This is a genomic window from Mycolicibacterium confluentis (assembly GCF_010729895.1).
In the GTDB taxonomy this organism is placed as follows: Bacteria; Actinomycetota; Actinomycetes; order Mycobacteriales; family Mycobacteriaceae; genus Mycobacterium; species Mycobacterium confluentis.
On the sequence record NZ_AP022612.1, the window covers coordinates 1,083,382 to 1,195,889 of the forward strand.

Consider the following 112,508-nt stretch of genomic DNA (forward strand, 5'->3'; position numbering starts at 1 on the left):
TCTCCATGTCGCCGCGAGAGCGGAGACAGAGAAGCTTGACTCGCCGGATGAGATAGTTTAAGCTGGCAGGGTTGCCCTGAAACGGGCAAAATCAAGACGATCTGGTCTGTTGTTTGAGAACTCAATAGTGTGTTTGGTGGTTTTTGTTTGTTGTTTTTTGCCACATCTTGCACTCCCCGTGTGTGGGGTGTGGTGTTGTTTTTTTGATGCCAGTTTTTGGTGTCTTTTTGTTAGGTCAGATTTTCTCTGATTGTGAATTCACCTGTCTTTGGATGGGTTGTTTTTGTTTGGAGAGTTTGATCCTGGCTCAGGACGAACGCTGGCGGCGTGCTTAACACATGCAAGTCGAACGGAAAGGCCCCTTCGGGGGTACTCGAGTGGCGAACGGGTGAGTAACACGTGGGTGATCTGCCCTGCACTTTGGGATAAGCCTGGGAAACTGGGTCTAATACCGAATACACCCTTCTGATCGCATGGTCTGGGAGGGGAAAGCTTTTGCGGTGTGGGATGGGCCCGCGGCCTATCAGCTTGTTGGTGGGGTGATGGCCTACCAAGGCGACGACGGGTAGCCGGCCTGAGAGGGTGTCCGGCCACACTGGGACTGAGATACGGCCCAGACTCCTACGGGAGGCAGCAGTGGGGAATATTGCACAATGGGCGCAAGCCTGATGCAGCGACGCCGCGTGGGGGATGACGGCCTTCGGGTTGTAAACCTCTTTCAGCATCGACGAAGCGCAAGTGACGGTAGATGCAGAAGAAGCACCGGCCAACTACGTGCCAGCAGCCGCGGTAATACGTAGGGTGCGAGCGTTGTCCGGAATTACTGGGCGTAAAGAGCTCGTAGGTGGTTTGTCACGTTGTTCGTGAAAACTCACAGCTTAACTGTGGGCGTGCGGGCGATACGGGCAGACTAGAGTACTGCAGGGAGACTGGAATTCCTGGTGTAGCGGTGGAATGCGCAGATATCAGGAGGAACACCGGTGGCGAAGGCGGGTCTCTGGGCAGTAACTGACGCTGAGGAGCGAAAGCGTGGGGAGCGAACAGGATTAGATACCCTGGTAGTCCACGCCGTAAACGGTGGGTACTAGGTGTGGGTTTCCTTCCTTGGGATCCGTGCCGTAGCTAACGCATTAAGTACCCCGCCTGGGGAGTACGGCCGCAAGGCTAAAACTCAAAGGAATTGACGGGGGCCCGCACAAGCGGCGGAGCATGTGGATTAATTCGATGCAACGCGAAGAACCTTACCTGGGTTTGACATGCACAGGACGCTGGTAGAGATATCAGTTCCCTTGTGGCCTGTGTGCAGGTGGTGCATGGCTGTCGTCAGCTCGTGTCGTGAGATGTTGGGTTAAGTCCCGCAACGAGCGCAACCCTTGTCTCATGTTGCCAGCACGTAATGGTGGGGACTCGTGAGAGACTGCCGGGGTCAACTCGGAGGAAGGTGGGGATGACGTCAAGTCATCATGCCCCTTATGTCCAGGGCTTCACACATGCTACAATGGCCGGTACAAAGGGCTGCGATGCCGTGAGGTGGAGCGAATCCTTTCAAAGCCGGTCTCAGTTCGGATCGGGTCTGCAACTCGACCCCGTGAAGTCGGAGTCGCTAGTAATCGCAGATCAGCAACGCTGCGGTGAATACGTTCCCGGCCTTGTACACACCGCCCGTCACGTCATGAAAGTCGGTAACACCCGAAGCCAGTGGCCTAACCCCTTGTGGGAGGGAGCTGTCGAAGGTGGGATCGGCGATTGGGACGAAGTCGTAACAAGGTAGCCGTACCGGAAGGTGCGGCTGGATCACCTCCTTTCTAAGGAGCACCGATACCGAAATGGTTTCCCCCACCCCCACACCTGTGGGCTTGAGTGTGGTTGGGATATTTCAGCCGGGGGTCTGTAGTGGACGCTCGGTGGGTGCACGACAAACAGACTTGTCCAGTTCGGCGGGGAGCCGGCTGGTGCCACCAGACACACTGTTGGGTCCTGAGGCAACAGGCCCAGGGTCTGCCCGGAGCGCTCGTTGGAGTGCGATGGGGGATCGCCATCGACTTTGGTTGGTGGTTGCGTGTTGTCGCTCCATCTTGGTGGTGGAGTGTGGTGTTTGACTTGTGGATAGTGGTTGCGAGCATCAAGCCGCATGGATTTCTCGGTTCTCTTCGGAGCGCCGGGTGATCAGCCGCGGGTGAGCTGTTTGGTTCATCGTCGGTGTGTGGTTTGTTGTGGTGTAATTTTTTTCTGTATCTGGTTTTTTGTGTTGTAAGTGTTTAAGAGCGCATGGTGGATGCCTTGGCACTGGGAGCCGATGAAGGACGTTGGAGGCTGCGATAAGCCTCGGGGAGCTGTCAACCGAGCTTTGATCCGAGGATGTCCGAATGGGGAAACCCAGCACGAGTGATGTCGTGTTACCCGTCACTGAATACATAGGTGGCGGGGGGGAACGCGGGGAAGTGAAACATCTCAGTACCCGTAGGAAGAGAAAACAAAAGTGATTCCGTGAGTAGTGGCGAGCGAAAGCGGAGGATGGCTAAACCGCGTGCATGTGATACCCGGCGGGGGTTGTGTGTGCGGTGTTGTGGGGCGTTTCTTCTCAGGTCCGCCGACCTGGGCAGGAGTGAGAAACCGTTGTGTTAGTCGAAGTGGTCTGGGATGGCCTGTCGTAGAGGGTGAGAGCCCCGTAGACGAAAACTCAACGGCTCCTGTGGAATGTTCCCCGAGTAGCAGCGGGCCCGTGGAATCTGCTGTGAATCTGCCGGGACCACCCGGTAAGCCTGAATACTTCCCAGTGACCGATAGCGGACAGTACCGTGAGGGAATGGTGAAAAGTACCCCGGGAGGGGAGTGAAATAGTACCTGAAACCGTGCGCTTACAATCCGTCAGAGCCTTCGACTTGTTCGTGGGGTGATGGCGTGCCTTTTGAAGAATGAGCCTGCGAGTCAGGGACATGTCGCGAGGTTAACCCGTGAGGGGTAGCCGCAGCGAAAGCGAGTCTGAATAGGGCGTATCCCCGTGAGGGGTGTAGTGGCGTGTTCTGGACCCGAAGCGGAGTGATCTACCCATGGCCAGGGTGAAGCAGCAGTAAGATGTTGTGGAGGCCCGAACCCACTTAGGTTGAAGACTGAGGGATGAGTTGTGGGTAGGGGTGAAAGGCCAATCAAACTCCGTGATAGCTGGTTCTCCCCGAAATGCATTTAGGTGCAGCGTTGCGTGTTTCACACCGGAGGTAGAGCTACTGGATGGCCGATGGGCCCCACAGGGTTACTGACGTCAGCCAAACCCGAATGCCGGTGTGGCAGAGCGTGGCAGTGAGACGGCGGGGGATAAGCTCCGTGCGTCGAGAGGGAAACAGCCCAGATCGCCGGCTAAGGCCCCTAAGCGTGTGCTAAGTGGAAAAGGATGTGCAGTCGCAGAGACAACCAGGAGGTTGGCTTAGAAGCAGCCACCCTTGAAAGAGTGCGTAATAGCTCACTGGTCAAGTGATTGTGCGCCGATAATGTAGCGGGGCTCAAGCACACCGCCGAAGCCGCGGCAATCAGCGTTAGCTGGTTGGGTAGGGGAGCGTCCTGCATCCGGTGAAGCAGCCTAGTGATGGAGCTGTGGAGGGTGTGGGAGTGAGAATGCAGGCATGAGTAGCGATTAGGCAAGTGAGAACCTTGCCCGCCGAAAGACCAAGGGTTCCTGGGCCAGGCCAGTCCTCCCAGGGTGAGTCGGGACCTAAGGCGAGGCCGACAGGCGTAGTCGATGGACAACGGGTTGATATTCCCGTACCCGTGTATGAGCGCCCATGATGAATCATCGGTACTAACCACCCAAATGGTGGTCCACCAATCCCTTCGGGGTGCGGGGATCGCCGGCTGCGTGGGACCTTCGGTGGTAGTAGTCAAGCGATGGGGTGACGCAGGAAGGTAGCCGTACCAGTCAGTGGTAATACTGGGGTAAACCTGTAGGGAGAAACCTAGGCAAATCCGGGTTTCACATATCCTGAGAGGTGATGCATAGCCGTTGAGGCGAATTCGGTGATCCTATGCTGTCGAGAAAAACCTCTAGCGAGCACATTCACGGCCCGTACCCCAAACCAACACAGGTGGTCAGGTAGAGAATACTAAGGCGTACGAGTGAACTATGGTTAAGGAACTCGGCAAAATACCCCCGTAACTTCGGGAGAAGGGGGACCCACATGGCGTGACGGATCTTCGCGGTCCTGAGCGTGAGTGGGTGGCACAAACCAGTGAGAAGCGACTGTTTACTAAAAACACAGGTCCGTGCGAAGTCGCAAGACGATGTATACGGACTGACGCCTGCCCGGTGCTGGAAGGTTAAGAGGACCGGTTAACCCTTCGGGGTGAAGCTGAGAATTTAAGCCCCAGTAAACGGCGGTGGTAACTATAACCATCCTAAGGTAGCGAAATTCCTTGTCGGGTAAGTTCCGACCTGCACGAATGGCGTAACGACTTCTCAACTGTCTCAACCATAGACTCGGCGAAATTGCACTACGAGTAAAGATGCTCGTTACGCGCGGCAGGACGAAAAGACCCCGGGACCTTCACTACAGCTTGGTATTGGTGTTTGGTTCGGTTTGTGTAGGATAGGTGGGAGACTGTGAAGCTCAGACGCCAGTCTGGGTGGAGTCGTTGTTGAAATACCACTCTGATCGTATTGAACCTCTAACCTCGGACCGTATATCCGGTCCAGGGACAGTGCCTGGTGGGTAGTTTAACTGGGGCGGTTGCCTCCTAAAATGTAACGGAGGCGCCCAAAGGTTCCCTCAACCTGGACGGCAATCAGGTGTTGAGTGCAAGTGCACAAGGGAGCTTGACTGTGAGACTGACACGTCGAGCAGGGACGAAAGTCGGGACTAGTGATCCGGCACCCCGAGTGGAAGGGTGTCGCTCAACGGATAAAAGGTACCCGGGGATAACAGGCTGATCTTCCCCAAGAGTCCATATCGACGGGATGGTTTGGCACCTCGATGTCGGCTCGTCGCATCCTGGGGCTGGAGCAGGTCCCAAGGGTTGGGCTGTTCGCCCATTAAAGCGGCACGCGAGCTGGGTTTAGAACGTCGTGAGACAGTTCGGTCTCTATCCGCCGCGCGTCAGAAGCTTGAGGAAACCTGTCCCTAGTACGAGAGGACCGGGACGGACGAACCTCTGGTCCACCAGTTGTCCCACCAGGGGCACCGCTGGATAGCCACGTTCGGACAGGATAACCGCTGAAAGCATCTAAGCGGGAAACCTTCTCCAAGACCAGGCTTCTCACCCATTAAGTGGGATAAGGCCCCCCGCAGACCACGGGATTGATAGGCCAGACCTGGAAGCACAGCAATGTGTGCAGGGAACTGGCACTAACCGGCCGAAAACTTACAACAACCAACAACAAATCAGAAGTTGGCAGAAAGTAAGAGACGCACCGCCTCGCAACCACGAAACCACAGTGATCACATCACACTCCACCACCAAAAACACCCATCCATAAATGGAGTGAAACCTTGGGGACACCGCACCCAGTGCGACCCCCAGGGCCCCACAAAAAAATAGAGTTACGGCGGTCATAGCGACAGGGAAACGCCCGGTCCCATCCCGAACCCGGAAGCTAAGCCTGTCAGCGCCGATGATACTACCCAATCGGGTGGAAAAGTAGGACACCGCCGAACACACACATAGAAACACCCCCCACACCCGTGGGGGGCGTTTCTATTTCCAGACCCTTTTCAGTCGAACAATGTCGGACTGGCCGCACTCTTCTCCAGGTCCAGCAGTCTGGATTTCCGCTGCAGGCCGCCACCGAATCCGGTGAGACTGCCATTGGCGCCGATCACTCGATGGCACGGAACAATGACCGCTATCGGGTTATGGCCATTCGCCAGACCGACTGCCCGAAATGCTGTCGGCGTGCCGATCTGCTGAGCAATCTCGCCGTAAGAGCGGGTTTCTCCATAGGGAATTGTGCGCAGTGCATTCCACACTTTTCTCTGAAAAGCTGTGCCGGCCATTTCCAAATTCAGATCGAATTCCCGGAGTTCGCCCGCGAAGTACGCCTCCAACTGCTCGACGGCGTCGGGGAAGGCGCGGTCGTCGAGCTCCCAGTCGGCTCGATCGGGCTCATAGGTCTGGTCGACCATTCGCAGATTGGTCAGCACTGGACCGCTGCCGGCGAGGGTGAGCAGCCCGATGGGGCTGTCGATGATGCGATAGCGGGTCATGCTGCCTCCTGAGGTGGCCATTGATTGACGGGATGCTCGAGTGCGGTCCATAGATACTGCGTTGCGTAGGCCCGCCACGGTCGCCAGCGCCCGCTCAAGCTTTCCAGGCTTCGGACGTCGTCGGTCAGGCCCAAGTGCTTGGCGGCGACACGGACACCGAGATCTGCTGCGGGGAAGGCGTCGGGATCGCCGAGTGCCCTCATGGCGATGATCTCCGCGGTCCACGGGCCGATGCCCGGCAGGCTGAGCAGTTGACGCTTGGCCTGCTCCCAGTCGGAGCCAACATCCAGCGAAATGTCGTGGGTGTTCAAGGCCTCCACCAAGGCGAGCAGGGAACGCCGCCGGCTCGCGGGCATCGCCAGTCGGGAGGGGTCGATCTCGGCCAATTGGGCCGTCGACGGGAAGACGTGCGTGAGGCCGCCGCCGGGATCCTCGATTGCCGCCCCGTACTGCTGGACCAGCCTGGCAGCCAGCGTCCGTGCCGCCCTCGTGGACACCTGCTGTCCGAGGACGGCCCGGACGGCCATCTCGTTCTCGTCGGGAGTGCGTGGTACCCGCTGTCCGGGCGCCTTCTGGACCAGCGGACGCAGAGTCTCGTCGTCGGAAAGAGCGGCATCGACGGCTTCGGGGTCGGCGTCGAGGTCGAGCATCCGACGGCAGCGGGCGATCGCCACGGTCAGGTCGCGGAAGTCATCGAGCGTCAGGGTGCACTGGACGTGGCCGGGAGCCGGAGCGAGCGCCACGATCGCGTTGCCCAGCGGCAGCCGCAGCGAACGCCGAAAGACGCCGGACTTCACCTCCTCGACCCCCGGGACTGCCGTAGCCGCCAAGTGGCCGAAGACTCCCTCGAACCCGAAGGGCATGCGTGCCGGCAGGCGCAGGTGCAGTGATCCCGGTGGGGTCGTCCCCGTGCCTGTGCCGGGGGTCGACCGTCGCCGCAACTCCGTCGGCGTCACGTCGAACACCTCACGGACGGTGTCGTTGAACTGGCGGATGCTCGAAAACCCGGCCCCGAACGCGACGTCGCCGAACGGCAGCGTGGTGGTCTCGATCAGCACGCGTGCGGTCTGGGCCCTCTGCGCCCGCGCCAGGGCCAAGGGGCCAGCGCCCACCTCGGCGTTGAGCAGCCGTTCGAGCTGACGTGTGGTGTAGCCGAGCTGGCTCGCGAGGCCGGTCACGCCCATGCGGTCGACGGTTCCGTCGGCGATGAGACGCATGGCCCGGGCCACCACGTCCCCGCGGATGTTCCATTCCGGCGAACCGGGGGAGGCATCTGGGCGGCAGCGTTTGCACGATCGGAAGCCGGCCCGCTGGGCGGCCGCCGAACTGGCGTAGAAGGCGACGTTGCGGGGCAGCGGGGTCCGCGCGGGGCAACTGGGCCGGCAGTAGATGCCGGTGCTGAGCACGGCGATGACGAACCATCCGTCGAAGCGCGCGTCCTTGGACTGGACGGCGCGGTAACACCGGTCGAAGTCGTCGTGCATAACTGCCACTCTTGCACGCTGTCCGCGGCGCCACTGGCGGGAATCCGACATGGCGCTTTCGCTGGGCGATAGCCGCGGACATGACATTCGGCGCGCGAGGAATGTCGAGCTGCGTCCTTAAGGGGCGATGTTCCTCGCCTCGATTGTCGAGTGCAGTGCGGTCACAACCTCCTCGGTCGAGACCACGCCGTGGGCCAGAAAGGCATAGTTCACCAGGGCGGCCGCGTAGCCGTCACCCCACACCGGGTGCCGTGGGCCTGCAATGGCGTCGCGGACCACGTAGACCTCGAAGCCCTGTTCGAGGAGATCGCGCAGGTGCGATTCCACGCACATGTTCGCGAGCATCCCGCCCAACAGAACTGTGTTGATCCGCCGCTTGCGCAGCTGAAGAACCAGGTCGTTGGTCTGTGAGCCGAACACCTTGTGCGGGCTGACGACGACCGTGTCGGGCGCATTGATGTAGGGCTTGAACTCGTCGAGCCAGTCGGCCCCCGAGCCGGGCAGGCCGTCGAGGTTCAGCGGCCCAGGCCGGTCGAAGGTGCCGGTGCGCAGTTCGTCAGCCTCAAGGGGACCGTTGAAAAACCAACCGTGGTCGGTGGGATAGAAGTAATGCGGCGAGATGAACATCCCGAACGACGCGGCCCGCGCCGCCTCGAAGATGGCGAGCATGTGCGCGACGGTGTCGTTCTCGGTGACGCTGGCTCCGGTCGCCGCCCAGTTGCGGCCGGTGGGGCTCAGCACGTCGTTCTGTGGATCGATGAACACCACGGCGGTGTCATCCCGGTTCCAGGTCATCGGATCTCCCCATTCATCGAGGGCGGGGTGCCGCCATGTTGTCCCTACGATGATGTCGCCGATGGCGGCTGGTGTCTTCGGTGCTCGCCCCCGTCGCGGGCTGGCGCTGGCGCCACCGCTGGCTACCTGCTGGCCGGTAGGTGCGGTGCGTGACCCCATGAGACCTGTCGCTAGGTGTTGGGCAGAACCGCCACTTTGCCTGCGGGGGAGGGGAGCCAGGCGGCGGATGCCCCAGCCCAAGGCGCTGACGACGCCGCCGCTGTCGCGCTTGACCGCGGCGGACGAGGCGTCGAGCTGGCTGTGTGGTTCGAAGCTGAGACACCCCCAATAGACTTCTCCTGTGGCCGAACTCGTGCAGCGCTACCTCGATGAGATTCTGGCCGAGCATCGCGACAGCACCGAGGGCCGGTTGGCCGACTACATCCCCGAACTGGCGACGGTCGATCCGTCGGGCTTCGCGGTCTCGCTTCAGCTGACCGACGGTTTCGTCTATGAATCTGGCGACACCGCAACAGAATTCACCATCCAGTCGATCTCCAAGCCGTTCACCTACGCTCTCGCGCTTGAGCGCGCCGGATTTGACGCGGTCGATGCCCGGATTGGTGTGGAACCGACGGGCGAGGCATTCAACGAGATCAGCGTGGACCACCGGACTAAGGCGCCCAAGAACGCCATGATCAATGCCGGCGCGATCGCTGCGGCCTCCTTGATGCCCGGATCGACCCCGCAGGCGCGGTTCGAGTGCATCCTCGACTTCTACTCGGCGTGTGCGGGTCGCACCCTCGAAGTGGACGAGGACGTGTACCGCTCCGAAAAGGCCACCGGCAGTCGTAACCGCGCCATCGCGTACATGCTGCAGAGTTTCGGCATGCTCGACGGCGACCCGGACGAGGCGCTCGACGTCTACACCAGACAGTGCGCGATCAGGGTCACGAGCACCGACCTGGCCCGGATGGCCTCGACCCTGGCACGCGGCGGGAGGAACCCGCAGAGCGGTCAGCGCGTGCTCTCCGGAGCGGTGGTGCAGCGCACGCTCGCTGTCATGATGACGTGCGGGATGTACGACGCCACCGGAAACTGGGTGAGCAGCGTGGGTATGCCGGCCAAGAGCGGGGTCGGCGGCGGACTGCTGACGGTGCTGCCGGGCCAGCTTGGAATCGGTGTGTACTCGCCGCGTTTGGACGACACGGGCAACAGCGTCCGAGGGGCCAAGGTTTGCCGCAGTCTGTCGGCGCGGCTCGGACTGCACTTCCTCTCGGTCAGCCGTGAGTCCCGGTCGATCATCCGCGCCACCCGGGATGTGGCCGCCGGTGTCCGGGTCTACGAACTGCACGGCGACCTGTTGTTCACCGGCGCCGAGCAGGCGCTGCGCACCGTCGAGGAGGACAGCGCCGACATCGAGGTCGTGATCCTGGAGGTGTCAGGGGTCGACGACTCCAACGACGTCGCGCGCAGCATGCTCGCCGGCATGCGGGAATCGCTGCGGCGGGCCGGCAAAGAAGGCTGTCTGGTGGACCCCGACCGGACAGTGTTGACGGCCGGGAGTGCTTCGGATGCGGTGGTGTACTCGACAGTGGAAGAGGCGCTGGCCGCCGTGCTCGATCGCAGGGGGCGTTAGGCCGGTCGCGCCAGCAGGGTCGGTTGGCTGTGCCCACGAAGCGTCACGGTGTCACCGAACTGCCAGTGCATGCTCTCGCCCTCGGTGGCACCGCGAACCGTGTTCGAGGACGCGAGGATGTGCCCGGGCGCCGTCTTGGCAAGTTCACACAACCGGGCGGCCTCGTTCACCGGTTCACCGATGACGGTGTACTCGAACCGTTCATGAGCGCCCACATTTCCGGCCACTACGGTGCCCGCCGCGATCCCAATGCCCGCCTCGATCTCCGGCACCTCCACTCGAAGCCGGGCCGCGATGGTCCGGGCCGCTGACAGCGCCGCGTCCTCTGGGCACACCAGGTCGTTGGGAGCGCCGAAGACCGCGAGGCACCCGTCGCCCTCGAACTTGTTCAGCAGCCCCTCGTGGTCGTTGACCTCGTCGACCACCACCGTGAAGAAGCGGTTCAACAGCGTCACGACCTCCCACGCCGCCCGACTCGTGACGAGCTTGGTCGAGCCGATGATGTCGACGAAGATGACTGCGGCATGGCGCTCTTCACCGCCGAAGTTGACGTCGCCGGATTCGGCCGCCGCGGCGACGTCGCGGCCGACATGCCTGCCGAACAGGTCACGGACCCGCTCGCGTTCCCGCAGGCCCGCGACCATGGTGTTGAATCCGCGCTGAAGCTGGCCCAACTCGGTGCCGTCAAAGACGACGAGATTGGTGTCCAGGTCGCCCTCTTCGACGCGCTTGAGCGCCGCCCGCACCACGCGGACGGGCGTCGCGGTGATCCAGGCCGCCACCCACATCAGTACGAACCCGAAGATCAGGGTGACCGTGGCGGAGATGAGCACCGCGACCGCGAACTGCGTCTGAGTGAGGTTGCGCAGCAGCATCACGAACAGCGCGATCAGGCCGATGCCGATGATGGGGACGCCGGCACCGACCATCCACACGGTCATGATCCGGCCAAGGATTCCAGGGGCGAAGCGTCGGGGTGGGTCGCCGGCCTCGAGGGCCTGCGCGGCCACCGGTCGCAGGGCGAACTCGGTGAACAGATAGGCGAACGTCGCGACCATGACGCCGCAGATCCCCACGGCGAACAGGAAGCGGGGCACGAACAGGCCGTCGTAGATGCCGTAGAGCACCGCAAGAAGCACCGTGCCGACGCCCCACAGGGCCAGATGGGCGACGGCGATCCGCCAGGGCGCCATGAACGTGAGGCGCTGGTCCTCCACCGTGGGTGTGCGTTCCTCAATCGCCCACCGCAGCGAGTTGACGGTGCGGTGGGTGATCCACAGGGTGCCGACCGCCAGGCCGAGCGTGACATACGCCGGGCCGACACCGTAGGTGAGCCAGGGCGGGGCGTCGTCGAACACGCTGGGCTCGGGGAAGGCCACCGTCACCAGCAGCAGTGACACCGCCATTCCCACCACGTTGGTGGTCAGGATGAAGACCGTGAGTATCGCCTGGATACGGATGCGGCGCTTCTGGGGACCCTCGGTGACGCGGCCGAGCAGCCAGGACCCGTACTCCGAGGTCTCGGGTAACCGGCCGCTCGTCTGTGTGACGCGCTCGAGGAGTCGTCCCAGGCGCTGGGCCAGCGTCGCGTTGGCTTTCATTGGTTTTTCAGAGTAACCCGACTGCACCGCCGCGCCTCCGAAGCCGACGCACCCCTTAAGGTTGTCGGGTGCGTCTCGTGATCGCCCAGTGCACCGTGGACTACGTCGGTCGGCTGACCGCTCACCTCCCGTCGGCGCGCAGGCTCCTGTTGGTCAAGGCGGACGGTTCGGTGAGCATCCACGCCGATGATCGTGCCTACAAGCCGCTGAACTGGATGAGTCCGCCGTGCTGGACCACGGAGAACACCGAGGGCCCGACGCCCGTGTGGGTGGTCGAGAACAAGGCCGGCGAGCAGTTGCGGATCACGCTCGAGGACGTCGAGCACGATTCGGTCCACGAGTTGGGGGTGGACCCCGGTCTGGTCAAGGACGGTGTGGAGGCGCACCTGCAGGTGCTGCTGGCCGAGCACGTCGAACTGCTGGGTGTGGGCTACACGCTGGTGCGCCGGGAGTACATGACCGCCATCGGGCCGGTGGATCTGCTGTGCCGAGACGAGCAGGGACGCTCGGTGGCCGTCGAGGTCAAGCGTCGGGGCGAGATCGACGGCGTCGAGCAGTTGACCCGCTATCTGGACCTTCTGAACCGCGACAGCCTCATCGCTCCGGTCAGCGGCATCTTCGCCGCCCAGCAGATCAAGCCGCAGGCTCGAACCTTGGCGACTGACCGTGGAATCCGTTGTGTGACACTGGATTACGATCAGATGCGCGGACTGGACAGCGACGAGTACCGGCTGTTCTGATGGCCCGCAGACGCGCCAACAAGTGGCAGCTGCCGCATCGGCCACTCGGGATGGAACCCGATCGGAGCCGGGTGGAAGTGGGCGCCGACGGGTACGACTACGAAGTTCGGCCGATCGCCGGGGCGCGCGCCACCAAGACCTATCGCTGCCCGGGATGTGATCATGAAATCCGTTCCGGCACCGCGCATGTGGTGGTGTGGCCGGCCGGACTGGGGGAGTCCGCGGTCGACGACCGCAGGCACTGGCACACGCCGTGCTGGAGTAATCGGGCGAACCGGGGCCCTACGCGCACCTGGTCCTGAGGGGAATCAGTGCGGCGTGAATCGGCCGGGGCCGAAAGGGGACACAGGCCGAAAAGGCCCCGAAAGACTCAGTGCGCGTCGGCGGACGGCTCGACGAGTTCGATCAGCACGCCGCCGGCGTCCTTGGGATGGATGAAGTTGATGCGCGAGTTCGCGGTGCCGCGGCGGGGGGCTTCATAGAGCAGGCGCACACCCTGCTCGCGCAGGCGCTCCGACAGCGCGTCGATGTCGCTGGTCCGGTAGGCCAACTGCTGCAGGCCCGGGCCGCGGGTGTCGATGAACTTCGCGATGGTCGACTTCTCGTTCAGGGGTGCCAGCAGCTGGATCTGGGCGCTGCCGAGGGCAGCACCACGCACGCTCAGCATGGCCTCGACCACGCCCTGCTCCTCGTTGACCTCTTCATGCAGCACGATCATGCCCAGGTGGTCGTGATACCACTTCTTGGCGGCCTCGAGGTCAGGTACTGCGATGCCGACGTGATCGATCGCCGTCACCAGCGCGCTGGCGAGGGCGGGACGGGCATCAACCTGGTCGGCGGTCATAACGCAAAGGTAACCTAATGACGACAATTACGCCTATGCCCCAGGTCACAGTGATCTGAGAGCCCCCTGTCTTGGAGGAAGTCATGACGACGTCAGTGATCGTTGCTGGAGCCCGTACGCCGATCGGCAAGCTTTCGGGTTCGCTGAAGGACTTCTCCGGTTCGGACCTGGGTGCGATCGCGATCAAGGGCGCCCTGGAGAAGGCCGGGGTGGAGCCTTCGCAGGTGCAGTACGTGATCATGGGCCAGGTCTTGACGGCGGGCGCTGGCCAGATGCCGGCGCGGCAGTCGGCCGTCGGCGCGGGGATTCCGTGGGATGTGCCAGCCCTGTCGATCAACAAGATGTGCCTCTCGGGAATCGACGCCATCGCCCTGGCCGATCAGCTGATCCGCGCCGGTGAGTTCGACGTCGTGGTCGCCGGCGGCCAGGAGTCGATGACCAAGGCGCCGCACCTGCTCCTGGATTCGCGCAACGGGTACAAGTACGGCGACGTGGTGGTCAAGGACCACCTGGCCTACGACGGCCTGCACGACGTCTTCACCGACCAGCCGATGGGTGCGCTCACCGAGCAGCGCAACGACGTCGACAAGTTCACCCGGGCCGAGCAGGACGAGTACGCCGCGGTCAGCCACCAGAAGGCCGCCGCGGCCTGGAAGGATGGCGTGTTCGCCGACGAGGTCGTGCCGGTCGTCATCCCGCAGCGCAAGGGTGACCCGATCGAGTTCACCGAGGACGAGGGCATCCGGGCCAACACCACAGCCGAGTCGCTGTCCGGCCTCAAGGCCGCATTCCGCAAGGACGGCACCATCACCGCGGGTTCGGCGTCGCAGATCTCCGACGGCGCCTGCGCGGTGGTCGTGATGAGCAAGGAGAAGGCCACCGAGCTGGGTCTGGACTGGCTGTGTGAGATTGGCGCCCACGGCGTCGTCGCGGGCCCGGACTCCACCCTGCAGTCGCAGCCCGCGAACGCGATCAAGAAGGCCATTGCGCGCGAGGGCATCACGGTCGACCAACTCGACGTCATTGAGATCAACGAGGCGTTCGCCGCGGTCTCCCTGGCCTCGACCAAGGAACTGGGTGTCGACCCGGCCAAGGTCAACGTCAACGGTGGCGCGATCGCGGTCGGTCACCCGATCGGCATGTCGGGCGCCCGCATCACGCTGCACGTGGCCCTCGAACTCAAGCGGCGCGGTTCCGGCTACGGCGTGGCCGCTCTGTGCGGTGCGGGCGGCCAGGGCGATGCGCTTGTCCTGCGCGCCGGCTGACAACTACGGCCGGTAGTAGCCAGTCGTCGATTTCGGCACAATGGTTGCTGTGGAAAATGCGACGACAAGCTCCTTCGACATCCGAAGCACCGCGGGCCGCTTCCGGCTGGTCGCCTTGGCTGAGGCGATCAGCTGGATAGGCCTGCTGGTCGGGATGTACTTCAAGCACCTGTCCTCGGCCGGCAACGAGATCGGCGTGAAGATCTTCGGACCCGCGCACGGAGCGGTCTTCGTGGCCTTCCTCGGTGTGGCCCTGTTGGCTGGTATCGCGTTCAAGTGGAACCTCTGGACGTGGCTGATGGCGTTGCTGGGCAGCATTGTCCCTCTGGGAAGCGTGATCTTCGTCATATGGGCTGATCGGACCGCCAAGCTGGGCGTACCGCGTCCGACCGCGGCCGGACAACCGTTGGCAGCAAGGACAGGCGGGCCGGTTCCCGAGTCGACATGACAGACTTGTCTACGTGACACGACCGCGTTCTTCAGGTCCTGCTGGTCTTGCGATGGCCGCCTCCATGGCCGGTGCCGTCGATCTGTCCGGCCTCAAGCGGCCACCGGCCCCCGCCGGCGGCGCCCCCGAAGGTGCCGCGGCGCCGCCCGGGGTGGTTGAGGTCACCGAGGCCAACTTCGAGGCCGAGGTGCTCGTCCGCTCGGGTCAGGTCCCCGTCGTGGCGGTGATGTGGTCGCCCCGCAGCGACTCGTCGGTGCAACTCATCGAGGTGCTTGCCGCGCTTGCCGAGCAGGACAACGGCACATGGGCGTTGGCCACGGTCAACGTCGACACGACTCCGCGGGTGGCGCAGGCGTTCGGCGTCCAGGCGATCCCCACCGTGGTCGCGCTGGCTGCCGGGCAGCCGCTGGCCAACTTCCAGGGCATGCAACCGCCGGAGCAGTTGCGCCGGTGGGTCGATTCACTGCTCGATGCCACCGCGGGCAAGCTGTCCGGTGCATCCGGCGACGACAAGGCCGAACGGGTCGACCCCGCTCTCGAGCAGGCGCGGGCTCACCTCGAGTCCGGTGACTTCGACGCCGCGAAGGCGGCCTACGAGGCGATCCTGGCGGGTGATCCCGGCCATGAGGAGGCCAAGGGCGCGGTGCGGCAGATCGGCTTCCTCTCGCGTGCCACCGCACACCCCGCCGATGCCGTCGCCGTGGCCGACGCGGACCCCAGCGACATCGACGCGGCCTTCGCGGCCGCCGACGTGCAACTGCTCAACCAGGACGTCGCAGCCGGTTTCGACCGCCTGATCGCTCTGGTCAAGAAGACCGCCGGTGACGACCGCGCCCGGGTGCGCACGCGGCTCATCGAACTGTTCGACCTGTTCGACCCCGCTGACCCCGACGTGGTCGCGGGGCGGCGGAATCTGGCCAACGCCCTCTACTGAGACGCGGTGAAGGCCAGGTGGGTCAACGCGGAGTTCATGAAGTCGCGGAAGTACAACCATCGACCTTCCCGCAACGTGATGATGTGCGCGAACTCTGATTCCCAAACCTGGCCGGTCTCGACTCGGCGAAAACGTTGCCGACCCCACGCCGCCAGATCATCGCCCTGTGCGATGAACTTCCAGGCCTGCATCTCCACGATCTCTATCGCTTCGCCGACGGCGGTGAAGAACGCCACGGCCTGGTCGATGCCGCGATAGTCCCCGGCATAAGGGATCGCATCGGTCCCGTAGTAGGTGATGCGGATCTGCGGGTCAAGCAGACTCAACGCCGCGTCGAGATCACCAGCCGGCACCGCGGCGTAGATCGCCTGGGTTGTGGCGATGTTGAGGTCTTCGACGGTGGTGCTCACGGGATCATCCGCAACGGCAGGCGAACGTAGGCGTGAGTCAGCAGGCTGGCGGTCTGCTTATCGCCGGGATCGTCGGTGAGTTCGACCGTGGCGTACCGGTCCAGAATCGCGTTGAGCACCGCCGTCACCTCGAGGCGCGCCAATGGCGCCCCCAGACAGAAGTGCACGCCGTGGCCCAGCGAGAGTTGCTGACGGCTGTTCGCCCGATCGAGGTCGAACCGGTCTGGATCGGGGAAAACCGCAGCATCGCGATTGGCTGCGCCGAAGAACAGGGCCACCCAGTCGCCACGCCGGATGGTGACCCCGTCCATCTCGACATCGCGGGTGGCGATGCGGAACAACCGCTGCGGCGGACCGTCGAGGCGCATTGTTTCATCGATGAACGCGGGCAGTAGCGAGCGGTCGGCCCGGATGCGTTGTGTCGCTGCCGGTTCAGAAGCCACCTTGTGCAACAGATTGCCGATCAGATACGTGGTCGTCTCGGTGCCGGCCACCACCAGCGTCACGCAGAACCGCACGATCTCCTCGGGGGTCAGGCGCTGACCGTCGACCTCCGCGCGCAACAACGCCGAGATCAGATCCTCGGCGTCGTCGACATCACCGGTGGGAGCGCACTCCGCCAACTGCGCCGTGTGCTGCACGAGCCGATGGGTGAAGGCCTCGACCATCTCCTGGTTGCTGGCCATCCGCTGCTCCGGTGTGAGCTCCGACGACAGCATGAAAGCGTTGGCCCATCGCTTGAACCGCACGTGGTCGCCCTCGGGTAGGCCGAGGAGTCGCACCATCGCCCGCGCGGGGACCTCCGCGGCGAAATGCATGACATCGACGATGTCGCCGCGCGCTTCGCGGTCCACTTCGGCGAGTAACTCCGGAACCAATGCGGCCAGCCAACCCTCGAGGCGTTTCACCCGCCGCGGTGAGAAGGCCTGGCCGATCAGCTTCCGCTCGGCGGTGTGGTGCGGCGGGTCGGTGTTGACCAGCATCAGGCTCGGCGCTGTGGAGGCTTCCTGAATGGGGTCGCGGGACGAGAACGTCTCGTTGTCGCGCGCGGCGGCGAAGACCTGGTCGTACCGGAACAGGGCCCACGCGGTGACCGGGTCATCGGCACCGGGCACCGTGCCTGGCGGCCAGTCCCGATAGCCGGGGACGGGCGAACTGGCGCGCAACTGGTCGTAGAGCGGATACGGGTTCGAGACCCCCGCGGGAGATGTCAGCATTTCCAGGGCGGAGCTGGTGGTTGATGGCATGGGGACCAGCCTGTCGGCGGTCAGAGCGCGGGTCGATCCCCCCTCGGAGCGCACTTGGTCTCCCGTCCGGGTGGATTCGGCTCCCGCTCGGAGATTCCGATGAGACGATCGAACGGCGATGACCACCTTCGATCAACTGCCGGATATCCCGGGCCCGACGGCGCTCAGCGGCGGCGGCCACCCCGGCTGGAACTCCCGGGCGCCGCGACCGACCCCCGCGCAGCGCCGCTATCTCGAGGCCTGCGAGCTGGGCGCCGTCGAAGCCGGTGATGATCCGCGACGCGCCGTCGCGGAGGCCGTGGACGCCCACAGCGCAACGGTGCGCGGCGTGCTTGAGGAGCTTGGGGATCTGCATTCCCTGGCTGCGTTGGAGGCGGTGTTGGACCTGTCGCTGTTGGAGCGTGAACTCCTTGAGGACGATGCTCGGCGGCGCACCGTAGCCCTGCTGCGCGTGCAGGAGGCGCTGAGCAAGCTGCGTGCCGTCGGTGCCGTCGATGCCATCGTGGACCGCGCGCCGCGCGAACTGGTCCAGTCCTGCGGCTTCGATCGAGCGGTGTTGTTTCGTGTGCACGAGGGCCGAATGGTCATGGAGGCGGCCTATTTCGGTGAGGACGAGATGGGTGCCGAGAAGATGGTTGCGTTCGCCCAGTCGGTTGCGCCCCCGCTCGATCACATGCTGCTCGAAACCGAGATGATCCGCCGGCGCGCACCCGCCATCGTGCGAGATGCCCGCAATGATCCACGGGTCAACCGGCCCATTGTGGACTTCTCGCTCACGCGTTCCTACGTGGCCGCGCCGGTGATGCCGACCGGGCAGGTGATCGGTTTTCTGCACGCGGACCGGTTGTACTCCGGGCAGACCGTCGACGAGATCGACCGAGACATCGTGTGGGCCTTCGCCGAGGGATTCGGCTATGCGTTCGAACGCACGGTGCTGCTGGAGAGGATGCGGCGTCAACAGGCCGAGGTGCGCCGAGCGCTGGCTTCGGCGGAAGCGGCGGCCAAGGCGCTCCAGGATGCTGACCTGGACCTGCGCAAGGTGGAGCCGGTGGAGCAGAGCCCTGCGGCCCGGCTACTGGCCGAACCCCAGTCGCGGATCCACACCGTGCTGACCAGGCGCGAGGTCGAGGTTCTGCGGCTGATGGCCGCCGGTCGAACGAATCAGCAGATCGCGGTCGAGCTCGTCATCTCGACCGGAACGGTCAAATCCCACGTCAAGCGCGTCCTGCGGAAACTGCAGGCCACTAATCGCGCCGAGGCGGCATCCACCTACGTGCGGATGGCCAGCCAGCCCGAGTCCTGGTGGCCCGGGGGCAGCTGAGCGGCTACTCGGGGGCCAGCCAGATGGCCGAGGTCGGCGGCAGCACCAGCGCGGCCGACGCGGGGCGGCCATGCCAGGGATCGGCAGTGGCCTCGACCCCGCCGAGGTTGCCAGCGCCCGCACCGTCGTACGTCGTCGCATCGGTGTTGAGCACCTCGCGCCAGCGGCCCGTGTGCGGCAACCCGACGCGGTAGCTGCTGTGCTCGTTTCCGGCGAAGTTGAACACGCACGCCAACACCGAACCGTCGCTGCCGAAGCGCAGGAAGCTCAGCACGTTGTTGCCGGAGTCGTTGGCGTCGATCCAGGAGTAGCCCTCGGGCTTGGTGTCCTGGCTCCACAGCGCGGGCGTCTGCACGTAGATCTCGTTGAGGTCGCGCACCATCCGCTGGATCCCTGACGAGAAGCTGTGCTCGTCGAGTTGGAACCAGTCCAACCCGCGTTCCTCGGACCACTCGGCGCGCTGCCCGAACTCCTGGCCCATGAACAGAAGCTGCTTGCCGGGGTGGGCCCACTGGTAGGCCAGCAGGCTGCGCAACCCCGCGGCCTTGATGTGGTCGTTGCCGGGCATCCGGCCCCAAAGCGTGCCCTTGCCGTGCACCACCTCGTCGTGGCTGATGGGCAGCACGTAGTTCTCGCTGAACGCGTAGAGCATCGAGAACGTCATCTCGTGGTGGTGGTAGCTGCGGTGGATCGGGTCACGCTTCATGTAGTCGAGCGTGTCGTTCATCCAGCCCATGTTCCATTTCATGGAGAACCCGAGGCCGCCGAGGCTGGTAGGTCGCGTGACGCCGGGCCAGGAGGTGGACTCCTCGGCGATGGTGACGATGCCAGGGGCGGTGCGGTGCACCGTGGCGTTCATCTCCTGCAGGAACTGAACCGCCTCGAGGTTCTCGCGGCCCCCGTAGATGTTGGGCGTCCAGCCGCCCTCGGGGCGCGAGTAGTCGAGGTAGAGCATCGAGGCCACGGCGTCGACCCGCAGGCCGTCGATGTGGTACTCCTGCAGCCAGTACAAAGCGTTGGCGACCAGGAAGTTTCGCACCTCCGGGCGGCCGAAGTCGAAGACGTAGGTGCCCCAGTCGAGTTGTTCGCCGCGCCGCGGGTCGGCGTGCTCGTAGAGCGGGGTGCCGTCGAAGCGGCCCAGTGCCCAGGCGTCCTTCGGGAAGTGCGCGGGCACCCAGTCGACGATGACGCCGATGCCGGCTTCGTGCAGTCTGTCCACCAGGTGCCGGAACTCGTCGGGACTGCCGAACCGCGAACTGGGCGCGTAGTACGACGTGACCTGATAACCCCAGGACCCGCCGAAGGGGTGCTCGGCGACGGGGAGCATCTCGACGTGCGTGAAGCCTTGCGCCACCACGTATTCGGTCAGCTGGTCGGCCAGTTCGCGATATGACAGGCCGGGCCGCCAGGAGCCCAGATGCACCTCGTAGGTGCTCATGGGCTCGAACACCGGGTTCCGCTGTGTCCGCTGTTGCATCCAGTCGTCGTCGGACCACACGTACTCGCTGGCGAACACACGTGACGCGGTCTGGGGCGGCACCTCGGTGGCGAACGCTACGGGGTCGGCACGATCGACCACATTGCCGTCGGCACCGTGCACGCGGAACTTGTAGAGCCCGTCTTGGGGGAAGTCCGGCCAGAACAGTTCCCACACGCCGGTGGACCCCAGCACACGCATCGGCGCGTCGGTACCGCTCCAGTGGTTGAAGTCTCCGATCAGGCTGACGCCCTGGGCATTCGGAGCCCACACGGCGAAGGAGACACCCTCGACCACGCCATCGGCGGTGGTGAACGACCTGGGATGGGCGCCGAGCACCTCCCACAGGCGCTCGTGGCGGCCCTCGGCGAACAGGTGCAGGTCCACCTCGCCCAGCGTGGGCAGGAAGCGGTAGGCGTCCGCGCTCGTCAGGCCGTACTCACCACCGTCCTCTGTCGGGTAACCGACCTCCAGCCGGTAGTCGATCAGATCCGTGAAGGGCAGCGCCACCGCGAACAATCCGGAATCGATGTGCTGCAACGGGTGTCGCTCGCCGCCGATGAGAGCGGTGACCTTCGCCGCGTGCGGACGGTACGCGCGGATCACCGTGTGGCCGCCATACTCGTGCGCCCCGAGGACCGAATGCGGATCGTGGTGTGTGCCTGCGACCAGGCGGTGCAGATCGGATGGGTCTGGGGCGAGGTGCTTGCTGATGATCTCAGTGCCAGTCATCGGACGACTCCTCTCATTCCCGGCGAAGCAGCGGACCGCGAGCGTCGGCCGGGATCAGTGGCATATTCACGATGTGTGCCACCGCGCGGGCCGGATCGATGCGAATGTAGTTCGCCTGGCCCCATTGGTATTCCTCTCCGGTGATCTCGTCGCGCACCCAGAACCGGTCGTAGTCGTGCTTGCCCAGTGCCGCCATGTCCAGCCAGAGCGTGGCCTCCTCGGTGCCGAACGGGTTGAGCGTCACCACCACCAGCACGCAGTCGCCGGTGATCGGATCGAACTTGCTGTAGGCCAGCAGAGCGTCGTTGTCGAGGTGATGGAACTTGATGGTGCGCATGTCCTGCAGAGCGGGATGCAGGCGACGAATCTCATTGAGGCGTGTGATGAACGGTTCCAGCGACTCGCCACGCACCAGGGCGCCCTCGAAATCCCGCGGTCGCAGTTCGTACTTCTCGGAGTCCAGGTACTCCTCGCTGCCTTCCCGAACGGACTGATGCTCAAACAACTCGAACCCGGAGTAGACACCCCACAGCGGGCTCAGCGTCGACGCGAGCACGGCTCGGATGGCGAACATCCCCGGCCCGCCGTGCTGCAGGCTCTCGTGCAGGATGTCGGGAGTATTCACAAACAGGTTGGGGCGAGCCTCATCGGCATGCGCGGCGATCTCCTGGCCGAACTCGGCGATCTCCCACTTCGCCGTGCGCCACGTGAAGTAGCTGTACGACTGCGTGAAGCCGAGACGGGCCAGGCCGTAGAGGCGGGCCGGGCGGGTGAACGCCTCGGACAGGAACAGCACGTCGGGATCGACGCGTTTGACCTCGGCGATCAGCCAGGCCCAGAAGTTGGGCGGCTTGGTGTGGGGGTTGTCGACGCGAAACACCTTGACGCCGTGTGAGATCCAGTGCTTGACCACGCGCAGCACCTCGTAGTACAGGCCCGCGGGATCATTGTCAAAGTTCAGCGGGTAGATGTCCTGGTACTTCTTGGGCGGGTTCTCGGCATAGGCGATGGTGCCGTCGGGCAGTTCGGTGAACCACTGCCGGTGGTCCTTGGCCCACGGATGGTCGGGCGCGCACTGCAGGGCCAGATCCAGCGCCACCTCCATACCGAGATCCTTTGTGGCCGAAACGAAGTCGTCGAAATCTTCGATGGTGCCCAAATCCGGGTGGACGGCGTCATGGCCGCCCTCGACGCTGCCGATCGCCCATGGTGAGCCGACATCCCCGGGGGCTGCGGTGACGGTGTTGTTGCGGCCCTTGCGATGCACCCGCCCGATGGGGTGGATGGGCGGCAGGTACACCACGTCGAAGCCCATCTTGGCGATCCGCGCCAATGCCTTGGTGGCCGTGGTGAAGGTGCCGTGCTGCGGTTCGCCCTCGGCGTTCCAGCCGCCGGTGGAGCGCGGGAACATCTCGTACCACGACGCGAACCGGGCCGCGGGACGGTCGACCCAGATCCCGAACGGCTCGCCGCGGGTCACCAACTCTCGCAGGGGGTGCTGCGCCAGAAGCGCGGTCACATCGTCGGACAGCGCGCGGGCGGCGCGATCGGTCGGATCGCCCGGCTCACGCAGTGCCGCGGCCGCCTCGATCAGCGGATAACGGTTCTGCCGCGGCACGCCGCCCGCGGCGCGTTCCAGCAGTTGGGCGCCGACGAGCAGGTCGTTGGACAGTTCGGTCTCGCCCTGACCCGCCTCGAGCTTGGCGACGACGGCATGGCGCCACGTCGTGATCGGGTCGCCCCAGCCGTCGACTCGGAACGTCCAGAGTCCGACGGCGTCGGGCACGAACTGACCGTGGAAGACATCAGGGGTGTGGCCCGGGCCCATCGGCAGCTGCACGGGCTTGCGACGCGCAGGCGCTGCCGCAGCGGCGGGCCCGGCCGGCGGCACGGCATCGGGCGGCGCGGCGGGGCCCGTGACCAGCTTGGGGTAGGTGGGGCCGTGGTACCGCAACACCAGCGTCGCCGCCACGGCGTCGTGGCCTTCGCGCCACACAGTGGCGCTGATGGGGATGACCTCACCCACGACCGCCTTGGCAGGAAACCTGCCACCGGATACTGCGGGGGCGACATCGTCGATCTCGATGCGACCGGGCACTCGAGCGCTCCTTTTAGTTTCGGCGTTCTGCTGGTCGTGTCCTGTTGGTGATAGCCACTTCTGTCTCACTTCACACCGTAGTGGTGTTCGACGGCGGTGGAGCGGCAAGACGAGCGCAGCCGCCCGCGCGGCCACGAATCGTCAGTAAGCTCTCAACGTGTGAAAGCACTCCGCAGGTTCACAGTCCGTGTCCATCTGCCGGAGCGGCTCGCAGCACTGGAGCAGCTTTCGGTGAACCTGCGCTGGTCCTGGGACAGACCGACGCAGGATCTGTTCGCCTCGATCGATGACACCCTCTGGCAGCGCACCGGAGGTGATCCGGTGGCACTGCTCGGTGCGGTCAGCCCACACCGCCTCGACGAGCTCGCGGCTGACCAGGACTTCCTCAGCAGGCTCGACGCGGCCGACGCCGATCTGCAGCAGTACCTGACCCAATCCCTGTGGTACCAGCAACAGCCCGCCGAGCAGATGCCGACGGGCATTGCGTACTTCTCGATGGAGTTCGGCGTTGCGACCGTGCTGCCCAACTACTCAGGCGGGTTGGGCATCCTGGCCGGCGATCACCTCAAGTCCGCCTCCGACCTCGGCCTGCCGCTGATCGCGGTCGGCCTGCTCTACCGGTCCGGCTACTTCCGCCAATCGCTGACCGCCGACGGTTGGCAGCACGAGACCTACCCGGCCCTGGATCCGCAGGGCCTGCCGCTGCGCCTGCTGGCCCACGCCGACGGCCGCCCGGCCCTGGTGGACCTCACGATGCCCGAGGGCGCGCAACTGCGCGCCCGAATCTGGGTCGCTCAGGTCGGACGTGTGCCGCTGCTGTTGCTGGACTCCGATATCCCCGAGAACGACCACGACATGCGCGGCGTCACCGACCTGTTGTACGGCGGAGACCAGGAACACCGCATCAAGCAGGAGATCCTGGCCGGCGTCGGGGGAGTCCGGGCGATCCGCGCCTTCACCGAGATCGAGAATCGCCCGGCGCCCGAGGTGTTCCACATGAACGAGGGCCACGCCGGGTTCCTCGGCGTCGAACGCATCCGTGAGTACATCGCGAGTGCAGGGCTGGACTTCGACACCGCGCTGACGGTGGTCCGTTCGAGCACGGTGTTCACCACGCACACCCCGGTGCCCGCGGGCATCGACCGGTTTCCGACCGACATGGTGCGCCGGTACTTCGACGACGGCCGTCCAAACCCGCTGCTGCCCGGCGTCCCGCTGGAGCGGGTGATCCAGTTCGGCGCCGAGGACGACCCCGACAAGTTCAACATGGCCCACATGGGGCTTCGCCTCGCGCAGCGCGCCAACGGCGTCTCGCTGCTGCACGGCGAAGTCAGTCGCGACATGTTCAGCGAGCTGTGGCCCGGTTTCGACGCGGCCGAGGTGCCGATCGGATCGGTCACCAACGGCGTGCACGCCCCCACGTGGGTCGCGCCGCCGTGGATCGATCTGGCACGCGACGTCCTGGGCGACTCGTTGAACGAGCTCCGCGACCCGGCCACCTGGCTGCGCCTGCAGGAGGTCGACGCCGAGCGGCTGTGGAGCATCCGATCGCAGCTTCGGGCCCAGTTGATCGAGGACGTCCGCGACCGGCTGCGTCGATCCTGGCTGGAACGCGGTGCCACCGACGCCGAACTCGGCTGGATTGCAACGGCGTTCGACGACGATGTGCTCACCATCGGCTTCGCCCGCCGCGTCCCGACGTACAAGCGGCTCACGCTCATGCTGCGCGACCCGAAACGACTCGAAGCGCTGCTCCTCGACGAGGACCGCCCCGTCCAACTGATCGTCGCGGGCAAGTCGCATCCCGCGGACGACGGCGGAAAGTCCTTGATCCAGCAGGTGGTGCGATTCGCCGATCGACCCGAGGTGCGGCACCGCATCGCCTTCCTGCCCGATTACGACATGTCGATGGCACGGCTGCTCTACTGGGGCTGCGACGTCTGGCTGAACAATCCGCTGCGCCCGTTGGAGGCCTGCGGAACCTCCGGCATGAAGAGTGCCCTCAACGGCGGCCTCAACCTCTCCATCCGAGACGGGTGGTGGGACGAGTGGTATGACGGCGAAAACGGTTGGGCGATCCCGACCGCCGACGGCGTCGCCGACGAGGCGCGGCGTGACGACCTGGAGGCCGCCGCACTCTACGACCTGCTCAGCAGCGCGGTGGCGCCGCGGTTCTACGACCGTGACGCCCGCGGCGTGCCGATCCGCTGGGTGGAGATGGTGCGCCACACCCAGCAGGTGCTGGGCCCGAAGGTGCTGGCGTCGCGGATGGTGCGGGACTACACCGAGCAGTACTACGAGCCTGCCGCGCAGTCGTTTCGGCGCACCGCCGGCACTTCGTTCGAACCGGCGCGGGAGCTGGCCGCCTATCGCGCCAAGGTGTGGGCGGCCTGGCCGAAGGTGGCCATCACCGAGGTTGACAGCGCTGGACTGCCGGACACCCCGGTGCTGGGGTCGGAGCTCACCCTGACCGCGACGGTGCAGTTGGCGGGGCTGCGGCCCGATGAGGTCGAGGTGCAGGCCGTGCTGGGCCGGGTGGACGGCACCGACCTGCTCATGGACCCCGTCACCGTACCCATGACGCACACCGCCACCGACGACGACGGGATGGCGATCTTCTCGACCACGGCGCCGTTGCCTGTGGCCGGGTCGGTGGGGTACACCGTGCGGGTGCTTCCGCATCACGCGCTGCTGGCCTCGGGCGCCGAGTTGGGTCTGGTGCGGCTGGCGTGAGCAGTGCGCTGACCGTCCCTCTGCCGGGCGGACCGTACGCGTTGGCGGCCGGACCCGACGGCCGCATGTGGGTCACCCTCGTGCACAGCGGCGAGATCGCCGCGGTCGCCGCCGACGGTGCGACGACAGTGTTCCCGGTGGCACCCGAGGCGAAGCCGTCCCTGATCGTCGCCGGTGCGGACGGGGCGATGTGGTTCACCCGGACCGGGGACGGGCAGATCGGCCGGATCACCGTCGACGGCACGCAGACCGCCTTCCCCCTGAGCGAGGGCAGTGCCCCCTACGGTCTGGTCGTTGGCCACGACGGCTGTGTGTGGTTCACCGAGATGACCCACGGCGGAATCGGCAGAATCACGCCCGCCGGTGAGGTCTCCACGGAACAGATGGTGCGCGGCGCGCCCTCGATGATCTGCTGCGGACCGGACAACGCGCTGTGGTTCACCCTCAACCAGGGCAACGCCATCGGCCGTCTGGACCCCAGCGGCGCTTACACCGTCCGCGAGGTGCCAACCCGCAACGCCGGGCCAGTCGGCATCGCCGCGACGCACGACGACGCAGTCTGGTTCACCGAGATCCGCGCCGACAAGCTGGGCCGGATCCCGGTCGACGACGCGATGCAGGAGATGCCCCTGCCGGGGAAACCGCACGCGGTGCTCGCCGACCCCGCGGGCGGCGTGTGGGTGAGCCTGTGGGGCAGCGATCAGTTGGCGCGTGTGACCGCCGACGGCGAGATCACGACGTTCGACCTGCCGCAGGGCAGCGAGCCGCACGGATTGGCCGTCGGCCTCGACGGGGCGGTGTGGGTCGCGCTCGAGTGCGGGTTCGTCCAGCGGCTGCCCGTCTGACTCGACCAACCTTGTTCGGATGGCTGTGTGACGGCGAGGTAAGTTCCCAAAAGGGGTGTCGGCGGTCACGTTGCAGCAACGCGGCGTGACGCGGGCCGACGCTCGGGGAAAGGCGAATTGTGATCCGCGTTCAACGTGCCGCTGCGGTCGCGGCGGGCGTCCTGTTGCTCACCGTCGGCGTGCCGTCTGCCGGCGCGGACCCGGGGCCCGCAGTGGAACCGGCCGTCGATGCCGTCGAGGCCGTAGCGGTCGAACCCCCTCCGGCCGACCCCGCGGCCGTCGCCGACCCTGCTCAGGCCGTGGTCGAACCCGCTGCGGCCGTCGACGACGGCGCCGTCGTCTCCAACGCGCCGGCCACCTCGACCGCACCCGACGGCTGGACCCTGACCGTGGGCGCCAAGGATGAGTTCATCAAGCCGGTCGCACCGCTGACGACGGCACTGTCGTCGCGGGACTACGAGGTCCGCGGAGTGTTCAACGGGTCCGCCGTCGGCCCGGATGGCGATGGCGAAACTCCCGAGGGCGTCCTCGAAGTCGGGTATCAGATCGGCTGCGGCATCGACATGAGCACGTCCAACGGCGTCTCGTTGACCGGCAGCGTGGGCGTCACCCCGTCGATCGGCCTGCTCGGCATCGACAGCAACGGCATCGGCATCGACGGTGTGGCGCCGGTGCTCTCGACTCCGGTCAGCGGTGGTATCGCGATCGGCCTCAAACCCGGCATCGTCAACATCGTCCCGGTCACCAAGAAGGAGTACGAGGGCGCGGATCCGTGGGTGTCCATCAACGGCTTCCACATCAAGATCGACGGCTGTGTGGGGGAGTCCTTCATTCGGTCCTACGCGGTGTTGACCCGGTCGACGAAGGTCTCCGACGCCATCCAGGCCTACTACGGCACCACCAAGAAGGTCTGAGGCTCACGGGAAGCGACGCAGGCAGCGCTCCTGATCGCCGAGCACGCCCGTCCGGAACGCGTCGATTCGGGAGAACCCGGCGGGCACCGTCTCGCCGTTGACATCGCTGGCCGCCAGACCGTTGATCAGCAGGCCGGCCACGGCCTCGTCGACATCGCCTGCGGTCAGCGCGATCGTGTTGCCCGCGGGAGTGTTGACCCGTGCGGTGAGCATTGTCGTGGCCACACCGGTCAGGCACGCCGTGCGCAGACCGGCTTCTGCGCTGTCGAGTTCCAGGCCGCGTTCGTTCTGCAGCGCCAGCACGTAGCGGGACATCAACACCGAGTAGGCCGAGTTGTCGCCGGAGAGCATCGCGGACGGGTCGTCCCCGTCACGCGGCGACCCCATCTCCTGAAGTCCGGGCAGATCGACGGCGAGCGTGTTGGTGCTCGGGCAGTAGGAGACCGGCGGGCTCGGTCTGGCGTCCTGGCACGCCGACGCCCGATCGCCGTCGAAGGTCAGGGTCGGCGGATTCTCCGGCGAGAACTTGGCGTTCATGGCGTCGACGAACGCGCGCACCGACTCCTCGGACACCGCCCATTCCCCGGTCTCGCCGCCCGCCAGCGCGACCGGCAGGTCTCCGCGCCGCTGGGCCACCTCCTTGGCGTCGATCGAGGCGCACGCCGACGGCCCGTCGGTGAAGCCGAACTGGAAGGCCGAGATCCGTTCGAACGCCGTGCCGTGTTCGTCCTCGCCTGCGCCGAAGGACCGGTCCTCCTCGGTCAGCAGCGGATCGCGGAAGGAGATCATGCTGACCAGCAGGTTGTTGAGGCCGTCGCCCGTGCTGAGGGTGAAACGGTCGGAGTTGTCCTCGGCCACCCAGCGCATGTAGGCGCCCGAGAAGCAGTCCGCCTGCTGTTCGGCGACCAGCGTGGAGACATTGCGCTTGTTCAATCGCGCCTGCTTCTGCACCGAATGCCCGTATTCGTGGGCCAGCACCATCGTGATGGCCATATCGCCGTGGGCGCGGCGCAGCGCCGGGAACAGTTCGCCGCGGTCCCACCCGATGGTGTTGTCGACGGGGCAGAATGCGGCGTTCACCAGGCCCGCGGTGAAGTCGCCGCAGAAGTTCTCCGCGTACCCATTGGAGTCCCACGACACCAGGGCGCTGACGGGCTTGAACGCCCCGGGAAACGCCTCGCTGAACGCGGCGTCCCAGTACTCCTCGATGTCACTGACGGATTGTGCGGCGATCTGGTCGATCTTGCCGCCGTCGGACTCCTCGACGTCGCGCGCGTCGAGGCTGATGCCGCTGCGCAACCCCGTGGGCCCGTCGACGGCCTGCATGCCGGCAACCTTGAACGGATCGGCGTACACCGAGACCGCACTGCCCTGCACGACCGTCGAGCATGACGCCAGCAGTGTGGCGGTGGCGGTGACCGCCACACCCGTCGCGAGTACCCGCAGCACCGTCGGCAACCTCCCCGATCCATGGCGCAGCGACGCCCCGACTTCGGCCAGACTAGTGGGTGGTGGGGCTCACTCGCCGTCGATCGCGGCGCGCAGTCTGCTCAGGGCCTTGCGCACCTGCTGCGGATCGGTGGTGGCCCAGAACGGCGGCAGTGACGCGCGCAGGTAACCGGCGTATCGCGCCGTGGCCATCCGGGAGTCCAGGACCGCGACCACACCGCGATCGTCGGCGCGGCGCAGCAGGCGGCCCGCGCCCTGCGCGAGCAGCAGCGCGGCATGGTTGGCCGAGACGGCCATGAAGCCGTTGCCGCCGCGCGCCGAGACCGAGCGCTGACGCGCGGTCAGCAGCGGGTCGTCGGGGCGGGGGAATGGGATCCGGTCGATGAGCACCAGCGACAGCGAGGGGCCCGGGACGTCGACGCCCTGCCACAACGACAGGGTGCCGAACAGGGACGTCGCGTGGTCTTGAGCGAACTGCTCGATCAGCGTCGCCGTCGACTCCTCGCCCTGGCACAGCACCGGTGTGTCGAGGCGCTCGCGCATGGCCTCCGCGGCGGCCCGGGCCGCGCGCATCGAGGAGAACAGCCCAAGGGTCCGGCCCCCGGCAGCGGTGATGAGTTCCTCGATCTCCGTGAGTTGTTCGGCCGAGCCAGTGCCGTCCCGTCCGGGCGGCGGGAGGGTCTTGGCGACGTACAGGATGCCCGACTTCTGGTGCTCGAACGGGGAGCCGACGTCGATGCCGCGCCACTTGGGTGCGGGTGCCGCGGGCGCGGGTTGGTCGCCCTCGGCCGGATCGGTCCGACGCGCGGCCAGGCCCCAGGCACCGGCCATCGCCTCGAAGTTGCCGCCGACCGTCAGCGTCGCCGACGTCAACACCGTCGTCGTGGTGGCGAACAGTCGGGTTCGCAGCAGTCCGGCCACCGACAGCGGGGCCACCCGCAGCACCGGGCGCACTGACCCACGGTTGTCCTCATGGTCGAGCCAGACCACGTCGTAGCGCTCGGTCAGCGGCGGGCCGAACGACTCGAGGATTCGCGCCGCGGTGTCGTGGATGTCGGACAGCGCGGTCACCGCTTCGGCGCGGGCGGCGGCCGCCTGCGGGTCACCGGGTGTCGGGTTGATGTCCGCACGAGCGTTGTGCGCGGCGTCCCGCAGCGCGGTCAGGTAGGTGGCCAGTTCTTCGTCGAGGTGGTCGATGCGCCCCGGTTCGGCGTCGTGGATCGCCGAGGTGAACGTCGTGGCGGCGGCCTCCAACCGGGTCGTCAGTTCCGGGCCGATGAGCCGACTGCTGCGCCGCTGCGCTGCCGCCAGAACCGCGGCGGTCAGTTCGCCGGTGGCCACCGAGGTGACCCGGTCGACGAGTTCGTGTGCCTCGTCGATGACCAGCAGGTTGTGTTCGGGCAGCACCGAGGCGTCGGCGATGGCGTCGATGGACAGCAGTGCGTGATTGGTGACGACGACGTCCGCGGCCCCGGCGATCGCTCGCGCGCGCTCGGAGAAGCAGTCGCTGCCGAACGGGCAGCGCGCCACTCCGATGCATTCCCGGGCCGAGACGCTGACCTGAGACCACGCCCGCTCGCTGACTCCGGGCTTGAGTTCGTCGCGGTCACCGGACGTGGTCTCCGACGACCACGCGGTGAGGCGCTGCACCTCGCGGCCCAACGCAGAGGCGGCGAGCGGCTCGAACAGCTCCTCCTGCGGCGCGCCCTCCTCCGCGTCTCCCGCGGACCCGTTGTGGATCTTGTTGAGACACAGATAGTTTCCGCGCCCCTTCAACAACGCGAACCGCGGCTTCCGAGGCAGCGCCCGGCTCAGCGCGTCGGCCAGGCGGGGCAGGTCGCGGTCCACCAACTGTCGCTGTAGGGCGATCGTGGCGGTCGACACGACCACAGGTCCGGATTCGGCGTCGCGGACCGCCACCGCGATCGAGGGGACCAGGTAGGCCAGCGACTTACCGGTTCCGGTGCCAGCCTGGACCGCCAGGTGCTCACCGGTGGCGAAGGCATGCGCGACCGCCTTGGCCATCTCCACCTGGCCTTCGCGTTCGCTGCCGCCCAGCGCTGTCACCGCGGTGCTCAACAACTCCACGACGCGCGCCTGATCGACTCGGCTGGTCATACGCACCGAGTCATGGGGCGACGGTACGGGTGGGGATTGCCGGTTCGCCGTGGGACAGTTTCAGGCCCTCCCACGGAATGCTGGTCAGGCCGGTGGCGACCAGCGCTCGGGCGGACGCGAGATCGACGTCGACGACGGCACGGCCCTCGCGGACCAGGGGGATCGTCAGCAGGCGCCCGGCGTCGGGTCCGGCGGGGCGCTGCCCGACCGGGAACACGACCTCCTCGGTGATGGTGCCCGTCGGCTTGGAAAGTCGCACGGCCTGCTTGGCACCGCCCTGGGACTCCTTCTGGCTGCTGCGTTTTCGCACCGGACGGCCGTCCACCTCGACCAGCTTGTAGACCATGTTGGCGGTCGGCGCCCCGGATCCGGTGACCAGCGAGGTGCCCACGCCGTAGATGTCGACGGGTTCGGCCCGCAGCGCGGCGATCGCGTACTCATCGAGGTCGCCGGACACCACAATGCGGGTGCCGGTGGCGCCGAGGTCGTCCAACTGGCGGCGGGCCTGCCGGGCCAGCACCCCGAGGTCACCCGAGTCGATGCGCACCGCACCCAGTTCGGTGCCCGCGGCGGCCACGGCGTTGGCGATGCCGGTGGTCACGTCGTAGGTGTCGACCAACAGCGTGGTGCCCACGCCGAGGGCTGCGACCTGGGCGCGGAAGGCCGCGGGTTCGTCGGGTCCGTCCGCGCCGGTGTAGAGCATGGTGAAGGCGTGCGCGCTGGTGCCGAGGGCAGGAACGCCGAACCGGCGACTGGCCTCGAGGTTGGAGGTGCCCGTGAAGCCTGCGATGTAGGCCGCGCGGGCAGCGGCCACCGCGGCCTGCTCGTGCGTGCGACGCGAGCCCATCTCGATCAGAGTCCGCTTCGCCGCGGCGCTGACCATCCGGGCCGCGGCCGAGGCGATCGCGGAGTCATGGTTGAAGATCGACAGAGCCAACGTCTCCAGCAGCACACACTCGGCGAACGTGCCGCGCACCGTGAGCACGGGGGAGTGGGGGAAGTACAGATCACCCTCGGCGTAGCCGTCGATGTCGCCCCGGAACGAGAAATCGCGCAGGAAGTCCAACGTGGCGGCATCGCAGAAGTCCGCGACCGCGGCCAGCGCGGTGTCATCGAATCTGAAGTGCGGCAGCGCTTCCAGCAGCCGCCCGGTGCCCGCGACGATGCCGAAGCGACGACCGTCGGGCAGTCGTCGGGCGAACAGTTCGAAGGTGGCCTGACGCTGCGCTGTACCGTCGCGCAGTGCCGCCGACAGCATGGTCAGCTCGTACTTGTCGGTCAGCAGCGCCACCGTCACACCGAGCTACGTTAGTCGAGCCGGGTCGGTGTCCGTCGATGGCGCGGCGCGGGCGCTCCTCTCGGCTGATTCGGGGAGCGGATCCCGCGGCCGGTATCCTGTCTTGCATGGCTGCGTCTGCACCGACCAAGCCGGGGGCGGCTGGGCAACAGCAGGTCGACACCGTCGCGTCGACTGAACGACCGTGGGTGACCATCGTGTGGGATGACCCGGTCAACCTCATGAACTACGTCACCTATATCTTCCAGAAGCTGTTCGGCTACTCCGAGCCCAAGGCCACCGAGTTGATGCTCCAGGTGCATCACGAGGGCAAGGCTGTGGTGTCCTCGGGCACGCGGGAGTCCATGGAGGTCGACGTCACCAAGCTGCATGCGGCCGGGCTGTGGGCCACCATGCAGCAGGACCGCTGACCGCGGCGTAACGAAAGGTTCCAGGGAGCGCGTGCGCAAATGGAAGCGGGTGGAGACCGATCAGGGCCCGCGGTTCCGGTCAACGCTGGCTCCCCACGAGGCCGCACTGCTGCGCAGTCTGGTGTCGTCGGTCGTCGGCATGCTCGACGACCGCGAGGCGTCCTCGCCCGCCGACGAACTCGAACAGATCACCGGCATGCGCACGGGCAACGCGACACCGCCCGACGACGCCACGATGGCTCGGCTGCTGCCCGACTTCTTCCGTCAGCAGCGTGAGCATCCCGCGGGATCGGCGGTCGCCGAAAGTCTCAACGCTGCTCTGCGCAGCCTGCACGAGCCCGAAATCATCGACGCCAAACGTGAGTCAGCGCAACAACTTCTGGAATCCTGCCCGGCCGACGGCGGCAAGTTCGAACTCACCGAGGAGCAGGCAGGAGCCTGGATCGCCGCAGTCAACGATGTGCGGCTGTCGTTGGGTGCCATGCTGCAGATCGGTCCCGAGGGCCCAGACCGACTGCCTTCCGAACATCCCCTGGCGGGACATCTCGATGTGTATCAATGGCTGACTGTGCTCCAGGAGTATCTGGTGCTTGCGCTGATGGGACAGATGTGACGATGACAGGTTCAATCACCGACGTGGCCGGAATTCTGGTCGGGCAGCATCACCGGATCGATCCGGACGCGACCCTGGGATCGGGATGGGCCGCCGGCAGCACCGTGGTGATCGCGCCACCGGGCACCGTCGGCGCGGTCGATGTCCGCGGCGGCGCCCCGGGCACCCGCGAGACCGATCTGCTGGATCCGGCGAACAGCGTCCGCTACGTCGACGCCGTGGTCCTGACCGGCGGCAGCGCCTACGGACTCGCGGTGGCCGACGGCGTCATGACGTGGCTTGAGGAGAACGGGCGCGGTGTCGCCATGCCCGGCGGCCTGGTGCCGATCGTCCCGGCCGCGGTGATCTTCGACCTGCCGGTCGGCGGCTGGGGCTGCCGGCCCAACGCGGAGTTCGGCTACCAGGCGGCTGCCGCGGCCGGAACCGAGGTGGCCATGGGCACCGTCGGCGCCGGTGCGGGTGCGCGCGCCGGCGTCCTCAAGGGCGGATTGGGCACCGCGTCGACCACGCTCGACAACGGCGTGACGATCGGGGCGATCGTCGCGGTGAACAGCGCGGGCAACGTCATCGACCCCGCCACCGGACTTCCGTGGATGGCGCACCTGATCAAGTCGCTGGGACTGCAGCCACCGCTGGCATGCGAGATCGAGGCACTGACCACACTCGACCGGGAGAACAGCCCGCTCAACACCACGATCGCCGTCGTCGCGACCGACGCGGCCCTGAGCCCGGCGGCCTGCCAGCGCCTCGCGGTTGCGGCCCACGACGGGCTGGCCCACACCATCCGGCCCGCCCACACCCCCATCGACGGGGACACGGTCTTCACGCTCGCCACCGGCGCGGTGGAGGTGCCGCCCGACGCCGACATCCCGGCGTCGATGTCACCGGAGACCAAGCTCGTGGCCAAGCTCGGGGCGGCCGCCGCCGACGTGCTGGCCAGCGCAGTCCTGGCTGGGGTGCTGGCCGCCGAGTCGATCGCCGGAATACCGGCCTACCGTGACATGTTGCCGACAGCATTCGGCGGCGCCGCAGAAAGTGAGTGAGAAGACGTGCTGGTGATTCGTGCTGACCTGGTCGACGCGATGGTCGCGCACGCGCGGGCCGACCATCCCGACGAGGCCTGCGGCGTGCTCGTCGGCCCGGAGGGCTCCGACCGCCCCGAACGATTCGTGCCGATGGTCAACGCCGAGCGGTCGCCGACGTTCTACCGGTTCGACTCCGGCGAGCAGTTGAAGGTGTGGCGCGCCATGGACGACGCCGACGAGGTCCCCGTGGTCATCTACCACTCGCACACGGCGACCGAGGCCTATCCCAGCCGCACCGACATCTCGTATGCGTCCGAACCCGACGCCCACTACGTGCTGGTGTCCACGCGGGACCCCGAACAGCACGAACTTCGCAGCTACCGCATCCTGGACGGCGTGGTCACCGAGGAACCCGTCAAGATTGTGGCGCAGTACTGAGCCGGGCCGCCGGTGAGTTTTCCATCAGAGCAACTACAGAGAGTCGAAGAGATCATGAGTGTCACCGTTTCGATACCCACCATCCTGCGCCCGCACACCGGTGGCGAGAAGCGCGTCACGGCCGACGGAGCCACCCTGGCCGAGGTGATCTCCAACCTGGAATCCAACTACGCCGGGATCTCGGAGCGCCTGATCGACGCGGGCAAGTTGCACCGCTTCGTCAACATCTACGTCAACGACGAGGATGTCCGCTTCTCCGGCGGCCTCGACACCCAGATCTCCGACGGTGACTCGGTGACCATCCTTCCCGCAGTCGCTGGAGGCTGAGCTTGACCCGCTACAACTCTTTGTTGGAGGCCCTCGGCCACACGCCGATCGTGGGCCTGCAACGACTGTCCCCCCGCTGGGACGACGGGCCCGACGGCCCGCACGTGCGGTTGTGGGCGAAGTTGGAGGACCGCAACCCGACGGGTTCGATCAAGGACCGGCCGGCGCTGCGGATGATCGAGCAGGCCGAGCGTGACGGCCTGATCAAGCCCGGTGACACGATCCTGGAACCCACCAGCGGCAACACCGGCATCTCGCTGGCCATGGCGTCGCAGCTCAAGGGCTACCGGCTGATCTGCGTGATGCCGGAGAACACCTCGGTCGAGCGCACCCAGGTGCTCGAACTCTACGGCGCACAGATCATCTTCAGCCCGGCTGAGGGCGGGTCGAACACCGCCGTCGCCAAGGCCAAGGAACTCGCGGCCGAGCACCCCGACTGGGTGATGCTCTACCAGTACGGCAACCCGGCCAACTCCGATGCGCACTACTACGGCACCGGCCCGGAGATCCTCGCCGACCTGCCGGAGATCACGCACTTCGTCGCGGGCCTCGGCACCACCGGCACGCTCATGGGCACCGGGCGGTTCCTGCGCGAGCACGTGCCGGGCGTGCAGATCGTCGCCGCCGAACCCCGCTACGGCGAGGGCGTGTACGCGCTGCGCAACATCGACGAGGGATTCGTGCCGGAACTGTACGACCCCGAGGTGCTGACGACGCGCTACTCGGTCGGTTCTTTCGACGCGGTCCGCCGCACTCGCGAACTGGTGAAGCAGGAGGGCATCTTCGCCGGCATTTCGACGGGCGCCATCCTGCACGCAGCTCTGGGCATGGGCGCCAAGGCCCTCAAGGCGGGCGAGCGGGCCGACATCGCGTTCGTCGTCGCCGACGCCGGATGGAAGTACCTGTCGACCGGCGCGTACGCCGGTAGCCTGGATGACGCGGAAGATGCGCTGGAAGGTCAGCTGTGGGCATGAGCCGAGGCGACGATTCGGCGCGAATCGCCGCCTGAGGAGCGAGGCATCAGGTCATGAGCAGCACCACGGGCTTCCCGGCCCCGCAGAAGCCGGAGAAGAAGTCGGCGTGGAAGGTCGGAGGCGCGACCATCCTCGCCTTCGTGGCGTTGCTCTACGCGATTGAGCTCGTCGACCAGCTTTTCGGCCACCGCTTGGACGCCAACGGCATCCGCCCGATGGAGGCCGACGGCCTGTGGGGCATCGTGTTCGCCCCGCTGCTGCACGCCAACTGGGCGCACCTGATGGCCAACACTGTGCCGGCCCTGGTCCTGGGCTTCCTGATGACGCTGGCCGGGATGGGCCGGTTCATCTACGCGACCGCGATCATCTGGATCCTCGGCGGCCTCGGCACCTGGTTGATCGGCAATCTGGGTGCCTGCGGTGGCCTGGCGACCAACCACATCGGTGCGTCCGGGCTGATCTTCGGTTGGCTGGCGTTCCTGATGATCTTCGGCTGGTTCACGCGCAACGCCTGGGAGATCGTCGTCGGCGTGGTGGTGCTGATCTTCTACGGCGGCATTCTCTGGGGCGCCATCCCGGAGTTGGACCGCTGCAACGGTGTCTCGTGGCAGGGGCACCTCTGCGGTGCGGTCGCGGGAATCCTCGCGGCGTATCTCCTGTCAGGTCCGGAACGTCGCGCCCGTCAGCAACGCAGGCTGCAGCGATCTCAACCGCCGTACCTGACGTCATGACGGGCCCATCCGTGGACCGCCTGGCTCCGGTCGGTGTGTTCGACTCCGGCGTGGGCGGGCTGACGGTCGCCCGAGCGATCATCGACCAACTGCCCGACGAGAACATGATCTACGTCGGGGACACCGCGAACGGCCCCTACGGTCCACTGCCTCTGGCGCAGATCCGTACGCACGCGCTGGCAATCATGGACGATCTCGTCGACCGCGGCGTGAAGGCGTTGGTGATCGCCTGCAACACGGCGTCGTCGGCGTGCCTGCGCGACGCCCGTGAGCGCTACGACGTGCCCGTCGTCGAAGTCATCCTGCCTGCCGTCCGGCGCGCCGTCGCGGCGACGCGCAACGGTCACATCGGCGTGATCGGCACGCAGGCGACCATCACCTCACGTGCCTACCAGGACGCGTTCGCCGCGGCGCGGGACACCGAGATCGCGGCGGTGGCCTGCCCCCGGTTCGTCGACTTCGTGGAGCGGGGTGTCACCAGCGGGCGTCAGGTCCTCGGGTTGGCGGAGGCGTACCTGGAACCGCTGCAGCGCGCCGGGGTCGACACGCTGGTGCTGGGCTGTACGCACTACCCGCTGCTGTCCGGATTGATCCAGCTCGCCATGGGTGACAACGTCACGCTGGTGTCGAGCGCCGAGGAGACCGCCAAGGATCTGCTCCGAGTCCTCACCGAGCGGGATCTGCTGCATCCGCACCCTGACGGCGCCGATGAAGCGGCCACGCGCGTGTTCGAGGCGACGGGGGATCCGGAGGCGTTCACGGCTCTGGCGGCGCGCTTCCTCGGGCCCGTCATCACGGGAGTCGCGAGAGTGCGGGGTCACGTCGGGACCGCGCCATGATCCGCATTCCGCAAAGTGGTGATGTTTTCGTCCAACGCGAACCGGGCATGGCAAGCTAATGGCTGTGCGGATCACGGTGCTGGGGTGCTCAGGGAGCGTAGGCGGCCCCGATTCCCCGACGTCGGGGTATCTGCTCAACGCACCGGACACACCGCCGCTGGTGATCGATTTCGGCGGCGGCGTCCTGGGTGCCCTCCAGCGCTATGCCGACCCCGGCGATGTGAACGTGCTGCTGAGCCACCTGCATGCCGACCACTGCCTGGACCTTCCCGGTCTGTTCGTCTGGCGTCGCTATCACCCGAATCCGCCCGAAGGTAAGGCGTTGATGTTCGGGCCCAGCGACACCTGGTCGCGGTTGGCGGCGGCGAGTTCTCCGCAGGGCGGCGAACTCGACGATTTCAACGACGTCTTCGACATCCGGCACTGGATCGACGGCCGTAGCGAACGCTTCGGCGCACTCGACGTGTTGCCCCGCCTGGTGTCGCATCCGACCGAGTCCTACGGGATGCGATTCACCGACCCGTCGGGTGCGGTGCTGGTCTACAGCGGTGACACCGGCGTATGCGACTCGGTGGTTGAGTTGGCGCGCGACGCGGACGTCTTCCTGTGTGAGGCGTCGTGGACGCACGATCCCGACAACCGGCCTCCGCACGTGCATCTGTCGGGCGCCGAGGCCGGGCAGATCGCGGCCAAGGCCAACGTCCGTGAGCTCCTCCTGACCCACATCCCGCCGTGGACATCGCGCGAGGACGTGATCAGCGAGGCCAAGGCCGAGTTCGACGGACCGGTGCGCGCCGTGGTCTGCGGAGAGACGTTCGAGGTCCACCGCTCCTCCTGATCGCGGAGGAGGTGGGGCGCCCCGCTAGGGTTAACCCGTGCCTCTTCGCGAAGACGGTCGTGCCGATGACGAGCTGCGACCGGTAACCATCACCCGCGGCTTCACCTCCCATCCAGCAGGTTCGGTGCTGGTGGAGTTCGGCCAGACCCGCGTCATGTGCACGGCCTCGGTGACCGAGGGCGTGCCGCGGTGGCGGAAGGGCTCTGGACTCGGATGGCTCACCGCGGAGTACGCCATGCTGCCCGCCGCCACGCACAGCCGCTCCGACCGGGAGTCGGTGAAGGGCCGGGTCGGCGGTCGCACGCAGGAGATCAGCCGCCTGGTCGGGCGCTCGCTGCGCGCCTGCATCGATCTGCGCGCGCTGGGTGAGAACACCATCGCGATCGACTGCGACGTGCTGCAGGCCGACGGCGGTACCCGCACGGCCGCGATCACCGGCGCCTACGTGGCGCTCGCCGACGCGGTGGCCTACCTCGGTGCGTTGGGCAAGCTTTCGGACCCCCGACCGCTGTCCTGCGCCATCGCGGCCGTCAGCGTGGGCGTCGTCGACGGCCGGGTGCGCGTCGACCTGCCGTACGAAGAGGACTCACGCGCCGAGGTCGACATGAACGTCGTCGCGACCGACACCGGGACCCTGGTGGAGATCCAGGGCACGGGCGAGGGCGCCACCTTCCCGCGCTCGACGCTGGACAAGATGCTCGACGCCGCGCTGGCATCCTGTGAACAGTTGTTCGCGATCCAGACCGCAGCGCTCGAAGCCCCCTATCCGGGTGGGCTTCCCGACGGGCCGGCGCCGAAGAAAGCCTTCGGCAGCTGACCACGGTTCTGGTCGCCAGCCGCAACGCCAAGAAGCTGGCCGAACTGCGTCGCGTGCTCGACGCCGCGGGTGTCGTCGGACTCGAACTCGTGTCGCTGGCCGACGTCCCGCCGTACGACGAGGCGCCCGAGACCGGCGCGACCTTCGAGGAGAATGCGCTGGCCAAAGCGCGCGACGGTTACGCCGCCACCGGATTGCCCTGCGTGGCAGACGATTCCGGCCTGACCGTGGATGCGCTCAACGGCATGCCGGGGGTGTTGTCGGCGCGCTGGTCGGGCGTCCACGGTGACGACGAGGCCAACAACCGCCTGCTCTTGGCGCAACTGAGTGATGTGCCCGAGGGGCGCCGGGGCGCGGCGTTCGTGTCGGCGTGTGCTCTGGTCGACGGCCACGGCGAGCATGTCGTGCGAGGGGAGTGGCCGGGGTCCATTGCCACGGTGCCCCGCGGCGCCGGGGGTTTCGGCTACGACCCGATCTTCGTGCCGTCGGGGTCCACACGGTCGTCGGCGGAACTGACTGCGGCCGAGAAGGATGCGGCCTCGCACCGGGGTCGGGCGCTGGCACTGCTGGTTCCTGCTCTGCGCGCCCTGGTCTAGAAACCGGGGCCGTCCCCCCGATTTGAGTAGCTGATCTAAGTGTGTACGCTGGCCGGTCATGGGCGCTCGGCAGGTGAACTCGCGTCCCGACGCCCCGCCCAGCCACTCCCGTCTTCTGGTGTCGGTGCTGTGCGCGGCGGGCGTCAGCGTCTCGCTGATGCAGACGCTGCTCATCCCGATCATTCCCGAGCTGCCTAAGCTGTTGGACACCGGCGCGTCGAACGCGTCGTGGGCCATCACTGCCACGCTGCTGACCGCCGCGGTCGCCACCCCGGTGTTCGGTCGGCTCGGTGACATGTACGGCCCCAAACCGATGCTCATCAGCTGCGCGGTGCTCCTGACGCTCGGTTCGCTGCTGGCCGCGGTCACCACGTCCCTGCTGCCGCTGATCGTCGGGCGCGGCCTGCAGGGCTTCGGCATTCCGATCATTCCGCTGGGCATCAGCGTGATGCGCTCCTGTGTGCCGCCCGAAAGAGTGGGCAGCGCAATGGGAATGATGAGTGCGTCGCTGGGAGTCGGCGGAGCCTTGGGCCTGCCGCTGGCAGCGCTGATCGCCCAGAACTACGACTGGCACGCGCTGTTCTGGTTCGGTGCCGGCCTGGGCGTCGCAGCGTTGCTGGCGTTCGTGTTCCTGGTCCCGCACCTGCCGCCGCGCTCCAACGATCGATTCGACCCCGTGGGCGCGGTGCTGCTGGCGGTGGCGCTGGTGACCCTGCTGCTGCCGATCTCCAAGGGTGGGATCTGGGGCTGGACGTCGGCGATGACGTTGATCCTGTTCGGTTGTTCGGCCGTGACGTTCGTGGTGTTCGCGGGCTGGCAACTTCGGGTGTCGGCACCGATCGTGGACCTGCGCACCACCGTTCGGCGTCCGGTGCTCACCACGAACCTGGCCTCGATCGCCGTGGCGTTCGCGATGTTCGCGATGTCGTTGGTGGCGCCGCAGGTGCTGGAACTGCCACCCAGCACGGGCTACGGGCTGGGGCAGTCCATGGTGCAGACCGGCCTGTGGCTGGCGCCCGGCGGTGTGGCAATGATGCTGACGTCCCCGGTGGCCGCACGGGTCGCGGCGCGGCGCGGCTACAAGTTCACGCTGGTGACGGGGTGTCTGATCATCGCGGCGGCGTATCTGATGGGCCTGAAGCTGCTGGAGACGGCGCCTGGCGTGCTCGTACTGAATTTCCTGGTCGCGGTGGGTGTCGGGTTCGCATTCGCCTCCATGCCGGCCTTGATCAACGCCGCGGTGCCGATGTCGGAGACGGCGGCCGCCAACGGCATCAACTCCCTGGCGCGCTCGTTCGGGACGTCGGTCGCGAGCGCGGTGATTGGTGCGGTGCTGGCGGGGATGACGGTGACGGTGGCCGGACACGAGGCGCCGACGCTGGCGGGCATCCAGGTTGCGCTGCTGATCGCGGCCGGTGCGGCCGTGGTCGCCGCGGGGCTGACGCTGTTGATCCCGACGGACAGACCGGCCGCGGTCGAGCCCGCTCCCGAACCGGCGGCGACCGTCAGAGGTTGAACTGCGCCTTGAGCTTCTTGGTCTGGAAATGCTCGACGATCACGCCCAGCAGCGGGATCGTCCCCGCCAGGAGGATGCCGATCGTCTTGCCGATGGGCCAGCGCACCTTCACCGCGAGATTCGCGGTGAAGAGCAGGTAGACGAAGTACACCCAGCCGTGGATCGGGGCGATCAGATCCATCCAGCCGGGCAGGTCCTCGACCTTGACGATGTACTTGACCACCATCTCGTAGGTCAGGGCGATCAGCCAGATACCCGTCGCCCAAGCCATGATCCGATAGCCCTTCAACGCCTTCCTGATGGCGTCGATCGGGGCGGCGCCGGCCGGGATCGCGGACGTTTCGGGCGTGGTCATGCGGTGGTCCTGTCCTGTTTGTCTTTATCCGCCAGTTCGGCGAGATAGGCGTTGTACTCCCGCAGCGCGGGGTCGTCGACGGTCTGGGATGCCGTCGGGCGCTGCGGCAGCAGGTCGGGGGGGATCTCAGCGGGCTCGTCTGGGTTGGGAAGCGGGGCCTCACCGTCCTCGAGACGGACGAACTTGCGGTAGGCGTAGACGCAGAAGCCGGCGAAGAACGGCCACTGCAGCGCGTATCCCAGGTTCTGGAAGGTGCCACCGGCAGATTCGTAGCGGGTCCACTGCCACCAGCCGAGTGCGAGGCAGCCACCGGCGGCGATGATCACCAGCATGATCAACGCCCATCTCCGACGGTGTGTAGTGGACACCCCTCGAAGGTACCGCCTAGCAGCGGCGAAGCAGGAATCCGAGTGACTCAGGCAACCAGTGGTGGGCGCGCAGCAGACTTTGGTCCGACGAACTGGTCCATTCGAGCCGTCGCCGCCTTGCGGTATACCGCAATGGTGTCGGCACGGTTTCGGGTCCACGGTATGCCGAGGTGATCCAACGCGGCGGTGAACAGGTTCAGGATGTCATCCGATTTGTTCGAGAAGTGGTACCGGACGCTGCGCACACCGCGGTCATTGGCGACGACGCGGCATCCATCGCTGTCGATGAGACCTCGGACGAAGTCTTCGGTGGCTATGTCTACAAGTGTCTGTTGCCAGGGTTCCAAGCGGATGGGTCGGGTGTGTTTGGGACCTGGGCCACGCTGAGGGAACAGGCAGGGCCAGTGTTTGGAGTAGTGCGAGACGTCCGAGCATCCGGTGCGCCGAGGATGCACAGCAGCACGTTGAGTCGGCATCAGGATATCGATCGCTTCGCGGCACGCATCGATGATCCCCGGATACTTCTTGTCGAGGCTGACCCTGAGGTGCCACACGCGTTGCGCCTTGGAGATACATCCGTCGCCGAGGTACATCCCCAGCAGGTATGCGTAGGCTCGAGTCGGCAGGTGTGCGTAGTCGTGGACAACTCCGCAACTCGACGCCTCCGTCGGGCGTGGCCGCCGATCGGCCTGAGTCTCCAGCCTCGCACCGTGCTGCGCGGGACACCAGTCAGTCCTGCGATCGCGCAGTCGTTCACGCCCGCACGAATAAGCAACTGCACCTCTTCGAACTGTTCGCTCGATCGCACGATCTGCGGCCCTCCCGTTGGGTGAGTCGCCCACTTACGGGTTGTTGGCCGTCGGGCGCTGCGGGCGGACCGTTAGAATCGGCATCTATGCGGGCGTGGCGTAACTGGCAGCCGCGCGGTCTTTAGGTGTCCGTGCTCGAAAGAGCGTGGGGGTTCGAGTCCCTCCGCCCGCACTTTTCGCGTATTAGGTGTCGATCCAATGTCCTGGCGACACCATAAGCGCAGCCACCGACATTTAGCTTTGGAGTGTGAGTTCGCGGGCGGGCCGAACGTCCGACTGGGACGCGTGGTGATCCCTGTGATTTGAGTGGTCCGCTCGCGAGCTCGGTGTCTGGTCGAGCGGTGTCCTTGTTCGGGAACTTGGAGCCAGCCGGACGGTGTGGACTCCTGCTTAGAGAATGTCTGGGCCACAGCCGCGATGGTCAGCCACCTGGGTGAATAGGGATTGATGGCTGACAGGAGCACACAACGATGGCGTGGACATTAGGGATCGACGTAGCGGTGCGCGCGGCGCATCAAGCGACGCTGGCCCGCGACGGGACCACGGTATGGCGGGGGGGAAATTCTCGACCCGGCCGGCGGACCTGGAGCGGTTGTGGGCCGATCTGTTCCTGGCCGACGCCACGGACGTGACCGTGGTGGTGGAGCCGACCCGTAACGCGTGGATCGTGCTGGCCGAGTGGTTCCGCCGCCGCGGCGCCCGGGTGGTGATGGTGCCTACAACCCAATCGGCGGATCTGCGCAAGTACTACTCCAAGCACACCAAGAACGATCGGATCGACTCCGAGCTGCTGGCCCGGCTGCCGCTACTTCATCCCGAAGGGTTGCGCGAGTATTCCGGCCAGGGACCGGCAGACCCGTTGCGGCGCTTGGTCAAACAGCGCTCCACCATGATCAAACGCCGGGTTGCGGTGTATTCCCGGCTCGATGCGCTCGTTGAGCTCCTCGGGCCAGCGTGGTATGCGGTGCTCGGTTCGAACTACGGCAACGCGGCGTTGGAATTCCTGGCTCGTTATGCCGATCCGAATACGGTGATTCGACTCGGCCAGGGACGTCTGAGCCGGTTTCTGATCGCCCGCTCCCGCGGCGCGTGGCGTGAGGACCACGCCGCCGGACTCATCGTCGCAGCCAAGGAAACCCTCATGCTGTGGGGACCGGACGGGATGAACTTCGCCGAACTGGGCGACGATATCGCCCACGAGGCCGAACAGGCGCTGTTTTTGACCCGGCAGATCAAGCAGATCGATGAACGGGTCGCGAACCTCTACGCAGACGCCGACCCCGAGGGAATCGTGGCTTCTGCTCCCGGCGTCGGACCCGTCATCAGCGCCGTGATCGCCGGGCGCATCGGAGATCCCCACCTGTTCACCTCACTGGCCGCGATCCGCGCCTACACCGGACTGGTCCCCAAGGTCAGCCAGTCCGGGCTGAGCAGGGTCGAATCCTCGATCACCAAGGCCGGCGACCCCCTGCTGCGCGAAATGCTCTGCACCGCCGCTGATCAAGCCCGCAAGATCGACCCGCAGATCGCTGCGAAATACCAGCGATTGATGGCCGGCGACCGCCACCACGACTCGGCGATCTGCCACCTGGCCACCCTGCTGGTCACCCGGATCGCCACCTGCATGCGCAACGGCCAGCCCTACGTCCTGCGCGATGTCGACGGCACCCCGATCACCGACGCTCAGGGCCGCAACATCGTCAAAGAGCGCTATCAGATCGAGCCCCGGCGCCGCGACAACATCCGTCACCAACGCATGCGCGACCGCCGCAAACAGGCGGCGGGCCAGGAGTCACAGGAGTCGCCAAGCGCTCCAACATCCAGGCCCGCCAAACACGAGCCTACGAGCCCACACGTCGCTTGACATCCGTTAGGAACTCAAGTTGCGCTGAGAACCTGCCTGCGGCAGCAGCGCCAGCACGGCGATGTGGCCCTGCGTGGGCGCCGCGTCGGGATAGCCGGCTCGGAGGAATTGCACGGCCTTGAACAGGGGCTTCGCGGCGTTCTTCACCATCGGGGACATCAGACCGGAGACTCCTTCGCCACGGCCCGGTAGCTTCGGGCGCCCGCACGGTCGACCGCAGCCTTCACCAGTCCAAACACCAGGCCCTGGAGTGCCGCGCCCGACAACGCCTTGGCTCCCGACCGATTGAGGTCCTTGGGATCGGGCGGGGGTTCCTGTGTGTCGTCGATGCGCTTCCAGACCTGGGTGAACAGCGCACCGGCGAGTAGGCCACCGCCCACGCTTGTGGCGAGCGACAGCGGCATGTAGAGAAGCTTCGACGTTCGGCTCACTAGCACCTCCTCGACGACGCGCAATGTTGCGTCGGGAGTACCCCGAAATCCGCGCTTCACACCGACCACAGTGACGGCGATTCACCTGCAGTTATCAGGTTAGGTGAGCAGTGCCGAACGTGCGCTCCGAGCAGTTACGGCGATATGAAATCGAGTCGGATCCGTTGCACGCCAGGCCCGGAGACAGCTGTGGCCCGACCCCATAAGGGGATCGGGCCACACTGCTCAGTCCGTTACTGGTTGGACTTCTGCCGTTCCTCGGCGACGCCGGCAGCGCCTCGTGCCGATTCGGCCTCGGCTTCCTTCTTGGCGGCATCGCGCTGTGCTTCAGCCTTGTCCTGCTGGGCCTTGCCCTCCTCGGTCAGGTCGTCACGACCGGTGACGGTGCCCACGACCTCCTTGGCCTTGCCCTTGACGTCTTCGACGACGCCCTTGATGCCTTCTTCGGGACCGCTGTTCTTCTCAGTCATCGCGTCCTCTCTGGTATCTGCTGGATTTCAGCGGGCCAGGTGCTTGACCCACCGTCGTTCGGGTTCCCGGACTGCTCGTCGCCAAACGCCGCCGTCGGTGTGAAACAGGCGACAGAACTGATGACGTCTTCATGACGTCGGAAATCACGATCAATTAAGAGCTGAACCCTTTTTCTAAAGAATGGCCGGGGATCTGGCTGGACTCTCACCGATTTGCCGCCGAATGAGGCTGATTTCACTGCCTTCCACTGTAACGCCCGGCGGTTTCGGCTCTGCGCGAAATCGGCAGCTCAGGCGGACGAAAATCGCTTGCGTACTTTGGTTTTCGGGACGGGGAGAAGCAGTACAGCAACACACGCGAAAGAAGAGATGATGATGGAATTTCATGCTGACACCACGCGTCGCCGCGTCGCCGGCATCGCAGCAGGTTGTGTCCTCGGGGGAGCAGTCGCCGCCACCGTCGCTGCCCCGGCAGCGTTCGCGGCGCCCGACTGCAGTCCCGCGGGCATTGCGGGAACCGTGAGTTCGGTGACCGGATCAGCGCAGTCCTACCTGAATGCGCATCCAGGCGCGAACCAAGCTGTGACGGCGGCCTACAACCAACCGCGCGCCGCGGCCTCGCAGAACCTGCGCGCCTACTTCACCTCGAACCCGGGCGAATACCGCGATCTGCGTGGCATTCTCTCGCCGATCGGGGAGACGCAGCGGCAGTGCAACGTGACGGTTCTTCCGCCGGAGATGGCATCGGCCTACTCCGAGTTCATGGCGGGATAGCAGCTGGCTGGCGGAGGCGAGTCGCGGGCCCTTCCGATGGCGACCGACCCACCTCCGCCAGTCCTGCAGTGTCCCTGGGTGACTGGGCCAGGGTTTGATTCTCGGCGCGGCTGGGCAGTCTGAGTGGGACGCCCGCCGCCGCGGGCGAGATAACCGACGCAACCGAAGGGAAGAGCCATGGCAGACCAGAACAGCGGGCCCGCCGAAGCCGTCAAGGGCGTCGTCGAGGGCGTGAAGGGCAAGGCCAAGGAGGTCGTCGGAGCCGTCGCCGGCCGCGACGACCTGCAGCGTGAGGGCCAGGCCCAGCAGGACAAGGCCGATGCGCAGCGCGAGGCCGCCAAGAAGGAGGCCGAGGCCGAAAGCGCACGTGCGGCGGCCAAGACCAACGAGGCACGCCAACGGGCCGAGCAGGACTCCTGACGTAACCCCGATGATGCCCGGTTCCGCGCTGCGGGGCCGGGCATCACTGCGTGGTACGCCGTGCGGTTTCGCCCAGCGGGCGGGCGGGCACTCAGTGACGGGAACGCTCATGGAGCGTTCCTGTCGACGGCTTGGAGGTGACGGCGATGCCGAACGCGTCGATCAAGGACGAGAAGATGTACGAGGATCTGCGAGAGCAGGGCAACTCGAAGGAGAAGGCGGCCCGCATCTCGAATGCCGCCGCAGCCCGCGGCAAATCCTCGGTCGGGCGTAAGGGCGGCGAAGCCGGCTCCTACGACGACTGGACCGTTCCGGAGCTGAAGAAGCGAGCAAAAGAATTGGGCATGTCCGGATATTCGGGACTCACCAAGAGCAAGCTGGTGGCCAAGCTCCGCAACCACTGACGCCCACCACGCCGTGGCCAGTGCGCCGGGGCGGGTGGGTCCTCAGCGTGTACGAGAATTCCCTCGCCGCAGCGTTTTTCGTGTTGTTCTTCGCCTCCTGGAGTCTGCACGCACTCGGCGGTGTCGCTGCCTACAACGCAGAGCAGGCCGAACACGGCCAGGCCGCGATCTCGGTGTGGCAGTACCTGATCACCTCGCGGTTCTGGTTCGAGCCAATGCAGAACTGGCAGAGCGAGTTCATTGCCGTTGCTGCCATCGTCGGGCTGTCGATCTTCCTGCGCCAACGCGGATCCGCGGAATCCAAACCGGTCGCAGATGCCCATCGCGACACCAGCGCGTGACCGCTCGCGCTGACGGTTTGGCCGCCGAACCCCGCGGGTAGGCAACTCGATGCCGGTCAACTCGCCTCCGATGCGGGCCGTCGCACCGGTCTGCACGGTGACGCCTGAGCCTGGCGCCGCGCACTTTGGCGCGTCAACTGAAGTCGGCGCAGTGAGCCCTACCGCTGAGGAGGAATCATGGGTGACAGTCATTCAGATCCGGTCGATCATGTGCGCACCACCCGCCCGCATGCCGGTGAGACTTTCAAGAACGGCGCCAACGCACCCGGGTTGATCTCCGGTGCGGTCGCGGTCGTGGCGCTGGTGGCCGGTATTTTCGCGTTCGCTGCCGGTCATGCGACGGTGGGCATTGTGGGCGTCGTGATCGCGGTGATCCTCGGCGTGGTCGCCGGAGTGTGGTTGTTCGTCAGTCACAGGAAAGTCCGGGCCGCCGAACGGGATTGGCTTGCCAAGCATCCCGAGGCACCGGCCCAGCCGCCGTCGAGCTGATCTCAGATCATGTCGTTGTTGGTCAACCACCGCATGATGGGCCAGCCGACGAACACCGGCAGCCAGCAGGTGAGGACGCGATAGAGGAGCACCGCCGGAAACGCGATGGCGGCAGGCACGCCGAACGCCGCCAGGCCGCCAATGAGCGCGGCCTCCACGGCGCCGACCCCGCCGGGGGTGGGCGCCGCCGAGGCGAGTGTGCCGCCGATCATCGTCACGACGGTGACGGTGACGAACGAGACGTCGCCTCCGAACGCCTCGACGCTCGCCCACAGCGCCAGCGCGGCGCCGAGAGTCGTTCCGGCAGCGCCCAAAACGATCAGCGCGAGCCGTTTTGGTTCGCGCGCCACCTCTACGAGGTCGGTGGCCACCTCTTTGAGCTTCGGCCGGACCGCGGTGCCCAACCACCGGCGCAGCTTGGGCACGAACAGGAATGCCCCGAGAAGTCCGAGTGCTACACCGCCAATGAGGTACAGCACCGTCGCTGACGGCACGAAGTGGGACAGGTTGGCGGACGCGCCTGCGGCGGTACTGAACACGATGAGCAGCAGCACGTGCACGATCACCTGGACGGACTGCTGGAGCGCGACGGCCGTTGTGGCGCGTACCGCGCCGAGTCCGCCCTTCTGCAGGAACCGGGTCGACAACGCCAGGCCGCCGACGCCTGCCGGTGTGGTGGTCGCCGCAAAGGTGTTGGCCACCTGCATGATCGTCAGGTTGCGGAAGCTGACGAGGCCGTCGGCGCACGCCCACAGCGCCGCGGCGGCCCCGACGTACGTGAGCGCCGAGACCGTCAGGCCAAGCAGGGCCCACCACCAGTTCGCGGTGCGCAGTTCGGTGAAGAACGTGGGCGCGGTGCTCAGGAACGGATAGGCGACGTAGACCAGTGCGACGAGCAGCACCAGTTGGATGACCTGGGTCCGGGTGAACCGGGTGATGGTCTCGGCCTGGATCTGGTCGGCGCCGGTCTGCTTCTGGACCTCGTCCCGCGCGGCCGTCAGCACGACCCCGGCGTCGTCGACACTGTCGCGGATCCGGGCTGGCATGGCCGACTTGGTCAACCGGCGCGACGCGGTCAGGACGGTGTCCTTGCCGAATGTTTCGATCGCGGCCGTCACCGCGGGTCCCGCGCCGTAGAGGTCGGTGGTGGTGAGCAGCAGTTGCGCGATGTCGGCCTGGAGCAGTTCGTCGGTGGCGCCGAACTCGGCGTAGCCGAAACCGCCGAACAGCACCGACCCGTCGGCGACCGTGATCTCCCGGCTGCGCAGATCGCCGTGGGAGAACTGGTGGTGGTGCAGCACCGAGAGCACCTGCCAGATCTGCTCCACCGGGGTGTCCTCGGCGACGTCGTGCAGCGCCTCGCCGCGGGCCGGGGTGTGGGCGTACATGGTCCACCCGCGGTCCAGAGCTGACATCGACAGCATGTTGGTGTTGGCCAGGCCCAGATCGCCGATGGCCATCGCGAGCAGGCAGCGATGTTCGACGGCGCGCCGCATGGACGTCTGCAATGGCGCTGTCTCGCTGGCGCGCAGGCGCAGTTTGCGCCAGAACTGTCTCAGGGCACCGCCGCTGCGTTGATTGGGACCGTACAGCTCGACGACCGCGGTCGAGTCGGGTTCGTCGGTGGTCGCCGACAGCAGCAGTGGGCCGGGGCCGGCGGGCCGCATGACGGCCAGGGCTTGGGGTTCGAATCCACGCCGGCGCATGGCGCGCACCGCGCCGTCCAGGGGCACCTCCAGTGCCGGTGTCCCGACGACGAGCACCACCAGGGCGCCGACGAACCACCCGACGGCAAGGCCCATCAGCGACCGTGCGGGCACCACGGCGCTGACGACCAGGTGGATCGGCACGAAGGCCAACAGCAGCGTCCACCACCACCGGCGCCACCGTGCGGGCAGTCCCGATCCCGACACCGTGAGCATTGCCGCCAGCATCGCGATCCAGCGCGGGTCGTCGAGGAACTGCGACAGCACGCTGTCGAGCCGTTCGGACAGGTCGAAGTGCCAACTCGGGGCCGCGATGCCGTTGCCGGTGATCGACAGCGCCAGCACGGCCGTCAAACCGGCCGCGACGTACGCCCCGAGCAGCTTCCACTGCCTGGCCGCCAGCAGTCCGATCAGGATCGCGAACGGCAGCGCCAGGATCGCGATGCCGTACGCCAGGTAGACCAGGTTGGACTGGGTCGGGGTGAGTACGCCGACGATCTCCGAGATGGATTTCTCGAGCGTGACCCACTCGTACCGGGTGATCAGCGAACTGGTGATCACGGCCGCCAGGAAGGCGGCGGAAAGCGCCAACCGAATGATGTCGTTGGTGCGTTTCGTCATGGGTTGCAGCAGCTTGCCCGTGACGGTGATGTCCCGCCCGTCAACTCGCATGTTGTTGGATCTTCCGCCCCGCCGTCCGTCGCTGTTCCCGGGACAACATAACCGCACTGCTGTCCCGAAGTCCGCAGCGAGGGTTTGAAGTCGCGGGGTGGTGGGAACAAAGCGTGCGGGGTGGTGAGAGCTCACCACTCGAAGCGGCGCGAAACCGGCCAGCCGACTAACCGCAGACTTGATCCCTGAGAGGCCCGGTCCCTGAATAAGGGGCCGGGTCTTTCGATCAGTTGGATGTGGTGCCGCTAGTCGTCGTCGGCCACGGACGCGGCGATGATCCGGTCGATCTCCGTCGGGCGCGGGATGGCCTCGCCCGTGCCGAGGGCGCACGACACCAGCGCGTCCACCAGTCCGTCGGCGAGCGCGTAGACGCCGTCGGGGGACCCGCCGGCCGGCGCCATGGTCTGCTGGATCGAGACGATGCCGTGCAGGCCGGTCCACAGCGTGTGCGCGCACTGGTGCAGGGGCAGCGCCAGGTGGTGGCCAGCTTCGGCGCATTCGGTGAGGGCGCGCCGCAGGCGTCCCGACACCTGACGCGAGGGGTGATGGCCCCGCTTCCCGGCGTCCAATGCGGGTTGGCGAACCTGGTACATCAGCCGGTAGTGGCCGGGGTGTTCCAGGGCGAACCGGCAGTAGGCGTGCACTTGGGCCAGCAGACGGTCGCGCGGACCGCCGTCGGTCGCCTCGGCGGCGGTCCGCATCACGTCGGCGAGTTGGGCGTACTTGTCGGCCAGCGCGGCCCACACGAGCTCGGACTTGTCGGCGAAATGGAGGTAGATGCTGGGCGCCGCGACTCCGACCTCCTCGGCGACGGCGCGCATGGTCAGCTTCTCGTCGCTGCCCCACTCGTCCAGCAGACGGTTGACGGCCTCGAGGATCTCGGCGCGCAGTTGGTCGCCGTGTCCGCGCCGACTGCGTGGCCGGCTCGATTTCCCTTGTCCTGTTGCGGCGCGTCGCACACTTCACCTCCAGATGTGCTGAGAATCACCAGGTTAGAGCCCTGCCCGAGGGTCGATAGTGAGACTAAGCTTCAGGTAACTGAACATTGTTAGTTTACGTGATGGAGGTCGCAATGACTGCGAGTCCCGACGAATTGGTTGCTCCCCTCGCGGGCGCCGACCGCGAGGCCGTCGAGGACCGCGGCCCGGTCGGTGCCGGGATCGCACCTCGGGCCGGCGTCATCGGCCTCGGCATGATCGGCGGCGGTGTTGCGGTGAGCCTCGAGGCTCGTGGCCGGATCCCGGTGGTCTACGACATCCGCCCCGAGGCGGCCGAGGATCTGGGGCTGGCCTTGGCGGCCCCGACGCCCGCCGAGGTGGCGGCCGTCAGCGACGTCGTGCTGATCGCGGTGGTCGATGCCGCGCAGGTGCGCGAGGTGCTGCGGGGGACCGACGGCGTACTCGCCGGCGCCCGGCCGGGCCTCGTCGTCGTGCTGCTGTCCACTCTCGCCGTGCCCGAGGTGCTCGACATCGCCGAGGAGTGCCGACCCTTCGGTGTGGCACTGCTCGACTGCGGTGTCACACCCGGTGATCAGGCCGCCAACAACGGAATGGTCGCCATGGTGGGCGGTGACGACGACACCGTGCGCCGGGCGATGCCGGTGCTGGCCGATTTCGCCAAGAAGGTTGTGCACTGCGGCCCGTCGGGTGCCGGCATGGCCACCAAGATCGCGCGCAACGTCCTCACCTACGGCACCTGGCGCGTCGCGCACGAGGCCGCCGAACTGGCGCGTGCCGCCGGGGTGGATCCGGAGACGCTCATCGACGTCGTCGAGGAGGCGGACCCGCAGGGTTCGACCCTCTTCACATGGCTGCGCAACCGCAGCACCAACCCCGAGATCGTCGAGCAGGCCGGCCCACAGGTGCTGCGGCTGATGACCAAGGACCTCGGCGCGGCCCAGGAGTTGGCTGCCGACAACGGGATTGTCGTTCCGGTGGTCGATGTGGCCCGTGAGCGCGCAGCCGAGACGCTCGGCGTCCGGGAGGCCGCGTCGCCGGCCGACCGCACCGAGGTCGGACTGCAGACCATGGACAAGGTGTACGGCGCCGGCCTGGCCGCTCATATGCCCGAGGACCGGTCGCCCGCGCTCGAGATGACGATCGACCACCTCTTCGGTGAGGTCTGGAGCCGCCCGGGACTGTCGCTGCGAGACCGCCGCCTGGTGGTGTTGGGTGCGACGGCGATGCTGGGCCGCGCCGACCTGATCGAGGTGCAGGTGCGTGGCGCGCTCATCAACGGTGAGCTCACCGAAGACGAGTTGGAAGAGATTGTGCTGCAACTGCATTACTACGCGGGCTGGGGTAACGGCACGGCCGTGCAGGCGGGTGTGAACGCGGCGCTGGCGAGCTGGAAGAACGGTTTTGTCGCGCCGGGCGATCAGGGCTCGAGCGGGCGGTAGAGCTCGGTCGGGACGCCACGTCCGCGCAGCACCTCGGCGCCGACCGATGCCCACCGTGCGGCTTCATCGCATTGGGCGCGGTCTCGGATGGTGCCCGAACACAGCACCCGGGTGGTGTCGCTCTTCGCTCGGTCGGCGAGGCGGGCCGCCTCGTTGACCGCGTCGCCGATCACGGTGTACTCGAAGCGGTTCTCCGCGCCGACGAATCCGGCGAACACCCGTCCCGCTGACACTCCGATCCCGTAGTCCAGGCGGACTCTGTGCGGCAGTCGCAGGGACAGCTCGCGAGCGGTGGCCAGGGCGTCGTCTGCGGGGGCGGCGGTGTGTACGGGCGCTCCGAACACCACGAGGGCGGCGTCACCCTGGAACTTGTTGATGAATCCGGTGCTGGCGTCCACGACGTCCACGATCGCGCGGAAGAAGTCGTTGAGGGTGTCGGCCACCACTTCTGGGGGCTGACTGGCGGCGAACTGCGTCGAGCCCGCGAGGTCGACGAACAGCACAGCCACCTCTCGCACGTCGCGGTACAGCGACACCTCGCGATCGACGAGCACCCGGACCACGTCGTCGCCGACGTGCCTGCCGAAGAGGTCGCGAATCCGGTCGCGTTCGCGGAGTCCCGCCACCATGCGGTTGAAACGGCTCTGCAGCAGCCCGATCTCGGAGCGCTCGTAGATGTTGACGCGCCGGTTGATGTTGCCCTGCTCGACGTCGGCCATGGCGTCGATGACCTCGCGCAGGGGATCCGAGATTGAGCGGGAGACCAGAATCATGCCGCGCAGTCCCCACAGCACCGCGACGCCGCTGAGCACCAGGACCGGGATCTCCACCGACGACGTCGTGTCGATGATCCAGCCCCGACTGCGGATCAGGATCAGCAGCGCGATGCCGATGCTGGGCAGTGCGCAGCACAGCACCCACATCATCAGCAGTCGGGCCAGCACGCCGGGTGCGGTGTCGCGGCGCACCGCGTACGGCCCCGCGGCCGCGCTGAGGGGATGCAGGGTGCGCACCGTCAGCAGCAGTGCGGTGCACACCGCCGCCGTGGCGCCGAAGAACACCGCCGGTCCCACCAGCACGGCAACGGCGAACCCCGATTCCAGGTTGGCCAGCACCACGATCAGCCCGCTGCCCACCCATGTCCAGGTCAGCAGCAGGCTGGCTCGGCGCGCGACACGCAGCGCCGAACGGCGTTGTCGTGGAGTGGGTTCGGTGCCGGTGACGTACCACCGAAGCGACGGCAGCACGATGGCGACACTGCCCACCGCGACGACGACGATCGCACCCACGACGAGCGCGATGATCAGCGGGTCGTTGTCGGGATTGAACGGCGGCTGATCGTCACCCAGCGTCTCGCGGCGCAGCGCGGTCATCACCAGCAGCACCTCGATGACGGCGAGCACGTGCGCGATGGTGACGCCCGCGGCGTAGCGCAGTGCCAATCCGGTGGCGTCAGAGGCCTTGGGCGCCACTGGCCTCGACTCCGATGCCGCTCAGGCAGAACTGCACGAGGTGGGTGACGTCTGCCCGGGGTGGGCGCTGCCCTGATCCCAGGTGCCGACGCAGCGTGCCCATCGTGCAGTGGAACACCGCGTCTCCGTCACGCACGGGGTCCCGGCGGCCCATGGCGGCCAGTGGATCCGTGAGCAGGGCCCGAAGGGGAGCCATGAGTTCCTCGTCGGACGCTCGGCGACCGGCGATGGCGGACAACTGCGCCACGGTGGCTCGGCACATCCTGAAGCGATGCGGGTCGGTCATCTCCTCGAGCAGGCCCTCGACCCAGCAGGCCACCTGGTCGACGGGGTCGGCGCGTCGGCACATCTCGTCGGCGATCGCAGTGGTGACCACACCGATGCCGCGCTCCATGGCCGTCATGACCAGATCGTCCTTGCCGCTGAAGTGCCGGTAGAACGTCTTGTTGCAGGTACCCGCTTCCGCAATGATGTCGCAGACTCGAAGCGTCTGAGGCGTCGAGCGGGACATCACCCGAACCGCGGCGTCGAGGATGCGCGTGACCTCTGGGCTGTAACCGGGGCGTGCGGGGGCGGCGGCCGCGGGTCTCTGCTCCGTCGTCTCCATGCCTCCCGCTCGGTCAGTCCAGCCGAGAATATCCTTCTCGGTTCGTGCGATCAGCATTTCCGCCGGATGGGGTCACGCGGGCGCTGACGGGTCGGAATCCGTCGGTCGGCCGTCGACGAGCACCCCAGCAGCGGCCTCCATGGGCTTGATCACGGCGGTGAAATCGGAGTCGGGCCCTTCGGCGGCCACGGTGTCGCTCCAGCATCTCCCGATCGCCGCCGCGATGTCCGACGGTGCCTGAAGCGAGCGCGCCTCGTCGAGGTAGAGGTCGACGTCCTTGGCCATCAGTCCGGTCGCGAATCCGTAGTCGAAGGTGCGGGGGAGCACCGCGCGCGGGAACTTGTCACGGCTGGCGTGGGTGCCGCCGGAACCGGCGTTGAGCACGTCGATCATCACGCCTGGATCCAGTCCCGCGCGCACCCCCATCACCACCGCCTCGGCCGTGGCCGCCAGTGCCGTCGCCGCGAGCATGTTGTTGACCAGCTTCATGGTCTGGGCCGCGCCAGGAGACTCGCTGACGAAGATGGGTCTGCCCAGCGCCTCCAACACCGTTCGCAGAGAGTCGAATTCGGTCCGTGGGCCCGACACCATCAACGCCAGCGTGCCCTGCTCGGCGCCGTGCACGCCGCCGCTGACCGGGCAGTCCAGCGTGCTGATGCCGTGCTCCCGCAGGCGCTCGTGGACCTGTTGGGCCGTGGTGGCGCCCACCGTGGACAGATCGACGAAGCGGCGGATGCGGGCACCGTGCCGGATGCCGCCGGACACTTCGAGGGAGGCCTGCGGGGTGGGCAGGCTCGCCAGCACCACGTCGGCGCGGTCGGCGACGTCGCGGACATCGGCGCCCGCGGCGGCGCCGGCCCGTACGGCCCCGTCGAGGGCCTCGGCGCGCGGGTCGAACGCCACCACCGGATGTCCGGCGGCGACCAGTCGGCGCAGCATGGGCGAGCCCATGTGCCCCAGGCCGATGAACCCGAGGGTGAGGTTCACGTGGCGTCCAGTTCGGCGAACAGTTCCCGTGCGATCCGGAAGCTGTCGACGGCCGCGGGTGCTCCCGCATAGACCCCGACCTGGAGGAACACCTCGCGGATCTCCTCACGAGTCACACCGTTGTTGAGCGCGCCACGCAGGTGGGTGCGCAGTTCGTGGGGCCGGTTCAGCGTCGCGATCATGGCCAGGTTGAGCATGCTGCGGATCTTGAGGGGCAGCCCCTCGCGGCCCCATACCGCACCCCAGCAGTACTCGGTGAGCAGATCCTGCAGGGGCGCCGAGAACTCGTCCACGTTCTTCGTCGCGGCGTCCACGTACGCCTGGCCGAGCACCGCGGTGCGGACTTCGCGGCCGCGTTCGTAGGTCTGCTTGTCCATGTGGGCGGCCTCCTGGCTCTGTCGCGCTGTCCCGTCAGGACTTCGGTTCGGCCGCGTCCAGGAACAGGTCGGGGATCGGGTTGTCGCCGCCACCGTAACGGGACAGATCCGTCACGCCCGCGTCGCGCAGGACGTCGGAGTCGATGAAGCACTGTCCGGTGACCTCGTCGGACGGGCGCGCCACGATGGCCGCCGCGGCATCGCCCATGATCTCGGGGCTGCGTGACGACTCCGCCAGTTCGCTGCCCGCGGCCAGCGAGGTGACGGCCGCGGTGGCGATGTAGGTCTCGGGCCACAGGCAGTTGGAGGCGATCTTCGCCTCGCGGTACTCCTCGGCCCAGCCCAGCGCCAACAGGGTCATGCCGTACTTGGACAACGTGTAGGAGGGGTGCACGCCCAGCCAGTATGGGCTCATGTTCATCGGCGGGGCGATCGTCAAGACGTGCGCATTGGGCGACTTGCGCAGGTGTGGCAGGCAGGCCTTGGTGAGCAGGAAGGTGCCCCGGACGTTGATGTCCATCATCAGGTCGAACTTCTTGGCCGAGAGTTCGTCGGTGGGGTCGGTGGAGATCGCACTGGCGTTGTTGACGCAGATGTCGACACCGCCGAACTGGTCGACAGCGGTCTCCACGAGGCGCGCGACGTCGTCCTCTTTGCGGACATCGCCGATCACCGGGACCGCGTTGCCGCCCGCGGCCTCGATGTCGGCGGCCGCGGTGTAGATGGTGCCCGGCAGCTTCGGATGGGGCTCGGCCGTCTTAGCCAGCAGCACGATGTTGGCGCCCTGTCGGGCTGCCGACACTGCGATGGCCAATCCGATCCCGCGGCTGGCGCCGGATACGACGAGGGTGCGGCCCTGAAGAGCCGTGGCGGCGGTGCTGTTAGTCATGTCTCTCCCTTGGTCATTTCCACCGTACGGTATTGGCATTCTCTTTTTTTGCAAGTACGTTATCCGGTAGCTGTTTCACGACTTGGAGACCGATGGATTACACAACTTCGACCTCGTCCGGGATCCCGCTGGACCCGGTCTATGGGCCGACAGACCCGCCGGCAACGCCGCCTGCCCCCGGGGAGTTTCCGTTCACCCGGGGCAACTTCGCCTCCGGCTACCGGGGTCGCCTCTGGACGTTCCGGCAGTACTCCGGCTTCGGCACGGCCGAGGAGTCCAATCAGCGCTATCGCTACCTGCTGGAACAGGGCGGCACCGGACTGTCGGTCGCGCTGGACCTGCCCACGCAGTGCGGCTATGACTCCGACGACGCCGAGTACGGCGAAGAGGTCGGGCGGGTCGGCGTTGCTGTCGACACCCTGGCCGACGCCGAGATCCTGTTCGACGGCATCCCCCTCGACAAGATCAGCACCAGCTTTACGATCAACGGCACCGCGGCCATCCTGTTGGCGTTCTACGTCGCGGCCGCCGAGAAGGCCGGGGTTCCTCGCGAGAAGCTCACGGGCACGATCCAGAACGACATCCTCAAGGAGTACGCGTCCCGCGGCACCTGGATCTGGCCGCCCGAGCCGTCGCTGCGTCTGATCGCGGACACCATTGAGTTCTGCGCGGCCGAGGTGCCCAGGTTCAACGCGATCTCGGTGGCGGGTGCGCACTTCCGCGACGCCGGCGCCAATGCGGTGCAGGAGATGGCGTTCACGCTGGCCGACGGCGTCACCTACTGCGACACCGTGGTCGAGCGCGGTCGCATGACGATCGACCAGTTCGCGCCGCAGATCTCGTTCTTCTTCTACACGCACGGCGACTTCTTCGAGGAGATCGCCAAGTACCGTGCAGGCCGGCGCCGGTGGGCCACGATCGTGCGCGAGCGCTGGGGTGCCAAGACCGACAAGGCCTCGATGTTCCGGTTCGGTTGTGTCTCCGGTGGTGCGTCGCTGTACGCGCCCCAGGCGCAGAACAACCTGGTGCGCGTCGCCTACGAGTCACTGGCCTCGGTGCTGGGCGGCGTGCAGTCGATGTTCACCGCGGCCTGGGACGAACCGTTCGCGCTGCCCAGTGAGGAGTCCGCGACGCTCGCGCTGCGGACCCAGCAGATCCTGGCCTACGAGACCGGCGTGACGCGCGTGGCAGATCCGTTGGGTGGTTCGTACTTCGTGGAGGCGCTCACCGACGCCACCGAGGAGAAGATCATCGAGATCATGGCCGACCTGGAGAACCACGGCGGCATGGTCCGGTCGATCGAGGACGGTTACCTGCAGGGTCTGATCGCCGACGAGGCGTACAAGATCCACCAGGAGGTCGAATCGGGCACGCGACCGGTGGTCGGTGTCAACAAGTTCGTCTCCGATGAGCCGCCACCGGACATCGACACCTACGAACTCGATGCCGAGGGCCGCGAACTGCAGCTCAAGCGGTTGGCCCGGGTCAAGGCCGAGCGCGACTCCGGCGAGGTGGCCGCCAAGCTCGCCGCATTGTCCCGCGTCGCCGAGGGCACTGACAATCTGATGCATGCTCTGATCGACTGCGCCAACGCCTACTGCACTGTGGGCGAGATGGTTTCGGCACTCAAGGCGGTCTGGGGCGAATTCCAACAACCGGTGGTGTTCTAGATGACTTCTGCAGAATCTCCCGCCCGCATCCTGGTGGCCAAGCCGGGTTTGGACGGCCACGACCGCGGGGCCAAGATCGTCGCGCGCACGCTGCGTGACGCGGGGTTCGAGGTGATCTACACCGGGATCCGACAGCGCATCGAGGACATCGTGTCCATCGCCCTGCAGGAAGACGTTGCGGTGGTGGGCCTTTCGATCCTTTCGGGGGCGCACTTGGCGCTCACGGCCCGTACCGTCGAGGCGCTTCGCGCCGCCGACGCCGGTGACATCGCCGTGGTCGTCGGCGGCACCATCCCTCAGGGTGACGTGCAGAAGGTGCTCGACGCCGGTGCCGCCGCGGTGTTCCCGACCGGGACTCCGCTGGATGTCCTGGTGCGCGACGTTCGGGCCCTGACGGGTCAGACCGTGGCCGCAGAAGGAGAAGCAAGCTGATGCGACTCGGCGTGATGATCGGTGCCGAACGGGGCGACATGACCCGCAAGGTCACCAAGTTCCTGTCCGACATCGAGTGGGCCGAGGCTGCGGGCCTGGACACGGCGTGGATGCCACAGGTGCCCGACGACTTCGACTGCCTGACCATGGTGTCGCTGATGGGTGGGCGCACCACTCGCATCGAACTGGGCACCGCGGTCGTGCCGTTGCAGGCGCAGCACCCGATCGCGCTTGCCCGCCAGGCGCTTTCGGTGCACGCGGGCACCGGTGGCCGCCTCGCGCTCGGTGTCGGGCCGTCGCACCACTGGATCATTCGGGACATGCTCGGGCTGCCGTATGAGAAGCCTGCGGCCTACACCCGCGACTATCTGGAGGTGCTCAACGCGGCGCTGAGCGGGCCCGGACCGGTCGACGTCGAGAACGACACGTTCACGGTGCACAACCCCACCGCCCTGGGCGCCGAGCCGCGCCTGCCGGTGCTCATCGCCGCGCTGGGGCCCGTGATGCTGCAGATCGCCGGTGAACTCGCCGACGGCACCGTGCTCTGGATGGCCGACGAACGTGCGATCGGCGACCACATCGCCCCGCGCATCAACAAGGCCGCCGAGAACGCCGGACGTCCCGCACCTCGCGTCGTCGCCGGTATCCCGGTCTGCCTGTGCGCGAATTCCGAGATCGACGCCGCCAAGGAGCGGGCCAACCGCATCCTCGCCGAGGCCGAGACGTCGCCGAACTACCAGAAACTTCTGGACCGTGGCGACGCTCGCAATGTCGGCGACCTCTGCGCGGCCGGCGATGAAGAGGCAATCCTGGCGCGGTTCAAGCAGTTCGCCGACGCCGGCGTGACCGACCTTTCGGTGCGACTGCTTCCGATCGGGGACACCCGCGACGAACTTGTGGCGTCGAAGTACCGCACGCGCGAGGTGATCGCCGAGCTCGCCAAAGCGATCAGATGAGCGCAGGGCCCCTCGCCGGCTTCCGCGTGCTCGAGGTCGGCACGATGCTCGCCGGTCCCTACGCGACCATGATGCTGGCTGATCTCGGCGCCGAGGTGATCAAGATCGAACCGCCGACCGGCGACATCTCGCGTCAGGTCAGCGATGACTACTTCGCGAGCCTCAACCGCGGCAAGCGCAGCATCTGTCTGGAGTTGGGCACCGACGAAGGCCAGCGCAGACTCGCCGAACTCGTCGCGGAATCCCATGCGTTACTGGTCAATCTGAAGCCGTCCGCGATCCACAAGCTGGGGCTGACGTATGAGGCGCTGCAGAAGTTCAACCCGAAGATCGTCTGCGTCGCGCTGACCGGATTCGGCCTGAACGGCGGCGACGACCCTGCCTTCGACTATGTCGTACAGGCCGCGACGGGCATTGCCGCGCTCACCGGGGATCCGGACGGACCGCCGACCCTGCCGGGGTATTCGTCGGCGGACAACTCCACGGGCCTGACCGCGGCGCTGGGTCTGCTGGCGCAGATCGTGTCCGGGCGCGGCGGTCAGATCGACGTCTCGTTGCGGGATGTGCTGTTGTCGCAGTTGAACTATCACGCCGCGGCCTACCTGAACCGGGGTGTGCACCCGCAGCGTCGTCCCAACGGGGCGCACTCGTTCTACGTGCCGGCTCAGCTGTTTCCCACCGCGGACGGACATCTGGCGCTGTTCATCACGCACGACGGGTTCTGGCGCCGCTTCAGTGCGGAAGCAGGATTGACGGGCTTCGACACCATGGCTGAGCGCTCCGAACGTCGTGACGAGGTCCTTGCCGTCGTCACGGCCGCACTCGCAGGTGACACCGCGAAGAACTGGGAGGCCCGGCTCAAACCACTGGGGATCCCGGCCGCCGCCGTGCGCACGCTTCCCGAGGCGCTCGACGCCCTGCCGGAGATGGTCGTGACGGCCGGGAACTACCGTCTGGTGGCCAGTTCGGTTCGCGTGGAGGGTTACCAGCCCGACTATCGCCCGCCGCCGGTGCTGGGGGAGTACGGGGCCTGAACGCTCGTACGCCCACACCGACCGCCCAAGAGGGGCAGCGGTCAGCAGTCGTAGTCGACGACCACCGGGCCGTCGGGTGTGGCCTGACAGGTCAGCACATAACCCTCTTCGACCTCGTCGTCGTCGAGGGCGTCGTTGACCCGCATCGACGCCGTGCCCTCGGTGAGTTTGGCCATGCAGGTGCCGCAGTTGCCGGCCTCGCAGGAGAACGGCGGGGTCAGGCCGGCGCGGCGGGCCGTCTCCAGGATGGTCTCGTCCGGTCGCGCTGACGTGGTGGCGGTCTTGCCGTCGAGCAGGATCGTCACGGTCGCCGGGGCGTCGCTGCTCTGTGACGGAGCCACTTCGGTGTCGCTGGACATCGTTACTGCCATCACCCCATCCTCTGGATCGCGGAAATTGGTATGTGTATTCTACCTCAATGAGAATAATGTTCTCATACTGAGATAGGATCTTCTCCAGTCTGCCACGCGCCCGCGTGGCTCCGCAGTCCGCCCACCGGGGTCGATGCGATGCCCCGACAGCCCTCGCCGAGGAGGACCGATGCCTGACCCGGTCGTTCTCGCGTTTGAGGGGCGCGACTACCGCCGGTCGGAGCTCGACGCCGAGATCGCGTCGTTCGCCGCGGTGCTCGCGCAGCGCGGAGTGCGGCCCGGCCAGCGCGTCGCTCTCATGTCCTCGAACCGCCCGGAGTTCGTCGTGGCCCTGTACGCGGTCTGGAGACTCGGCGCCTCCGTCGTCCTGATCAGTACGGCGTGGAAGCGTGCCGAAGTCGCGCACGCGCTGGCGTTGACGGAACCGGCGCACGCGATCGGGGACCAGGCCACGCTGGCCGAGTTGATGCCGATGGTGAGTCTCGATGAGGAGCGCGCCGCCGCACCGGCGCCAGCCGCGGTCACCCCCGATGCCGACGCGGAATCCGTCCTGGTCTTCAGTTCGGGTACCACCGGTCTGCCCAAGGCCGTGCGGCACACGTACGGATCCTTCGCGGCCGCGATCTCGGCCTGGCGCACTGCATTGCAGTTGACCGCGTCCGACCGCATGCAGATCGTCACGCCGCCCTCGCACATTCTGGGTCTGTTGAACATCGCCACGGTGCTCGAATCCGGTGGCTGGCTGCGCCTGCACCGCCGCTTCGACATCGACACCATGCTGCGGCACATCGAGACCGACCGCATCACCGTCGAGATGGCCGTCGCCCCCATCGCGCTGGCCATCGCCTCGCACCCGGCCCTGGAGGCCTTCGACCTGTCGTCGCTGCGCTACATCATGTGGTGCGCCACTCCGGTGACGGTCAGCGTGGCCGAGACCGTCACCCGGCGAACGGGCGTGGGGTGGACGACGGCGTACGGCGCCAGCGAACTGCCCGTCCTGACCTGCAACGAACTCTCCGGTGGGCCCCTCGACACCGTCGGGCGCGCGGCGGACGGGGTCCGGTTGCGCGTGGTGTCGCTCGAGGCCGGAGAGCCGCTGCCGACGGGGGAGCCCGGAGAGATTCAGGCCCAATCGAATTCGATGATGGCCGGATACCTGCCGGCCGAGGACACTGCCACCGTCGTCGTGGACGGCTGGTACCGCACCGGCGACGTCGGCTTTCTCGACGACGACGGCCACCTGCGGATCACCGACCGCGCCAAGGAGATGATCAAGGTCCGCGGCTTCCAGGTTGCGCCCGCCGAAGTCGAAGCCGTCCTGCACGGCCACCCCGACGTTTCGGACTGTGCAGTGTTCGGCGTGCCGCATGAGGCCGACGGTGAAGCCGTCGTTGCGGCGGTCGCGGTGCATCGTGAGGTCCCCGCGGCTGAACTCGTTGCGCTGGTGGGTGAGTCGCTGGCGTCCTACAAGCGTCCCGCCGAAATAGTTTTCGTCCCCGAGATCCCGCGCCTGCCCTCCGGCAAGGTGCTGCGTCGCGTGCTGAAGGAGCGCCATGGATGTACGTCTGACCACTGAACAACAACAGCTGCGTGATGCGGCCGCGAAACTGGCCGATGACCTCGGTCCCGGATCGGTCGCCGAACTCGACGACGAGAGTCGAATCGCCCGGCTGGACAAGCAGATCGCCGTCACGGGATGGCGGTCGCTGCGCTCCGACGAGGCCTCCGGCGTGGAAGTCGCGTTGGTGGCCGAGGAGTTCGGCCGCGGACTCGTTGATGCACCGTTCCTCGGCCCGGTACTCGCCGACGATGCGGCGCGTCAACTCGACGGCGTCGACGCCGTCGAGTTGACGGTCGCGGTCGGCGACCAGGCCGTCGACGCACGCGGCGCTGCCCGGGCCTTACTGCTCGACGGCACCGCGGTGGCGGTGGCGCCGGTGGGGGAGTCGGCCCCGTCGGCCGACCTGACCCGGGCCAGGGGCGTACTCGGTGCGGCCGAACCGGTGGGCACGATCTCCGAGGAGGCTGCCGTCCGGTGGCAGGCGCTGGCCTTGGTGGTCACCGCCGCGGATCTGGTCGGGGTCTCGCGCGGCACGCTGAATCTGGCCGTCGAGTACGCGAAAATCCGCGAACAGTACGGCAATACGATCGGCTCGTATCAGGCCGTGGCCCATCTGCTGGCCGAGAGTCTGACTCTGGTCGAGGGGTCGGTGAGCATCCTGCGCCACGCGGCGTGGGCGGTCGACGAACTGCCCGCCGCGGAGGCCCTGCGTGCCGCCAAGGTGGCCAAGCTGTACTGCGCCCGCACGGCTCGCACGGTGTGCGAGACGTCCATCCAGGTGCACGGCGGCATCGGCAACACCTGGGAATGCCTTGCCCATGTCTATCTGCGTCGAGCGTTGACCTCGACAGAACTGTGGCCCGTCAAGTGGGAGGAGATCGACCTTGGACTTTCGTGATTCCGCCGACGAGGCGGCATTCCGGCAACGGCTGCGCGAGTGGTTGAGCGTGCATGCCAAGGACTTTCCGACGTCCGGTGATGAGTACTGGGCGAAGGCGGGCGAGTGGCACCGCGCTCTGTACCAGGCCGGATTCTTCGGTCTGTCCTGGCCCAAGAAGTTCGGCGGACACGAACTTCCTCCGGTCTACGACGTCATCCTCGACGAGGAACTGGCGCGTGCCGGAGCGCCGGCCCGGCCCAGCCTCGGTTATCTGGTGGTGGGCCTCGGGCACCACGGGAGTGAGGAACTGCAGCAGCGTTTCCTGCCGGGAATGATCGACGGCAGTGAACGGTGGTGCCAGGGCTTCTCCGAGCCCGGTGCGGGCTCGGACCTCGCATCGCTGACCACCACGGCCACCCTCGAGGGCGACCACTGGGTGATCAACGGTCACAAGATCTGGACCAGTTACTCCGACGAGGCCGACTGGTGCCTCGTGCTGGCCCGCACCGATCCCGACGCCAAGCGACACCGCGGCATCTCGGCCTTCATCTGCTCCATGCACCAGGAGGGCATCGAACAGCGTCCGCTGCAGATGATCAGCGGTGTGACAAAGGAATTCGGGCAGGTGACATTCGACGGCGCCAAGGTCCCGGTGGAGAACATGGTCGGCGCGCCCGGTGAGGGTTGGCCGTTGGCGATGACGGTGGTCAGCCATGAGCGGGAGCCCTCGACGCTGGGCTTCGCGGCTCGCTACGACAAGATCGTGCGGTCGCTGGCAAAGCGGGCCGAGACGCCGTCCGAGGAACTGGTCTGGGCGGCCGTCGAGGTCGAGATGCTGACCCATCACGTGCGTCGCAGGCTCTCTGAACAACTCGACGGGCTCTCGCACGGCCCCAACGGGTCGATCGACAAGCTGCTGATGACGTGGGTCGAGCAGTCGGTCGGGCACGCGGCCCTCGACATCGCCGGCACCGGGGATGACGAGATGCTCGGTGCCTACATGTACAGCCGGGCGCAGAGCGTCATGGGTGGCACGTCGCAGATTCAGAAGAACATCATCGCTTCGCGCATTCTCGGATTGGGAGTTTGACATGTATGGCATGCCTGAGGAGATCGACGTCAAGGCCGAAGGCCCCCTGCGGATCATCACCCTGAACAGGCCTGACGCCCTCAACGCCGTCAACGACAACCTGCATGTCGGGCTCGCCGGTCTGTGGGATCGACTCAACGAGGACGCCGACGCGCGCGTCGCGGTGCTCACGGGGGCCGGCCGCGCGTTCTCGGCCGGTGGCGACTTCCACTACCTCGACGAACTCCGCAGGGATGAGGCGTTGCGCACCAAGACCATCAAGCACGGTCGCGACATCGTGACGGGAATGATCCGGTGCCGAATCCCGGTGGTCGCCGCGGTGAACGGTCCTGCGGTCGGCTTGGGCTGCAGCCTGGCCGCGCTGTCGGACATCGTCTACATGGCCGAGACCGCGCATTTCGCGGATCCTCATGTGCGCATCGGTCTGGTGGCCGCCGACGGCGGTCCGCTGGTGTGGCCCATGCAGATCAGCTTCCTGCAGGCCAAGGAGTTCGCGCTGACGGGCACCAAGATCACCGCGCAGCGCGCGCTGGAACTGGGCCTGGCCAATCATGTGGTGGCGGAGCCGGTGAGTGAGGCCATCGCGTGCGCCAAGAAGATCCTGGAACTGCCGCAGCAGGCCGTGGAGAGCACCAAACGCCTGATGAACATGCAACTCGAGCGCTCGGTGATGGCCTCGCTGGACTACGCCAACCTGAGCGAGTATGTGTCTTTCGGGACAGACGATTTCAACAAGATCGTCGACGGACTGGTCGCCAAGAAGTGACCCGTGGGGTGTGAGCGGCGCCGAGTGCCGCTCACACCCTCCCGGCTCACCTCGGCGGGAAGCGCAGGGCGCCGTCGAGTCGGATCACCTCACCGTTGAGGTAGTCGTTCTCGATGATCGACGCCGCCAACTGCCCGTACTCGGTAGACCGCCCCATCCGCTTCGGGAACGGGATCTGCGGCGCCCAGTAGGCCTCCAACTGGTCGGCGGCCTGACCGTAGGCCGGCGTGTTGATCGTGCCCGGTGCGATGGTCACGACCCGAATGCCCAGCGGCGACAGGTCGCGCGCGGCCACCAGAGTCATCCCGATCACGCCACCCTTGGCGGCCGAGTAGGGCAGCTGGCCGATCTGACCCTCATAGCCCGCGACCGAGGCGGTGTTGATGATGACGCCGCGCTGCCCCTCGTCGAGGGGTTCCTGCCGAGCGATCGCCGCGGCCGACAGGCGCATGACGTTGAACACGGCCGTCAGGTAGTACTCGATCGTGGTCTTGAAACCCTCAAGCCCCAGCGGGCTGCCGTCCTTGCCGACAAGGCGGCCACCGCTGGCCGGGCCACCATGCGTGTCGATCGAGATGCGCAGCGGTCCAAGCGATTCGGCCTCGGCGATGGCGGCAAGCACGCTCTCTTCGCTGGTCGCATCGGTGGGGACGTAGCGCACTCCGAGTTCGGACTCCAGTGCCTTGCCCTTGTCGTCGGCCATGTCGGCGACGACGACCTTGGCTCCGGCGCCGTGCAACCGTCGCACGGTGGCTTCGCCGAGTCCGCCGGCGCCACCCACGACGAGCGCCGAGTTACCCGTGATCTGCATGCTGTTCCCTTCCTGGAATTCAGACTCTCAGCTTCGGAGAATACTATTCTCGCCAGATCGAAGCGACCCCCAACGTCAAGGACCGATAATCAATGACTGTGACCCGGGAAATGTCCGATGTCGGTGACCTGATCGCCTCGGCTCGCGCCGGCAACGTGCGGGCCGCTGGGCGACTCCTGAGCCTGGTCGAAAGCGCCCGCCGCAACGAGGTCCTCGCGGTCCTCGACGGGCTCGACTCGGTGGACGTCCAGGTCGTCGGAATCACCGGTCCGCCGGGGGCCGGCAAGTCGACGACGGTCGCGGCGCTGGTCAGCGCGTACCGCGAGCGGGGCAACCGGGTCGCGGTCCTGGCGGTCGACCCGTCCTCGCCGTACAGCGGAGGGGCCCTGCTGGGGGACCGGATCCGGATGGCCGCCCACATCAACGACCCCGAGGTGCTGATCCGTTCAGTGGCCAGCCGGGGGCATCTGGGTGGCCTGGCCGCGGCGGTGCCCGCCGCCATTCGCCTGCTCGCGGCGCTGGGTTACGGCCTGGTGCTGCTGGAGACCGTCGGCGTGGGGCAGTCCGAGATCGAGATCGCCGCGGTGGCCGACCCCACGATCGTCGTCCTCAACCCGGGCGCCGGTGATGCCATCCAGGCCGCGAAGGCCGGCCTGCTCGAAGTCGCCGACGTCGTCGTGGTCAACAAGGCCGATCGCGACGGCGCCGATCAGACGGTCCGGGACCTGCATGCCGAGACCGCCGCGCCGATCCTCAAACTCATTGCCGCACAAGGCGATGGTGTACCGGAACTCATGGAGGCCATCGAAGCCCACCACCGATCCGACACCAGTGAGCGCCGGACCGCTCGGGCACGCGCACAGATCCTGTCGCTGGCCCAGACCCGGTTGCAGCGCCATCCGGACCTGAACCGGCTGGCGGCCGCGGTGGCCGACGGGTCTACGAGCGCCTACGCGGCCGCGGACCGCCTGGCCGGCCTGGCCGACTGAGGACACTCAGTCCAGGAAACGCACCAGGGCCTCCTGGGCGTACGAGGCCACCAACACGCCGTCGCGGGTCAGCACGTCGCCGCGCCCGAAGGTGCGTCCCCCGGCCAAGATGGGGCTGTGCTGCCGCAGCAGCAGCCAGTCGGCGGTGCGGAACGGGCGGTGGAACCACATCGAGTGGGACGTGACCGCCGAGGTGAACCGCGTGATGGTGTCGCTCTGCGAGTAGCCGTCGAGCGGACGCAGCGCTGTTCCTATTAGGGTGAGATCGGTGGCGTAGGCCGTCAGGGCCGCGTGAAGGTCGTCGGGGACGGGCGGTGTGCGCTGCCACAGTTCAAACTCCGGTGGTCCGGCGCTGCGATCCCCGAGGTCGACCGTGCTGCGGGTCTCCCAGGGGATGAAGTCGAGACCCAGGCGGTGTTCGGGGCCGGGTGGGGCCGGAACCGGTCCGCCGCAGTACGCCAAATCCTGGTGCTCGCGGCCGTTTTCGAGCGCGTGCATCGACACCGACGCGGAGCCGACCACCGCGGACGGTTGCGTGGCCGACAGCGCCAGAGTGGCGAAGGATCGGCCCTCATGCTGGCGCTGCACCGTGTAGCGGAGGGGTTCGTCGGCCTGCCCTTCGCGCGGGAAGACGCAGTGCATCGATTTCACCGATTTCTCGGGGCATGCGGCCTGCGCGGCCGCGACGAACTGCCCCAGAATCTGCCCGCCGAACACCCGGCGGTAGTCCAGCGTCAGATTGTCGGCATCGAAAAGCAGAGTCCCGTCCGCCTCATCGCCGATCCGGCGCAACCGCAGACAGGCCAACAGTTCGGTCAGAGAGACAGCCACGCGTCGAGTGTAAGTGGCGTTCTAGGACCTGAGAACGATGTTCTTGCGCTAGCTGGCGGCGAAGCCGTGAGCGCAGAACGCCCACACTTCCTCTGCTGTGATCGGGTGCACACCGTCCTCTTCGGCGGGCGCACTCGACTGTGCGGTGAACATCACAGTCTGCATCGTCATGGCCGCCATCCGGCGGGGGTTGACGCCCTCGCGCAGTCGTCCCGCCTCGCTTGCGGCCTCCATCAACTCGGTGAAGAGCGCGATGAGGGGCGCGTGCGCCACCCGCACCTCGGTTGGGTGGGAGATGAGCAGCTGGGGGGCGAAATCGGTGAACAGCGGACGCTTGGCACTGGGGTCGGGCCGAGAAAGCTCGAACAGCAACTCAATTGCGACCTTGAGCTGATCCAGTGGATCGGCCTGCCCCGACGTCGCGGCGCGGATCTGGTCGGCAGCGCGGCTGAGGGCGTCTTCGAAGAGCGCCAAGAGCAGTTCGTGCTTGCCGTCGAACTGAAGATAGAAACTGCGCAGCGACTGCCGCGAGCGATCGACGACTTCCTGGACGGTGAAATCCGTACTTCCCTTTTCGGTGATGATCGCCTGCGCCGCGTCGAGGAAGCGCTGCACCCGCTGGGCGGCGCGTAACTTGGCGGTCTTGATCGACCGCTCGACGGCGCGCTGCTTCCAGGCGGGTTCTTCGCTGGGACTGCTCATCGGGTCACCGACTCGCGGTCCTGTGGAAAGTCATGGATGAACTGTACCGGAGAACTTATCGCCGTTGTGGCGTCACACCCCTACTTTTTGAGATTCTTACTCGCAGATGGGGAGAATGATATTCTCCCAGGGTGCGACATCGTTCGCCGAGCGCAATTTCTTCATGATTCTCAATGAGAGGTACGGCCATGCTGTTGGAGCTGGATTCCGACCAGCGGTTGTGGCGCGACACCGCACGCGACGTGCTCACCAAGGAGTGCCCCGCGTCTCTGGTTCGCGCGATCGCCGAGGGACAGGACACCGACGCGGCCGGGCGGCTGTGGGCGTCATACGTCGACAACGGGTGGACCGAGCTCACCGAGGCGAGTGAGACCGTCGAACTCGGCCTGCTCGTCGAGGAGCTGGGGCGCGCCACGGACCCGACGCCTTATCTGGCGACCTTGACCCAGTTCACGCCGCTGGCCCCCGAGGCGGCCGACCCCAAGCTGGCCGGCGCCGCGGTCTACGACGGCGTCACGGCGGCGCGAGTCGCCGACGGCTGGGTGCTCGACGGCACGGCGCGTCACGTGCTCGACGGCGACCGGGCCGACCGGTTTGCGGTGTCGACCCCGGCGGGCGTGTTCGTTGTTGCGGCACAGGGTGTCTCGGCACGTCGAGTCGCGGTCTTCGACCCGGTGCTGCACGTCGCCGAGGTGACGTTCGACTCCGTCCGGGTATCCGGGAGTGACCTGGTCGCGACTGCCGCGACCGATCACGCGGCGCGTGCTCGTGACGTCGCGCTCACCGGCTTGGCGCTGACCATGGTCGGGGCCTGCCAGCGGGTGCTGGATCTCGTGCTCGAACACGTCGGCTCGCGCCAGCAGTTCGGTGTTCTCATCGGGTCGTTCCAGGCCGTTCAGCACAAGGCCGCCGACATGCACGTCGCGATCGAACGGGCCCGTGCACTGTCGCACTTCGCGGCGCTGACCATCGCGGCCGATGATCCTCGGCGCAGGCTTGCCTCAGAGATGGCCAAGGCCGCCGCGGGGGAGTGTCAGTCGCTGGTCTTCAAGCACGGCATTCAGCTTTTCGGAGCGATGGGCTTCACCTGGGAGAACGACGTGCAGTTCGCCCTCAAGCGCGCCAAGGCCGGCGAACTGCTCCTCGGCGGAGCCGCCGAGCATCGCGCTGTGATCGCTCAGATGTCGCTCGCGGGAGCCTGACCGATGCAGCTGACCTTTGACGACGACGTCGAGAAGTTCCGCGACGAGTTCATCGCATTCCTGGACGAGCATCTGCCGGATCCCGCCGCCGCCACCGAGCGCTCGCGCTCGACCGCGGACGTCCCGGAGTGGGCCCGGCAGTGGCAGCGGGTGATGTTCGACCACGGCTGGCTGGTGCCCGGCAACCCGCCGGAGTTCGGTGGCCGCAATGCCAACATCCTGCAGCAGTACGTGCACCGTGATGAACTGTCGCGGCGCCGGATCTATCAGAGCTACAACCCGCAGGGGGTCGGCATCATCGCGGCCTCGCTGCTGTCGTTCGGCACCGACGAGCAGAAGCAGAAGTGGGCGGTCCCCATTCTGCGGGCCGAGATCACCGCCGCGCTCGGGATGAGTGAGCCCGGCGCGGGCTCCGATCTCGCGTCGCTGCGCACCACCGCGATCCGCGACGGTGACCACTTCGTGGTCAACGGGCAGAAGGTGTGGACGTCGGGTGCGCACGACGCCGACGTGATCCTGACGTTCGTGCGCACCGATCCGGATGCGCCGAAGCACAAGGGAATCAGCGTGCTCGTGGTCCCGACCGACACTCCAGGTGTGGTCCGCAGGCCGTTCGCCTCGATCTGCGGGCAGGAGGATCTGGACTTCAACGAGGTCTTCTTCACCGACGCCCGGGTTCCGGCCGAGAATCTCATCGGTCCCCTCAACGAGGGATGGAAGGTGGCCAACGGGTCACTCGGTCACGAGCGCACGCTGCTGTGGCTGTCCTACGCGGACTGGCTCGAGCAGTTGATCACCGACTTCAAACCCACGACCGCCATCGAGCGGGATCAGTACGCCACGCTGCTGATGGACGCACAGGCCCTGCGACTGATGGGTTCGGTCGCCCTGGCCAAGGAGGCGCGCGGCGAGCAGGATGTGGCCGCGCTGTCGGTGCTCAAGCTGTTCGGTTCGGAGGCGTTTCAGACCGCCGTCGGCAACGCGCTGGAGGCCTCGGGTGAGGACGGCCTGAACCATCCGACGATGACGGCGCCGTTCGCGCCCTTCGGTGAGGATGCACCGACGACCAGTTGGTTCGAGCGGTACGCCCGAAGCTTCGGCGGGACCATCGCCGGCGGCACGTCGGAGATCCAGCGCAGCATCATCGCCCAACGGGTCCTGGGGTTGCCCCGCGCCTAGTCTCCATCCCGCGCCGGATCTGATCCCAAAACGCCGGCATTCGTGACCGCAACGGCAACCCACCCGTAGGCAACCGACCCATGACAGCACTCCTCAATCAGCAGGGTGTTGCATCGAGCCCTTGAAACCGCCCAGGGCGACCCGCGAACAACCCAACTCTGGGCGAACACAGTCCACCAGCGCTCATTCACGTACGGATGTCAGCCCGAATCTGTACGTGAATGGGCGCTTGCGGCATTTCCGGCCCACCCCTGCCGTACGCTCGTACAGCGATGGGCCCACGAAGTGCCGAGGAGATGCCGACTGTGACCACCTACGACTACATCATCGCCGGTGCGGGTTCCGCGGGTTGTGTTCTGGCAAACCGCCTCTCGCAAGACCCCAAGGTGACGGTGCTGCTGATCGAGGCCGGCGGCGTCGACCGCAATCCGTTCTTCACCATCCCCAAGGGTGCGGGGATGCTGTTCGAGAGCGAGAAGCACATGTGGCACTACGACACGGTGCCGTTCGGTCCCAACCCGCACGTCGAACAGTGGCTGCGGGGCAAGGTGCTCGGCGGATCAAGTTCCATCAACGGCATGATCTACAACCGGGGCAACCGGGCCGACTACGACGGCCTGGAACACCTTGGCAACAAGGGGTGGGGCTGGGATGACATGCTCCCGATCTTCAAGTCGTTCGAGGACAGCGAGTTCGGCCCGTCGCCCACCCGAGGAGTGGGCGGCCCCGTGCACATCTCGGTGCCCACCGACCCGGATCCGGTGTGTGAGGACATGGTCGCGGCCGGCACGGGGATCGGGCTCACCCGCGTTGAGGACATCAACGAATCGGACGCCGAGCGCATCGGCTACACGACGTCGAACATCAGAAACGGCCGTCGGGTCAGCGCTGCCACCGCATTCCTGAAGCCCGCGCGCAGCAGACCCAACCTCACGGTCGCGACCCGCACGGTCGCGCAGCGGATCCTGTTCGACAAGGGCCGCGCGGTCGGTGTCCAGGTGAGCCGCAAGGGCACTGTGTCCGAACTGCGGGCCAGTCGCGAAGTGATCGTGGCCCTCGGCAGCCTCAACAGCCCGAAGCTGCTCCAGTTGTCGGGTGTCGGCCCGCGTGACGTTCTGACGGCCGCCGGGGTGTCGATCTACCTCGAACGGGACAACGTCGGCCGACGGTTGCGCGAACATCGTTGTGCTGCCCTGCGTTTCCAGTTCAACGACGACCTGGGCTACAACAAGCAGCTGTCCGGCAGCCTGGCTCAGGCCGTGTCGGGGATGCGCTACCTCGCGACGCGCAAGGGTCCGCTCGCCGCGCCCTCGTTCGATGTGGTGGCATTCGTCAAGACCGACGCCGGTGCCGAGAGGCCCGACGCCCAGGTGATGCTCGGACCCTGGACGCTGCCGACCTACAACACCGGCGATCCGGTCAAGATCGAACGGCAGGCCGGAGCCTCGTGCCTGGGAATGGTGCTGCGTCCGACCTCACAGGGTTTCCTCGAGATCACCTCGAGCGACCCCTCGGCCCCGGTCCGGATCGACCCGAACTATCTGGGCAGCGCGGAGGACCGCGCATCGACGGCCAACCTGATGCGCAAGATGCGCAGCATCTTCGACCAGTCCCCACTGGCCGAGTTGATCAGCCACGAAACCTACCCGGGAACGCAGGCGCAGAGCGACGACGAGTTGGTCGACGTCGCCCTCGACGGCGGCTACTGCGGTTATCACGCGACCGGCACGTGTGCCATGGGGCCCAATGACGACGATGTCGTCGACGGGCGCCTGCGCGTCCGGGGAATCGAGGGCCTGCGGGTGGTCGACTGCTCGGTGATGCCGACCATGGTGGCCGGGAACCTCAACGGGCCGATCATGGCCATGGCTTGGCGTGCAGCCGATTTCATCGTGGCGGACAGGTAGACGTCCGCCACGCTGTCACATCACCGCGTGGCCGGCGTCGACGGGCAGGGCGACGCCGGTGATCTGGCGCGCCTTGTCGCTGGCCAGGAACAGCACGGAGTCGGTCACGTCGGCCGCATCGATGAACGGCACGTCGGGAAGCAGGTTGCCGCTCATCGCGCTGCCCTCGGGATTCGCGGCGAACATCGCCGCCATGTGCTCGTTGAGGATCATCGGCGTCCCGACTCCGGTCGGATGCAGCGAGTTCACCCGAATGCGATGCGGGGCATACGCGTTGGCGGCCGACCGCATGAGACCGACGACGCCATGTTTGGAGGCGGCATAAGCGAAGATCGCAGCGCTGCCATCGCCACCACGCCCGATGAGTCCCTGCATCGAACTGACCAGGATGATCGATCCACCACGAGCGCCACGGATCATGGACGGCACCGTCGCCGCGATGGTGTTCCACACGCCCTTGAGGTTGGTGTCGACGATGTCGGTGAACACCTGCTCATCGAGCGGGTCAGGCAGTCCGATGCCCACCACGCCCGCGTTGGCCACCACGATGTCGATCTCGCCGAGGGCGTCGACTCCGGAATCGACTCCTGCCCGCAGGGTGCCGAGGTCGCGAACGTCGGCGATCACCGGGTGGATGCGGGCACCCGCCGCCTCGACCAATCGGACCGTCTCGGCGAGGTCCTCCTGTGTGGCCAGCGGGTAGGGAATCGAGTCGATGTCGGCGCACCGGTCCACGGCGATGATGTCGACGCCCTGTTCGGCGAGTCCGACCGCGTGACTGCGGCCCTGTCCTCGTGCGGCGCCCGTGATCACTGCGACATGTGGCTGGTTCAACGATCTCTCCTCATCGAAGGGTCTGGTACTCAGACGAGTATTGCGCTCAGTGGCCGCGCAGCTTGTGTCGGCCGTCACTTTTCCGCTATACATGTGTACAGCAGTCTCGGTGATCACGAACAAGGAGTATGGAATTGGGTCGGACAGCGGTGGTCACCGGCGGCGGATCCGGTCTGGGTGAGGCGATCTGCACCAGGCTCGCTCAGGATGGTCACCGGGTGGCGGTCCTCGACCGCGACGGCGAGGCGGCCGAGAAGGTCGCGGCGGGTGTGCAAGCCCAGGGCGGTGACGCGATCGCGGTGGCGGTCGACGTGTCTGACGAAGACTCGCTGACGCACGCCGTCGATCTGGCGCGCAGCAGCCTCGGGCCCATCGGCATCCTCGTCACCAGTGCGGCGATCTCGGGGTTCACCCGCCTGGACAAAATCACCCTCGATGAGTGGAACCGCTATCTGGCGGTCAACCTGACCGGCACCTTCCTGAGCGTGCGCGCGGCACTGCCGGACATGGTGGAGGCCAAGTGGGGGCGCATCGTCACCATCTCGTCGGCGGCCGGTCAGCAGGGCGCCGCCCGGCAGGCGCATTACTCGGCCACCAAGGGTGGTGTGATCGCGATGACGAAGTCGATTGCGATCGACTATGCGGCGCAGGGGATCACGGCCAACACGGTGCCGCCCTTCGTGATCGACACCCCGATGCTGAGGCAACAGCAACAGGCCGGGAAGCTGCCGCCGGCCGAGTATCTGACCAAGGCCGTCCCCGCCGGACGTCTCGGCGTTGGTGACGACGTCGCCAACCTGTGTTCGTACCTGTGCTCCGAGGGGGCCGGATACGTCACGGGTCAGGTCATCGGCGTCAACGGCGGCGCGGTTCTGTAGGAATCGGAGAAGGAGTGACGGTGAAAGTCAGAGTTGAATCAGCCCGATGTCAGGGCCACACGCTGTGCGCGATGATCGCACCGGAGTCCTTTGAACTCGACGATGTCGACGGCCATGCCCACGCCGTCGCCGATGACATTCCTGAGGACCTGCGCGATCAGGTCGACGAGGCCCGGCGATCCTGCCCGGAGCAGGCGATCGTCCTCGTGGGCTCCTCTGGGGACGGGGACGCGCAGTGACCGCGCAGCCGGACGGGGCACAGGTGCCGCAGTACCACTACGACCGGCACCGCCCCGAGTACCGCGAGCAGTTCGTCGACATCACCCACGAGATGCAGCAGCAGTGTCCGCTGGCCTGGACCGACACGTACGACGGGCACTGGGTGGCCGCCGGCGGTGACGAGGTCTTCGAACTGGCCCGTTGCCCGCACGTCTCCAACGACCACGACGTCAACAACGAACGCCGCGGCTACAAGGGCATCTCCATCCCCACGATGATGGACGCCGAGAACTTCCGTGGCGGCATGCTGGAGATGGATGACCCCGAGCACCGGCACTACCGGACCGCGCTCAACCCCTACCTGTCGCCGGCCGCGGTCAAGCGATGGGAACCCTTCATCGACGCGATCGTGCACGCCTGCCTCGACGACCACATCGAGATCGGGCGCATCGACTTCGTCGATGATCTGGCCAACATCGTGCCTGCGGTGCTGACGCTCGCGATGCTCGGTGTGCCGCTTGAGAAGTGGACCATCTACAACGAGCCTGCGCACGCGTCGGTGTACACCCCGCCCGATTCGCCGGACGCCGCTCGAGTGCGCGAACTCTACATGGCGATGGCGATGGACCTGCTGACCAACTTGGTCGAGATCCGCGAGGAGCCCCGACCGGGAATCATCGACGCGCTGGCCAACGTGCGTATCGAGGGCGAAGCCCCGCCAGACATCGAACTGCTCGGGATGCTGAACCTGCTCATCGGCGGGGGATTCGACACCACCACGGCGTTGACCGCGCACGCGTTGGAGTGGCTCGCGCAGAATCCGGACGAACGCACCCGGCTCAGTGCCGAGAGGGACACCCTGCTCAATCCCGCCACGGAGGAGTTCCTGCGGTACTTCACTCCCGCCCCGGGAGATGCACGCACGATCTCCGAGGACATGAAGCTGGGCGACATCGAGCTTCGCGAGGGCGACCGCCTGTGGCTGTCCTGGGCGATGGCCAACCGTGACCCGAGTCTGTTCGACAACCCCGACGGGGTTGATCTGGAACGAAAAGGAAATCGGCACTTCAGCTTCGGCCTGGGTGTGCATCGCTGCATCGGGTCCAACGTCGCCCGCACGGTCTTCAAGTCGATGCTGACCGCGGTGCTGGACCGGATGCCGGACTACGTGTGCGATACCGAGGGTGCCGTGCACTATGACAGCATCGGCGTGGTCCAGGGCATGCGCCATCTGCCTGCCACCTTCACACCGGGGACGCGCCGCGGTCCAGGCGTCGCCGAAACCCTGGTGATGCTGCAACGCGTGTGCGACGAGCAGGGCCTGGCCCGCCCCATCACCGAACTCAAAGAGTCCGCACGGATTCCGCAGTGACATCCGCCTGAAGGCCGAAGAGAGGAGAGCCATGCCGGGCAAACCGGTGATCGCCGTGGTGACCGGGGCGAGTCGCGGCGCGGGTGCGGGCATCGCACGCGCGTTGGGCGCCCACGGTGCCGTCGTGTACGTCACGGGCCGCAGCGAGGCGAACGCCGAACCGGCCACGCCCGGGACCATTCAAGAGACCGCCGCGGCGGTGACCGCTCTTGGGGGACAGGGCATTCCGGTGCGGGTCGACCATGCCGACGACGATCAGGTGAAGGCCCTGTTCGCCCAGGTCGAGCGTGACCACGGTCGGGTCGACATCCTGGTCAACAACGCCGCGATCATCCGGGACGAGATGATGGGGCGCACCAAGTTCTGGGAGGAACCGCTCAGTGTGGTCGACACGCTGGACGTGGGTGTACGCAGCAGTTACGCCGCGACGGTCTTCGCCGCGCCCCTGATGCTGCCGCAGAAGGCCGGTCTGGTGGTGTTCACCTCGTCCTCCGGGGCGGTGCATTACGCGTTCGGTCCCGCCTACGGCGTCCCCAAGGCGGCCGTCGACAAGATGGCCGCCGACATGGCTTATGACTTCAAAGAGTTCGGTGTTGCGGCGGTGTCGATCTGGATGGGATCGCTGCTGACCGACCGGGTCCGCAAGATCATCGCGAGCAACCCCGAGAAGTTCGGTCATATCCTCGATTCGGCCGAAACCCCCGAGTTGACCGGGCACGTGATCTGGGCGCTTCACCAGGATCCCGATCTGATGATTGTCAGCGGCCAGACCCTGATCGGGGCCGAACTGGCCGTCAAATACGGAATCGCCGACGAGGACGGCCGTCAACCGCCGTCGTACCGCGACATGTTCGACGTGCATCCGCCCGCGCAGTGCGCGCACGTCATGAGATAGTCGCCCGGTGCGAATAGGGCTCACGGGCGGCGGGTCATCCGTCGAATCCATTGTGCGGCAGGCGCAGCAGGCCGAGGACGACGGCTTCTCGTCGCTGTGGTATGCCAACGGGGTGGCCGGCGACCCGCTGGTGGCGATGGCCATCGCTGGGCGTGAGACCACATCGATCGAACTGGGCACCGCGGTGCTGCAGACCTATCCGTGCCACCCGCTGCTGCAGGCCAATCGGGTGGTCGCGGCGGCCAATGCGATGGGACGCCCCGGCTTGACGCTGGGGCTGGGGCCGTCGCACCGTCCCGTCGTGGAGAACGTCCTCGGCGGTCGCTACGACCATCCCGGTCGCAGCACCGAGGAGTACGTCCAGATTGTGGCCGCCCTGCTGCGCGACGGGGACGTCGACTTCGACGGCACCGACTGGAGCACCCACAGCGGCGGCCGGATGGCAAAGGCCGATCATCCGGTGCCGTTGCTGCTGGCTGCGTTGTCACCCCGGATGCTGCGCATCGCAGGCACATTCGCCGATGGTGTGGTGCTGTGGATGGCGTCGGCGGCTGCGATCGAGACGTCGATCATGCCAAGGCTGCGTTCGGCGGCGACCGCCGCGGGGCGCCCCGAGCCTCGCGTCGTCGCGGGACTTCCGGTTGCGGTGCATGACAACCCAGAAGAGGCTCGAGAAGCGGTCGCGGCGACGGCCGTGGGGTACGGGCGGATGGCGAACTTCGAGCGGATCATCGCCGCGGGCGGCGGTGCAGAGGTCCCCGACGTGGCGATCCTCGGCGACGAATCGGCGGTGCGCACTCAACTGGAGGAGTTGGTGGCGGCGGGCACGACCGACATCTGGGCGCAGCCGGTCGCGGTGGGAGATGACCGCGAGCAGCGTCGCGCCTCGCTGCGGCGCACCCGCGATCTGCTCAGCGCGCTGGCACGCGATCAGCCTCCGCTGGGCCGGGCCCCCTCGCCGTAGACGATGTCGGCGTGGGAGGCGTCCCAGCGGTTGCGGAACACCACGTCTGCGACCGGTCGACGGCGAACCTGTCCGTGCCGCCCACGCGGCCAACCCACGACGACGTGTCCGGCGAGAAACCACTCGTCGGGAACACCGACCGACGCACGCAGCGTCTGCTCACCCTGGTATGAGGCCCAACTGGTGAAGCACGCGCCCAAGCCCTGCGCGCGGGCAGCGAGGTAGAAGTTCTGCATGGCCGGGTAGATGGACCCGGCCTGCAGGTAGTCGGATGCGAATTCGTTCTTGTATGCGGCGAACAACACCGAGGTGAGCTCGCCGGCGCGGTCGTGCAGTTCGTAGGTGGCGCGGTTGTTGCGGGCGGCACGGCTCTGGTCATCCGGTGCGGGCCGGCTCATGCCGTAGATGGACTCGATCATCTGCAGCGCCGATTGTGCTGCGTCAGCGACCGCGGCGCGCTGTTCGGGCGCGTCGAGGACGATGAACCGCCACAACTGTGCGTTCGCGCCGTTGGGTGCCCACGTCGCGGCCTCGAGGCACCGGCGCAACGTTTCGTCATTCACCGGTTCGTCGGTGAATCGGCGAATGGAGCGCGCGGTGGCCAACACTTCCCAGATGTCGTTGGTCGGCTGTGCCATGTCCTTCTCTGTACTCGACCAAAGCGGAGATGTCGAGTGTTGGACCGATTTTCGCACCAGTTCCTTTGTGTCTGGCCGCAACCCCTTCGGTGTGCTGTACAGTCGTATTGCATTGCTGGTGAATGCTACGGACGAAGGTGGGAGTTGTGGTGAACGACAGGTTCTCGTTGGAGGGCAGGGTCGCCGTGATCACGGGCGGCGGCACCGGGATCGGGCGCGCGACGGCACTCGTGCTGGCCGAACGCGGTGCAGACGTGGTGCTGGCCGGACGACGCGCCGAACCGCTCAAGGAGACGGCCAGTGCCATCGAGGCGTTGGGTCGCAAGGCGCTCGCGGTGCCGACCGACGTGACCTCGTCGGAGGAGTGCCAGGCCCTTGTCGACGCCACGCTCGCGGAGTTCGGCCGACTCGACGTCCTGCTCAACAATGCCGGCGGCGGTGAGACCAAGTCGCTGATGAAGTGGACCGACGAGGAGTGGCACCAGGTTCTGGACCTGAACCTGTCCAGCGCGTGGTACCTGTCACGCGCCGCGGCCAAGCCCATGATCGCCCAGGGCAAGGGCTCGATCGTGAACATCTCCTCGGGCGCCAGCCTTCTCGCCATGCCTCAGGCCGCCATCTATGGTGCGGCCAAGGCGGGTCTGAACAACCTGACTGGATCGATGGCGGCCGCGTGGACGCGTAAGGGCGTGCGGGTCAACTGCATCGCGTGCGGCGCTGTGCGCACGCCGGGACTGGAGGCCGACGCCGCGCGGCAGGGCTTCGACATCGACGTGATCGGGCAGACCAACGGCTCGGGTCGCATCGCCGACCCTGACGAGATCGGCTACGGCGTACTGTTTTTCGCCTCCGATGCGTCCAGCTACTGCTCGGGCCAGACCCTCTACATCCACGGCGGGCCCGGCCCCGCCGGTGTCTGAGCAACAGGAGACGACATGAGCGTGAGCCACATCGGACTGCGGGTCCGTGACCTCGACACGTCGAAATTGTTCTACGAGGCCCTCGGCTTCACCGAGGTCAATCGCCTGACCGTGCCCGACAAGATCGCGGAAGGTCTGCTCGGATTGGCGTCCCCGATCGGCTTCGAGGCGATCTATCTGCGCAAGGACGCCTTCGTCCTGCAACTGCTGACCTTCTCCGGCCACCCTGCTCCCGAGGAAGCGGAGCGGGGCATGGTCAACGGCGGCCTCACGCACCTGTCGCTCGCGGTCGACGACGTCGAAGCGGCCAAGGCCGCGGTGCGGTCCTCGGGTGGCACTGTGACCGCCGAACCTCCCGGCGGATATGCCTGCATGGTCCGCGATCCCGAAGGACAGCTCATCGAGTTGATCCACTCCAGCGTGCGACCAGTTCAGAACTGATCATCCGCGCAAATCGAAAGCGAAAGGACAGACATGTCAAACGATGACGAGCTCAAGCAACTCCGTGAGCGGGTGCAGTACCTGGAAGACCGGGCCGCGATTCTGGACTGTGTGATGAACCAGGCCCGTGGCCACGATCGTCACGACGCCGATCTGATGGGCAGCGTCTACTTCGAGGACGGTGTCGACGAGCACGGTCCCGTGATCAAGACCGGCCCCGAGTACGGTGACTGGGCCAACGCCGCGCACGAGTCGGTGTTCGAGGATCATCTGCACAACATCACCACCCACACGTGCGAGATCAACGGAGACGAAGCCCATGCCGAGAGCTACGTCATGGGCGCCATGCGGATCAAGGGCGGCAAGATCGTCTCGCTGATGGGTGGCCGTTACCTCGACCGCCTGGAGCGCCGCGACGGCGTCTGGAAGATCGCGCTGCGGCGCTGCACCGTCGAATGGATGATGAGCGGCGACTCGTCGGTGCTGGCCTCCGGTGCGGTCAAGGGCTTCATCAAGGGTAAGTGGGATCGCACCGATCCCTCCTACACGCGCCCCCTCCTGCTGGACGGCGAGCCGGTCAGTCGTTGGTAGAGAACGCCATTCAATGATTCAGCCGGGCCGGCACCGACAGGTGCCGGCCCGTGCACGTTAGGGAGAATTCATGAAGCTCAAAGATCGCGTGGCGCTCATCACCGGCGGCGGGTCCGGGATCGGCCGGGCAAGTGCACAGCGACTGGCGGCCGAGGGCATGCGGGTGTGCGTGCTCGACATCGACGGTGACACGGCCGAGGAGGTGGCGGGCTCACTCGGTGGGCTTGGGCTGCGGTGCGACGTGTCGGACGCCGAGCAGGTGGAGCGGGCGTTCGGCACCTGCGTGGCAGAGCTCGGGAGCATGGATCTCGCATTCCTCAACGCGGGCATCACCATCCACTGGACTGGGGACATCGGAACGCTCGACCTGGCGCAGTATCGGCGCTCCGTCGGGGTGAACCTGAACGGTGTCGTGTTTGGTGCGGTGGCGGCAGTCCGTGCGATGCGGGCCCGCGAGAATGCCACGGACGGCCTGATTCTGGCGACCGCGTCGCTGGCGGGCCTGCTGCCCTGGCATCCCGATCCGGTCTACTCCCTGGGCAAGCACGGAGTGGTCGGGTTCATGCGGTCGATCGCCCCGAACCTCGCCGCCGAGGGGATCGCCGCGCACACGATCTGCCCCGGCATCACCGAGACCGGCGTGCTCGGTGATCGGCGGGCACTCGTTGAACGGCTGGGCGTGCCCGTGATGGAACCCGAGGCCATCGCCGACGCGGTCCTGACAGCCGCCGGCGCACCGCTGGACGCGACGGGGTCCTGCTGGGTGGTGCAGCACGGAAAGCCGGCATGGGCAATGGAATTCGCCGACGTCGAATGCCGCGACAGCCGTCTGAACATGCCCATCGCGCGGCGCTAGCGGAACGTGCCTGCGATCGTCAGCCGACGATCGCAGGCATGCTGTCCCAGCCCCGGACCGTGGCCGTGGGGGCCCGGACCGCGTGCTCGGAATCGATCGTCCAGTCCGGCCAGCGCTTGAGGATCTCCTCCAGCGCGATTCGGCCCTCGAGGCGCGCCAACGACGCCCCCAGACAGAAGTGCGTGCCGCGGCCGAATGACAGGTGATTGGCGTTGCGGTGGATGTCGAATCGTTCGGGGTCGTCGAACTTGCGCTCGTCGCGGTTGGCAGCCCCTGCCATCAGCAGCAGCGCGCTGCCGGCCGGAATGGTCTGACCGTGGAACTCGACATCCTTGGCCACATACCGCGCGATGTGGTGCACCGGCGGTTCGTAGCGCAGCACCTCCTCGACGGCCAACGGGATCAGCGACGGGTCGGCCACCAGCTCGCGGCGCTGATCGGGGTGCTCACCCAGCAGCTTTCCCAGCCAGCCGAAGAGGCGGCCGACGGTCTCGGTGCCGGCATTGGCGATCACCCCGAGGAATACGAGCAGTTCGTCGGTGCTCAGTCGGCGCACGGTGCCGGACACGTCTTTGAATTCGACGTTGAGCAGTTCGGTGACCAGGTCGTCGGAGGGGTTCTGCTCACGCCACGCCACGTAGTCGGCGAACATGTTGCCGTTGAAGTAGTTGGTCTTGCTGACCTTCAGTGGCTTGCCGGGTTCGTTGCGCAGCCTGCGGCCCGCGATGGACCGCACGCTGCGCTGCAGAGAGTCGGGCATTCCGACCAGCATGCCGATCACGCGCATGGGCATCTCTGCGCCGAGATGCAGGGTGAAGTCGAGGCGGTCGCCCTCGGTGAGCGGATCCAGGCAGGCCGCGCAGAACGCCCGCACGTGCTCCTCGATGGCAGCCATCTTTCGCGGGGTGAACGCGCGTGACACCAGCAGCCTGTGCACGGTGTGCAGCGGAGGGTCTTCGTTGATGAACACGCCCAGCGGCATGACGGGTTCGGCCTTGACCACCTCGAGGATGTCGCCTTTGGCCGAGCTCAGGTTGTCGATGTCGCGCAGACCGGCCTCGACGTCGGCGAAGCGGCTCAGACCCCAGAAGTCGAGCCGCTCGTTGTAGTACACGGGGGCTTCGTCCCGCAGTCGGCGGTAGGTGGGGTAGGGGTCAACGTCGATCTCGATGTCGTACGGATCGTACGAGAGCTGACCGGCCCCTGACTGGTCACCGTCGAAGGCGTGCATCGTGCTCCTAAGTCCTGGTGTAAGTCCTTGTGCCGGAAGCTGACCTGGCATGCAGTACGATCGTACAGCACCCGCCGGATGGACTGAAGGAGCGGCGATGGACCTGGGCTACGTCTCGCTGAACACTCCCCGCGACATGCCGGCGGCGGTGCTGGGCGCGGAGCTGGAATCCCGTGGTTTCGAGTCACTTTGGGTCGGTGAACATCCGCAGGTGCCCGTCTCTGCCGGTGCTGCGCTGCCCAAGAGTCTGCTCGAGTCCCAGAAACAGATCCTCGACCCGCTGCTCTCGCTGGCCATGGCGGCGCAGGCCACCACGACGCTGCGCCTCGGCACGGCGGTCGCGCTGCCGCTCGAACGCGAGCTGTTCACCCTCGCCAAGCAGGTCGCCACGCTGGACCAGGTCAGCGGGGGGCGACTGCTGTTCGGTGTGGGAGTGGGGATGCGCGCCGAACTCGAGACGTCGAGGCCGATCGCGTGGTCCGACCGTTATCGGGCGCTCGCCGACATGGTCGCTGCGCTCGACGCGCTGTGGACCCAGGACGAGTCGTCGCACCATGGCGAGTTCTTCGACTTCGACCCGGTGTGGTCCTACCCCAAGCCGCATCAGCGCCCCCGTCCGCCCCTGCTGGCGTCCGCGACCGGGCCCAAGGCCGTGCGGGCCTGTGCGGAATGGGCCGACGGGTGGCTGCCGGGTGATGCCGCACTGCGTGACGTGGCCGGGGCGCTGGCCGACTTCCGCCGGGCGGCCGAGGAGGCCGGTCGCGATCCGGGCGCGCTGGACCTGACGATCATGGTGTGGGGCGAGCCCAAGGTCGAGGTGCTGGCCGGCTATCGGGACCTCGGATTCAACCGCGCAGTCGTCGGCGGTGGAAGGCGTGGTGGCAGTGACCCTGCGACGACGCTGCCTTTCCTGGACCGGTGCGCGGAGTTCGTCGACGCGTTGCGCTGATCCCGCGACGGCGCGGCGCGGCGGCGGTCCTAGGACTCCTCGAGTGACTGCAGGTACTGCTCGAAAGCCGTCGTCACCTCTTTGTGGGCGGTCTTGACCCCCACGCCCTCTTCAAGGCTCAGGAACTTCGGGATGCCCGACATCAGCAGTTGCAGTGCGGCCAGCGAGAAGTGGCCGCCCGGGCGGGCGTCCTTGCCGAACTTCGCCGCCAGCGCGTCCACCTGCACCTTGCGCATGCGCCTGGTCACCTGGGCGATCTCGGTCTGGATCGACTTGCGGTGGTTGCCCAGGGCCATGAACTCCGTCATCAGGGCGCCCGTCGCCTCACGCTGGTTGTAGCGCCACAGCGTCCGAAGCGGTTCGTCGGGGTGGGCCTCCAGCGTCTTCGTCAGGTACTCCAGGTTGGCTTCGGCGTACCGACGAATCGCCGCGACGAAGATCTCATCGAGGGTGGGGAAGTAGTACTGCACCAGGCTGGGAGTGACGCCGGCCTCCGAGGCCAGCGCGCGGTAGGTGACGCTGGCGTAGCCCTTCTCCAGCAACAACCGCTCGACGCAGTCGAGCAGGGCGTCGCGCGTCTTGGAGTTCTCGGCGCCGACGCGCCGCGGTGCTGCAGCCATGATCTCCTCACCTCTTTGAAATGCCTACAGTCTGGCACGCACCGGTCGGGTCGCAGCGCGAGCGCGCACTGCCATGGCCGAGCAGACACAGAATCGCATGAAACACCGGGATTCCACGCGATTCTGTGTCTGCTCGCCACCGGCTGTGCTATACGAGTGTATAGCCTGCGGCGATTTCGGCGTGGGATCACCCTGAGTTGGTCGGAGGATGTCGGTGCCCAAACGCATGATCTTCACGCTGTTGGTGATGAACTCCGTCGGACACAACTTCCAGGGCGGCTGGCGGCATCCGCGGGCCCGCAACCGGGAGTACAAGACCTTCGACATGTGGGTCGATCTGGCGAAGAAGGCCGAGCGGGCCAAGTTCGACGCGTTCTTCTTCACCGACGTCCTCGGAGTGCAGGGGGAGTACAACGGGTCGCGGGACATCGTCTTCGAGCAGGCGATGAACGTGCCCATCGGCGACTGCACGATGCTGCTGCCGGTGCTCGCGCACGAGACCACCGACATCGGCCTGATGTACACGAGTTCGGTGATCCAGCAGCATCCGTTCGCATTCGCACGCCAGGTTTCGACGCTGGACCAGCTCAGTGGCGGCCGCGTCGGGTGGAACATCGTCACCTCGGCCAACGAACGCGCCTTCGCCAACTTCGGCGTGCCCGGCGGGATGACCCACGACCAGCGCTATGAGTGGGCGCAGGAGTACACCGACGTCGTCTACAAGCTGTGGGAGGGATCGTGGGACGTCGACGCCGTTGTCGACGATCCCGACCGCGGGATCTACACCGACCCGACGAAGGTGCACGACATCAACCACGTCGGGGATCGCTACCGCGTCGAGGGCTACAACCTGATGGAGCCCTCGCCGCAGCGGACACCGCTGCTCGCACAGGCCGGCGGATCACCCGCGGGACTCGACTTCGCGAGCAGGCACGCCGAGGTCATGTTCCTGTCGGCGTTCACGCCCGAGGCCATCGCGCAACAGGTCGGCACGGTACGGGCCAAGGCCCGCGAGCACGGTCGCCGCGACGAGGACATCGTGTTCCTGCAGGGGCTGATGTTCGTCGTGGGCTCCACCGACGAGGAGGCCAACCGCAAGTGGATGGAACTCGAGGAGTGGCGGTCTCAGGAGGCGCAGGCGGCCTATTTCGCGAGCCTGTCCGGTATGGACCTCGGCCAATATGACCCCGAGACCCCGTTGGAGGACCTCCTCGAGTCTATGCCCGGCATCCAGGGCGCGTTCCTGTCGCTCATCAACGCCTGGCCGGCGGGCAGCAAGCCCACCATTCGGGACTTCCTCACGACGATGTCGCTGCCGCAGATGGTGGTCGGCTCACCCGAGACCATCGCGACGCGCCTGATGGAGTTCCAGGCTGCGGGTTCCGACGGCTTCCAGGTGATGAACATGCTGATGCCCGAGAGCTACGACGACTTCTTCGACCACGTCGTGCCGGTGCTGCAGGCGAAGGGTCTGATGCAGACCGAGTACCGCCCAGGAACGCTGCGGCAGAAGATCTTCGACACCGATCTTCCCCACATCAACGAGCGCCACCCCGCGCGCGGGTACCGCGGCACGCTCTCCTGAAACGCGCCGAACCCTCCTTCGCCGAGACTGCGGTGAGTGCGAAGTCGCGACCGATTTCTCGCAGCCACCGCAGTCTGGGCGCAAAGGGAGGGGGTTATAGGGGGAGGGGTTAGAGCTCCGCCAGCCTGGGCACCGAACCGCGGGCCCGCAGACCCGCGCCGACCTTGCGCGTCAGTTCCCTTGAGCTGCCGAGTAGTCCGTCGAGCACCAACACCCGCTTCACATGCACGTGCAGATCATGCTCTTCGGTGAAACCGATGCCGCCGAGCACCTGCTGGCAGTGCTTGGCCGCGGTCAGTGCGGCCTTGCCCGCCGCGGCCTTGGCCAGCATGGCGGTCAGGTCGGGGCTCTCGGTGCCGGGCAGTCCCAGTGTGGCCTCGGCGCCCTCGATCGCGACCAGCGTCTCCGCCAGGCGATGCCGGACCGCCTGGAACGACGCGATGGGCTTGCCGAACTGCACCCGGTCCAGGGCGTGCTGGCGGGCCAGCGCCAGCATCGCCCGTGCGGACCCGACGAGCCACCACCCGACTGCGCGACGAGCCTCACCCATGCGCATCAGTTCACCGTCGGGAACCCGGCGCAGCGGCAGTCCACCCAGCGTCTCATCGCCGTCGTCGGCACGGGCCCACACCACCCAACCGCCGCCCGCATACGGCATGGGAGGCGTGCCGCCCGGCAGACCGCCAATGGTCTCCAGCAGCACATCGTTGAGAACTGAAGCATGCGAACCTGTTTCGCCCAGCAGCCGGAACACCAGCGGGATCGCCACGTCGGGCATATCCGAGAGCATCTCGGCCCAGCCCAGTTCGGCGAGCGCGGCGTCCAGCTTGGTGCCGGAGGTGGTCAGCATGGTCTTGCACAGCGCGTCCTCGAGCAGTCCGAGCGATTCCGCGTCCATGGTCTCCATGCTCACTCCTTCCCCAGATCCAACAGCCGACGGGAGATGATGTTGCGCTGAACCTCGGCCGTGCCGCCATAGATCGTGGCGGCCCGCGAGTACAGGTACTCGGTGCGCCAGTCGGTGTCCTCCAGTTCGATCACGCTGGGCATCAGATCCCGTGCGGTGTCGTAGAGCAACTGCTCGGCGCCGGCCAACAGGACCTTGTCGATCGAGGTGTCCGGACCGAGTCGGTGGCCCTCCGCCAACCGGTGCTGCGTGGCGCGCGACCGGCAGCGCAGCGTGTGCAGCGCCAGGTAGACCGCACCCAGATCGCTGTCCACGGCCTGCCCATCACCCTTGACCTCACCGACCAGGGCGTCGAACCGCGAATACAGATAGGCGATCCGCTGCCAGAAGCACGTCGAGCGCTCGTAGGGCAGCAGATCCATCGCGAGTTGCCAGCCGTCGCCGGGCTTGCCCAGCATGCGACTCGCGTCGACCTCGACGTTGTCGAAGTAGACCTCGCAGAACTCGTCGACGTCGTGCATGGTGCGCAGCGGGCGTACGGAGATGCCCGGGGTGTCGACGTCGACGAAGAACGCGGTGATCGCCTGGTGGTTCGGGGTGTCCGCGTCGCCGGTGCGGGTCAGCAGGATGCAGCGCTGCGAGTGCTGGGCGAAGCTCGTCCACACCTTCTGCCCGTTGATCACCCATTTGTCGCCCTGCTGGCTCGCCCGTGTCGTGATCGACGCCAGGTCACTTCCGGAGCCGGGCTCCGAAAAGCCCTGGCACCACTGCTCTTCGCCGCGCAGCAGCTTGGGCACCATCTCAGCCGCGAGGTCGGTGGGCGCGTAGTCGATCATGGTCGGCGTCAGCACCTCGAGCATCGAGTACGGGCCCGGTTCGGCCAGCCGACGTCCGACAACCTCTTCGCCGACGATGGCCCGCAGGATCGCGGGACCACCAAGGCCGCCAGCATGCTCAGGCCAGCCGTAGCGGCCCCACCCCGCGTCGTACAGCGCCCGCTGCACGCGCCGGAACTGGGTCATGTGGCCGGCCAGCGAGTGGTCGTCCGGGGGCGTCAGGTCACACTCGTCCAGCCAGGCGCGCAACGCCTTTCGGAACTCGGCAGGCTGATGCAGATCGGTCATCCGGCCTCAGGCCTGCCGATCGCGTGGGGGCGGCCATGGTCGTGGTCACCGCTGCGCCGGATGAACGTCATGGCGCGGGTCCGCAGGCGCCACCCGTCCTCGGTGCGCACGTAGGTGTCGCGGTAGTAGCCGATGCGCATGTCGTGCTTGGAGTGCTCGATGAAGCACAGCGGTTGGGTACCCGAGGCAGTGTCGGCGCCCTCTTCGAGGTCGATGAGCGCGGTGCCGGTCATGAACAGACCCTTGGGCGCGGCATCGACGAGAACTGGAAACCGGTTGAGGGTGTAGGTCTCGCCGAAGGCGCTGTACGTGCCGTCCGGCGTGAAGACACTGACCAGGCCGTCGATGTCACCCTGGGTGATGGTGACGGCGTACTTGGCGAGCACCTGCTGGATCTCGACCAGATCCTCGATGCGGGTGGGCTTAGTTGTTGATCTCATTTTTGAAGACCTTGCCACCTTTCATGACGAAGTTGACGTTTCGGGTCACGCGTATGTCGGCCAACGGATCTCCCGGCACCGCGATGATGTCGGCCACCTGGTCCACGGCCAGCCTGCCGCGGTCGGTGACGTTGATCAGGTCGGCAGCCACCACGGTGGCGGCTCGCAGCACGGCGGCCGGCGGCAGGCCCCATTCGACCAGGGTCACCAATTCGTCGGCGTTCTTGCCGTGCGGGATCGCGGGAGCGTCGGTGCCCACCGCGATCTTCACACCGGCCTCGTATGCGGCCTTGATGGACGTACGTGCCTTGGGGAACATCTCGGCTGCTTTGGCCTGCAATTCCGGCGGGGCCTTCGAGACGTCCATGTACTCGGCGAGTCGACGGGTCGACACCAGGAAACGGTCGTGCTCGACCATCAACCTGATCGCTTCGTCGTCCATCAGGAAGCCGTGTTCGATGCAGTCGATGCCGCAGTCGATCGCGTGCTTGACGGCCTCGGCGCCGTGCGTGTGGGCCGCCACTCGCAGCCCACGGCGATGCGCCTCGTCGACGATGACGCGCAGTTCCTCATCCGAATAGTGCTGTGCGCCCGCCTCTCCGGTCAGCGACATGACGCCGCCCGAACAGCACACCTTGATCAGCTGGGCGCCATGCTTGATCTGGTAGCGCACGGCCTTGCGGATCTCGTCGACGCCGTTGGCGATGCCCTCTTCGATCGTCAGTTCCAGCACGCCCGGCATGAAGGCCGCGAACATGGTCGGATCCAGATGTCCGCCGGTGGGCGTGATCGCATGTCCGGCGGGAACGATGCGTGGCCCCTCGATCAAGCCGGCGTCGATGGCCTTGCCCAACGCGACGTCGAGCAGATAGCCGCCGGTCTTGACGAACAGGCCGAGGTTGCGCACCGTCGTGAACCCCGCCCGCAGGGTGCGGCGCGCGTTGCCGACCGCGCGCAGCACCCGGGTGGGGGGATCGTCCTGCACCTGGGACAGGCCGGGGTTCTCCCCGCGCCCACCCATGAGGAGGTTGACCTCCATGTCCATCAGGCCGGGCAGCAGGATCGAGTCGCCGAGATCCACGACCTCGGAATCGTCCGGAATCGGCCCGCCCACACCGACAATGCGGTCACCGTCGACACGGACGATGCCGGGGCGAATGATCTCCCCGGCATCGACGTCAAGCAGGCCAGCTGCTTTGAGCGTAAGCACGCTTAGACCACCGGCTCCTTGGTGATGTTCACCCACGCGGCACCGCTGTCGAGCACGCGCGGCTGCTTCCACACCTCGACCGGGAAGCTCACCATCACCACCGACTGCATCAGATGCATGAGCCGCTTGGCGTCATCGGGCATGTCGTGCAACGGGAATCGCGCGTCGAGGTACACCATGACCTCTTCGAGGCGAGCGGTGCCCGCGTCGTAGAGATCCTGCATCTCCTCCATCGAGGAGGTCAGTCGCTTGGCGTAGCGCTCGGGTTCGGTGGCCAGGATCCAGTCGCTGAAACGCTCCAGGTCAGCGAACTCAGCGGGCAGAAGGGCCTCTTTGGTGTCAGACATGTGCGGGGCTCCCGTTGGTCTTGGCGGCCTTCTCGGCCTGCTCTTCCTTGTACCTGTCGACGTACTTGTGCGCGGTGTGATGCAGATGGCGCAGCAGGACTTCCTGATCGCACAGCGGGAAGTCGGTGACCGCGCGGGTGCCGATCTGGGTCTGGGTGGCCTCCAGGGTGTTGGCGTCCTGCAGCGCGTACTCCTTGAACGTCACCGCGGCCAGTTCCTGCGAGAGCCGCTGACGGGTGTTCTTCGGCGGCACGAAGTACAGGTTGGCCTCGAAGATGTGGCTGTCCACGCCGGTGGGCCAGTAGTTGTAGGTGAGGTACCAGCCCGGAACCCACAGCAGCAGTGTCCAGTTGGGGAAGAACTCGAAGGAGTCCTGGCCCCACGTGGGCTGGCGCGCCGGGTTGACGGCCGGGGGCAGCTCGTCGGGCAGGATGCCCTTGATGTCGGGCCGGTCCCACGGGCCGAACAGGCCGGAGTGCAGGATGCGCTCGATGGGCTTGACCATGTTGAGGTCCTTGGGCGGGCTCATGCCGCCCCAGGACGAGATCATCGAGTGCTGGTCCTTGATGTCGTAGTGCAGTGCCTCGAAGCCGATCTTGGCGAGCTTCTCGGCCTCCTCCTTGGTCGCCTGCTTCATGTGCAGGATCGGCGCGTGGTAGAACTCGACGAACGCGTCGATGAACAGCTTCCAGTTGGCCTTGATCTCCGCGCGGTAGCTGTAGTGCTCGGTCATCTCGTGGAACGGGTAGCCCTTGAGACCCTGGCCGAACTCACCAAGGTAGTCCTCGAGCGGTTCGGCGTCATCGTCGAAGTTGACGAAGATGAAGCCCTCCCAGACCTCGCAACGGACCGGCTTCAGCGGGTAGTCGGCCTTGTCGACGTCGAAGAACTCGTCCTCCTGCTGGATGAAGGTCAGATCACCCTTGAGGTCGTACCGCCAGGCGTGGTACTTGCAGGTGAACTGCCGGCAGCTGCCGGAGACCTCTTCGCCGGGGTAGTCATTCCACACCAGCTTGTTGCCGCGGTGGCGGCACAGGTTGTAGAAGGCCCGAACTTCGCCTTCCTTGTCCTTGACGATGATGATCGACGTCCCGGCGCCGACCGACGGCATCTCGCGCGTGAAGTAGCTTCCGGTCTTGGGCAGCCGCTCGACCCGGCCGACCTGCAGCCACGTCTTGCGGAAGATCGCCTGCTGCTCGAGCTTCCACTGCTCCGGATCGATGGAGTCGGTGTAGTCGACCGGAGCGGTGCCGAGCTCGGGCCAATTCTCGGTCCAGCTGCCTGCCGCAGGTTTGGGGAAGTGGGCCATCAGTTAGTTCTCCTGTTCTTCCAGGCGTTCGGGGCCGTGGTCATGCGGGTGATGCGACGTCGAGGGGTCCACAGGGGCGATTGGTCGACCGGCGCCGCGGGCTGTGATCGTCATGTGCCTGTCTCCTCTCGCTCACGAGAATCATATTCTCATATCCGGATAACAGATTTCCACGAACTTCTCGTTTGGTCAACGTGTGTGTCGTCGCGGGCCTAACGGCGCGGATCGTCGACAACGCCGCCGACCTGCGCATTCGGGCCCGGCAACACGGTCCAACTCGTTTCCGGATGTTGATTCTCTCGAAGTGAGAAGCTAGTTTCCTAGTTGGGAGAACGCATTGAGCCGACGCGCCGCCGTCTGTCGTCGCCACCCGTCGACCGGCGAGGATCCTGGGATTGGGCGCCTGCATGGAAGGAAGTGCCATGAACAAGGACGACATGATTCTGATCAGCGTGGATGATCACATCATTGAGCCGCCGGACATGTTCGCCAATCATCTGCCGGCCAAGTATGTGGATGAGGCGCCGCGGTTGGTGCACAATGCCGACGGGTCGGATACCTGGCAGTTCCGGGATGTGGTGATTCCGAATGTGGCTTTGAATGCGGTGGCGGGTCGGCCGAAGGAGGAGTACGGGCTGGAGCCGCAGGGCCTTGATGAGATCCGCCCGGGTTGTTATGACCCGGGCGAGCGGGTCAAGGACATGAGTGCCGGTGGGGTATTGGCGACGATGAACTTCCCGTCGTTCCCCGGGTTCGCGGCACGGTTGTTCGCCACCGAGGATGCGGAGTTCTCGTTGGCGTTGGTGCAGGCCTACAACGACTGGCACATCGACGAGTGGTGCGGGTCGCATCCGGGGCGGTTCATTCCGATGGCGATCCCGGCGATCTGGGATCCGCAGTTGTGCGCCGATGAGGTGCGCCGGGTCAACCGCAAGGGCGTGCATTCGCTGACCTTCACCGAGAACCCGTCGACCCTGGGGTATCCGTCGTTCCATGATCTGGAGTACTGGCGGCCGTTGTGGGAGGCGCTGGTGGAGACCGACACGGTGATGAACGTGCACATCGGGTCTTCGGGCAAGTTGGCGATCACCGCCCCGGATGCGCCGATGGACGTGATGATCACGCTGCAGCCGATGAACATCGTCCAAGCCGCCGCGGATCTGTTGTGGTCGGCGCCGATCAAGGAGTTCCCGGATCTCAAGATCGCGTTGAGTGAGGGTGGGACGGGCTGGATTCCGTATTTTCTGGATCGGGTGGACCGCACCTATGAGATGCATTCGACGTGGACGCATCAGGACTTCGGCGGGAAGCTGCCCTCGGAGGTGTTCCGGGAGCATTTCATGACGTGTTTCATCTCTGATCCGGTCGGGGTGAAGAACCGGCATCTGATCGGGGTGGACAACATCTGCTGGGAGATGGACTACCCGCACAGCGATTCGATGTGGCCCGGCGCCCCCGAGGAGCTCATGGCGGTGTTTGACACCTATGACGTCACCGACGACGAGATCAACAAGATCACCCACGAGAACGCCATGCGGCTCTACCACTTCGACCCGTTCACACACATCCCCAAAGACCAGGCCACCGTCGGCGCCCTGCGCGGCAGCGTCGAAGGCCACGACGTCTCAATCCGCGCCCTCTCCCACGAGCGGGACGGCGAAAAGGCGACTTTCGCGGATTTCGCGGCCAAGGCCACCGAAATCTCCGGAGCCAGGCAGTAGTCCGCCGCCGCATACGCGACGGCAGACCGACTCGCACTGTGCTGGCGGCACAGTGCGAGTCGACAACCATGTGGAGATGAAGGGCAGAACATGTCTGGCGGAATGAGTTTCGAGCTGACCGAAGATCAGGACCTGATCCGCAAGTCGGTCGCGGAACTGGCGTCCAAGTTCGACGACCACTACTGGATGCAGAAGGACCAGGCGCACGAATTCCCGCAGGAGTTCTACGACGCCATCGCCTCGGGCGGCTGGCTCGGGATGACCATTCCCGAGGAGTACGGCGGTCACGGGTTGGGCATCACCGAGGCCACCATCCTGGCCGAGGAGGTGGCTCGGTCCGGCGGCGGCATGAACGCCGCGAGTTCGATCCACATGTCGATCTTCGGCATGCAGCCCGTCGTGGTGTTCGGCTCCGATGAGATGAAGAAGGCGACGCTGCCACGCATCGTCAACGGCGATCTGCACGTCTGCTTCGGCGTCACCGAACCCGGTGCCGGCCTGGACACTTCGCGCATCACCACGTTCGCCAAGCGGGACGGTGACCACTACGTCGTCAATGGCCGCAAGGTGTGGATCTCCAAAGCCTTGGAGTCCGAGAAGATCCTGCTGCTGACTCGCACCACACCCCGCGATCAGGTGGCCAAGCCCACCGACGGGTTGTCGCTGTTCCTCACCGACATCGACCGCGACCACGTCGACATCCGGCCGATCACCAAGATGGGCCGAAACGCCGTCAGCTCCAACGAGGTCTTCATCGACGACCTGCGGGTGCCCGTCGAGGATCGCATCGGCGAGGAGGGCAAGGGCTTCTCCTACATCCTGCACGGCCTGAATCCCGAGCGGATGCTGATCGCGGCCGAAGCGCTCGGCATCGGACGGGTCGCGCTGGACCGTGCGGTGAAGTACGCCAACGAGCGCGTCGTGTTCGACCGGCCGATCGGCATGAACCAGGGCATCCAGTTCCCGCTGGCGGATTCGCTGGCCCGGCTCGACGCCGCAGAGCTCATCCTGCGCAAGGCGACCTGGCTCTACGACAACGGGAAGTCCTGCGGCCGGGAGGCCAACATGGCCAAATACCTGTGCGCCGACGCGGGATTCGCCGCGGCCGACCGCGCCCTGCAGACCCACGGCGGGATGGGCTACTCCGAGGAGTACAACATCTCCCGGTTCTTCCGCGAGTCCCGCCTGATGAAGATCGCCCCGGTGAGCCAGGAGATGATCCTGAACTTCCTCGGCTCCAACGTCCTGGGCCTGCCCAAGAGCTACTAGGAGAATCTCCCCTCGATGAGGACCTATTTCGATCTGACCGGCCGTTCGGCACTGGTGACCGGCGCGGGCGCCGGGATCGGCGCGGCGGTGGCTGAGGCGCTCGCGGGCGCCGGCGCGACCGTGCTGGTCACCGACATCAGTGCCGACGCCGCGGCCAGGGTCGCCGAGCGGATCAACACCGCGGGCGGCAAAGCCGACAGCGCAGCCCTGGATGTCAGTGACCGGGACGCCGCGGTGGCCGCGGCCAGCCAGGCCGCTGCGCTCGGCGGGGGCAGTCTGCACATCGTCGTCAACAACGCCGGGGTGGCGTCCCCGGCGATGTTCCCGAAGCTGACGGATGAGACCTTCCGGCTCACGTTCGACATCCACGTGATGGGGACTTTCCACGTCACCCAAGCAGCGCTGCCGCACATCCCCACCGACGGCACGGGCCGCGTAATCAACGTGACCTCGTCGGCCGGGATCACCGGAACCCTTGGCCAGGTGAACTATTCGGCGGCCAAGGCAGGCATCATCGGCTTCACGAAGTCGCTGGCGCGTGAGCTGGCCGCGAAGAGCATCCTGGTGAACGCGTTGGCGCCGCTGGCCGCGACACCGATGACCGAGACCATCCGCACCAATGAGAAGTTCGCCGCCAACATGATGAATCGCATCCCGTTGAAGCGTTGGGCCGAGGCCGACGAAGTGGCCGGTGCGTTCGTGTTCCTGGCCTCCGATGCGGCGTCGTACATCACCGGGCAGGTGCTCCCGGTCGATGGCGGCATGGTTATGTGAGGCCATGACAGACACGCAGCCCGCCTCGGGCCCGCTGGCCGGCATCACGATCGTCGCGATGGAACAGGCCGTGTCCGCACCCATGTGCTCACGGGTGCTTGCCGACTTCGGCGCCCGCGTCATCAAGGTGGAGAACCCGAAGGGCGGTGACTTCGCCCGCGACTACGACGACGTCGTGAACGGCCCCGGAGGCCTTGCCGCACATTTCGTCTGGGCCAACCGGGGCAAGGAGTCGATCACCCTCGACCTGAAATCCCCTGCGGGCATTGAGATCCTGCACCAACTCCTCGACCGTGCCGATGCGCTGGTGTCCAACCTGGCGCCGGGTGCCACGGTTCGCCTGGGTATCGCCCCGGACGATCTGCGCGAGCGGCATCCGAACCTGATTCCCGTCGAGATCGACGGCTACGGTTCGGGCGGCCCGATCTCGCACAAGCGTGCCTATGACCTCCTGGTGCAGGCCGAGTCTGGAACCTGCGCTGCCACCGGCTATCCGGGGATGCCCGCCAAGCCGGGTCCGCCCGTCGCCGACATCTCGACGGGTCTGTACTCCGCTCTGTCGATCATGGCACTGCTCCTCGGCCGGGCTCGCGGGCGCACCGAGGGGCCGATGCCCGCCGTCGCCGTGAGCCTGTTCGACACCATGACCGACATCATGGGTTACCAGCTGACGTACACGCAGCACTCCGGGATCGACCAGCAGCCGTTGGGAATGAGTTCACCCGCGGTGGCGCCCTACGGCGCGTTCCCCACCAGGGACGGCCAGACCGTGGTGCTGGGCACCACCAACGACCGGGAGTGGCAGCGGGTCGCCCGCGAGATCATCAACCGGCCGGATCTGGCCGACGATCCGAAGTTCGCGACCAACAGCGACCGCTGCGCACATCGCGACGAGTTGAACGCTGCCATCGGATCCTGGTGTGCGGAGAACGATCTCGCCGACATCCAACGGATCGCCGACGCCGCCGGGATTGGCAACTCGCGTTACAACCTGCCCAGTGAGGTGGTCAAGCACGAACAACTCCGGGCACGCGACCGGTGGCGCGAGGTGGCGACGCCGAAGGGGCCGATCGACGCCCTGCTGCCCCCTCCGGTGATCGCCGGATTCGAGCAGCCCATGGGTGCGGTGCCCGGCCTCGGCGAACACACCGACGCCCTGTTGGCCGAGCTGGGCTACGCCCCAGCCGACATCGACGCGCTGCGCGCGCAGGGTGCGATCGGGCCGGCCTACCGGGCCGAAGCCCATTGACCGAGCCCATTGACCGAGCCTCACTGAACACACGGATCGAAGGACGCACATGAGAGAAACAGTGATCGTCGGTGCGGTGCGCACCCCCGTCGGAAAACGCAACGGCGGCCTGTCCGACCAGCATGCGGCGGACCTGTCCGCACTGGTGCTCAACGAACTGGCGGACCGCACCGGAGTGGACCCCGGCATCGTCGACGACGTGATCTGGGGCTGCGTGTCGCAGGTCGGTGACCAGTCGAGCAACATCGGCCGCTACTCGGTGCTGGCCGCCGGGTGGCCCGAGCACATCCCGGGCACCACGGTGAACCGCGCCTGCGGATCAAGCCAGCAGGCTGTGGATTTCGCGGTGCAGGCCGTCATGTCGGGGCAGCAGGACGTCGTGGTCGCCGGTGGTGTCGAGGTGATGAGCCGGGTCCCGCTCGGGGCGGCTCGCTCGACCGGAACGCCATACGGGCCCAAGGTTTTCGCGCGCTACGACGACTTCTCGTTCAACCAGGGCATCTCGGCCGAGATGATCGCGCAGAAGTGGGGATTCGACCGGACCCAGGTCGACGAGTACTCCGCCCGCTCGCACGAACTCGCCGCCGCCGCGCAGGACCGCGGGGCCTTTAATGACCAGATCGTGCCGGTGACCACCGAGGGTGGACCCGTCACCGCGGACGAGGGCATCCGGCGCGGAACCACCGCCGAGAAGCTCGCCGGTCTCAAGCCGGCGTTCGCCGAGGACGGTCTGATCCATGCCGGAAACTCGTCGCAGATCTCCGACGGGGCCGCGGCACTGCTCGTGACGACCGCCGAGAAGGCCGCCGAACTCGGACTGACGCCGCTGGTGCGCTACGTCGCCGGTGCGGTCACGGGCGCCGATCCGGTGCTGATGCTGACCGGACCGATCCCGGCGACAGAGAAGGTGCTGCGCAAGGCGGGCCTCGGTGTCGGGGACGTCGGCGTCTTCGAGGTCAACGAGGCCTTCGCGCCCGTCCCCATGGCCTGGCTCGCCGACACCGGCGCGGATCCGGACCGGCTCAACCCGCTCGGTGGTGCGATCGCGCTCGGTCATCCGCTGGGTGCCTCGGGTGCGGTGCTGATGACCCGGATGATCCATCACATGCGCGACAACGGAATTCGATACGGGCTGCAGACCATGTGCGAGGGCGGCGGGACCGCCAACGCCACCGTGGTCGAGCTCGTCTAGCGGGAATCAGGAGACAACTGTGCGCCGGACGCTGTTCACCGAGGACCACGAGGCGTTTCGCGAGCTTGCCCGCGACTTCATCGAGAAGGAGGTCGTGCCCGCCTACCCACAGTGGGAGAAGTCCGGCCGCATGCCGCGCGAGACGTTCGCCAAGCTCGGCGAGACCGGGATCATGGGTGTCGCGATTCCCGAGGAGTACGGCGGCGGCGGGCAGTCCGACTACCGCTACAACGTGGTGCTGCAGGAGGAGGCGGCCCGCGCGCTGGTCACGCTGTCGACGGTGCGCACCCAGCTCGAGGTGATCCTGCCGTACTTCCTGCACTACGCCAACGAGGAGCAGCGCAAGCGCTGGTTCCCCGGCCTGGCCGACGGCACGCTGCTGACCGCGGTCGCGATGACCGAACCGGGCACCGGATCCGACCTCGCGGGGGTGCGGACCACCGCGGTGCGTGACGGTGACGACTACGTGCTCAACGGCGCCAAGACGTTCATCACCGGCGGCATGCAGGCCGACCTGGTGATCGTCGTCGCGCGCACCTCGACCGACCCCGACAACCGCCGCAAAGGCCTGACGCTGCTGGTGGTCGAGGACGGGATGCCCGGCTTCGAACGCGGCCGCGAACTCGACAAGATGGGCTGCAAGGTTCAGGACACCGCCGAACTGTCGTTCACCGACGTGCGGGTGCCCGCAACCAACGTGCTGGGGGAGGAGGGCGAGGCGTTCTCCTACCTCGGCCACAACCTGGCCCAGGAACGCCTGACCGTCGCCGTCGGCTCGGTGGCGCAGTCCCGCTCGGCGATCGCGGCGGCCATCGACTACACCAAGTCCCGCAAGGCTTTCGGCACGCCGGTGGCGTCGTTCCAGAACACCAAGTTCGAACTCGCGGCATGCTCGACGGAGGTCGAGGCCGCCCAGGCGATGTTGGATCTGGCCGTCGCCGAGCATGTGGCGGGCGAGTTGTCGGGCGCCGACGCGGCGCGCGTGAAGCTGTTCTGCACCGAGATGCAGGCCCGGGTGATCGACCGCTGCCTGCAGTTGTTCGGCGGCTACGGCTACATGATGGAGTATCCGATCGCGCGGTTGTACACCGATGCACGCGTGGCCCGGATCTATGCCGGGACCTCTGAGGTGATGAAGGTGATCATCGCCAAGTCGCTCGGCCTCTAGACACGACGCCCTGGCCTTGGGCGCGAGACCCGGTGTTTCGCGCCCAGAGGTGGGCTCCGGCGTGCCCCGGGTTGCTGCGTCAGCGTGTGTTGTGGGGCTGGTGTGACGCGGCACAAAATAATCTAAAAGAGACCCTTGTCACATCGCGGGAACCAACCTACTGTATGTTCATTAAGTAGGTTCGCCGATGAGAAAGCGTCCGCCACGTGACCTCTGCCAGGCCTTATGCGACGTTGCTCGCGAAGGGTGAGGACCGGAAGATCCGAATCCTCGCCGCCGCGCAGCGTCTGCTCACCCGCAACGGGTGGCGCAACACGACCCTGTCGCAGATCGCGAAAGAGGCCGGAGTCAGCGCTGCGGGCCTGCTTCACCATTTCGACTCCAAGGAACAACTGCTCCACGCGGTCGTCGACGCCCGCGACGCCGACGACGATGCGCATGCGGACCGTTCCGGTGACCTGCTCGAGCAACTCGCGAATGTCGGCGAGCGCGTGGACCGAAACCCGGAGTTGGTCGGCACCTACTCGGTGCTGCTCGTCGAGAACCTGATGCCCGACGCCCCGCTGCACGATCGCATGTTCAACAGGCATCGGGCGGCAGTCAGGATCGTCGCCGACCTGATCCGTCGGGGTCAGGAATCCGGCCGGTATCGCTCCGACATCGACCCAGCCCTCAAAGCGGTGCAGATTGTGTCCCTCGTCAACGGAATGGAAATCTCATGGTTGCTCGATCCCTCGATCCCGCTGCAGGAAGCATTGCGCGAGTACGCGAAATCCCTCGCGCAGGAATTCGCGCCGGAGGCAACATCGTGAGGTACCGCCTGGACGTCGTCGCGCCCAGCGTGGCCGAGGCCGTGCGCGCCGCGGGCGGCTGGATGTTCGACCGTGTGATGGCCGGCTGGGATGTCCGGGTGCTGCTGCACCGCGACGAGGCCGCCGATGATCGCGCACTGCAGATCATCGGCGCCGACGCCGGTGATCTCGAGTCGGCATTGGCCATCGGGCCCAATGGGATTCGGCCACATGCCCTTGCGGTCGCGGCCGATCTGTACGAGCACGACTCGCGGATCCGGGAGGGCGTCCGCCAGGCCCTCGACAGCGGCCAAACCGAGGTGACGCTGTGGGGCGAGTCCTGGCCCGCCGAGTTGGACCACAGTGGTGTCGGTTCGGTCGAGCATCGGCTCAGCGTCGCGGCCCGCGCCTTCAAGGCTCAGGCGCTCGCTGCGCTGGACTGCCGGGACGTCCCGGCGGGTTCGGTGATCGAGACGTTCCGCAGCGGCACCCCGGCGTCGTGTCCGGTGGCCGCAGACCTGGTGCCGGCCAGCTGATTCCACACACGAAAGCGGCCACTGAGTCTGTGACTCAGTGGCCGCATTCGTGTGTCGGTCCTACTCTCGGATCGAGATCGCCTGCCGCGGGCACTGCCGCACGGCCTCGCGGATCTGCGACTCGTTCTCCGGGGTCACCTCGTGTGTAAGGACGTGCAGATAGTCCTCGTCGTCAAGGTCGAACACCTCCGGGATGATGCCCATGCACACCCCGTTGGCCTCGCAGAGTTCGAAGTCGACTTCCACTTTTCCACTCATCAGCGCAGCACCTTCACCGGAACATGGTGGTAACCAGCGACATTCTGCATGTGCACCCGCTCCAGGCCGTCCCATTGGACCTCGTAGCGAGGCATGAAATCGAGCAGCCGATCCACCGCGATCGTGGTCTCCAACCTGGCGAGCGCCGCGCCCAGACAGCTGTGGATGCCGTAGCCGAGCCCGAGGTTCTGCGACTCCGTGCGGTCGCGGTCGATGTCGAAGATGTGGGCGTCGGTGAACGCGCGCGGATCCCGGTTGGCCGCGGCGTACATCAGGAACACCGGCTTGCCCGCGGGGATGGTGGTGCCGTGCAGGTGCGCTTCCTTGAGCGTGAAGCGCACGTTGTAGTGCACCGGGCCGTCGAACCGCAGCATCTCCTCGACCGCGGCCGGAACCTTGCTGCGATCGTCCAACAGCTTCTGCCACTGCTCGGGGTTCTTGGCGAAGGTCACCATCGCGCTGCCGACGAGTTTGGTGACGGTCTCCGCTCCCGCGCCACCGAGCAGTGAGGCGAAGCCCGCGATCTCGACGTCGTCGAGTTTGCGGACCTGACCGTCCTCGGTGAGGATCTCGGCTGCCACGAGGCGGCTGAGCATGTCGTCCTGCGGATTCGCCCGTCGCTCCTGGGCCAGCTTGTAGTAGTACACGCCCGACTCGATCGCCGCGGCCATGCCGGCCTCGGTGTAGCCGATGTTGCCGGGTTCACGGGTCAGCGACGTGTCGATCCAATGCCGCACCATCTGGCGGTAGTCCTCTGGCACACCCGCCATCCGGGTGATGACCTCGACGGGGAACGGGCCGGAGAAGTCCTGGATGATGTCGAAATTATCCGGGTCGACCTGGGACAGGTAATGGTCGACGAGTTCCTCGACCGTCTCGCGCTGGGACTGGATCGCGCGCGGCGTGAACGCCTTGTTGACCAGGCTGCGCATCACGCGGTGTTCCGGCGGGTCCATGAAGATGATGGACTTCTGCGGGCCCTCCTCGGACTGCACCATGGCCAGATCGCACCCGCGCGTGGAGGAGTAGGTCTCGTGATCCTTGAGCGCCGCCGCGACGTCGGCGTGCCGGGTCAGCGCATAGAAGTCGAACTCCTCGCTGTAGTACACCGGCGCCTCGTCCTGCATGCGCAGGTAGATCTCGTAGGGATCGTTGAAGTACTCGTCCGAGAACGGATCGAAGACGACCTGGGGCTTGGTCATGGGTCCTCCGCGGGCTGAGGGGCGGAAAGTTACGGATAACAGTCGAACTGTAACGTTAACAGTAGTGCGGCCGGTACGGCCTGGGAATCGCCGGTTTCATCGACCCAAACCAGCCTCGACCAGTTGATCGAGACGCCCGAGGTCGGCACCGAGTTCGGAGGCGGTCTCCCGAACCACGGCGACGTCCTTGCCGATGAATTCCGCGACGGCGCTGATGAATGCGGCCGACGAACCGGCGCGGGCAATGTTGCCGAGGGCCCTGCTGGCACCACTGCCGTGGGGAAGCGCCTCGAGCAGAGCAGACTCCTCGATCCCGAGTGCGCCCGCCAGTCGGGCGGCCTCGGCGATCAGGCCGATCTGCGCGGCGAACAGTGTGTTGTTCACCAGCTTGATCTTCTGCCCGGTTCCGATACCGCCGACGTGCACGATCGGGTCGCCGTAGCTCTGCAGCGCCGGGCGGGCCTTGGCCACCGCGTCGTCGGCGCCGCCCACGAACAGCGTCACCTCGCCAGCCGCGATGTCGTGCGGGCCGCCGCTGACTGGGGCGTCGATGACCGCTACGCCGTTGCCTTCGGCGGCCAGCGCTTCGGCGGTGCGGGGACTGCCCGTGGTGTGCAGCACCAGAACCGATCCGGGACGCATCGCCGAGATCAGACCATCGGGACCCAGGCACAGCTGCCGAACCTGCTCGTCGGTGAACACGCACACCACGACGATGTCGGCGCCGTCGGCGACCTCACGCGGGTCGGCCACCGCACGCGCGCCGAGGCTCGTCAACGCGTCGCGCCTCTCAGCTGTGCGGCCCAGGACGACGACCTCATGACCGGCCTCGACGAGGCGCGTCACCATCGGTGTGCCCATCCGGCCTGCGCCGACGAAGCCGACCTTCATCGGCGGGAGTCCATCCGATCCAGGGCGGTGTCGGCGACGACGAACACCGTGCCCTCCTCCGCATCGGCCTTGGCTGCGAGATCCGCGGCCAGGCGAACGTCCTTCTGCAGCAACCCGCCCGCGATGGGAGCCAGGTGCTCGAGCGTGCCGCCGAACATCGCGATGCTGTTGATCGCCTTGCTGGTGCCCGACCCGCGGGTGAGCACCTCGCCCAACTTGGCGCGCTCGACGCCCAACTGCTCACCCAGTTCGAGCAGGCTGATCGCGGCACCGAGGTTCGCGCTGAACAGCAGGTTGTTCAGGATCTTGCTGACCTGTCCGGCGCCCAGTGGCCCGAGGTGCACGATCGGGTCGGCGTAGGTCTCGAACACCGGGCGGCATTTCTCGAGGTCGGCCTCGTCGCCGCCGACCATCACCAGAAGCTGCTTGGCCTCGACCGCGGGCCCACCACCGCTGACCGGCGCGTCGACGACGGAAACACCCTGTGCGGACGCCTTTTCGGCGAGTTCGCGGCAGGTGTCAGGATGCACGGTGCTGTGGATGACAATGATGCCGCCGGGCTTCAGGCCGGCGAGCAGGCCTTCGTCGCCGTAGGCCAGTTGGCGAATGTCGTCGTCGCCGATGACGCACAGGCACACGATGTCGCTCTCGGCCGCCAGTTCGGCGGGCGTGCCCGCAACCTTGGCCGCGGTGTCGGCGTACGGCTCCAGTGACGCGGGACGGCGCGCCCAGAGGGTGGTGGGGATCCCGGCGTCGACGATGGCGCGCGCCATCGGTCCACCCTGGCTGCCCAATCCAATGAATCCGACTCGCATCAACTGGCCTCCATCGTGAAATCGGTAGTGGTCCCACCGGACCCGGTACGGCGGGCTCGGCACTGCTCGGCGAACGCGGTTGCGCCGAGGTGGTACTCGGTGGCTGCGTGCCCCAGGCTCAGGTTGTGTCCGGCATTGGGCTGGCGGACGGCGGTGACATCGGGGGAGGCCGTGAACAACTCGGTGACCTCGCGCACCGCTGCCTCGTCGGTGGACCATACCCGCTCGTGCTCCGCGAGCACATAGCGCACCGGAACTCGCACGCGCGCAGCCAGTTCCGTGACGGTCTCGGCCCAGTTCGCGACGACGTCGGCCTCGTAGCCGGGGGAGATGGGGCCGGTCTTGATGCGCACCGCCGACGCGATGCCGTCGGGATAGAGTTCGGCAGGTTCCCACAGCAGGCCGCGCAGGCCGGTGGGGACGTTGGTCACTGACGCGCCCGCGAGCACGGCGCGGGCCGCATCCTGCTGACGCAGTCCGGTGCCGGAGATCTCGATGCCCAGCAGCGCCGCACCGCGCTCGTCGTCCGCCGCCATCCGCAACGCCAGTTCGGTGCCGTTGGAGTGCGCCAGCACGAACAGTCCGGCGCCGCGGTCCCGGCCCCCGAGGATCTTGTCGACTGCGGCATAGGCCATTTCGACGCGCCGCGTGGGATCGACGAACTCTTCGGCATAAAGCGCCGAAGCGCCGAAACCCGGCCGGTCCAGCGCCAGCACGGTGTACCCGTGCGAAGGTCCGAACCGCACCAGCGACAGCGCGGGATGCCCCGGGCAGTCGAAGTACGCGCTGGTGGTCGCTCCACCGTGCAGGGCCACGACGACCGCGCGCGGATTCTGCGCCTCGGCGAGCAGGCCGGACATCGGCACGCCGTCGACGAGGACCACACGCGCGGTCGGGGACGTTGCATTGCTCAATTCCGTGACTCCTTCCCCTCGGCTCCGCCTTCGGGTTCGTCGTTCACGGGGTGTCAGTCCGCAGCAGCAGCACTCCACTCGGTGTCAGTCCACCACTGCTGGCCACCGCGACGCGGGCATTTGCGACCTGGCGTTCACCGGCCTCACCGCGGAGTTGCGTGACGGCCTCATGGATCAGACCCATCCCGTGCGTGCGGCCGTGGGACAGCTGGCCACCATGGGTGTTCAGCGGGATCACGCCGTCACGCGCGATGTTCGCGCCGCCGTCGAGGAAGTCCTTGGCCTCGCCGATGCCGCAGAACCCAAGCGCCTCAAGCCACGACAGGCAGTTGAACGTGAAGCCGTCGTACAGTTCAGCCACGTGGACATCGCTGGGCCGCAACGAGGTTCGGCTCCACAGGTGCGCGGACTGGCCGAGCACCTGTGGCTCATGGGTCAGGGTGGTCTGGTCCCAGTCGGTGCGCTCGATGATCTGCGTGCCCACCGCCTCGAAGTACACCGGCGGCTTGCGCAGATCACGGGCCACGTCGACCGCGGAGACGATGACCGCGACCGCGCCGTCGCACGGCACGTCACAGTCATAGAGGCCGAACGGCGTGGTGATCGGCCGCGCCGACAGGTAGTCCTCCATGGTCATCGGATCGCGGTAGATCGCGGTCGGGTTGATCGACGCGTTGGCCCGCTGGTTCAACGCGATCCAGCCCAGCGTCTCCCGCGTCGTGCCGTAACGGTCGAAGTGGCGCTGCGCGTTGAGCGCCAGTGTGTGCGCGGCCGACGTGGCGCCGAAGGGGGCCTGCCAGTTGGTGGTTCGCATACCGCCGGCGGGGGCGGCCTTACCCTCTTTGAGCAGTTGGTTGTAGGTGGCCTCCCACAGCGTGCGGAAGCACAGCACGTGGCGCGCCATCCCGGTCGCGACGGCCATCATCGCCGCGATCACCGAACCGCCGGGACCGAACGTGTCCATACCGCCGTTGATCCACGTCGGCCGGATGCCGAGGGCGCCCTCGAGCGCGTTGACTCCACCTTCGCCCATGCCCGCCACGTCGAGGCCGGGATAGGTGGAGAGACCGTCGATATCGGCCAGCGTCAGACCGGCGTCGGCGATCGCGGCCTCGCAGGCCTCGATGGTCAGCGAGATCGGCGGCACCATGAGACGCCGGCCGATCCGCGATATGCCGATGCCCGTGATCGCCGACTTGTCCTCGAACTTGTCCTGTCTGACCATGGGCCGGACGAACTTCGAGAACTCCTCTGGGGCGATCTCGTCGGCGGGCAGTTCGCCCACCTCTTTCGGTGTCACGGGGCGGAACAGCGGCAGGTACACGTCGGCGGCCTTCTCGAAGACCACCTCGACGACCTGACCGAGTTCCAGGTCGACACCACCGTTCTCGTCGATGTCGACCAGGATGTTGGTGGTCAGCCGGACCCGCGGATCCTCTTCGATCGCGACCTGCGCCACCACGTAGGGGGCGGGCAGCCCCGGAATGCTGAACCGGTGGTTGACCGTGAAGCCAGCCAGCACGCCCCGACCGGAGACGTCGCGCACGCCCATGTCGTGGCTGCGGCAGTACCGGCAGATGGGCTGCGGGGGATGGATCAGCGAGTGGCAGTCCTGGCATTCGCAGATCCGGAGCACGCCGTCGCCGCCCGCGGTCCAGAAGAACTCGTTGTCCAGCGTCAGCTGCGGCAGCGGGAGACGTGACTGGCTGTTGTCGGAACTCATCGCGTGAAACCCCACTCCGCTTCGTTGTCTTCGGTTTTCAGATGCGCGCCCGGGTCCTCGTCATGCTGCACCGGTGGTGCGGCAGGCGGTTCGGTGGGGCGTCGTTCGGCGATCTCCATGATCGCGTGCACCGGGCAGTCCAGGAGCGCGCGCATCACGGTATCCCGGTCGGGCTCGGGCACCACGCCGTCACCGACGAGCACCGCGTATCCCCAGTCGTCGAGCGAAAAGTACTCCGGCGCATGCTTGGCGCAGATGCCGAACCCGTCGCACAGCGTCCGGTCGAGCTTGATCCGCATCTTGTCGGTCATCCCAGCGCCTCCACTTCGTAGGGGCGGTGCGCAGCGAACGTGCCTGCGCGGCAGGCCGCGCAGTCTCCGGTCAGGTGTCGTTCGACGTTTTCCCCGAACACCGCAAGCAGGCTCGCGGCGATGTTGGTGGCCGCGTCGAGGGTCGCGCAGGCTCCGCGGCCGCGCAGCACCACCGACCACCGCTGCAGACGCGCCAGATCGTCGGCGCTCGCGGTGCCGTCGCGCAGTGCGCCCGCGGCGGCGGCCATCGCGGCGGTGCCGTTGAAACACGATCCGCACTGACCGGCGTTCTCGCGGTCGAAGTAGGCCAGCACCGAGGCGGCGACCGCGACGGGGCACTCGTCGGTGAGCACCGAGACCGCGCCGCAGCCCAGGCCGCTGCCCAGTGCCCGCAGCGACTCGTGGTCGAGTGCGGTGTCGACGACGTCGCGTCCCAGCAGGCCCGCGAAGTAGCCGCCCATCAGGGCGCCCCGAACCTGGTCCGCCGGAATTCCGTGCAGGGCAAGCAGTTCAGTGACCTTGACTCCGAGCGGGAGCTCGTAGAGGCCGGGCGGCCGTCCGCCGCCGGTGATGGTCGCCAGGAAGGTGCCCGGTGAGTCGGCGGTGCCGGCCTCGCGGTAGACGTCGGCACCGTGGCGCTGGACGAACGGCAGGTGGGCCAGGGTCTCGACGTTGCTGACCAGCGTGGGCAGGCCCCCGACCCCCTCCTCGAAGACTCGCGGTGGCTTGTCCGTCGGCTTGGCGGGCCCGCCGTTGATGGCACGCACCGCAGCGCTCTCCTCGCCCGCGACATAGCCGGGGTCTACGACGCGCACACTGACCGTCAGGTCGCCGAGAACATCGGGGGCGGTGTCGTGCAGTTCCGCCAATGCCGACGAGACACTCTGCGCCGAAGCAGGATCCGACACGTACACGTGAGCATGCTTGGCGCCGACGATCTGGGCGGCCAGGCGGGTCCCGTCGAGGACCAGATGGGGTCGGTTGCGCAGCAGCCACCTGTCCTTGATCGAGGAGGGTTCGCCCTCTTCGCCGTTGGCCACCAGCACGGTGTCGTGACCGGCCAGTGCCGCCGCGCGGACCGTCTGCAGCTTGACCGCGGTCGGGAAGGCCGCACCGCCGCGACCGCGGATCCCGGCCCGGGCCACCTCGGCCAGCAGCGCTTCGGCGTCCGACAACGCCGCATAGCCACCGGCGCTGCGGTATTCGCTGCCGGTCTCGGCCCCCTCGCGGGTGCGCAGCAGGCGTGGGGAGAGTGTGGGCCAGGCGCCGACGACGATGTCGGCCCCGGCAGTCTGGGTGGTCTTCATGGCTGACTCCTGCGAACCGGGGGCTGGGCCGGGCGGCGCCGACGGTGGTTAGGCTCGTGGACATGCGGACGGCAGTGGTGCGAGTGAAGGTCGATCCCGGCGGGAGCCTGACCGCGAGCGCAGTGACCGAGGGGATGGCGGCGCTGACCGGCATGGCCGACGCCGCGGGGGTCGAGCTGATCCAGAACGACCTTGCCGCGCTGCCGCCGAGTCGGCGCGAGGTCGAGTTCCTGATGACCGGCGCGGACCCCGCGGAACTGCAGGATGTGGCCAATGGCCTGTGCGGCAGGGCATTCGGAACCGAGCCCGTGGCCGGCGTGCTGACCTTCGTCAGCCACGGCACCGACGACGATGCGCACGGTGTGCTCGCCGGGTTCGGACTCACCGGACAGATCGAGCGGACACCCACCGGCGAGGGCTGGGACATCGTCGACGTGACGCTGTCCAAGGCCGATGTGGAACGCGTGCCGGAGAGCCGGATCCACACGGCCCTGGAGGCCTCGCTGAACTGCGAGGTCCGAATCCACACGGTGTGACCCGACGGTCATGGCCGATCCAGAAAGTCCAGGATCGCCGGTGCCGCCTGGACCCAGGTGTCGAACAGGCAGAACTTCTTTCCGCCACTGGCGGCGAACTTCTCCCCGGCCCGCTCCCAGGCGTCCTCGGGCCACGGCGGATCGATCAGTTCTGAGCCCTTGATCAGGCAGTTGACTTCGAGCGATGTCCGCTTCGGGTGGTCCCAGTCGTTTTCGCCGCCGCGGATGATCAGCGTGGGAACGGTGATGTTGTCGAACATCTCGTCGGGCACACCGGGAATGGTCTGGCCCGGCTTGGACACGAACGCGTTGAGCCACCGCAGCATGACCTTGAGGAACTCGTCGGCGTCGAGGGCCTGGATTCTGTCATGGTTGACAGGATTTTCTGCGATACGTTCTTTCCATTCGGGCACGTGCAGCAGGCCCTTGATGCCCATTCCGCGCACCGCAAGGATGCTCGGCACGATGTAGTGCCCGCCCAGGACGAACGAACCGTAGACGCCGCCGACGATGTTCCACACCACCAGCTTGGTCACCAGTTCGGGGTAGAGCATCGTGGTGATCATCGAGTCCCGGGCACCGCCGGATCCACCGGCGATGATGCACGGTCCGATCTCGAGGCGCGTGATCAGCTGCGCCAGCGTCTCGGCCCGCATATGCGACTCGCTCTGACCGTAGAACTGCACATCCGACCTGCCGCAGTTGGGCCGGTCCCACAGCAGAACCCGATATCCACCGGCGACGAGCTTGCGTGCGAGCGGCTTGAGCCCGGGGATGTCCTTGCTGAACCGGCCGCCGGGGGTCAGCGCGATGAACGGTCCCTCTTTACCGAGGATCTCGTAGACGACATTGCCGCCATTGATCTCGATCTTCTTGTTGGGCAACGCTGCTCCAATGCGGGGTCAGGCCTGTACCAGGACGTCGTTGCCGACGACCCGGACGGGGTAGGTGCGGATGCTCCACTCCGGTTTGACCGCAGTGGTGCCGGTGGCCAACTCGAACCCCCACTGGTGCCACGGACAGTAGATGTACTCCATGTCGCGCACCATCACCGCGTCGCCGGGCACGTTCTCGTCGACGATGTTGCGTCCGCGTGCCCGCCCCGAACACAGCGGCCCCCCTTCGTGCGGGCAGTAGTTCGCGATCGCGTAGAACGTCCCGTTGACGTTGTACACCCCCACACCGTGTCGCCCGATGGGCACGAGTTTGTGTGTGCCCGGCGGGATTTCGTCCACTGTCGCAACGACGTGCTCACGCCCTTGTGCAAGGCGGGACGGCTTGGTCTCGTCTGCCATGGCTCAGAACACCCGGACCTGTCCCTCGAGGGCGGGGACGGTCTCGGGCAGGTGGTAGGTGGCGATTCCGTTGCGGAACATAATGGCCTCGCGGGCGTGTTCGGGCAGGTGCTTGACCAGCCAGCGCGGGTCGTCGAAGGTCCAGTGCGGGTAGTCGCTGCTGTAGAGCAGGATCTTGTCGCACTCCATCCACTCGAACGCCCGAGACAGTTCGGTCTTGTCCTCGGGGTAGTCCAGGGGTTGGGTGGTGAATTTGATGTGGTCCTTGACGTATTCGCTGGGCTTGCGCTTGATGTCCATCCACTGCTTGCGGGCTTCGTAGATGGCGTCCATGCGCCACATCAGCGGCAGGATCCAGGTGAAGGCGTGTTCGACGAACACGATGCGCAGCGTGGGGAAGCGGTCGAAGACCCCGTCGAAGATCAGACTCATGATCTGGTTGTGGGCCAGCAGCGAGTACGTGACCATCAAATCGTGGTTGTAGCTCGGGAAACCGACCGGCGGAATCGGCAGTTCTTCATGGTGGCTGCGGGACAGGTGGCAGGACACCGTGATGTCGTGCTTGGTGGCCGCGGCCCAGACCGGGTCATACATCGGGTCACCCCAGGCTGGCCGCCGTTCGGCCTTGATCAGGACCTGCACCATGTAGGGGTGCCCGGCCCACTTCTCGATCTCGGCGGCCGCGAGCTCGGGTGCCTCGATCGAGACGCAGATGGACCCCCGCCAGCGCTGATGCCAATTGTTGTGTGAATCCAGCCAGCAGGCGTCCTGCCAGGAGTTCAGTGCCTGGCTCATGGCGTGGTCGGCCTCGGGGATCCGGCAAGGGTAGGCGCCGGGTTCCAGGACCGCGATATCGGACCCAGCCTCCATGATCAGCTGCTTGAACGCCAGATCGGGATCACTGCAGGCGAACTCGCCGTCGTCGGGAAACGAGTCGACGCGCATCGCGAACGCGTGGGCGTAGTCCGGGGCGTCGTAGTAAATCTGCTCGCCGAACTGGTGGCTCAGGAAGTACTTGCTGCGCCACGGTTCCGGGATGTGCGGCAGCAGTTGTCCGCGCTTGGGCACCGGATGCACGTCGGAATCCACGCACCTGATGGGCGTGCGTTCGATCGGCGTGGTCCGCTCGGTGGTCTGGGTGACGGCTTTGGCAGGCCCTGTCGATGTCATGGCGTGCTCCTTACTGCGCGACCGTCGGGATGGGAACGTCGATGCCGTACAACTGGGCGGCGTTGCGCCAGCAGTACTTCTCGCGCTGCTCGGTGCTGTAGGCGCTGGGCACCTTCACCTCGGTGAGGTTCCAGTGCGGATAGCTCGAACCGAACATGGTCATGTCGTCCTTGCCGGTGAAACCGAGCCATTCGCCGGCGTACTCGACGTCGCCAGGACCGTCGAACGGACCCTGGACGAAATGCACGTGGCCCGGCAGATACTCACTGGGCATCTTGGGTGCCCACGGGGTCTGCTCGAGGTGTGGGCGGCCGAAGCAGTCCATCCGCCACATGAACGGCGTGAGCGAATCACCGGCACCGTCGGCGAAGACGAACTTGAGCCCGTCGTACTTCTCGAAGACGCCCTCGGCGATCAAGTTCATCAGGTGGTAAAGGTAATTCAGCGACATGAAGCCCTGGTACTGCTCGTACGTGCGGGTGCGTCCGGACGGCGTTGGCGCAAAGCCGATTCCGGCACCGACCTCGATGTGGGTCGCGACGGGCAGGCCCGCGTCGGCCGCGGCCTCCCACAGGGGCCAGAACTGCGGCTTGCCGTAGAGCTCGCGCGACTGCAGGGGGATACCGATCTGTACCACGCGCGGATGGTTCCTGTACTTCTCGATCTCGCGCAATGCCCCGACGATGTCGTCGGGGTTGACTCGGATGGTGCCGCGGAACCGCTCACCGTACTCGTCGTGTTCGAGCCAACGGGTCACCATCATCTCGTTGTGCGCCGCGGCGATCGCGGTTCCCAGGTGCCGGTCGGGCATGACGCCCCGCGTCATCGGATGAAGCACCGCGATGTCGACGCCGCGGTCGGTGAACAGGTGCTTGGCGACGACGTCGACATCGGATCCGGGGTACTGGCCGTCTGGGCCCTTGGTGCCCTTGGCGTACTCCCCACCGGGGGCGCCGTACCAGTCCATCTCGTAGTCCGGGAACCCGCGACTGCGAAACGGTTCGTTCATGAAGTTCTGCCGCAGGTCCTTGTTGGACCCGAAGAAGATGTGCACGCTGGCGTCGATGACGGGCGTCTCGACGGCGTCGGAGCCGTCCCCGATTCGGATCATGATCGTGGCCCACCGTCGGACATGTGACTCATAGTACAACCCCGTT

112 protein-coding genes, 1 tRNA gene and 3 rRNA genes are annotated in these 112,508 nt (G+C 66.6%); 65 read left to right on the top strand and 51 right to left on the bottom strand.

The genetic code is table 11. The features are described from left to right. The first annotated feature begins 284 nt into the window (after positions 1-284). From G6N34_RS05170 to rrf, 3 genes are all read left to right on the top strand, one after another. Positions 285-1,805 (top strand): 16S ribosomal RNA (locus tag G6N34_RS05170). Positions 1,806-2,248: 443 nt separating this feature from the next. Then, positions 2,249-5,357: ribosomal RNA gene (locus G6N34_RS05175) — 23S ribosomal RNA — on the top strand. A 172-nt stretch (positions 5,358-5,529) separates the two neighbouring features. Further along, positions 5,530-5,642, top strand: a 5S ribosomal RNA gene (gene rrf / locus G6N34_RS05180). Together the 16S, 23S and 5S rRNA genes form the textbook arrangement of a ribosomal RNA operon. Positions 5,643-5,699: 57 nt before the next feature. On the opposite strand, the gene G6N34_RS05185 is transcribed toward rrf, so the two are convergent. The 3 genes from G6N34_RS05185 to G6N34_RS05195 all read right to left on the bottom strand — a co-directional run bounded on the left by G6N34_RS05185 (position 5,700) and on the right by G6N34_RS05195 (position 8,470). Next, a complete protein-coding gene (locus tag G6N34_RS05185; protein ID WP_085154527.1) occupies positions 5,700-6,191 on the bottom strand; it encodes a methylated-DNA--[protein]-cysteine S-methyltransferase in 492 nt (163 codons plus the stop codon). Continuing rightward, positions 6,188-7,675 (bottom strand): DNA-3-methyladenine glycosylase 2 family protein, encoded by a 1,488-nt coding sequence (locus tag G6N34_RS05190; protein ID WP_085154529.1) that lies wholly within the window; start codon positions 7,673-7,675, stop codon positions 6,188-6,190. Before G6N34_RS05190 ends, G6N34_RS05185 begins: the two co-directional genes overlap by 4 nt. A 117-nt stretch (positions 7,676-7,792) precedes the next feature. After that, complete coding sequence (locus G6N34_RS05195; RefSeq protein WP_085154531.1) at positions 7,793-8,470, bottom strand: cysteine hydrolase family protein; 678 nt, start codon at positions 8,468-8,470, stop codon at positions 7,793-7,795. Between the two features lie 340 nt (positions 8,471-8,810). Between G6N34_RS05195 and glsA the strand changes: the two genes are divergently transcribed. Continuing rightward, the gene (gene glsA / locus G6N34_RS05200; RefSeq protein ID WP_085154533.1) at positions 8,811-10,088 is read left to right on the top strand and encodes a glutaminase A; all 1,278 of its coding nucleotides are present in this window, start codon (positions 8,811-8,813) and stop codon (positions 10,086-10,088) included. Here the strand turns inward: glsA and G6N34_RS05205 are convergent. Continuing rightward, positions 10,085-11,689 (bottom strand): adenylate/guanylate cyclase domain-containing protein, encoded by a 1,605-nt coding sequence (locus G6N34_RS05205; protein WP_085154535.1) that lies wholly within the window; start codon positions 11,687-11,689, stop codon positions 10,085-10,087. The genes glsA and G6N34_RS05205 overlap by 4 nt on opposite strands. A gap of 68 nt (positions 11,690-11,757) precedes the next feature. Here G6N34_RS05205 and nucS point away from each other — a divergent pair, with 68 nt between their 5' ends. Both nucS and G6N34_RS05215 read left to right on the top strand, forming a co-directional pair. After that, on the top strand, positions 11,758-12,429 hold the full coding sequence (nucS, locus tag G6N34_RS05210; RefSeq protein WP_085154537.1) for an endonuclease NucS: 672 nt from the start codon (positions 11,758-11,760) through the stop codon (positions 12,427-12,429). Continuing rightward, entirely contained in the window at positions 12,429-12,731 is a 303-nt protein-coding gene (locus tag G6N34_RS05215; RefSeq protein WP_085154539.1) for an Rv1322 family protein, read from the top strand. The genes nucS and G6N34_RS05215 overlap by 1 nt, the downstream gene beginning before the upstream one ends. 68 nt (positions 12,732-12,799) lie before the next feature. On the opposite strand, the gene mce is transcribed toward G6N34_RS05215, so the two are convergent. Beyond that, positions 12,800-13,273, bottom strand: coding sequence for a methylmalonyl-CoA epimerase (mce, locus tag G6N34_RS05220; RefSeq protein WP_085154541.1), 474 nt, complete (start codon positions 13,271-13,273; stop codon positions 12,800-12,802). Positions 13,274-13,356: 83 nt separating this feature from the next. On the opposite strand from mce, the gene G6N34_RS05225 reads away from it, so the two are divergent. The 3 genes from G6N34_RS05225 to G6N34_RS05235 are packed head-to-tail and all read left to right on the top strand — an operon-like array spanning position 13,357 to position 15,920. Continuing rightward, positions 13,357-14,538 (top strand): acetyl-CoA C-acetyltransferase, encoded by a 1,182-nt coding sequence (locus G6N34_RS05225; protein ID WP_085154543.1) that lies wholly within the window; start codon positions 13,357-13,359, stop codon positions 14,536-14,538. Positions 14,539-14,587: 49 nt separating this feature from the next. After that, on the top strand, positions 14,588-14,986 hold the full coding sequence (locus tag G6N34_RS05230) for a DUF3817 domain-containing protein (RefSeq protein WP_234813025.1): 399 nt from the start codon (positions 14,588-14,590) through the stop codon (positions 14,984-14,986). Between the two features lie 13 nt (positions 14,987-14,999). Continuing rightward, positions 15,000-15,920 (top strand): tetratricopeptide repeat protein, encoded by a 921-nt coding sequence (locus tag G6N34_RS05235; RefSeq protein WP_179965725.1) that lies wholly within the window; start codon positions 15,000-15,002, stop codon positions 15,918-15,920. On the opposite strand, the gene G6N34_RS05240 is transcribed toward G6N34_RS05235, so the two are convergent. Further along, positions 15,914-16,330 carry a nuclear transport factor 2 family protein gene (locus tag G6N34_RS05240; protein WP_085154547.1) on the bottom strand — a complete coding sequence of 139 codons (417 nt, stop codon included), beginning with the start codon at positions 16,328-16,330 and terminating at the stop codon, positions 15,914-15,916. The genes G6N34_RS05235 and G6N34_RS05240 overlap by 7 nt on opposite strands. Further along, positions 16,327-17,577 carry a cytochrome P450 gene (locus G6N34_RS05245; RefSeq protein ID WP_085154549.1) on the bottom strand — a complete coding sequence of 417 codons (1,251 nt, stop codon included), beginning with the start codon at positions 17,575-17,577 and terminating at the stop codon, positions 16,327-16,329. Before G6N34_RS05245 ends, G6N34_RS05240 begins: the two co-directional genes overlap by 4 nt. Before the next feature lie 118 nt (positions 17,578-17,695). On the opposite strand from G6N34_RS05245, the gene G6N34_RS05250 reads away from it, so the two are divergent. Next, positions 17,696-18,898, top strand: a complete 1,203-nt coding sequence (locus tag G6N34_RS05250; RefSeq protein WP_085154551.1) for a LuxR C-terminal-related transcriptional regulator — start codon at positions 17,696-17,698, stop codon at positions 18,896-18,898. A gap of 4 nt (positions 18,899-18,902) precedes the next feature. Here the strand turns inward: G6N34_RS05250 and glgB are convergent, their stop codons facing one another. Together glgB and G6N34_RS05260 are read right to left on the bottom strand one after the other, a co-directional pair. Then, positions 18,903-21,107, bottom strand: a complete 2,205-nt coding sequence (glgB, locus tag G6N34_RS05255; protein ID WP_085154553.1) for a 1,4-alpha-glucan branching protein GlgB — start codon at positions 21,105-21,107, stop codon at positions 18,903-18,905. A gap of 13 nt (positions 21,108-21,120) precedes the next feature. Continuing rightward, the gene (locus tag G6N34_RS05260; protein ID WP_085154555.1) at positions 21,121-23,205 is read right to left on the bottom strand and encodes an alpha-1,4-glucan--maltose-1-phosphate maltosyltransferase; all 2,085 of its coding nucleotides are present in this window, start codon (positions 23,203-23,205) and stop codon (positions 21,121-21,123) included. 159 nt (positions 23,206-23,364) lie between these two features. On the opposite strand from G6N34_RS05260, the gene glgP reads away from it, so the two are divergent. The 3 genes from glgP (at position 23,365) to G6N34_RS05275 (ending at position 27,697) form a co-directional block, all read left to right on the top strand. Beyond that, positions 23,365-25,938: an alpha-glucan family phosphorylase gene (gene glgP / locus G6N34_RS05265; protein ID WP_085154557.1), complete on the top strand. Its 2,574-nt coding sequence runs from the start codon at positions 23,365-23,367 to the stop codon at positions 25,936-25,938. After that, the gene (locus G6N34_RS05270) at positions 25,935-26,783 is read left to right on the top strand and encodes a Vgb family protein (RefSeq protein WP_085154559.1); all 849 of its coding nucleotides are present in this window, start codon (positions 25,935-25,937) and stop codon (positions 26,781-26,783) included. The genes glgP and G6N34_RS05270 overlap by 4 nt, the downstream gene beginning before the upstream one ends. Positions 26,784-26,905: 122 nt before the next feature. Next, positions 26,906-27,697 (top strand): MspA family porin, encoded by a 792-nt coding sequence (locus G6N34_RS05275; RefSeq protein ID WP_085154675.1) that lies wholly within the window; start codon positions 26,906-26,908, stop codon positions 27,695-27,697. 3 nt (positions 27,698-27,700) lie between these two features. Here the strand turns inward: G6N34_RS05275 and G6N34_RS05280 are convergent, their stop codons facing one another. The 3 genes from G6N34_RS05280 to G6N34_RS05290 all read right to left on the bottom strand — a co-directional run bounded on the left by G6N34_RS05280 (position 27,701) and on the right by G6N34_RS05290 (position 32,561). Then, on the bottom strand, positions 27,701-29,146 hold the full coding sequence (locus G6N34_RS05280; protein WP_234813027.1) for a neutral zinc metallopeptidase: 1,446 nt from the start codon (positions 29,144-29,146) through the stop codon (positions 27,701-27,703). 69 nt (positions 29,147-29,215) lie between these two features. Beyond that, a complete protein-coding gene (locus G6N34_RS05285; RefSeq protein WP_085154561.1) occupies positions 29,216-31,264 on the bottom strand; it encodes an ATP-dependent DNA helicase in 2,049 nt (682 codons plus the stop codon). A 10-nt stretch (positions 31,265-31,274) separates the two neighbouring features. Next, a complete protein-coding gene (locus G6N34_RS05290; RefSeq protein WP_085154563.1) occupies positions 31,275-32,561 on the bottom strand; it encodes a nicotinate phosphoribosyltransferase in 1,287 nt (428 codons plus the stop codon). 107 nt (positions 32,562-32,668) lie between these two features. Between G6N34_RS05290 and clpS the strand changes: the two genes are divergently transcribed. From clpS to G6N34_RS05350, 12 genes are read left to right on the top strand one after another with little or no spacing between them, the layout of a single operon-like run. Then, positions 32,669-32,971 (top strand): ATP-dependent Clp protease adapter ClpS, encoded by a 303-nt coding sequence (clpS, locus tag G6N34_RS05295; RefSeq protein ID WP_085154565.1) that lies wholly within the window; start codon positions 32,669-32,671, stop codon positions 32,969-32,971. Further along, a complete protein-coding gene (gene aosR / locus G6N34_RS05300; RefSeq protein ID WP_407663208.1) occupies positions 32,931-33,584 on the top strand; it encodes an oxidative stress transcriptional regulator AosR in 654 nt (217 codons plus the stop codon). The genes clpS and aosR overlap by 41 nt, the downstream gene beginning before the upstream one ends. A gap of 2 nt (positions 33,585-33,586) precedes the next feature. Then, positions 33,587-34,627, top strand: a complete 1,041-nt coding sequence (locus G6N34_RS05305; protein ID WP_085154569.1) for a P1 family peptidase — start codon at positions 33,587-33,589, stop codon at positions 34,625-34,627. Positions 34,628-34,633: 6 nt separating this feature from the next. After that, on the top strand, positions 34,634-35,047 hold the full coding sequence (locus G6N34_RS05310) for a M67 family metallopeptidase (protein WP_085154571.1): 414 nt from the start codon (positions 34,634-34,636) through the stop codon (positions 35,045-35,047). Between the two features lie 54 nt (positions 35,048-35,101). Continuing rightward, positions 35,102-35,374, top strand: coding sequence for a MoaD/ThiS family protein (locus G6N34_RS05315; protein ID WP_085154573.1), 273 nt, complete (start codon positions 35,102-35,104; stop codon positions 35,372-35,374). 2 nt (positions 35,375-35,376) lie between these two features. Next, positions 35,377-36,348, top strand: a complete 972-nt coding sequence (locus G6N34_RS05320; protein ID WP_085154575.1) for a cysteine synthase — start codon at positions 35,377-35,379, stop codon at positions 36,346-36,348. A gap of 53 nt (positions 36,349-36,401) precedes the next feature. Beyond that, the gene (locus G6N34_RS05325; protein WP_085154577.1) at positions 36,402-37,079 is read left to right on the top strand and encodes a rhomboid family intramembrane serine protease; all 678 of its coding nucleotides are present in this window, start codon (positions 36,402-36,404) and stop codon (positions 37,077-37,079) included. Next, positions 37,076-37,918: a glutamate racemase gene (murI, locus tag G6N34_RS05330; RefSeq protein WP_085154579.1), complete on the top strand. Its 843-nt coding sequence runs from the start codon at positions 37,076-37,078 to the stop codon at positions 37,916-37,918. The genes G6N34_RS05325 and murI overlap by 4 nt, the downstream gene beginning before the upstream one ends. 58 nt (positions 37,919-37,976) lie before the next feature. After that, the gene (locus G6N34_RS05335) at positions 37,977-38,756 is read left to right on the top strand and encodes a cyclic nucleotide-degrading phosphodiesterase (protein ID WP_085154581.1); all 780 of its coding nucleotides are present in this window, start codon (positions 37,977-37,979) and stop codon (positions 38,754-38,756) included. Positions 38,757-38,793: 37 nt separating this feature from the next. Then, positions 38,794-39,573 carry a ribonuclease PH gene (gene rph / locus G6N34_RS05340; protein ID WP_085154583.1) on the top strand — a complete coding sequence of 260 codons (780 nt, stop codon included), beginning with the start codon at positions 38,794-38,796 and terminating at the stop codon, positions 39,571-39,573. Then, positions 39,570-40,169, top strand: a complete 600-nt coding sequence (gene rdgB / locus G6N34_RS05345) for an RdgB/HAM1 family non-canonical purine NTP pyrophosphatase (RefSeq protein WP_085154585.1) — start codon at positions 39,570-39,572, stop codon at positions 40,167-40,169. The genes rph and rdgB overlap by 4 nt, the downstream gene beginning before the upstream one ends. Positions 40,170-40,227: 58 nt before the next feature. Next, positions 40,228-41,685 carry an MFS transporter gene (locus G6N34_RS05350; RefSeq protein ID WP_085154587.1) on the top strand — a complete coding sequence of 486 codons (1,458 nt, stop codon included), beginning with the start codon at positions 40,228-40,230 and terminating at the stop codon, positions 41,683-41,685. Here the strand turns inward: G6N34_RS05350 and G6N34_RS05355 are convergent. From G6N34_RS05355 to G6N34_RS05365, 3 genes are read right to left on the bottom strand one after another with little or no spacing between them, the layout of a single operon-like run. Further along, positions 41,675-42,040 carry a DUF3817 domain-containing protein gene (locus G6N34_RS05355; RefSeq protein WP_085154589.1) on the bottom strand — a complete coding sequence of 122 codons (366 nt, stop codon included), beginning with the start codon at positions 42,038-42,040 and terminating at the stop codon, positions 41,675-41,677. The genes G6N34_RS05350 and G6N34_RS05355 overlap by 11 nt on opposite strands. Next, positions 42,037-42,408 (bottom strand): hypothetical protein, encoded by a 372-nt coding sequence (locus G6N34_RS05360; RefSeq protein ID WP_085154591.1) that lies wholly within the window; start codon positions 42,406-42,408, stop codon positions 42,037-42,039. Before G6N34_RS05360 ends, G6N34_RS05355 begins: the two co-directional genes overlap by 4 nt. Before the next feature lie 47 nt (positions 42,409-42,455). Beyond that, positions 42,456-43,001: an LAGLIDADG family homing endonuclease gene (locus G6N34_RS05365; RefSeq protein ID WP_234813028.1), complete on the bottom strand. Its 546-nt coding sequence runs from the start codon at positions 42,999-43,001 to the stop codon at positions 42,456-42,458. Between the two features lie 304 nt (positions 43,002-43,305). Between G6N34_RS05365 and G6N34_RS05370 the strand changes: the two genes are divergently transcribed. Together G6N34_RS05370 and G6N34_RS05375 are read left to right on the top strand one after the other, a co-directional pair. Then, positions 43,306-43,389, top strand: a tRNA-Leu gene (locus G6N34_RS05370). A 303-nt stretch (positions 43,390-43,692) separates the two neighbouring features. Further along, positions 43,693-45,081 carry an IS110 family RNA-guided transposase gene (locus G6N34_RS05375; RefSeq protein WP_234813029.1) on the top strand — a complete coding sequence of 463 codons (1,389 nt, stop codon included), beginning with the start codon at positions 43,693-43,695 and terminating at the stop codon, positions 45,079-45,081. Positions 45,082-45,087: 6 nt separating this feature from the next. On the opposite strand, the gene G6N34_RS05380 is transcribed toward G6N34_RS05375, so the two are convergent. From G6N34_RS05380 to mbp1 (G6N34_RS05390), 3 genes are all read right to left on the bottom strand, one after another. Continuing rightward, entirely contained in the window at positions 45,088-45,240 is a 153-nt protein-coding gene (locus tag G6N34_RS05380; protein WP_109788612.1) for a DUF3349 domain-containing protein, read from the bottom strand. After that, positions 45,240-45,512 carry a DUF4235 domain-containing protein gene (locus G6N34_RS05385; RefSeq protein ID WP_085154679.1) on the bottom strand — a complete coding sequence of 91 codons (273 nt, stop codon included), beginning with the start codon at positions 45,510-45,512 and terminating at the stop codon, positions 45,240-45,242. Before G6N34_RS05385 ends, G6N34_RS05380 begins: the two co-directional genes overlap by 1 nt. Before the next feature lie 233 nt (positions 45,513-45,745). Further along, positions 45,746-45,982 (bottom strand): microaggregate-binding protein 1, encoded by a 237-nt coding sequence (mbp1, locus tag G6N34_RS05390; protein ID WP_085154595.1) that lies wholly within the window; start codon positions 45,980-45,982, stop codon positions 45,746-45,748. A 375-nt stretch (positions 45,983-46,357) separates the two neighbouring features. On the opposite strand from mbp1 (G6N34_RS05390), the gene G6N34_RS05395 reads away from it, so the two are divergent. The 5 genes from G6N34_RS05395 to usfY all read left to right on the top strand — a co-directional run bounded on the left by G6N34_RS05395 (position 46,358) and on the right by usfY (position 48,410). Next, on the top strand, positions 46,358-46,756 hold the full coding sequence (locus G6N34_RS05395; protein ID WP_085154597.1) for a heme-binding protein: 399 nt from the start codon (positions 46,358-46,360) through the stop codon (positions 46,754-46,756). A 177-nt stretch (positions 46,757-46,933) separates the two neighbouring features. Then, on the top strand, positions 46,934-47,176 hold the full coding sequence (gene mbp1, locus G6N34_RS05400) for a microaggregate-binding protein 1 (protein WP_085154599.1): 243 nt from the start codon (positions 46,934-46,936) through the stop codon (positions 47,174-47,176). Positions 47,177-47,322: 146 nt separating this feature from the next. Next, a complete protein-coding gene (locus G6N34_RS05405; protein ID WP_085154681.1) occupies positions 47,323-47,580 on the top strand; it encodes a DUF7218 family protein in 258 nt (85 codons plus the stop codon). 20 nt (positions 47,581-47,600) lie between these two features. Beyond that, positions 47,601-47,921 (top strand): DUF6766 family protein, encoded by a 321-nt coding sequence (locus tag G6N34_RS05410; protein ID WP_308213209.1) that lies wholly within the window; start codon positions 47,601-47,603, stop codon positions 47,919-47,921. A gap of 177 nt (positions 47,922-48,098) precedes the next feature. Further along, positions 48,099-48,410, top strand: coding sequence for a protein UsfY (usfY, locus tag G6N34_RS05415; protein ID WP_085154601.1), 312 nt, complete (start codon positions 48,099-48,101; stop codon positions 48,408-48,410). Between the two features lie 2 nt (positions 48,411-48,412). Here the strand turns inward: usfY and G6N34_RS05420 are convergent, their stop codons facing one another. After that, complete coding sequence (locus tag G6N34_RS05420) at positions 48,413-50,788, bottom strand: flippase-like domain-containing protein (RefSeq protein WP_085154603.1); 2,376 nt, start codon at positions 50,786-50,788, stop codon at positions 48,413-48,415. A gap of 245 nt (positions 50,789-51,033) precedes the next feature. Next, on the bottom strand, positions 51,034-51,747 hold the full coding sequence (locus G6N34_RS05425) for a TetR/AcrR family transcriptional regulator (protein ID WP_085154605.1): 714 nt from the start codon (positions 51,745-51,747) through the stop codon (positions 51,034-51,036). Positions 51,748-51,860: 113 nt separating this feature from the next. On the opposite strand from G6N34_RS05425, the gene G6N34_RS05430 reads away from it, so the two are divergent. Next, positions 51,861-53,186, top strand: coding sequence for an NAD(P)-binding domain-containing protein (locus G6N34_RS05430; protein ID WP_085154683.1), 1,326 nt, complete (start codon positions 51,861-51,863; stop codon positions 53,184-53,186). On the opposite strand, the gene G6N34_RS05435 is transcribed toward G6N34_RS05430, so the two are convergent. The 5 genes from G6N34_RS05435 to G6N34_RS05455 all read right to left on the bottom strand — a co-directional run bounded on the left by G6N34_RS05435 (position 53,165) and on the right by G6N34_RS05455 (position 57,518). After that, the gene (locus G6N34_RS05435) at positions 53,165-54,658 is read right to left on the bottom strand and encodes an adenylate/guanylate cyclase domain-containing protein (protein WP_234813031.1); all 1,494 of its coding nucleotides are present in this window, start codon (positions 54,656-54,658) and stop codon (positions 53,165-53,167) included. The two genes, G6N34_RS05430 and G6N34_RS05435, sit on opposite strands and share 22 nt — an antisense overlap. Then, entirely contained in the window at positions 54,639-55,265 is a 627-nt protein-coding gene (locus G6N34_RS05440) for a TetR/AcrR family transcriptional regulator (protein WP_109788617.1), read from the bottom strand. Before G6N34_RS05440 ends, G6N34_RS05435 begins: the two co-directional genes overlap by 20 nt. A gap of 72 nt (positions 55,266-55,337) precedes the next feature. Further along, positions 55,338-56,252 carry an NAD(P)-dependent oxidoreductase gene (locus G6N34_RS05445; protein ID WP_085154609.1) on the bottom strand — a complete coding sequence of 305 codons (915 nt, stop codon included), beginning with the start codon at positions 56,250-56,252 and terminating at the stop codon, positions 55,338-55,340. Then, positions 56,249-56,629, bottom strand: coding sequence for a carboxymuconolactone decarboxylase family protein (locus G6N34_RS05450; RefSeq protein WP_085154611.1), 381 nt, complete (start codon positions 56,627-56,629; stop codon positions 56,249-56,251). The genes G6N34_RS05445 and G6N34_RS05450 overlap by 4 nt, the downstream gene beginning before the upstream one ends. Before the next feature lie 34 nt (positions 56,630-56,663). Further along, on the bottom strand, positions 56,664-57,518 hold the full coding sequence (locus tag G6N34_RS05455) for an SDR family oxidoreductase (RefSeq protein ID WP_085154613.1): 855 nt from the start codon (positions 57,516-57,518) through the stop codon (positions 56,664-56,666). A 92-nt stretch (positions 57,519-57,610) separates the two neighbouring features. Between G6N34_RS05455 and G6N34_RS05460 the strand changes: the two genes are divergently transcribed. Genes G6N34_RS05460 through G6N34_RS05475 form a run of 4 tightly spaced genes read left to right on the top strand, consistent with a single transcriptional unit; the run spans position 57,611 to position 61,610 of the window. After that, positions 57,611-59,188, top strand: a complete 1,578-nt coding sequence (locus G6N34_RS05460; protein WP_085154615.1) for a methylmalonyl-CoA mutase family protein — start codon at positions 57,611-57,613, stop codon at positions 59,186-59,188. Further along, entirely contained in the window at positions 59,189-59,620 is a 432-nt protein-coding gene (locus G6N34_RS05465) for a cobalamin B12-binding domain-containing protein (RefSeq protein ID WP_085154617.1), read from the top strand. Next, positions 59,620-60,576: an LLM class F420-dependent oxidoreductase gene (locus G6N34_RS05470; RefSeq protein WP_085154619.1), complete on the top strand. Its 957-nt coding sequence runs from the start codon at positions 59,620-59,622 to the stop codon at positions 60,574-60,576. The genes G6N34_RS05465 and G6N34_RS05470 overlap by 1 nt, the downstream gene beginning before the upstream one ends. Continuing rightward, a complete protein-coding gene (locus G6N34_RS05475) occupies positions 60,573-61,610 on the top strand; it encodes a CaiB/BaiF CoA transferase family protein (RefSeq protein WP_085154621.1) in 1,038 nt (345 codons plus the stop codon). The genes G6N34_RS05470 and G6N34_RS05475 overlap by 4 nt, the downstream gene beginning before the upstream one ends. Positions 61,611-61,651: 41 nt before the next feature. Here the strand turns inward: G6N34_RS05475 and G6N34_RS05480 are convergent, their stop codons facing one another. Then, positions 61,652-61,981 (bottom strand): 2Fe-2S iron-sulfur cluster-binding protein, encoded by a 330-nt coding sequence (locus tag G6N34_RS05480; protein WP_407663209.1) that lies wholly within the window; start codon positions 61,979-61,981, stop codon positions 61,652-61,654. 169 nt (positions 61,982-62,150) lie between these two features. Between G6N34_RS05480 and G6N34_RS05485 the strand changes: the two genes are divergently transcribed. Genes G6N34_RS05485 through G6N34_RS05500 form a run of 4 tightly spaced genes read left to right on the top strand, consistent with a single transcriptional unit; the run spans position 62,151 to position 66,278 of the window. Beyond that, the gene (locus G6N34_RS05485; RefSeq protein ID WP_085154625.1) at positions 62,151-63,557 is read left to right on the top strand and encodes a class I adenylate-forming enzyme family protein; all 1,407 of its coding nucleotides are present in this window, start codon (positions 62,151-62,153) and stop codon (positions 63,555-63,557) included. Further along, entirely contained in the window at positions 63,535-64,440 is a 906-nt protein-coding gene (locus G6N34_RS05490) for an acyl-CoA dehydrogenase family protein (protein WP_085154627.1), read from the top strand. Before G6N34_RS05485 ends, G6N34_RS05490 begins: the two co-directional genes overlap by 23 nt. Next, positions 64,427-65,512 carry an acyl-CoA dehydrogenase family protein gene (locus tag G6N34_RS05495; RefSeq protein ID WP_085154629.1) on the top strand — a complete coding sequence of 362 codons (1,086 nt, stop codon included), beginning with the start codon at positions 64,427-64,429 and terminating at the stop codon, positions 65,510-65,512. Before G6N34_RS05490 ends, G6N34_RS05495 begins: the two co-directional genes overlap by 14 nt. Before the next feature lies 1 nt (position 65,513). Continuing rightward, entirely contained in the window at positions 65,514-66,278 is a 765-nt protein-coding gene (locus G6N34_RS05500) for an enoyl-CoA hydratase/isomerase family protein (protein ID WP_085154631.1), read from the top strand. A gap of 46 nt (positions 66,279-66,324) precedes the next feature. Here the strand turns inward: G6N34_RS05500 and G6N34_RS05505 are convergent, their stop codons facing one another. Then, a complete protein-coding gene (locus tag G6N34_RS05505) occupies positions 66,325-67,089 on the bottom strand; it encodes an SDR family NAD(P)-dependent oxidoreductase (protein ID WP_085154633.1) in 765 nt (254 codons plus the stop codon). A 92-nt stretch (positions 67,090-67,181) separates the two neighbouring features. On the opposite strand from G6N34_RS05505, the gene meaB reads away from it, so the two are divergent. Beyond that, positions 67,182-68,078, top strand: coding sequence for a methylmalonyl Co-A mutase-associated GTPase MeaB (meaB, locus tag G6N34_RS05510; protein WP_234813032.1), 897 nt, complete (start codon positions 67,182-67,184; stop codon positions 68,076-68,078). 6 nt (positions 68,079-68,084) lie between these two features. Here the strand turns inward: meaB and G6N34_RS05515 are convergent, their stop codons facing one another. Beyond that, a complete protein-coding gene (locus G6N34_RS05515) occupies positions 68,085-68,909 on the bottom strand; it encodes an acyl-CoA thioesterase (RefSeq protein ID WP_109788613.1) in 825 nt (274 codons plus the stop codon). Between the two features lie 48 nt (positions 68,910-68,957). Beyond that, a complete protein-coding gene (locus tag G6N34_RS05520) occupies positions 68,958-69,611 on the bottom strand; it encodes a TetR/AcrR family transcriptional regulator (protein ID WP_085154637.1) in 654 nt (217 codons plus the stop codon). 188 nt (positions 69,612-69,799) lie between these two features. On the opposite strand from G6N34_RS05520, the gene G6N34_RS05525 reads away from it, so the two are divergent. From G6N34_RS05525 to G6N34_RS05535, 3 genes are all read left to right on the top strand, one after another. Then, positions 69,800-70,813 (top strand): acyl-CoA dehydrogenase family protein, encoded by a 1,014-nt coding sequence (locus G6N34_RS05525; RefSeq protein WP_085154639.1) that lies wholly within the window; start codon positions 69,800-69,802, stop codon positions 70,811-70,813. Positions 70,814-70,816: 3 nt separating this feature from the next. Next, complete coding sequence (locus G6N34_RS05530) at positions 70,817-71,992, top strand: acyl-CoA dehydrogenase family protein (protein ID WP_085154641.1); 1,176 nt, start codon at positions 70,817-70,819, stop codon at positions 71,990-71,992. A gap of 305 nt (positions 71,993-72,297) precedes the next feature. Continuing rightward, positions 72,298-73,899 (top strand): GMC family oxidoreductase, encoded by a 1,602-nt coding sequence (locus G6N34_RS05535; RefSeq protein WP_085154687.1) that lies wholly within the window; start codon positions 72,298-72,300, stop codon positions 73,897-73,899. 15 nt (positions 73,900-73,914) lie between these two features. On the opposite strand, the gene G6N34_RS05540 is transcribed toward G6N34_RS05535, so the two are convergent. Beyond that, on the bottom strand, positions 73,915-74,733 hold the full coding sequence (locus tag G6N34_RS05540; RefSeq protein ID WP_234813033.1) for a mycofactocin-coupled SDR family oxidoreductase: 819 nt from the start codon (positions 74,731-74,733) through the stop codon (positions 73,915-73,917). 134 nt (positions 74,734-74,867) lie between these two features. Here G6N34_RS05540 and G6N34_RS05545 point away from each other — a divergent pair, with 134 nt between their 5' ends. The 5 genes from G6N34_RS05545 to G6N34_RS05565 are packed head-to-tail and all read left to right on the top strand — an operon-like array spanning position 74,868 to position 79,061. Continuing rightward, a complete protein-coding gene (locus G6N34_RS05545; protein ID WP_085154691.1) occupies positions 74,868-75,611 on the top strand; it encodes an SDR family NAD(P)-dependent oxidoreductase in 744 nt (247 codons plus the stop codon). Between the two features lie 20 nt (positions 75,612-75,631). Next, a complete protein-coding gene (locus tag G6N34_RS05550) occupies positions 75,632-75,850 on the top strand; it encodes a ferredoxin (RefSeq protein WP_085154693.1) in 219 nt (72 codons plus the stop codon). Next, entirely contained in the window at positions 75,847-77,202 is a 1,356-nt protein-coding gene (locus G6N34_RS05555) for a cytochrome P450 (protein ID WP_085154643.1), read from the top strand. Before G6N34_RS05550 ends, G6N34_RS05555 begins: the two co-directional genes overlap by 4 nt. A 31-nt stretch (positions 77,203-77,233) precedes the next feature. Further along, a complete protein-coding gene (locus G6N34_RS05560; protein WP_085154645.1) occupies positions 77,234-78,097 on the top strand; it encodes an SDR family NAD(P)-dependent oxidoreductase in 864 nt (287 codons plus the stop codon). Between the two features lie 7 nt (positions 78,098-78,104). Continuing rightward, on the top strand, positions 78,105-79,061 hold the full coding sequence (locus tag G6N34_RS05565) for a TIGR03564 family F420-dependent LLM class oxidoreductase (RefSeq protein ID WP_085154647.1): 957 nt from the start codon (positions 78,105-78,107) through the stop codon (positions 79,059-79,061). On the opposite strand, the gene G6N34_RS05570 is transcribed toward G6N34_RS05565, so the two are convergent. Further along, on the bottom strand, positions 79,028-79,699 hold the full coding sequence (locus G6N34_RS05570) for a nitroreductase family protein (RefSeq protein ID WP_085154649.1): 672 nt from the start codon (positions 79,697-79,699) through the stop codon (positions 79,028-79,030). The genes G6N34_RS05565 and G6N34_RS05570 overlap by 34 nt on opposite strands. A 149-nt stretch (positions 79,700-79,848) precedes the next feature. Here G6N34_RS05570 and G6N34_RS05575 point away from each other — a divergent pair, with 149 nt between their 5' ends. The 4 genes from G6N34_RS05575 to G6N34_RS05590 all read left to right on the top strand — a co-directional run bounded on the left by G6N34_RS05575 (position 79,849) and on the right by G6N34_RS05590 (position 82,507). Then, on the top strand, positions 79,849-80,619 hold the full coding sequence (locus tag G6N34_RS05575; RefSeq protein ID WP_085154695.1) for an SDR family NAD(P)-dependent oxidoreductase: 771 nt from the start codon (positions 79,849-79,851) through the stop codon (positions 80,617-80,619). Between the two features lie 15 nt (positions 80,620-80,634). Beyond that, a complete protein-coding gene (locus G6N34_RS05580) occupies positions 80,635-81,060 on the top strand; it encodes a VOC family protein (protein WP_085154651.1) in 426 nt (141 codons plus the stop codon). A gap of 33 nt (positions 81,061-81,093) precedes the next feature. Then, the gene (locus G6N34_RS05585) at positions 81,094-81,651 is read left to right on the top strand and encodes a nuclear transport factor 2 family protein (protein WP_085154653.1); all 558 of its coding nucleotides are present in this window, start codon (positions 81,094-81,096) and stop codon (positions 81,649-81,651) included. Between the two features lie 70 nt (positions 81,652-81,721). Beyond that, positions 81,722-82,507 (top strand): SDR family oxidoreductase, encoded by a 786-nt coding sequence (locus G6N34_RS05590; RefSeq protein ID WP_085154655.1) that lies wholly within the window; start codon positions 81,722-81,724, stop codon positions 82,505-82,507. Positions 82,508-82,526: 19 nt separating this feature from the next. On the opposite strand, the gene G6N34_RS05595 is transcribed toward G6N34_RS05590, so the two are convergent. After that, positions 82,527-83,738 carry a cytochrome P450 gene (locus tag G6N34_RS05595; protein WP_085154657.1) on the bottom strand — a complete coding sequence of 404 codons (1,212 nt, stop codon included), beginning with the start codon at positions 83,736-83,738 and terminating at the stop codon, positions 82,527-82,529. A gap of 97 nt (positions 83,739-83,835) precedes the next feature. Between G6N34_RS05595 and G6N34_RS05600 the strand changes: the two genes are divergently transcribed. Then, positions 83,836-84,687 carry a TIGR03619 family F420-dependent LLM class oxidoreductase gene (locus G6N34_RS05600; RefSeq protein WP_085154659.1) on the top strand — a complete coding sequence of 284 codons (852 nt, stop codon included), beginning with the start codon at positions 83,836-83,838 and terminating at the stop codon, positions 84,685-84,687. Positions 84,688-84,716: 29 nt separating this feature from the next. On the opposite strand, the gene G6N34_RS05605 is transcribed toward G6N34_RS05600, so the two are convergent. Then, a complete protein-coding gene (locus G6N34_RS05605; protein WP_085154661.1) occupies positions 84,717-85,307 on the bottom strand; it encodes a TetR/AcrR family transcriptional regulator in 591 nt (196 codons plus the stop codon). A 208-nt stretch (positions 85,308-85,515) separates the two neighbouring features. Here G6N34_RS05605 and G6N34_RS05610 point away from each other — a divergent pair, with 208 nt between their 5' ends. Next, positions 85,516-86,892: an LLM class flavin-dependent oxidoreductase gene (locus G6N34_RS05610; RefSeq protein WP_234813034.1), complete on the top strand. Its 1,377-nt coding sequence runs from the start codon at positions 85,516-85,518 to the stop codon at positions 86,890-86,892. Between the two features lie 109 nt (positions 86,893-87,001). Here G6N34_RS05610 and G6N34_RS05615 read toward each other — a convergent pair whose 3' ends face one another. Genes G6N34_RS05615 through G6N34_RS05640 form a run of 6 tightly spaced genes read right to left on the bottom strand, consistent with a single transcriptional unit; the run spans position 87,002 to position 92,229 of the window. Then, positions 87,002-87,790 carry an acyl-CoA dehydrogenase family protein gene (locus G6N34_RS05615; protein WP_085154699.1) on the bottom strand — a complete coding sequence of 263 codons (789 nt, stop codon included), beginning with the start codon at positions 87,788-87,790 and terminating at the stop codon, positions 87,002-87,004. An 11-nt stretch (positions 87,791-87,801) separates the two neighbouring features. After that, entirely contained in the window at positions 87,802-88,923 is a 1,122-nt protein-coding gene (locus G6N34_RS05620) for an acyl-CoA dehydrogenase family protein (RefSeq protein ID WP_085154663.1), read from the bottom strand. Next, complete coding sequence (locus G6N34_RS05625; RefSeq protein WP_085154665.1) at positions 88,920-89,363, bottom strand: nuclear transport factor 2 family protein; 444 nt, start codon at positions 89,361-89,363, stop codon at positions 88,920-88,922. The genes G6N34_RS05620 and G6N34_RS05625 overlap by 4 nt, the downstream gene beginning before the upstream one ends. After that, positions 89,347-90,573, bottom strand: a complete 1,227-nt coding sequence (locus tag G6N34_RS05630; RefSeq protein ID WP_085154667.1) for a metal-dependent hydrolase family protein — start codon at positions 90,571-90,573, stop codon at positions 89,347-89,349. The genes G6N34_RS05625 and G6N34_RS05630 overlap by 17 nt, the downstream gene beginning before the upstream one ends. Positions 90,574-90,575: 2 nt before the next feature. Continuing rightward, positions 90,576-90,920: a hypothetical protein gene (locus tag G6N34_RS05635; RefSeq protein ID WP_085154669.1), complete on the bottom strand. Its 345-nt coding sequence runs from the start codon at positions 90,918-90,920 to the stop codon at positions 90,576-90,578. Next, positions 90,913-92,229 carry an SRPBCC family protein gene (locus G6N34_RS05640; RefSeq protein WP_085154671.1) on the bottom strand — a complete coding sequence of 439 codons (1,317 nt, stop codon included), beginning with the start codon at positions 92,227-92,229 and terminating at the stop codon, positions 90,913-90,915. The genes G6N34_RS05635 and G6N34_RS05640 overlap by 8 nt, the downstream gene beginning before the upstream one ends. Before the next feature lie 422 nt (positions 92,230-92,651). On the opposite strand from G6N34_RS05640, the gene G6N34_RS05645 reads away from it, so the two are divergent. The 8 genes from G6N34_RS05645 (at position 92,652) to G6N34_RS05680 (ending at position 100,929) form a co-directional block, all read left to right on the top strand. Next, a complete protein-coding gene (locus G6N34_RS05645) occupies positions 92,652-93,950 on the top strand; it encodes an amidohydrolase family protein (protein ID WP_163645322.1) in 1,299 nt (432 codons plus the stop codon). Positions 93,951-94,052: 102 nt separating this feature from the next. Beyond that, positions 94,053-95,219, top strand: a complete 1,167-nt coding sequence (locus G6N34_RS05650; protein ID WP_085152875.1) for an acyl-CoA dehydrogenase family protein — start codon at positions 94,053-94,055, stop codon at positions 95,217-95,219. A 15-nt stretch (positions 95,220-95,234) separates the two neighbouring features. Next, entirely contained in the window at positions 95,235-95,993 is a 759-nt protein-coding gene (locus G6N34_RS05655) for an SDR family NAD(P)-dependent oxidoreductase (protein WP_085152873.1), read from the top strand. A gap of 4 nt (positions 95,994-95,997) precedes the next feature. After that, positions 95,998-97,242 (top strand): CaiB/BaiF CoA transferase family protein, encoded by a 1,245-nt coding sequence (locus tag G6N34_RS05660; protein WP_085152871.1) that lies wholly within the window; start codon positions 95,998-96,000, stop codon positions 97,240-97,242. 49 nt (positions 97,243-97,291) lie between these two features. Beyond that, positions 97,292-98,434, top strand: a complete 1,143-nt coding sequence (locus G6N34_RS05665) for a thiolase family protein (RefSeq protein ID WP_085152869.1) — start codon at positions 97,292-97,294, stop codon at positions 98,432-98,434. A 19-nt stretch (positions 98,435-98,453) separates the two neighbouring features. Beyond that, entirely contained in the window at positions 98,454-99,602 is a 1,149-nt protein-coding gene (locus G6N34_RS05670) for an acyl-CoA dehydrogenase family protein (RefSeq protein ID WP_085152867.1), read from the top strand. A 206-nt stretch (positions 99,603-99,808) separates the two neighbouring features. Further along, on the top strand, positions 99,809-100,414 hold the full coding sequence (locus G6N34_RS05675; protein WP_085152865.1) for a TetR/AcrR family transcriptional regulator: 606 nt from the start codon (positions 99,809-99,811) through the stop codon (positions 100,412-100,414). After that, positions 100,411-100,929, top strand: coding sequence for a hypothetical protein (locus G6N34_RS05680; RefSeq protein WP_085152863.1), 519 nt, complete (start codon positions 100,411-100,413; stop codon positions 100,927-100,929). The genes G6N34_RS05675 and G6N34_RS05680 overlap by 4 nt, the downstream gene beginning before the upstream one ends. Positions 100,930-100,989: 60 nt before the next feature. On the opposite strand, the gene G6N34_RS05685 is transcribed toward G6N34_RS05680, so the two are convergent. The 8 genes from G6N34_RS05685 to G6N34_RS05720 all read right to left on the bottom strand — a co-directional run bounded on the left by G6N34_RS05685 (position 100,990) and on the right by G6N34_RS05720 (position 108,350). Continuing rightward, positions 100,990-101,187, bottom strand: a complete 198-nt coding sequence (locus tag G6N34_RS05685; protein WP_085152861.1) for a ferredoxin — start codon at positions 101,185-101,187, stop codon at positions 100,990-100,992. Next, positions 101,187-102,389, bottom strand: a complete 1,203-nt coding sequence (locus G6N34_RS05690; RefSeq protein ID WP_085152859.1) for a cytochrome P450 — start codon at positions 102,387-102,389, stop codon at positions 101,187-101,189. Before G6N34_RS05690 ends, G6N34_RS05685 begins: the two co-directional genes overlap by 1 nt. Positions 102,390-102,485: 96 nt before the next feature. Further along, positions 102,486-103,280, bottom strand: coding sequence for an NAD(P)-dependent oxidoreductase (locus G6N34_RS05695; protein WP_085152857.1), 795 nt, complete (start codon positions 103,278-103,280; stop codon positions 102,486-102,488). Then, positions 103,277-104,095: an NAD(P)-dependent oxidoreductase gene (locus G6N34_RS05700; RefSeq protein WP_085152855.1), complete on the bottom strand. Its 819-nt coding sequence runs from the start codon at positions 104,093-104,095 to the stop codon at positions 103,277-103,279. The genes G6N34_RS05695 and G6N34_RS05700 overlap by 4 nt, the downstream gene beginning before the upstream one ends. After that, a complete protein-coding gene (locus G6N34_RS05705) occupies positions 104,095-105,009 on the bottom strand; it encodes an alpha/beta hydrolase (RefSeq protein WP_234812957.1) in 915 nt (304 codons plus the stop codon). Before G6N34_RS05705 ends, G6N34_RS05700 begins: the two co-directional genes overlap by 1 nt. A 43-nt stretch (positions 105,010-105,052) precedes the next feature. Continuing rightward, the gene (locus tag G6N34_RS05710; protein ID WP_085152853.1) at positions 105,053-106,732 is read right to left on the bottom strand and encodes a thiolase C-terminal domain-containing protein; all 1,680 of its coding nucleotides are present in this window, start codon (positions 106,730-106,732) and stop codon (positions 105,053-105,055) included. Then, positions 106,729-107,031 (bottom strand): ferredoxin, encoded by a 303-nt coding sequence (locus G6N34_RS05715; RefSeq protein ID WP_179965816.1) that lies wholly within the window; start codon positions 107,029-107,031, stop codon positions 106,729-106,731. The genes G6N34_RS05710 and G6N34_RS05715 overlap by 4 nt, the downstream gene beginning before the upstream one ends. Before the next feature lie 8 nt (positions 107,032-107,039). Continuing rightward, on the bottom strand, positions 107,040-108,350 hold the full coding sequence (locus G6N34_RS05720) for an NADH-ubiquinone oxidoreductase-F iron-sulfur binding region domain-containing protein (protein ID WP_085152849.1): 1,311 nt from the start codon (positions 108,348-108,350) through the stop codon (positions 107,040-107,042). A gap of 62 nt (positions 108,351-108,412) precedes the next feature. Between G6N34_RS05720 and G6N34_RS05725 the strand changes: the two genes are divergently transcribed. Beyond that, positions 108,413-108,886 (top strand): hypothetical protein, encoded by a 474-nt coding sequence (locus G6N34_RS05725; RefSeq protein ID WP_085152898.1) that lies wholly within the window; start codon positions 108,413-108,415, stop codon positions 108,884-108,886. 8 nt (positions 108,887-108,894) lie between these two features. Here the strand turns inward: G6N34_RS05725 and G6N34_RS05730 are convergent, their stop codons facing one another. Genes G6N34_RS05730 through G6N34_RS05745 form a run of 4 tightly spaced genes read right to left on the bottom strand, consistent with a single transcriptional unit; the run spans position 108,895 to position 112,462 of the window. Continuing rightward, a complete protein-coding gene (locus G6N34_RS05730; RefSeq protein ID WP_179965726.1) occupies positions 108,895-109,770 on the bottom strand; it encodes an alpha/beta fold hydrolase in 876 nt (291 codons plus the stop codon). A gap of 18 nt (positions 109,771-109,788) precedes the next feature. Next, the gene (locus tag G6N34_RS05735) at positions 109,789-110,181 is read right to left on the bottom strand and encodes a Rieske (2Fe-2S) protein (RefSeq protein ID WP_085152845.1); all 393 of its coding nucleotides are present in this window, start codon (positions 110,179-110,181) and stop codon (positions 109,789-109,791) included. Between the two features lie 3 nt (positions 110,182-110,184). Beyond that, positions 110,185-111,351, bottom strand: a complete 1,167-nt coding sequence (locus G6N34_RS05740; protein WP_085152843.1) for an amidohydrolase family protein — start codon at positions 111,349-111,351, stop codon at positions 110,185-110,187. A 10-nt stretch (positions 111,352-111,361) separates the two neighbouring features. Continuing rightward, on the bottom strand, positions 111,362-112,462 hold the full coding sequence (locus G6N34_RS05745; RefSeq protein ID WP_085152841.1) for an amidohydrolase family protein: 1,101 nt from the start codon (positions 112,460-112,462) through the stop codon (positions 111,362-111,364). Positions 112,463-112,508 lie beyond the last annotated feature (46 nt).

What these genes read in the sequence shown, in the direction of transcription:
- G6N34_RS05655 (WP_085152873.1), top strand. Translation starts at nt 95,235, where the DNA reads ATGAGGACCTATTTCGATCTGACCGGCCGTTCGGCACTGGTGACCGGC.
- G6N34_RS05615 (WP_085154699.1), bottom strand. Translation starts at nt 87,790, where the DNA reads ATGGACGCGGAATCGCTCGGACTGCTCGAGGACGCGCTGTGCAAGACC.
- G6N34_RS05505 (WP_085154633.1), bottom strand. Translation starts at nt 67,089, where the DNA reads ATGCAGATCACGGGTAACTCGGCGCTCGTCGTGGGTGGCGCCGGCGGA.
- G6N34_RS05620 (WP_085154663.1), bottom strand. Translation starts at nt 88,923, where the DNA reads ATGACCGATCTGCATCAGCCTGCCGAGTTCCGAAAGGCGTTGCGCGCC.
- G6N34_RS05745 (WP_085152841.1), bottom strand. Translation starts at nt 112,462, where the DNA reads ATGATCCGAATCGGGGACGGCTCCGACGCCGTCGAGACGCCCGTCATC.
- G6N34_RS05245 (WP_085154549.1), bottom strand. Translation starts at nt 17,577, where the DNA reads ATGCCATCAACCACCAGCTCCGCCCTGGAAATGCTGACATCTCCCGCG.
- G6N34_RS05650 (WP_085152875.1), top strand. Translation starts at nt 94,053, where the DNA reads ATGAGTTTCGAGCTGACCGAAGATCAGGACCTGATCCGCAAGTCGGTC.
- G6N34_RS05380 (WP_109788612.1), bottom strand. Translation starts at nt 45,240, where the DNA reads ATGTCCCCGATGGTGAAGAACGCCGCGAAGCCCCTGTTCAAGGCCGTG.
- G6N34_RS05205 (WP_085154535.1), bottom strand. Translation starts at nt 11,689, where the DNA reads ATGAAAGCCAACGCGACGCTGGCCCAGCGCCTGGGACGACTCCTCGAG.
- meaB (WP_234813032.1), top strand. Translation starts at nt 67,182, where the DNA reads ATGACTGTGACCCGGGAAATGTCCGATGTCGGTGACCTGATCGCCTCG.
- G6N34_RS05350 (WP_085154587.1), top strand. Translation starts at nt 40,228, where the DNA reads ATGGGCGCTCGGCAGGTGAACTCGCGTCCCGACGCCCCGCCCAGCCAC.
- G6N34_RS05450 (WP_085154611.1), bottom strand. Translation starts at nt 56,629, where the DNA reads ATGGACAAGCAGACCTACGAACGCGGCCGCGAAGTCCGCACCGCGGTG.
- G6N34_RS05475 (WP_085154621.1), top strand. Translation starts at nt 60,573, where the DNA reads ATGAGCGCAGGGCCCCTCGCCGGCTTCCGCGTGCTCGAGGTCGGCACG.
- G6N34_RS05225 (WP_085154543.1), top strand. Translation starts at nt 13,357, where the DNA reads ATGACGACGTCAGTGATCGTTGCTGGAGCCCGTACGCCGATCGGCAAG.
- mce (WP_085154541.1), bottom strand. Translation starts at nt 13,273, where the DNA reads ATGACCGCCGACCAGGTTGATGCCCGTCCCGCCCTCGCCAGCGCGCTG.
- G6N34_RS05500 (WP_085154631.1), top strand. Translation starts at nt 65,514, where the DNA reads ATGTATGGCATGCCTGAGGAGATCGACGTCAAGGCCGAAGGCCCCCTG.
- glgB (WP_085154553.1), bottom strand. Translation starts at nt 21,107, where the DNA reads ATGACTGGCACTGAGATCATCAGCAAGCACCTCGCCCCAGACCCATCC.
- G6N34_RS05695 (WP_085152857.1), bottom strand. Translation starts at nt 103,280, where the DNA reads ATGAAGGTCGGCTTCGTCGGCGCAGGCCGGATGGGCACACCGATGGTG.
- G6N34_RS05355 (WP_085154589.1), bottom strand. Translation starts at nt 42,040, where the DNA reads ATGACCACGCCCGAAACGTCCGCGATCCCGGCCGGCGCCGCCCCGATC.
- G6N34_RS05635 (WP_085154669.1), bottom strand. Translation starts at nt 90,920, where the DNA reads ATGTCTGACACCAAAGAGGCCCTTCTGCCCGCTGAGTTCGCTGACCTG.
- G6N34_RS05560 (WP_085154645.1), top strand. Translation starts at nt 77,234, where the DNA reads ATGCCGGGCAAACCGGTGATCGCCGTGGTGACCGGGGCGAGTCGCGGC.
- mbp1 (WP_085154599.1), top strand. Translation starts at nt 46,934, where the DNA reads ATGGCAGACCAGAACAGCGGGCCCGCCGAAGCCGTCAAGGGCGTCGTC.
- G6N34_RS05420 (WP_085154603.1), bottom strand. Translation starts at nt 50,788, where the DNA reads ATGCGAGTTGACGGGCGGGACATCACCGTCACGGGCAAGCTGCTGCAA.
- G6N34_RS05490 (WP_085154627.1), top strand. Translation starts at nt 63,535, where the DNA reads ATGGATGTACGTCTGACCACTGAACAACAACAGCTGCGTGATGCGGCC.
- G6N34_RS05610 (WP_234813034.1), top strand. Translation starts at nt 85,516, where the DNA reads ATGTCGGTGCCCAAACGCATGATCTTCACGCTGTTGGTGATGAACTCC.
- G6N34_RS05460 (WP_085154615.1), top strand. Translation starts at nt 57,611, where the DNA reads ATGGATTACACAACTTCGACCTCGTCCGGGATCCCGCTGGACCCGGTC.
- G6N34_RS05470 (WP_085154619.1), top strand. Translation starts at nt 59,620, where the DNA reads ATGCGACTCGGCGTGATGATCGGTGCCGAACGGGGCGACATGACCCGC.
- G6N34_RS05685 (WP_085152861.1), bottom strand. Translation starts at nt 101,187, where the DNA reads ATGAGTGGAAAAGTGGAAGTCGACTTCGAACTCTGCGAGGCCAACGGG.
- G6N34_RS05605 (WP_085154661.1), bottom strand. Translation starts at nt 85,307, where the DNA reads ATGGCTGCAGCACCGCGGCGCGTCGGCGCCGAGAACTCCAAGACGCGC.
- G6N34_RS05700 (WP_085152855.1), bottom strand. Translation starts at nt 104,095, where the DNA reads ATGCGAGTCGGATTCATTGGATTGGGCAGCCAGGGTGGACCGATGGCG.
- G6N34_RS05485 (WP_085154625.1), top strand. Translation starts at nt 62,151, where the DNA reads ATGCCTGACCCGGTCGTTCTCGCGTTTGAGGGGCGCGACTACCGCCGG.
- G6N34_RS05215 (WP_085154539.1), top strand. Translation starts at nt 12,429, where the DNA reads ATGGCCCGCAGACGCGCCAACAAGTGGCAGCTGCCGCATCGGCCACTC.
- G6N34_RS05740 (WP_085152843.1), bottom strand. Translation starts at nt 111,351, where the DNA reads ATGACATCGACAGGGCCTGCCAAAGCCGTCACCCAGACCACCGAGCGG.
- G6N34_RS05690 (WP_085152859.1), bottom strand. Translation starts at nt 102,389, where the DNA reads ATGACCAAGCCCCAGGTCGTCTTCGATCCGTTCTCGGACGAGTACTTC.
- G6N34_RS05720 (WP_085152849.1), bottom strand. Translation starts at nt 108,350, where the DNA reads ATGAAGACCACCCAGACTGCCGGGGCCGACATCGTCGTCGGCGCCTGG.
- G6N34_RS05520 (WP_085154637.1), bottom strand. Translation starts at nt 69,611, where the DNA reads ATGAGCAGTCCCAGCGAAGAACCCGCCTGGAAGCAGCGCGCCGTCGAG.
- G6N34_RS05735 (WP_085152845.1), bottom strand. Translation starts at nt 110,181, where the DNA reads ATGGCAGACGAGACCAAGCCGTCCCGCCTTGCACAAGGGCGTGAGCAC.
- G6N34_RS05480 (WP_407663209.1), bottom strand. Translation starts at nt 61,981, where the DNA reads ATGGCAGTAACGATGTCCAGCGACACCGAAGTGGCTCCGTCACAGAGC.
- G6N34_RS05525 (WP_085154639.1), top strand. Translation starts at nt 69,800, where the DNA reads ATGCTGTTGGAGCTGGATTCCGACCAGCGGTTGTGGCGCGACACCGCA.
- mbp1 (WP_085154595.1), bottom strand. Translation starts at nt 45,982, where the DNA reads ATGACTGAGAAGAACAGCGGTCCCGAAGAAGGCATCAAGGGCGTCGTC.
- G6N34_RS05710 (WP_085152853.1), bottom strand. Translation starts at nt 106,732, where the DNA reads ATGAGTTCCGACAACAGCCAGTCACGTCTCCCGCTGCCGCAGCTGACG.
- G6N34_RS05590 (WP_085154655.1), top strand. Translation starts at nt 81,722, where the DNA reads ATGAAGCTCAAAGATCGCGTGGCGCTCATCACCGGCGGCGGGTCCGGG.
- G6N34_RS05665 (WP_085152869.1), top strand. Translation starts at nt 97,292, where the DNA reads ATGAGAGAAACAGTGATCGTCGGTGCGGTGCGCACCCCCGTCGGAAAA.
- G6N34_RS05465 (WP_085154617.1), top strand. Translation starts at nt 59,189, where the DNA reads ATGACTTCTGCAGAATCTCCCGCCCGCATCCTGGTGGCCAAGCCGGGT.
- G6N34_RS05440 (WP_109788617.1), bottom strand. Translation starts at nt 55,265, where the DNA reads ATGGAGACGACGGAGCAGAGACCCGCGGCCGCCGCCCCCGCACGCCCC.
- G6N34_RS05600 (WP_085154659.1), top strand. Translation starts at nt 83,836, where the DNA reads ATGGACCTGGGCTACGTCTCGCTGAACACTCCCCGCGACATGCCGGCG.
- G6N34_RS05580 (WP_085154651.1), top strand. Translation starts at nt 80,635, where the DNA reads ATGAGCGTGAGCCACATCGGACTGCGGGTCCGTGACCTCGACACGTCG.
- G6N34_RS05395 (WP_085154597.1), top strand. Translation starts at nt 46,358, where the DNA reads ATGGAATTTCATGCTGACACCACGCGTCGCCGCGTCGCCGGCATCGCA.
- G6N34_RS05645 (WP_163645322.1), top strand. Translation starts at nt 92,652, where the DNA reads ATGAACAAGGACGACATGATTCTGATCAGCGTGGATGATCACATCATT.
- G6N34_RS05315 (WP_085154573.1), top strand. Translation starts at nt 35,102, where the DNA reads ATGAGTGTCACCGTTTCGATACCCACCATCCTGCGCCCGCACACCGGT.
- G6N34_RS05625 (WP_085154665.1), bottom strand. Translation starts at nt 89,363, where the DNA reads ATGAGATCAACAACTAAGCCCACCCGCATCGAGGATCTGGTCGAGATC.
- G6N34_RS05595 (WP_085154657.1), bottom strand. Translation starts at nt 83,738, where the DNA reads ATGCACGCCTTCGACGGTGACCAGTCAGGGGCCGGTCAGCTCTCGTAC.
- G6N34_RS05660 (WP_085152871.1), top strand. Translation starts at nt 95,998, where the DNA reads ATGACAGACACGCAGCCCGCCTCGGGCCCGCTGGCCGGCATCACGATC.
- G6N34_RS05430 (WP_085154683.1), top strand. Translation starts at nt 51,861, where the DNA reads ATGACTGCGAGTCCCGACGAATTGGTTGCTCCCCTCGCGGGCGCCGAC.
- G6N34_RS05640 (WP_085154671.1), bottom strand. Translation starts at nt 92,229, where the DNA reads ATGGCCCACTTCCCCAAACCTGCGGCAGGCAGCTGGACCGAGAATTGG.
- G6N34_RS05190 (WP_085154529.1), bottom strand. Translation starts at nt 7,675, where the DNA reads ATGCACGACGACTTCGACCGGTGTTACCGCGCCGTCCAGTCCAAGGAC.
- G6N34_RS05305 (WP_085154569.1), top strand. Translation starts at nt 33,587, where the DNA reads ATGACAGGTTCAATCACCGACGTGGCCGGAATTCTGGTCGGGCAGCAT.
- G6N34_RS05185 (WP_085154527.1), bottom strand. Translation starts at nt 6,191, where the DNA reads ATGACCCGCTATCGCATCATCGACAGCCCCATCGGGCTGCTCACCCTC.
- G6N34_RS05585 (WP_085154653.1), top strand. Translation starts at nt 81,094, where the DNA reads ATGTCAAACGATGACGAGCTCAAGCAACTCCGTGAGCGGGTGCAGTAC.
- clpS (WP_085154565.1), top strand. Translation starts at nt 32,669, where the DNA reads ATGGCTGCGTCTGCACCGACCAAGCCGGGGGCGGCTGGGCAACAGCAG.
- usfY (WP_085154601.1), top strand. Translation starts at nt 48,099, where the DNA reads ATGGGTGACAGTCATTCAGATCCGGTCGATCATGTGCGCACCACCCGC.
- G6N34_RS05195 (WP_085154531.1), bottom strand. Translation starts at nt 8,470, where the DNA reads ATGACCTGGAACCGGGATGACACCGCCGTGGTGTTCATCGATCCACAG.
- G6N34_RS05365 (WP_234813028.1), bottom strand. Translation starts at nt 43,001, where the DNA reads ATGTACCTCGGCGACGGATGTATCTCCAAGGCGCAACGCGTGTGGCAC.
- G6N34_RS05570 (WP_085154649.1), bottom strand. Translation starts at nt 79,699, where the DNA reads ATGGCACAGCCGACCAACGACATCTGGGAAGTGTTGGCCACCGCGCGC.
- murI (WP_085154579.1), top strand. Translation starts at nt 37,076, where the DNA reads ATGACGGGCCCATCCGTGGACCGCCTGGCTCCGGTCGGTGTGTTCGAC.
- G6N34_RS05715 (WP_179965816.1), bottom strand. Translation starts at nt 107,031, where the DNA reads ATGCGGATCAAGCTCGACCGGACGCTGTGCGACGGGTTCGGCATCTGC.
- G6N34_RS05725 (WP_085152898.1), top strand. Translation starts at nt 108,413, where the DNA reads ATGCGGACGGCAGTGGTGCGAGTGAAGGTCGATCCCGGCGGGAGCCTG.
- aosR (WP_407663208.1), top strand. Translation starts at nt 32,931, where the DNA reads ATGCGGCCGGGCTGTGGGCCACCATGCAGCAGGACCGCTGACCGCGGC.
- G6N34_RS05335 (WP_085154581.1), top strand. Translation starts at nt 37,977, where the DNA reads ATGGCTGTGCGGATCACGGTGCTGGGGTGCTCAGGGAGCGTAGGCGGC.
- G6N34_RS05250 (WP_085154551.1), top strand. Translation starts at nt 17,696, where the DNA reads ATGACCACCTTCGATCAACTGCCGGATATCCCGGGCCCGACGGCGCTC.
- G6N34_RS05455 (WP_085154613.1), bottom strand. Translation starts at nt 57,518, where the DNA reads ATGACTAACAGCACCGCCGCCACGGCTCTTCAGGGCCGCACCCTCGTC.
- G6N34_RS05530 (WP_085154641.1), top strand. Translation starts at nt 70,817, where the DNA reads ATGCAGCTGACCTTTGACGACGACGTCGAGAAGTTCCGCGACGAGTTC.
- G6N34_RS05285 (WP_085154561.1), bottom strand. Translation starts at nt 31,264, where the DNA reads ATGACCAGCCGAGTCGATCAGGCGCGCGTCGTGGAGTTGTTGAGCACC.
- G6N34_RS05405 (WP_085154681.1), top strand. Translation starts at nt 47,323, where the DNA reads ATGCCGAACGCGTCGATCAAGGACGAGAAGATGTACGAGGATCTGCGA.
- G6N34_RS05325 (WP_085154577.1), top strand. Translation starts at nt 36,402, where the DNA reads ATGAGCAGCACCACGGGCTTCCCGGCCCCGCAGAAGCCGGAGAAGAAG.